Raw genomic sequence first — 97,893 nt, 5'->3', positions numbered from 1 at the left:
ACTTATCCTAACCTTTGAAAAAATGAGGCGTTTCAGAGGCTTTTTAGTGTACTCTCAAACTCATAATGGGAACAAAATATAAATTCATCTAAAACTATTGACTTTTCTTATAGTTTGTCTTTTTATTAAGATACAAAGGCGTAAGCGACACACAGCAAAATAGGAAAGCTGACGAAGATGCCTAGCATCTAGGAAGTCTTTATCTTTTTGCACAGTGTCGTAGCCGTGTTCAATTAACAAGATACGGCAGAAGATTGTTATCTAAGTGCTATGCACTTGATAACAAACGCCAATCACCATAGTGAATTGGCTGCCTCTCCCGCTAACTTCGATTGGTTAGTAAAATCGACTAACCAATCGAAGTGTCGCAAAGGGCGTTAAGAAATCCGTATAAAAATAGGAAACGGACGCGGTGTCGCTAAGACACAAGGACGTTTATCTTTTTTACTAGGATTTTAGCCCGTGCTTAATTATGTTTATGGCTACTATTATATCACAAAATTGCCGGCTGATAAGCTAAAGTGAGAACATTCACAAAAAATCAGCTTTCCTTTCTCTTTTAAGTGACAGCTGCATTTTGTTGCTTGAAAAATCCGGATCTTTAAACATATTATACTCAAAGAAAAACAGTCAAGACGCAGGCTGTACTTGGTATAGCAAGCTGAGCTTAACAAGGTATTTTGATTGTTACAGAGTATTAAAAAACCAGCTCCAGACTCTAACCAAGCTGAGATCAGAATCTGGAGCGGCTTCTTTAATTTAAAAATTGTTGACAATATACTGATAAGCTGACTGAGCGGCTGTTGCTCCGTCACCAACAGCAGTGGTAATCTGACGCAGATCTTTTTGACGGACATCACCGACCGCAAAGATTCCTGAAGCCTTGGTATTCATGTGCTCATCTGTCGGAATCCAGCCGGCTTCGTCTGTAATAGACAGACCTTTCACCATGCTTGAAACCGGATCAAGCCCGACATAGATAAAGACACCGCCAAATTCATGGTTGGTCACCTGACCGGTTTTGACATTTTCAATATCAACGCTGGTAACCTTGACATCGTTACCTTTGATTTCCTTGACAACTGAATCCCAAATAAAGTCGACCTTGTCATTGGCAAAAGCGCGGTCTTGAAGGACCTTTTGGGCACGCAGTTCATCACGTCGGTGGACAATGGTCACCTTATTGGCAAATCTGGTTAGGAAAAGGGCTTCTTCAACAGCAGAATCACCGCCGCCGACCACCAGCAAGTCCTGACCGCGGAAAAAGGCTCCGTCACAGACCGCACAGTAAGAAACTCCTCGGCTGTTATAAGTTTCTTCCCCTGCTACTTCCAGAGGACGGTGCTTGGCACCTGTAGCCACAATAACTGTTTTCGTTTCATAGCTGGCGTCTTCGGTGAGCACTTTTTTAAATTCGCCGTGGTCTTCGACCGCAGAAACGATGCCGTAAAGATTTTCAACACCAAATTTTTCAAGAGGTTCATGCATCTTCATTGATAATTCCGGTCCCGAAATCATTTCGTAGCCGGGATAATTTTCAATATCAGACGTATTGTTCATTTGGCCGCCCGGTGCTCCCTGCTCCAAGACAGCAACCTTGAGATTGCTTCTGGCAGCATAAAGAGCTGCCGTCATTCCTGCCGGACCCGAACCAATAATAATTGTATCGTACATAGTTTCCCTTCTTTGCTTTTTTGTTCTTATATTCTAAATCAAATTTTCAAAATTTGCCAATGTTATGCTTTGATCATCAAAATAATAGCCATAAAAGCAAAAGATAAGATGGGAATAGTTACTAAGTCCATCAAAAGAGCTTCATAAAGAATCGTCAGGCGTTCTTTGGACGTCTTATCTTTTTTCCTGACCGCACGATAAAGAATCCAGCCGGCACTGACTAAAACAACTGTTAAAGCAGACAAAAGCAGTCCTTGTACATATAAATTAAAAATCTCTGCTAACATATTACCACCCTAAATAAAAATACTCCAAGTAAAGAGTATTCTTATTATATCAAATAAAGGTTTTTTTGTAACTGGCAAAAAACTCTTTTGTTCGTTCTTCTTTTGGATGATTAAAGAGCTGATCCGGCGTTCCTTCTTCCAGAATGTGGCCTTTTTCAAGAAAAAGCACCTTATCTGCCACTTGGCGGACAAAACTCATGTCATGGCTGACCAAAACCATGGTCTGGCCGCTTTTAGCAGCGTCAGCAATAGATTTTTCAACCTCGCCGACAAGCTCGGGATCAAGTGCAGATGTAGGTTCATCAAGGAGCAGCACATCCGGCTTCATTGCAAGAGCCCGGGCCAGCGCCACACGCTGCTTTTGACCGCCCGATAAATGGCGGGGATAGTGATTTTCGCGATCAGAAAGACCAACCTTGCTCAATTCTTCCTTGGCAATCTTAGTCGCTTCTTCGTCTGATAATTTTTTAACAATCTTAAGGCCTTCCTTAACATTGTCAAGAGCTGTCCGGCGTTCAAACAGGTTAAACTGCTGAAAAACCATGGCCAATTTCCGGCGCAGGATCAAAACGTCTTCCTTACTGATAGTCGTGAAATCCACCTTAAAATCATCAATCTCAATAGTCCCGGAATCAGGCTGTTCCAAATAATTCATGCTGCGCAAAAACGTCGACTTGCCTGCACCGGATGCACCGACAAGCGCAACAACTTCTCCTTTTTCGATATCAAGGTTAAGGCCATCCAGCACCTTTTGTCCGGAAAATTCTTTGGTTAAATTGGAAATTCGAATCACTAGCGCACACCTCCTTCCACTGCCTGGTCGTTAACAAGGTTATCAGGGGCGGAAATCTCCATTTTCTTTTCAATCAGACGTCCGGCCTGTTCAATCAAAATGCTGACTCCCCAATAAATAATCGCTACCGAAATAAAACGTTCAAAATAGCGGTAATCGCTGCCGCCCAGAATCTGAGCCTGAGCAAACATTTCGACAATACCGGCATTGAAAGCCAGAGAGGTTCCCTTGGTCAAACCGATTAAGGTGTTAATCAGGGTCGGTGTCGCAACGACTGCAGCATTAGGGATAATGACCCGGCGATAAACCTGAATAGTCGTCATTCCCAAACTCTTGGCAGCCTCAATCTCTCCTGAATTGACCGACTGAATAGCTGCCCGAATGGTTTCGCTGGTATAGGCAGCTTCATTAAAGGCAAAGGCTGTAATGGCAAAAACAGATGCCGGAATAGCATTGATATTAAAATCAGTTCCCAGCTTTTGGTTAAGAGCTTTCAGCAATAGAGGAATCCCATAGTAGGTCAGCATGAGCTGAACCAAGATAGGTGTTCCCCGCAAAAAAGAAACAAAGAATGCCTGAATAGGGTAGAGAATCTTAACCCGATTAATTTTGACAATGGCAAACAAAAGAGCCAAAACCAAACCAAAGACAGAGCCGCCCAGGGTTAAAATCAGCGTTGTTGGCAGCTTTTCTAATATAGCTGGGATAGCATCAAATACAGCCCGCCAGCTAAAGAGTTTGCCGCTGGGCAAGCTGGTGACAAATTTATCATACCAGCTGATTGTTAAAAATGTACTAAACATCGTTTTCCTTTTCTATTATTTCTGAAGTGAAGACACATAATCACCGCCAAAATATTTTCGGCTGAGCTTTTTCAATGTTCCGTCTTTTTGCAGCACTTTGATGCGCTTGTTGACAAATTTTTGCAGTTCTTGACCGGTCTCATCCTTAGCAAAAAGAAGGTATTCCAGACCGTCTTTTTTACCGCCGACTTTTTCTTGGACATTGGCAACCTTCAACTGCATTGCTTGATCCTTGATAAGTGTTCTAAGAGAGATAGCATCGTAAAGCAAAAAATCGATTTTCCCTGCTTCAACATTTTGGAGGCGCTGAGTCAGGGTCACACTGTTTGCGACATAATGAATGTCAATAGCTTTCCCATCTGAATGGCGCTTATTCCAATTTTCAAGGATAGCAGCATAATTAGAACCTGCATATACCTCTACTGATTTGCCGGATAAATCATCTAAAGTCTCATAGCTGCCTTTTTTACTGGCAATGGCGTAGTTAGACTTTGAGACAGGATCTGAAAAGAGGTATTTTTCTGCTCTGTCTTCACTGTAGTTAAAATTATTGGCTGACATCTGATAACGTCCGGCATCAATCCCTGTTAGGATAGACGAAAAAGCCACGGTCTCAAACTGAGCTTTGTATTGTTTGGAGCCCTTAAAAATAGCTTTCACTAAAGCAATGTCATAGCCGTCAAAGCGCTTATCCTTTTTGTAGGTGAAAGGTGCCGTATCTGAATCTGTCGCTACAGTTACTGTCTCTTTTGCAGCTGCCTTAGCCGGCAGAGCCAAAGTCAAAACTGCTGCAAGCAAAATAAAGGAAGCCAGTAATTTTTTCATTTTCATATCGTTATCTCCTCAAGTAAGTATACAGCTTATGCTAACTATCTTTCAGTCTATCACGATAAACAGACCCTGTATAATAGTTTTTTTCTATCGCAGTGATTAATTTTCTCTATCACTGCTGTGAAAACAGTTATCTTAGGCGACAATAGCTGAGGAGACTTTAATCATAGCATTTGTTTGCTTCTCTTTCAAAGAATTGAACTTGGTTGGCCAGAGAAAAAGAGCCGGAAACCACTGTCCGACTTTTATCTTGCTGCTTTATTGGTTTTAGTTTAACGCATGCAGCTTTGTTCATTTAAAAGCTCTGTCTTTTGGCTTTGCGGGCTGCGCGGCCTTTAGCACGAGCTTCTGAACGGCGGGCTTTGCGGCGTTTTTCATCCACTTTCCACTGAATTTTCTTTTTATAGCCCGGCTTAATTTTTTTCTTTTTCTTCTTCACCAAACCAATCATTTCAGTATCTAATTTCTGATAGGTTTTCTCTCGGTTTGCGCGGCGGTCGCGGTCATAGGTATCCTGAATAGCACCGTTTTTCACAATCTTCGGTGTAAAGGCAATCCCCATTTTTTCAAGCTCTCTGATGTCTGAGTCATCGCTTGGCTGATAAAGAGTAATAGCTGTGCCCGAAAGCCCCATACGGCCGGTACGCCCCACACGGTGTACAAAGAAGGACAGATCCTGCGGAATAGCATCGTTGATGACATGGCTGATGCCGTCAATGTCAATGCCCCGCGCAGCAAGGTCCGTGGCCACGATGTAGTCAAATTGCAGCTGTTTCACCTGATTCATAATGCGCTTACGTTCACGCGGCGGAATGCCTCCATGAATTTTAGCAACTTTCAGCCCATTGGCTGTCAAATAGGCATGCAATTCATCAGCCCGCTCCTTGGTATTGACAAAAATAATCGCCAAGTAAGGGTTTAACAGCTGAGCAATTTCCAAAATTTGACTGTTTTTATCGCGACCCTTGGTGGAAATCAGCCAGTTATCAATCGTATCAGAGATAACTGTTGCTGTTTTGATTTTCTCTATGACAGGATTGCTCAGGTATTTTTTTAAGAAGGGCTGCAGCTTTTGCGGAATCGTCGCTGAAAAGACTAAGATCTGCACTTCTTTAGGCAGAGCAGCAGCAATCTTATCTACCGTATCTAAAAAGCCCATATCAAGTGTCATATCCGCTTCGTCAACAACAAAGGTCCCTGCCTTATGAATAGCAAGATAGCCCGATTGAACGAGAGCATAGATACGCCCCGGCGTACCGATAACAATTTGCGGCTGACCGGATTTTAATTTTTCAATCTGACGCAGCTTGTCCGTTCCGCCAACATAATTGGCAAGGCGAATTTCCTTATCGGAAAAAACCGCAATCTGCTTGGCAGCTTCGTATATCTGTCTGGCTAATTCTCGACTGGGTGCCGTAATCACAGCCTGAACCGCTTCAAGGTTCTCATCCAGCTTTTCAAAAATAGGCAATAAAAAAGTATGTGTTTTCCCTGATCCTGTCTTTGATTCTCCGACTAAATCCTTCCCCGATAAAACAAGAGGAATCAGGCGCTTTTGCACCTCTGTCGGTTCGTCAAAATGCAGGCCGTCCAAGGCCTGGTTGATATAATCTTTAAATGCAAAATCTGTAAATGTCATAGGTACCTCATACGCTCTTATAACCTGATATTCTAAAGAGCATTCTCAACTATTATAACAGAAAATAAGACAGGAAAGAAGCCTCCTGCCTTATCCATTAAAAAATGCGGCAAATACCGCACTCTTATCTTCTTATAAATACAGCAGAGCCAGTGTCAAAAGGCTTCCGCAAATACCAAGAGCCCAAAGAAAGGCATCAACCTTCCACTCGCTCCACTTAGCACCTTCCTTGGTCAGACTCAGACCCCCAAGTTCCAGATGATGGTGAAAAGGAGTCATACGGAAAATTCGACGTCCTTCGCCGTACTTTTTCTTTGTATATTTAAAGTAAGCAACCTGCATCATGACTGAAGCTGTTTCAAGAACATAGACAATCCCAATAAGCAGCAAAGTCCATTCCTGCCGCAGAGCTATGGAAATAGCAGCCAGCATTGCTCCCAGAGCGAGGCTGCCGACATCTCCCATGAAAACTTTGGCCGGTTTATGATTATAGACAAAGAAACCAAGCAAGGCACCAATCATAACAATAATAATGAGAAGAATATCAAACTGCTGCTGCTGATAGGCAATAATCCCATAGGCTGTCAGGCTGATGACAACTGAAACAGAAGCCAAGCCGTCAATACCGTCTGTCAGGTTGACAGCGTTGGAAAAGCCGACGATCCAAAACAAAATAAAGGCAATGTAAAAGATACCCAGATGCAAAGGAAAGCCAAAGACATTTAACGAATCTGCTCCGCTTGGTCTGACATGGACAAAATAGAAGACTAAGCCGCCGATAATCTGCAGAGCCATTTTTTGTCCTGCTGTCAGACCTTCATTAATCTTCTTAAAAATCTTTAAAAAATCATCAAGAAAACCAACTGTCCCATAAATTAAAATGATGAACAAAATAGCTAACGTTGCCCCGAAAGCCGGTCCTTTTACAAGATTAACAAGAAAGGCAAATACGAAAGTCACCAAAACAGCAACTGCCAAAAAGACAGTTCCTCCCATGGTCGGGGTACCTGCTTTAGCCAAATGCTGCTTGACATCCTCATGCATCTGCTGGCCATTAATTTTTTTCAGCTGATAAAATCGGATGAAAGAGGGCATGGCAAGAACGGTCAGGATAAAAGACGCAATCCCTGCAATGATCATAGTGGTTAACATGTTAGTCTCCTAGAGTTATTCTAATTTTCTTCAAGTTTTTAAGTTTGCTGCCGGCGTTGATGCTTTGCTTAACGACCTTCCCGGATTTTCTCCCTTTAAAGGTCACATTTATGCCGGTCCAGTCCTCGAATTTCTTAACATTTTTCTTGGTCCAGCCGTACATATCAGGCATGGTCTCAAAGTGACTGGTCAGCATTAGAACCTGCTGATTTTCTTTTAAGTTTGACCCGGCCGCAACAGACGTTTTGGTGATTTTGTTACCTGTTCCAAGGACAATAGGCTGAACGAGGTTCTGACGAAGTTCGTCGGCTGTATTGCCCGGACTTTTTCCGATAACTTTCGGCAAGTGATACTTCGTCTGCTGATCCTCAGGGGTTTCAACCGGCGACAGCAAAGTATCTTTCATGAGTGTTGCTTCTTCCAGCACCGGATTGATGACATCCTGCCAAAAGCTTATGCTGAATGTTTCAGGCTGCTGCAGGGTCACATACATCATAAAGTCCGGATTTTCAGACGGAACCATGGCAACAACCGAATAGATATAATCTGTACTTCCTGTTAAATAACCTGAGCCATCTTCCGCAGCCATCTGAGCTGTTCCTGATTTAACAGCAACCGATTGATTGCCGACCTTGATGACAGGGCCGCCCAAATCTTTTGAATAAAGGGTTCCATAGTAGGGGTCTGTCCCAACAGTCACCATATATTGCCGCGTTTGCTTAGCTGCATCTGCTGACACAGGATTGCCGACAACTTCTTTTTTGGCTGTCCGGCTGGTGCCTGTTTTTGGATCATAAATTTTGGTGATGAATTGAGGCTCCAGCATCACTCCATCGTTTGAGACGGATGAAAAAGCCCTGAGCATCTGCGTCTGCGTCACTCCGATCCCTTGTCCGAAAGCACTCATGGCTATTGTTACCACATTGTCAGACGGCAGCAGCCCTGAGGCTTCACTTCCCATACCAAACCGGGTCGGCATGCCAAAGCGGTAGTCGCTGAGATAACGAAGCCATTTATCATTGCCCATCTTTTGCTCCAGCAGGGTCATCCCGACGTTACTGGAATAAGAAAATCCTTGCGCAAAAGTCATATAGCCGCCCTGAGAGATCCCTTCATTGACAGCCCAGTCTTTGATGGTTGCATCAGCCAGAGAGAGACTGGCATTGTTATAGGTCTCATTGGGATTGAAAACCCCTTCGTCAATAGCTGCTGCAAGCAGCATGACTTTCATGGTTGATCCAGGTTCATAGTTGGTCTGATAAAGAGTATTTTGCCAGGTAAAGCCCTTAGCATCCAAGCCTTCCTTGGTGTCTGAATTAAAGCTCGGCCGCTGTGACGTCGCCAAAATTTCCCCTGTTTTAGCATTAACAAGAGTGGCACTGGCCTGAACACCCTTGGCCTTGCTTTGGAAGGTATCCATCTGTGTTTCCAAATAGGTCTGGATAGGCGCAGACAGGGTCGTATAGACATCTTTTCCGTCCACTGCTTTTTTAACGGTTGTCGCAGCCCCTAGCAGGGTATTACCGTTTTTATCTTTTTCGTAGGTCACTTGACCGTCTTTTCCGGACAGCAGTTTATCAAGAGCAGCTTCCATGCCTGTTGCACCAACCAGGCTCTTGCTGCCGTCCTTATTTTCTTTGACCTGCGCTAAGCCGATGAACTGTGACGCAAAAGTACCGTTTGGATACATACGGCCGGGGCTTGTCGTGAAAGCAACGCCCTTAATCTTTGCATCCTCAAGCGCCTTGGTCACAGCTGTCATCGTGCTGTAGGTGATATTTGACCCTTTGGCCCCAAAAGAAACCTGAGTTAATTTTTTTTGCTCCAGCTGAGAAATAACATATTTTTTATCCATGCCCAGATGCTGATTGAGAATATCAGCAACCTTATTGTACTGATAAGGCTGCACATAAAGTTTCTCTCCGGCAGTTGACACATAGGATTTATCAATAACAGCGTAGACATTATAGGTTGTTGAGTCTTCGGCAATAGGATTGCCGTTACGGTCGTAAATCGTTCCGCGCTTAGCCTGAACTTTTTGCACTGTCTGGTAAACAGATGATGCGCCCTTAGATAAGTTCACACCAAACTTTCTGTCTGTTCCGATAATGATAATAAAATTGATAATAAAAACAAAAAAGACAAAGACAGACAAAATCATTAAATTTTGTCCGACACGCTCGCGGTTTTTCTCAGGTGTCCTGCGATCACCTATGACATAGTCTAAAAAGCGCTTTTTAAAGTTTTTCATAGGCTAGTCCACCTTCTTAATATTATCTTTTTGAACAGTCATGCCCGCCTTCTGAGCAATATCGGCGATCCGATCATAGCGGCTCAGCTCATTGACCTCTTGCTTGGCATTGTTGTATTCTGTTTCCTTGTCATTAATCTGGCTGTTTAAATGGCTGATTTCCTGCTGAAGCTGCAGGCTTCGGCTCTGCAGGTAAATAATGCTGATAGACAGTGTGATAGCCGTAATGATGATGGCACCATAAAAAGCCTTTTCCAATCTAGTAAAGGTTCTGATACGTTTTTGCAAGGCTTGCGAAATAGCTTCGCTGCGTTTTTCATTTGTCATGGTTTTTCTCTATTTTCGAATTTTTTGAATGACTCGCAATTTAGCAGAATGCGCACGATTATTAGCCTCAATCTCTGCCTGACTGGGCAGAATCGGCTTGCGGCTGACCAAAGAAAACTTGGGCTGCCTGTCATCGGGAATAAAAGGAAGACCTTTAGGAACATCAACGACTGTCGCTTCTTTAAACAGCTGTTTTACCAAGCGGTCCTCCAAGGAATGAAAGGTAATCACGGATATCCGCCCGTCTACTGCCAGCAAATCCATAGCCTGAGATAAAGACTCCTCAGCAGCTCCCAGTTCATCGTTGACTTCAATTCGGATGGCCTGAAAAATCTGTTTTGCAGGGTGTCCTTTTTTCTTAAGCTCCTTAGCAGGCTTGGCTGACTTAATAATTTCTGCCAGCTCTCCGGTCGTGGCAATTGCCTTTTCTTTTCTGGCATTTTCAATTTTTCGCGCGATCTGTTTGGAAAATTTATCCTCGCCATACTTAAAGAAAATGCGCACTAAATCATGATAATCATAGGTATTTACGACATCAAAAGCCGTCAGCTCAGCTTCTTGATTCATTCGCATGTCAAGCGGTGCATCCTTTTTATAAGAAAAACCGCGTTCTCTTTCATCCAGCTGAGGGCTTGATACGCCTAGATCATAGCAAATGCCGTCAATTTCAAAGACTTTTTCCTCAGCCAGACGTTCCTTTAGATTGCGAAAGTTATCCTTAATAAAAGTAACCTGACCCGCTTCAACATACGGCTGCAGGCGTTTTTGGGCATTAGCAATAGCGTTTTGATCCTGATCAAAACAATACAGATGCCCCTTTTTGCTAAGTTTTGAGAGCAAATACTCACTGTGCCCCGCACCGCCGAGCGTAGCATCAACATAGATGCCATCAGGCTTAACGTCAAGCCTGTCAATGGCTTCATGCAAAAGCACCGTGATATGATGAAAATCATTAGTCATAAGTTTTATTTTACCACACTTTTATTCTATAATAAACCAAAAAGAGAAAGCTCATTTGTTTAATTCCATAAGAAATTTCCCTTTCTTTTAATCTGCTGTCAAAAATCATGTCCTTTCATGCTCAGCTGTTTACTTGATAGTGCCATTAAGCTGAAAGCTCTGATAAGAACAAAAAGGATCGGCAAACATGTCCGATCCCTATAATCGTTACTATCCAGCTGCCAGTGAGCTCCTTGCAGCTCTATTCTCTGATTTGCCCCTGTCCGTTGATATAGAATTTGGTGCTGGTCAGAGCTTCCAATCCCATAGGGCCGCGGGCATGTATTTTTTGCGTTGAAATCCCGATTTCTGCCCCCAAACCAAAAACAAAACCATCGGTAAAGCGAGTTGAAGCATTGACATAGACTGCTGCAGAGTCCACCTCATCTTGGAAACGCTCAGCCGATACGAGATCCCGGGTAATGATAGATTCTGAGTGGTGGCTGCTGTAAGTATTTATCCAGCTGATGGCTTCATCAAGAGTATCCACAGTTTTAACTGACATGATATAGTCTAAAAACTCGGTGCCATAGTCTTTTTCGCTTGCCGGTTTAGCATTTTGAAGAAAGACCAGCGCTGATGGATCCGCACGAAATTCAACAGGCTGAACTTTTTGAACAGCAGCCTCCAGTTTTGGTAAAAACTGCTCGGCTATTTTTTTATGAACTATGAGAGACTCAGCAGCATTGCAGACACTTGGGCGAGAGGTCTTCGCATTGATTACAATGTTAACTGCCATATCAAGATCGGCAGACTCATCAACATAAATGTGTACATTGCCGACACCTGTTTCAATGAAAGGCACCTTGGATTTTTCTTTAACTGTCTGAATCAAACGGGCACTGCCGCGCGGAATCAAGACATCAATATAATCCACTGCCTGCATCAGTTCTTCTGCCACTGCATGGCTGGTGTCTTCAACCAGCTGCACAATATTAGCATCAATTCCAAAATCAGATAAGGTCTTGCGAAGCACCCCGACCAGGGCCTTGTTGGAATTAATGGCATCACGGCCGCCCCGCAAAATAATGGCATTGCTGGTTTTAAAAGCCAAGCTGAAAGCATCCACCGAAACATTGGGCCGACTTTCAAAAATCATGGCAATGACACCCAGAGGCACACGCTTTTGAACGATTTTAAGACCGTCCAAATTGGTATAGCCGCGAACCACCTGACCGATTGGATCCTGAAGATCAGCCACCTGACGGACGCCCTCAGCGATTCCTTCAATCCGTTCAGCATCCAAACGCAGTCTGTCTGCCATAATATCAGAAATGCCATGCTCTTTGGCATTGGCAATATCATGCGCATTTTCAGACAAAATATAATCAGTCTGAGCCAGCAGATTTTCAGCTGCCTGTCTGAGTATCTGATTTTTTTCTGCCGTTCCCAGCTGTGCTAAGTTCACACTGGCTTTTTTAGCTTTGCGTCCTAACTCATCAATGTAGGTCATCACTCCACCTCATTTCCTTTTTGGATAAACCATGTTCCCAGATTGGCACCGTCCAGCATGCGCAGAATATCACGCGGATTGGCACCGTTCATGAGGATCATCTGTCCTTTGCTGTCAAATACCATCTGAGCACTTTGAAGTTTGCTGATCATGCCGCCTGTTCCGAATTTACTGCCGGCGCCGCCTGCTGATTTAAGAATGTCATCGGTAATCTCTGACACCTGCTGATACAAAACGGCATCCTCATAAATCGTCGGATTCTTGTCATAGAGGCCGTCAATGTCTGACAGCATAACCAGCAGATCTGCTTTGGTAATCTTAGCAACGACGGCCGAGAGGCGGTCATTGTCGCCGAACTTAGTGGCATGATCCATTTCATCAACACTAGTCGCATCATTTTCATTGACAATCGGCACAATTCCCATAGATAACAGGGTTTCAAAGGTATTAGTTACATTGGCAAGACTTTCAGGATACTCGATAACATCGCGCGTCAGCAAAATCTGTGAGACATTGGTCTGATAGTGCGAAAAAATCTGTGAGTAAAGGCTCATCATCGCCACCTGACCAACACTTGAAACTGCCTGCTGCTGGGCAATTTCAGCCGGACGCTTGGCTAGTCCCAGAACATCCAAACCAAAACCCACAGCACCAGACGATACCAGGACAACCTCCTTGCCCTTATTCATAAGACTGGCAATGACAAAGGCCAGCTGATCAATTTTTTCAAGATTAATTTTACCATTTGGCAGAACAAGCGAGCTCGTTCCAATTTTAATGACTAAACGTTTGACCGTTTCAAAATTCCGTTTCATAAGAAAAATTATACTATAAAAATCTTAAATATGCACTGATATTAAGGGAATATTTAAGATTTTCGCTGCCATTTTTCAGACAGTCACAAAAAATTGTAATCTAATTGCAATCGGATTTTTGCTGAATTTTATCAAACTAATGATAAGCTAATTTTTGATCGTACGACTATCCAAAATCATTAAAAAGAAAGGTAGATTCATGCAAAAGAAAATTTTTAGCAAACGTAAAAATAAGGTCTTGGGACTTTGCGGTGCCATTTTAGCTGCTGCCGCTATTGCTTTGGGAACAGCCGGAGCTGTACAAGCTGATGATGTTACGGCACAAACAGTGGCAGAGACCACTCAGATGACAGAAAGCCAGTCTTTCGCAGCCGACAGCACACTGACACAGACAGGCAGCACATCTGCTGTACCAGCTGAGACAACAGCGGCAGCGCCTGCCGATGTTAATCATTCTGCTCAAGAGGAAACTGCGCCGCAGACAGCAGATATAGCTGAAACACCTCAAACAAGCACAGCCGAACAAACAGCTCCGACAGCAAGCAATCCGCAGACAAGTACCCAGCCTGCAGAGCCTTCAGTTCAAACAGCCGCTAATACATCTACTGCTGGTAAGCCAAAAACCAGTGCTGATGAAAATACAACAGCTGTTTATGACAGCGTCAATTTTAAGGATGAGCTGGAATCGGTGGGCAAAATTGCTAAGGTCGCAGACGTTGTTTACAATGGCACAAGAGATGAATACATCACTGTCAATGACCCCAGTCAGCCTTATCAGCCTAACACTGAAGAAATTGCTAAACATCTCAATCGCTATTTAACAGAACTTCGTCAGATTAACGGCATTGACTTTCCTGTTCCTCCGGTCAATCAGGTGATGCAGGACTTCGCTCAGGCTCGGGCAGATGAAGAGGCAGCCGAATCGGACGGTCTGGAACACGATACTAAGTTAGCCTTCCCTCAGGGCATGACTTGGTACGAAGAAAACGGCCACATGGATAACAATCTTCGCCGAACTAATGCTGAGGGGCAAACGATCGCCTCAGACCAAGCAACTGCTTATTATCTGGCTCTTAACTGGTTTGCTGATTATTTTAATATTCTAAATGATCCAAACGACGGACTGCAATCATTCGGCCATGCTATCAGTATTCTTTCTGCTTCCGGAGATGCTATGGGGCTTGGTATTGCTGACGGACAGGGCGGCGAAGAACAGTCATGGTATGCTGAACTCATCTTTGGAGGTGCGGGAGGCAGCGCTAACGAAGAAGGTTTCTCTGCTCAAAAAGACGCTGACGGCAACTGGGTGCTCTACTACAATGGCAAGCCCGTCAAGTTTCTTCCGGATACAACCTTCCATTATAGGACTTCTGCGGCTGCCAGAAAAGCCGCACCGGCTGATCCTCAGCCGCCACTTGCTGAAAAAGACAGCAATCCTGTTCTTCCTCAAAATCCGGATGCCGACAAAACTGAACCCACACCCGCTCTAAAGAGCGACCCGGCAGCAATCAGTCCTGCTCCTTCTTTAGCTGGCTATTCTCCCAAAACAGCCCAAGCCACTGCTCAAAACGAGGCGGCAGAACGTCTTCCTCAAACAGGCACTAAGGCTTCCTTGCTGCCGACCGTTTTAGGAGTGGGCATAGCTCTTATAGGACTTAGCTTCTTTGCCAAACGCCGATTTAACCGATAAATATTGTTTTTACTGTTTCCAAAAACAAAAAAGGATTGCCTCTCTGCATACAAAGAGGCAATCCTTTTATTAATATATTTGTTCAGATTTTTAAAATCAAGCTGGAATGTTCACATTTTTTACCTTACAGCCAGAAAAATCTAGTCATTGATATTTTCTGATTCTTTGGAAATAATATCTCCCGTATCAGCATTGATAGTATAGCTATACTCCGTTGTGTCTTTGGTAAATTCAATTTCAAATTCTGACAGACCGTCATCGGTATCTTGTTCAACACTTAAAAGGGTAACATCTTTTTCTGCGAAACCGGCGTCTTTAAGAGCAATAGCTTTGGCTTTGTCCGCTGAAATTTTTGTTTGTGAGCTGTCAGATTGATCTGCTTGAGAGTTGGCTGTCTGCTCTGTTTTAGTCTGTGCCTGCTGATTATCGTCATCAGTGTCACAGGCTGCCAGCACCGAAACGGAACAAACAGTCAGTGCGAGGGCTAATAATCTTTTTTTCATAATAAGTCCTTTCTATTTTTCGATTATATCCCAGCTTGTGATAAGCAGTCAATAAAAATGCTTGTCGCTCCTATTTGATAACAAATGCAAGGGTGACAAGCAAAAATAAAATAAAATAAAAAGACAGCAGTTTGTACAAACTGTTGCCTTTTTTTGATGTTTAGCTGTGATCTCCGGGCTTTCTGCCGTGAAGACCTTTTTGACGCTGAATTTCCTTGAGCTTTTCAGGCGTAATATCGTTGCCCTGTTCATCAACAATTTTAAGCCCTTCAATATGGTGGCGGAAGCTCCGTCGGTAACCTTCAATATATTCCTCACGAAGCCGCGCCTGCTCAACTTTTTCAGCACCCGTTAAACCTTCACGTTTTTTCTTGCGAGCAAGTTCGTTGATCCGGTTAATTTTTGCTTGTTCCATTTTTCCTCCTTTTATTAAGATACGGCAGAGGATTGTTATCTAAGTGCTATGCACTTGATAACAAACGCCAATCACTATAGTGATTTGGCTGCCTCTCCCGCTAACTTCGTTTGCTTAGTAAGATCGACTAACCAAACGAAGTGTCGCAGCCGTCTTTAATTATTTTGTATTAATCTCATTAAAGGCCGCAATGGTCTTAGCTTTTTCTCCTAAAGCAGCAAGAAGTGCCAAACGGTTGTTTCTGACAGCTTCATCTTCTGCCATAACCATGGTATGGTCGAAAAAGGCATCAATAATCGGACTTAGAGCAAAAAGTCTGTCCACATTTTCGGTCATGTCCTCTGTAAAATGAAGTTCTGTGACCGCATCGTAGAGCTCTTGCTCATGCTCATTTTCAAAAATACTGGTATCAACTGACTGACTGACTGCTTTTTCTGCCAGATTGAAGACACGCGAGAGACTTTCCACAGAAGCCTTAAAATTAGGATCCTTGGTTTTTTCTGTCAGAGTTGCTGCTGCCTCAACCTCCAGACGAACGACATGAGTCGAACTGTCAAGGACGGCGTCTCGAATGTCTTTTGGTACGGAAGCATCGATCATTTTCTCAACACGGCCGCGGATAAAGTCCATGACGTCCGATTGATTTTGATAGACCAGACTGTCAAAATGCAGCTGATACAAATTGGCAATCAAGTCATCCAGCGGAATTTCCCAGCCAAATTTATCAAGGATGCGGACGATTCCCTGAGTCGCCCGGCGAAGAGCATAGGGATCGTTAGAACCGCTTGGAATAAGTCCGACTGAAAAGAAAGACAAAAGGGTATCTAACTTATCAGCAATCGCAAGAACCGCCCCTACCTTAGTATCAGGGAGCTCTCCTTCACTGCTGGTAGGCAGATAGTGCTCGCGGATAGCAGCTGCAACAGCCTGATTTTCTCCAGCTAAGACAGCGTATTTTTCACCCATAATGCCCTGCAGTTCATCAAACTCGCCGACCATACCTGTCAGAAGGTCAAACTTATAGATGCTGGCTGCACGTTCTGTCTGCGCTTTTTCATCTTCTGTCAAATCTGCTAAGTCTGACAGATAAGCCGCAATAGTTTTTGTTCGCATCATGTGCTCATGCAAAGAACCGATTTTTTCATGGAAGGTAACCAGTTTTAATTTTTCGACCAAATCAGCAATCTCCAGTTTTTGGTCCTCACGCCAGAAAAATTCACCATCTTCCAGCCGCGCCAAAAGAACCTTTTCATTGCCCTTGATAACATTATCAATAAACTGGTCGTTACCGTTGCGGACCGAAATGAAATTCGGCAGGAGCTTGCCTGCTTGGTCACGGACAACAAAGTAGCGCTGATGGGTTTTCATTGAGGTTACTAAGACTTCTTCAGGCAATTCAAGATACTTTTGATCAAAACTGCCCATGAAAGCTGTCGGATATTCAACAAGATTGAGCACTTCATTGAGCAGCTCTTCATCAATTTCAACACTGACATTGTAGGTTTTTTCAATGTTTCTGATTTGCTCAATAATCATGTCCTCACGCTTGGCAGCACTGGCAATAACGAATTCTGCTTCGAGGTCGGCTTCATAAGAATCTGCCGATGCAATGCTGGTTTCCTTGCCCAAGAAACGGTGGCCTCTGCTGGTGCGTCCGGAAGTGATGTCAAGAAAGTCAAGATTCAGTGCCTCATCATCCAAAAGCACCACAAGGGTATGAACCGGGCGGATATATTCAAAGGTGTGATTAGCCCAGTGCATGTTGACAGGAAAGGTCAGTGATTTTAAGACATCAATAACGCCTGCGAGAACTTCCTTGACAGGCTTTCCCGCTTCATTTTTAGTCACATAAGCATAGTCCTCGCCGTTAACAGTGCGAAATTCAATATCATCTGTGGTCAGGCCCTTGCCGCGCACAAAACCTTGAGCTGCCTTGGTAAAATTCCCTTGGGCATCCAGAGCAATTTTTTTAGACGGTCCCTTAAAATCTTCAGAATAGTCACTCTGCTGATCAGCCAGATTAACCACACGGACAGCCAGACGGCGCGGAGTGGAAAACATTTCAATTTTCTCAAAAGACAGGCGGTTTTCTTCTAAAAACTGCCCCATTTTTTGCCGCAGCTGCTTCATGCTTGGTTTGACAACATAAGCAGGCATCTCTTCAAGTCCAAGCTCTACTAATAAATTCCTTGTCATTATTCTGCATCCTCCTTCAAGAGCTGTGTCCGAGTTTCATCATCTAATAACGGGTAGCCTAAACGCTTGCGCTCTGCTACGAAAGTCTTAGCCACAATACGGGCAAGATTGCGAATGCGGGCGATATAGCCGGCACGTTCAGTAACAGAGACAGCACCTCTGGCATCCAGCAGATTGAACGTATGCGAACACTTCAGCACATAGTCATAGGCTGGGTGTACCAGATGTTCATCGAGACAGCGTTTTGCTTCTGCTTCAAACTTTTCAAAATTTTCCAGCAGCATGTCTTGGTCACTAATTTCAAAACTGTATTTGGAGTGTTCATACTCAGGCTGGGTAAAGATTTCTCCGTACTTAACCCCCGGTGCCCATTCAATCTCATAAACCGAGTCAACTTCCTGAATGTAAGAAGCCAGACGCTCTAAACCATAGGTCACTTCAGCGGTCACAGGCTGGGTCGCTAAGCCTCCGACCTGCTGAAAATAAGTAAATTGTGTGATTTCCATCCCATCAAGCCAGACTTCCCAGCCAAGCCCTGCTGAGCCGGTTGAAGGGTTTTCCCAGTTATCTTCAACAAAGCGAATGTCATGTTCAAGCGGGTTGATTCCAAGCACCTCAAGTGATTTCAGATAGAGCTCCTGAATGTTTGACGGACTTGGTTTCATAACCACCTGAAACTGATGGTGCTGATAGAGACGGTTGGGGTTTTCCCCGTAACGGCCGTCAGCCGGACGGCGCGAAGGCTCTACATAGGCTGCATTCCAAGGTTCAGGTCCGATGGCACGCAGAAACGTATAAGGACTCATCGTCCCTGCACCCTTTTCATTGTCATAGGCCTGCATGAGCATACAGCCTTGGTCATTCCAATACTGTTGAAGTGTCAAAATAATTTCCTGAAATGTCATTTTTTTAGACATAATTTAGCTCTCTTTCTTAATAAGTGTATCTTGCGACGCTTTCGTTGCTAAAACGATTATTTTTAGCGACGAAAGCTAGTGCTTCGTCTAGGCAATCCTCATAGGGATTGCCATTAGGTGCTTGCTCCTTTAGGAGCACTAGCACCTTTGACGGGGTGGAAGGTTAGTTTTTTTGACATTGTTGTCCTCCATATAATAAAATTTCTTGCGATATGAGTTTTGATAGCCGATATTGCTAGCAAAAACGAATTAGTACAGTGTTTGGCTCATTCGCCACAGCGACTGCTCTTTTTTGATAAACAGCTGGCGCTTGGGAATACAAAAAACCGTGTTTCAACTCCCAATATGCCAGATGACATAGGGGCGTTAAGAAACGCGGTTCCACCCTGATTTTTTACTTCATTTATTATTGATGATAGTCAAAGAAAGCTCCAGTCATTTCCATCTCATATCCGGCTTTCACCGTCCCGGACTCGCTTGAAAAAGATTTTGAAATAACACTCTTTCACGACAGCTATTATAGCAGAAAACAGCCCGCTTGTCTAATATTTTTAGAAATCACGCAGTGATATCAAAGCCTATTCACTTCTTTTGTAGCAGCACAGTTAAAAAATAAAAGCAAGTAGGAACAGTTAATTGTCGAAAAATTTTTGGGAACTATATATCAACCACAAGATATAGAAAAAACAACTTTTTTCGAAAGTTGTTTTTTAGTAATCTGCAAACTCTTCTGGATTTTCAGTTATATATTCTGCCAACCATTCCATTCCGTATGCTATTTCAAAAACTTCTAAAACCATGGAAATATCAGGTTGAAAGCCATAGTTTTGAAGCCTATTGATAAGTTCTTTTGGAGAAAGAACTTTAATCAATTTGATAATATCGCCAGCGTCCTGTCTGTCCCTGTCTCGCCCGCTTTCTAGTTTCATACCAAGAAGATATAGCAATTCTGGAACTAAAACTGTGAGATGAGAAAAACTATAAACTGTCTCACAAACGGTTTTAGAAGGTATTCTGTTGAGATTGGAAACGGAATTATTTAGCCATAATTCATCTGGTTCATTAACACCAAACCTATCCCCAACCGCCTTAATAATATTTCTGACTTTAGCATCTTCATTGTAAAAAGCATCAACATCATGTGTCCCACGAAGGTTGTAATATTCAAGAACGAACCCGCCTACACAGATAATTTCTAATGTGATACTGTCTTTTGCCAACTCCGTATTGAGCGTTTCAAATAGGATTTTCTTATCCATAGTCGCCCTCTCTAATCCGTTTTAAAATATCTTCAGGCTTGCTCTTTCGATTAGCCTGCAACACGTGTTCTCGTGTATGCGTGCCCTCTGTCAGAGCATCCTGCAAGGTTATTTTCTGAAAAGGTGTTAAGGTAGGATTTTTAAGCAGTCTTTCGACATCTTCTGAGGTTAATTTAGTGTCATCATCTCGGATAACCTTATAAAGATAGCGAAACCATAAATCGCCGTCATGTTGGGCGTGTTCGCTGGCTCGTACCATGTATTCATACCAATTCATAGTCAGTCTCCTCTTGGATTATAGTGCATGGCTGTCCACAGCTTTTTATCAAAATCAGACAGCTCTTGCTTTTTAGGGTACAGCCATTCAGTTAAATCAGGCAGTTCTTTGTTGTATTTTTTCTTAAAGAAAATATTGAACTCTTCTTTTGTCTCTGATATATCAGCCAAGGCTTCCAGTTCTGCTAAGCGTTTTGCGACAGCTTTCTTGTCCGTCGTTTCTATGCTCTCATAAATACAATGTTTGGATAATTGAGCATAGAAAGAACGGTGGTTTACGACAAAGTCTTTTGAGAATTTCTCATCCCACAGTTTCGTGTATTTATCATAGAAATCATCAGAAATGCTAACTTGGTAAGGGATTAACTTGCTGTCAACTCTGCGGGAAATAGACCTCTCTAATTCAAAATGCAAATCGGTTTGGGGCTTAGCAGCCATAGAGCACCTCCTTGTATTCAGTACGAACGCAGATGTTTAAAAGCAATCGTGTTAATACTCTCAGTCACTTTATTATAACCTAGCTATTCATCTGTGTAAAGCTGGGCAATGCTCCTAACGTCCTTAGTAATTTCCTCCGTTAAATATGTGCCGGACCCTCGAGCATTGACAGCTCCCTGACGTTATACCATCTCCACAGCCTTATCAAGATTGTTGTTTTCCGACCCAAAACACTCACGAATACGTTTTAACATAAACCAAGCTGTCTTTTGTGTGACGCCAATATCTTTGGAAAGCTGAACAGAAGAAATGCTTTTCTTGTGAGAGGTCACAAGCCAAATGGCCATAAACCATTTGCGCAGTTCAACCTTTGTATTGTCAAAGAGTGTACCCGTTTTAACATTGAAGTACTTCCCTGTGTTTTTGCAGCGGTATTTATTGCCTTTGCATTTATAGACTTTTGAAGCAGGATCAAAAGGGCTGACGATAACATCACTCCAAATCAGATTTTCCAAGTGATCTATACAAGACTGTTCTGTCGGAAAAGCAGACTGTAGCTCCCATAAAGACTCAAATTCAACTGTCATAACAGTACTCCTTTATTCTTAAGTCTATTATAGCATTATTTAGAATAAATATGAACAAAAAGTGTAAAGTTCTACTATGAAAAAGGCAAAAAAGTTTGATATAATAAATATATAAGATATATAAGATATATAAAATAACTAAGGGAGAAACTTAGAATGAACGTATCACAGCTCACAGCTCACAGCTCACAGCTCACAGCTCACAGCTCACAGCTCACAGCTCACAGCTCACAGCTCACGCTGATTATGTAATCGGACGTGTTTTTTGTCAAGCATTAAAACAGGCTTTTTCACATTTTTGTGGGAAGGTCTTTTCTGTTGGTTTTGAAAGTGTGGTGATAGCATGATTCAGAAGCCTGAAACCATTATTCAGCAAGCTTTAAGAACGGTTGTTGAAAGTTTTGGAGAGACATATATTACTGATGGACTTTTGAAAAAGGATGCTATCATCACAGCGTTAGACAATTATAATGCTGACTTGGTAGAACAGATTTTAGCAAACCCAATTTTGAAAGATACTTTCACACAGGTTATAGGTGGCGCTACTATTTTGAAAACTAACGATATTATTCAAGTCCTTGAGGTAGATGAGTATTGGTCAAATTCTTACACTCGTTACAGCAATAAAATTGGACTGACTGCACATAATCGCTATCTTGATGAGGTGTCTGATGTTGTCCTTGACTTTCCTTACAAAGATACCGTCTTAAAAGCTGGGATGAGTACGGAAGATGTTTCTAAAGAAGATGCTCAAGAACCATTTTTAAACGAAATCGTCGCTCGAGAAGAAATCGACGTTCTTTTGGATAAAAAGATTTTCAAAAATGCTAAGAAATATGACGAAAATGGCAGCTCTGCCGTTTCAGAAATCAAGGATACAGATAATCTGATTATCAAGGGGAATAATCTTCTTGCATTACACAGCTTGAAAGAACGGTATGCAGGAAAGGTCAAACTGATTTATATTGATCCACCTTATAACACAGGAAACGATAGCTTTAGTTATAATGACAGCTTCAATCACTCAACATGGTTGACTTTTATGAAAAACCGTTTAGAAGTGGCAAAGGAGTTGCTAATCGACGACGGTGTTGTGATGGTTCAGTGTGATGATAGAGAACATTCTTATCTTAAAGTCTTAATGGATAGTATTTTTGATCGTGATAATTTCGTTGGTACTCTAATTCATCAGCGAGCGAAAGGTGGTGGTCAGGCAAAATATATTGTAAAAGGTCATGATTATGTCACTATTTTTGCTAAAAACGTTTCTTCCAATTTACGAATGGTACGTAAAAAAGTCATACAAGGTAAAGTCGTCGAGCGAAATGGAAAAACTTATCTTCGCAATGATGATGTTGTGAGAAAGGTATTTGGTAAATATGACAAATCTCTTGGAGACAGAAGATGTTTCTACGAAGAACTCAGTATCTATAAAAACGAAAGACAGATTGCTGAAATTGAAAATAAAATAGCTGCTGGAGAATATGAACTTGAAGAGTTTGGTAACGGTATGCACGTTATTTGCACCTATACTCCAGTTGATGAATTAACCTCTAAGCTGTATTCTATTGTAAATGTTTTAGGTACAACAGCGACCTCTCATTTACAAAGTTTAGGATTGAACTTTAGCAATCCTAAACCTGAAGAATTGTTACAATTCTTAATTTTTGCAGTTACACAAGAAAAAGACATTGTGTTAGATTTTCACTTGGGTTCTGGAACAACTGCTGCCGTTGCCCACAAAATGAACCGCCAGTATATCGGTATCGAACAGATGGACTATATTGAAACAGTTTCCGTTGAACGCTTAAAAAAAGTCATAGCTGGCGAACAGGGGGGAATTTCAAAAGACGTTAATTGGCAAGGCGGAGGCTCCTTTGTCTATGCTGAACTGATGGATAAGAATTCAACCTTTATCAAGGCTGTTCTCGCTTCAAAAAATTCTGATGAATTGAGAGTAGTTTTTGATGAGATGAAGAATACCCTTGATTTTGATTTTCGAGTTGATTTACAGGAAGTTGCCCAGTCCATCTGGGAAGAAGATTTTGATACTCAGAAGAAAATTCTGGTGAAGATTATTGATAAAAATCAGTTTTATCATAACTATTCTGAAATTGACGATGAGATGATTCGGTCACAACTGTCTGAATCGGATATTGCTTTCAATAAGAGTTTTTACGGAGAGTGATCATGGCTAAAAAATCAAAGAAGAAAGAACTGAAATTCGAACTCTTAGATGAGCTAAAGCAGTTAGATATAGATATTTTAAACGATCAGTATGGTTGGGAGTTGCCACAGTATATCGTGGATAACATCAAACATAGTCCTCGTCCCTATCAGAATGAAGCTATTCGCTATTTTCACTATACACAGACTTCTGAAGCCTTCAAATATCGGACACTTAATCAGCTAATGTTTAATATGGCGACTGGTTCCGGTAAAACAGATTTGATGGCTGGCCTGATTCTCTATCTCTTCAAAGAAAAGGGTTACCATAACTTCCTTTTTACCGTTAATACCAACGGCGTTCTGAGTAAGACGATTGATAATTTGACCAACAGTCAATCCAACAAATTTCTTTTCGATTCTCCTTTGGAAATTGAAGGAGAGCGCATCTCAGTAAATAAAATTTCTGGGAGATTCCCTGATTATCCAAATGAAAATGATATCAACATCAAGTTTGTCTCCATTCAGACCTTAACAACCGAACTTTTTACTCAGGCAGAAAATGTTATGTCTTTACGTCACTATAAAAAAACTAAGATGGTCATTCTTGCAGATGAAGCTCATCATTATTCTGCTTCAACCAAGAAGAAAACTAAAATTGAGTTAGAGAAAGCATCATGGGAAAAAAGCCTATTGAGTCTTCTTCATGCCAATAATGAGAATTTATTGTTGGAATTTACAGCAACTCTTGATTTTGATGATGAGACGATTTATGAGAAATACAAGAATAAGATCATTTATCGTTATACTTTAGATTCATATATCAAGGATAAATATTCAAAAAATGTCAGACGCATTCAAACTGGAAATTCTAATGAAGAAAATATGCTGAGCACTGTTCTTCTGAGTGAATATCGCAGAAAATATGCTTGGGAGGAATTGGGCGTTGAAATAAAGCCAGTTATCCTTTTTAAATCACATAAAATTGATGCTTCATATGAAGCAAATAAATTGTTCAACGATATGATTGATAATCTAACAGTTGAACGTTTGAGAAATTTCCTAAATTCTCAGACAAGAAGTTTAACAGATGAACACAGTCATACCTTGCAATTGACTTACCATTATTATCTGGAACAAGATGACCTTGCCCCTGTTGTAAGAGAAATAAAACGTGGATTTTCTCCAGCTAGGATTCTGAATGCAAATGATACTGACAGTAGCTCAAAAGGCTTGTTAGAAACAGGTCACTACCAAGCACTCAATTCGCTTGAATCCCCAAGTAATCTGTACCGTGTTGTTTTTGCAGTTGCCAAGCTGACTGAAGGTTGGGATGTGTTAAACCTATACGATATTGTCAGAATAAATAGTCTGGGCAAAACAAACGATAAAAGAGACGCTAAGGCGACAAATGCGGAAGCACAGCTGATTGGACGTGGAGCAAGATACAACCCTTTTGCAATGAATGGAAACGTTTCTTATCAAAGACGATTTGATGAAGAGAATGAGACAGCGAATCTTTTATTGGAGACATTACACTACCACACACTTAATGAACCGCAATACCTTAAGAATTTGATGGCATCACTTGATAAGATGAATCTTCCGACTGGAAAAGATGGTAAAAATCCTCCGATTGATATTAAATTAAAATCGTCATTCAAAAAAACCCCAATCTATCAAACAGGAAGAATCTACTATAATGAAACGCAAGAGATTCCTGATAGCCATTATATCAATTTACGTGCATATGGAATTGATATTCCCAAAATAGCAACAGTTCCTTATTATAAATCTAGCCAAGAAATGACTTATCGTTCGATCGAAAACGTTGAAACAAAGATTTCTCCGTTAAGAGGAATCGATATTCGTTATTTCAAAAAGGGAATCAGCCGTTCAAGTTTTTTCCGATTTAATAAACTGAAAAAGTATATGCCAAATTTAAAGTCTATAAATGACTTTTGGGAAGAAGATTGGTTAGATTTACACAATTTTGTTTTATCTATCGAAACTGAAAAAGAAACAGTGGTTGAGGATTTTTCAGCAATTGAAAAACTTAAAATTGTTGATGTTTTTTTTGAAAATCTGGCTTCTAAAATCAAATCTGGCTATCTCAAAGAGAGAGGTACAAATTGTTTTAAAGGCTATCCTATCTCAGAATATCTTAGTGATTATCGAAAAAGAGTTCCAAATTACGATACAGCAAAACAAAGCGAAACATTTATTGAACAAAAAGTATCCAATGTTTCTTTTGACAAGTATGATTTCTTTGCCTACCAATCAGCAATCATCAATAAAAACGAAGAAAATCTAATTGATGCAATTGCTAACCATATTGAAGAACTTAATGAAAAATACGGTGACGTTTTTCTCATTCGGATGGATGAAAACATGCTTCGAGGAACGGATAAGTTTGAACAATTAAAACTGCATCAATTTGAAGAAAATCCACGAGAAATAAACTTTTCGGGTTTCCAGCCCGATTTCATCTTACTTCTTAAAAATCAAGAATACTATCTTCAAATATTCATCGAACCAAAAGGTGAACAGTTACTAAAGAAAGATAAATGGAAAGAAGAGATACTAACCTATATCAATGACCATCAAGAAGATTTGGAATTCGAAGATGGGGTTGATGGCGTTGTCATAAAAGGCCTAAAATTCTATACCAAAGAGGACAGAAATCAAACAATCAATCAACTGGCAGAAGTTGCTTTAAATAAACCGCAATTTGGCGGAAATATCAAACTAAATCTATTCTAAGTACTAAAAAGACGACTTAAATTAAAAGTCGTCTTGTTCTATATCCTATTGTTGATGTCAACTGGCATACAGTTCCCCATTTTTACCGACTAAAAATTTCGGTTACTTAGGCTTTTCCTTATATGCATCTTTTTGCCTTCTGATATCGTAGTAAGCACCTGTCCGCTCCGCATCGCTCAGGCCCTTGGCTTCGAGCTCTGCCAGATGGCGGTGGATTTTGATTTTTTCGACAAGATAGGTATGGGTCTCCTGCAAATGCCGAATCTGCTCTTCTAAATCCTGCTTGGTCTTCTCTAACAATTCCGTCGACAGGGCATGATTGTGAAATTCTGCCAAAACTCTTCGTATATCCTGTAAACTCATTCCTACTCGGCGGTAGTGGGCAATGGCTTTTAGGCGGTCTATGCTTTGCTCATCAAAATCACGAATCCCACGTTCATTGCGCGGGATGGCAACCATTCCTTCTTTTTCATAATAGCGGATAGCATGGGCAGACAGCCCTAAATCGTTGGAAACTTGCCTGATTGTTGTCATAATCAGCCTCCTTTTCTTTATCTTAACACCTTAGAGCAGGTCTAAGTCAAGCTATCATCGCAGCTTGAACAGTTAAAAATCGCCTTTATAATGACGGCGATTTTTTAGTTCACTAATAGGCTCCGCGGATGTAATCATGCACGTCCTGCCAGTAAAAGTCTGAAATACGCTCAAGCTCTTCCGGGCTGAATGGTTTGGCTGTTAGGCTTGCTAAGTTGCTGTCTGCCTGCTGAATGGATTTAAATCCTGGGATCACGGCTGTAATTCCATCTTGCTGGAGCAGCCATTTCAGCGAGGCACTGGCTAAACCGCCGTGGTCATCACCAATCCACTTGATTTTTTCAACCAGCTCAATAGCTTTATCAAAAGGCAGACCTCCAAAAGTTTCGCCAACATTAAAAGCTGCTCCGTCGCGGTTGAAGTTGCGGTGGTCATTTTCGGGAAAAACACTGTCTTTGGTATACTTGCCTGTCAAAAGGCCGCTGGCCAGAGGTACTCGTGCCAGAATTCCGACATTTTTCTCCTTAGCCAGAGCAATCATTTCTTTAACAGGTTTTTGCCGCAAAACATTGACAATGACCTGAAGGCTGCTGGCTTTGGTATTTTCAAGGACAAATTTGCCTTGATTGTCTGTTTCCACACTGACACCGTAATAGCGGATTTTCCCTTCTTTTTTCAAGTCTTCTAAGACGGCAAAGACATCTGACTGTGTCAGAATTTCCGTCGTTGGACAGTGAATCTGGTAGAGGTCAAGTACCTCCATCTGCAGATTGCGCAGACTGTCTTCGCAATAGCTGCGCACTTTATCATAAGTGTAGTTTTCAGGGTTTGTGAAATCATCACGGCGGCCGAATTTAGTCGCCACATAAACACGCTCAGAACGCTCTTTCAAAACCTCACCGATAAGGGCTTCACTGCGTCCGTTTCCATAAACATCTGCCGTATCAAAAAAGTTGACCCCGCAGTCAATGGCATGATTGAGCGCCGCCAGAGCAGACTCTTTACTGACGTTGCCCCAGTCGCCGCCCAGCGCCCACGTGCCAAAACTAACTGCACTGATGGACATGTCTGTTGTTCCTAATTGTCTGTATTCCACAAGATTCCTCCTCCATATTCTACAGCAAGCCCAGATGCTGAGCATGAAAAGCAATGTGCTTTTCAGCAAAGCTGGCAACAAAATAATAGCTGTGATCATATCCGTCATGCAAATCTAAGGTCACATCAATCCCATTGGCTTTGGCAGCCGCAGCAAAAATCTCCGGCTGCAGCTGCTCAGGATAAAACGTATCAGCCAAACCTTGGTCAATCAAAATCGGAACAGCTTTTTCTGCCTGTGACAAGAGTTTTGTACTGTCATAAGCTGCCCAAGCAGTCTGATCTTTACCAAGGTAAGCTGTAAAGGCTTTTTGACCCCAAGGAACTGCACTCGGATTGACAATCGGTGCAAAAGCTGAAACCGATGCATAGCGATTAGGATTTTTCAAAGCGATTTGCAAGGCACCGTGCCCGCCCATACTGTGACCAAAAACAGAACGTTTATCTGTTACCGGGAAATTGGCCTCAATCAGCTCCGGCAGCTCGTCAATGACATAGTCATACATGCGGTAGTTCTTATCCCACGGGCTTTGGGCTGCATTGAGATAAAAGCCGGCTCCCTGACCTAAGTCATAAGCCTCATCATCAGGAACACCTTCTCCTCGCGGCGAGGTATCCGGCATCACAAGGGCAAGACCGTACTTAGCAGCATACTGCTGGGCACCGGCCTTGGTTGAAAAATTTTCATCTGTACATGTCAAACCTGACAGGAAATATAAGACAGGAACCTTTTGATAGTCTGCTTGAGGCGGCAGATAAACCGCAAAGGTCATTTCTGTCTTGGTCGTTCTTGACTGGTGGCTGTAGCGTTCATGCCAGCCGCCGAAGCTCTTTGTTCTAGATAGCTGTTTCATAGACAGTCTCCTTAGTAATGAATAACTGTGCGGATTGACTTGCCGTCATGCATCAAGTCAAAAGCATCGTTGATTTGTTCCAAAGGCATAGTATGAGTGATGAAATCACTGAGAGCAAATTCACCGTCCATATACTGAGCAACAATGCCCGGCAGCTGCGTTTTCCCTTTAACACCGCCAAAAGCAGAACCGCGCCAAACACGGCCTGTTACCAATTGGAAGGGACGGGTATGAATTTCTGCACCTGCTGGTGCTACACCGATAATGATGCTCTCACCCCAGCCCTTGTGGCAGCATTCCAAGGCAGAGCGCATAACCTCAACATTTCCGATACATTCAAAGGAATAATCCACACCGCCGTCAGTCATATCAATAATGACTTCCTGAATGGGCTGATCGTAATCATTGGGGTTGACAAAATCAGTAGCTCCAAGCTCTTTCGCTTTTTCAAATTTATCTGGATTGACATCGATAGCAATGATACGAGAGGCCTTAGCCATACGGGCACCGATGATAGCAGCCAGCCCGATACCGCCAAGTCCAAAGATTGCTACAGTTGCTCCTTCTTCAACCTTAGCCGTATTGAGAACAGCTCCCATACCGGTTGTTACGCCGCAGCCTAACAGACAGACTTCTTCCAGCGGTGCATCTTCTTGGATTTTAACCAAAGAATACTGAGACACTACCGTGTGTTCTGAAAAAGTCGAAGTTCCCATATAATGATAGATGGGCTGACCGTCTTTGAAAAAGCGCACGGTGCCGTCGGGCATCAGTCCCTTGCCTTGTGTTTCACGGACAGCCGAGCACAAATTTGTTTTACCTGACAGGCAAAATTCACATTTGCCGCACTCAGCTGTATAAAGGGGAATAACGTGGTCGCCGACCTGAAACTCGGTCACACCCTCGCCTACTGCTTCAACAATTCCTGCGCCTTCATGGCCGAGCACACAGGGAAACACACCTTCTGCGTCTTTACCTGAAAGGGTGTAGGCATCTGTATGGCAGACCCCTGTTGCTGTGATACGAACCATAACTTCGCCTGCCTGCGGCGGCATGAGATCTAATTCTTCGATTTTCAGCGGTTCATTTGGTGCCCAGGCAACTGCGGCACGTGTTTTAATATAATCCATAACTGTCTCCTTTAGTAGTTTAGTTAGAAATAAACGGCAGCAAAAGCAGCCGGTCATATAGGATAAATAAAGACAAGTCTGAGGCAGTCCCGCCTCAGACTTACATTTAGCCGTTAAAAATCCTTAGTGTCTGGATCAGGTGCCGGTGTTGCACCTGCCAGATGCCTTATCGCATCAGCATCTTCATCACTCAGCTGAATATCTGTAAAGTCCAGATTTTCCTTGATACGATCTTTATGAACTGATTTTGGCAGCGGCAAAAAGCCTTCATACAAGGACCAGGCAAGTGCCACTTGAGCAACAGTTTTACCGTATTTAGCCGCAAGCTCTTTCATGGTCGCATCGCCAAAAATTTCTCCCTGACCAAGCGGTCCCCAAGCTTCAATCACAATATTATGATTACGGCAGTAGTCAATAACCTCCTCTTGATAGCAGCCTGGCGCCAAGCGGATTTGATTGACGGCGGGCGTCACTTTAGCAGTTTTGGCCAGAGCTTCCAAGTGATGCACCAAGAAATTGCTGACCCCAATTGAGCGGATAAGCCCGGCTTTCTGAGCTTCTTCCATATAACGCCAAGCCTCAGCATTGCCTTCTTGCCAATGATCGCGAATGGCTTTAGGATTAGGCCAGTGAATCAAATAAAGATCCACATAATCCAGCTGCAGTCTTTCTAAGGAAGCAGCCAGCGCTGCTTTTGCACCTTCATAGCTGTGAGCGTCATTCCACAGTTTTGTCGTCACAAAAAGCTCTTCACGCGCAATACCGCTGTCTTTAATAGCCCGGCCCACGCTTTCTTCATTGCGGTAATAGGCAGCTGTATCAATATGGCGGTAGCCAGCTTTAATAGCTTCCAAAGTTGATTGATAAGCTTCTTCACCATCAGCCGCCTTAAAAGTCCCAAAACCAACTTTTGGAATGGTTAAACCATCATTCATTGTGTAAACACTAACCATTAGATATCCTCCTTATGTACTGGTTCTGTGATAATAAGTACCACATAAATTCAAAAATGCAAGAAAGCAAAAATAAACCAGATTAAAACAATCCTGCCTCCTGCAGGCAAGACGCAGGAAAGCCCAAATCAGATTTGGCAGGAGCCAAAAACAGTTTTAGCTTTTTGGCAGTGAAAACCTTGCATCTTCACTTTTTATCTTAACACCTTAGAGCAGGACTAAGTCAAGTTTTTCCTCCATAACAAAAAGATAGCTAAAGGCCCTTTAATGCCTCATTTTATCAGGTATTCTCAGTGTTTTTAGACAAAAGGCTTTTAGGACTTATTAGAACTCTCGTATTTCTTTTCTCCGGCGATATAAGTAGCCTGTAGCTCGAAGTCACCATCCAAAACAATAAAATCTGCCTTATGTCCGATCTTAATCTGACCGCAGACCTGATCAAGTCCTAATGACAGAGCTGGGATAAGACTGGCCATGCGGACAGCTTCAGCTTTGCTGGCAATTCCCCAATCAACGACATTTTTAAGACCGTCTTTAAGCTCCAAAACAGATCCTGCAAGATTGCCGCCGTCTTTGAGCCGCGCTGTGCCATTGGCCACAATCACCGGAAATTCTCCCAGCATATAATCTCCGTCTGCTAAGCCTCCTGCACTCATACAGTCAGTAATGAGAGCTACTTGCTGGTGTCCCTTTTGTTTCATCAAAATATCGCAAGCTACCGGTGTGACATGATGTCCATCACAGATGAGCTCTGCATAAGTGTTAGGGAGATTATAGACTGCTCCTACCATACCCGGTTCGCGGTGGCTGAGTCCGCGCATCCCATTGTAAGCATGCACCCAGACACTGGCGCCGGCTTCAACGGCTCCAACAGCCTGCTGATAGGTCGCATTGGAGTGCCCCAGAGCGACTGTTACCCCTTTTTCTCTGGCATAGCGGATAAATGCTTCACTGCCCTCACGTTCCGGTGCTATGGCTATTTTCTTTAAAAGCCCCTGACTGGCCGATAGCCAAGCATCCAGTTCCTGACAGCTGGGATTGCGCATGTATGACGTATTTTGCGCTCCTTTATAGGTTTCCGTAAAGTAGGGGCCTTCAAAATAAAGGCCTTGAATCCTAGCCCCAGTTTCCTGACCTGCAAACGCTGCTGCGGTCTCACAAATAGCCTTCAATTCTTCAAACGACGCTGTCAAAGCTGTCGGTAAGAAACTTGTCACCCCTGCTGCCAGCAAGGCTTGACTCATTTTCTCCAGAGAAGCCCTGCTATTATCCATCGTATCAGCACCCGCATAACCATGAATATGGGTGTCAACTAAGCCCGGTGCTACCGAATACCCTGTACAGTCAATAATATCAGCTTCCTGCGGCACTTCGCTCTGCCATTGTCCGAAACAGCCATCCGTAATTTCTAAAAAACCTGTCCCCTTAACATCATAGGGATAAAAAAAGTGATCAGCCTTAATATATTTTGTCATTGAAAGATGCCTCCATTTCTTTTATATTATACAGTAAATTTTCTGCTTTATAAATAAAAAATCAAGAGTTCACTGCTCTTGATTTTTAGAGTGCTGACGCTTTGACAGGGCTTGATTGATTTTTTGGGTTTTGAGATAAATATCCAAACGCACAAAGCACCAGATAATAACATAAATCAGAAAATACTCAAGCCAGAAACGCGGATGAAGCAAAACATCCTGCCAGTCGTTGTAAACCATCATGGCTGAAACCAGTCCCAAGGTGACCGAACAATGGACAATCAAAAGCAGCAGAAATGAAAAACGCTCACTTTCAAATATAAGACTGACCAGTCCGATGGCAGCACTCATGACTAAAATACTGATAATATTGCTTTTGCTGACCGGTGATTTTTGAATGTCAAAAAGAAGAACTAAGAGATAGGTCAGACTGCCTGTACGGAGCCCCGACAGCATCGCACTGAATACTTTTTTCATTCCGGCTTCCTTTCTAAAGTCCCAGCTGAGCCATCAGGAGTTTAACATACTTTCGGCTCACGCTGGACTTAATATTGTTGCTTAACTTGGCCATCATATTGCCCGAAAAGCTGTCCGACAGCGATTCCAGATGGTCAAGGTTAATCAGGGCATGTTTGGAAATTTGGATAAAGTTAGATTTATTCAGGCGGTTTAAAAAATGAACCAGTGTTTCTGTTGTCGTATAGACACCCTTTAAGGTATAAATTTTCAGGGTCGTCTGACTGACATCTGCCAAGATAATCTCACTGAGTTTGAGCATGATGATCTTATCCATACTCTTGATGGGAATGGCGGTGCTTGCGGGCGGCTGATAGTTATCAATATAATCAAGCAAGCGCTGAATATCATCCGTTTTTTCTGCTGCCCTGACCAAAACAAGGGGCGTATGGACTGGAATTTGTGAATCCAGTTCAAATTGACTTTTTACCACCGGATCTTCCTCTCTAAACAAGGGATCGGCGCTCTAACAGAACAGTTTGCAAACTGAAAAGGACAAGTCCGATCGCTAAGATACCTATCACTATATAGTATGTCTGAGTATTTGTCAATAAATCCTGCCAAGCCATGCGGATACCCATCAGTTTTTCAAAGCGTTCTCTGGCACTGTCCTGGCTGAAATTATCTTTGAGAGCATCTGCCATGAGCACTTGTCTGAATAAAGAAGCGATATAAGCTCCCGGCGTACACTTCATCAGGGCCTGTGCAAAATTCGGAAGCTCGCCTATAGGAACATAGGTTCCTACAAGAAAACCTGAGGCAGCTCCAAAAATAGTTGCCAATTTGCCAAGATTGTCAACTGAGCGGATAGGGCTAACGAAAAGCGCATTAAGCAGGGTTGATATCAGGGTATTTAAAAGCATGATAGCAATGAGCTGAGGCCACACTGACCAAGAAAGGCTGACCTGATCAGCCACATAAAAGCAGCTTCCCATAATGATAAACATGATCAGCTGCATGGCAAAACCAACAAGTGCTGCACTGATAATATAGCTAAACGGCAAAGCCCAGCCGCCAAGATCAGTAATCAAAAGATCCTGGTATACATGGCTTTCTTTGTCCTTTGTCCATTGGGACAGACTGGACAAGGTCGTGGTAATTCCCGTGATAGCCAGTGTTCCGCCTATCAGCCATGTATCTAGCAGCTGATTGCTGCCGTCTATGCGCAACCAGGAAGACTCAATATTATCCTTGAGAAAAACAAGATAAAGAATGAAAGAAATAAGTGCCCCCATCAGCGAAAAGATCACACCGCTGCGGTTGCGGAAATAAAGAATACAGTTTCGTTTAACTAAAGCTGACATTTAACGTACCTCCCGTCCGGTCAGGGTCATAAATGCATCGTCCATAGTGCCGGGACGAAATTCAAAATTGTGAATTAATCCTTGGCAGCTGCTGAGAATAGCCACCGCCAGCTCAGATGTTTCAGGTTTTAAAATGACTTCATTTTCTCTGACCTGTTCAATCTCAGTGTCTTTCAGACAGCCAAGCAGCCGGTTCAGCTGATTGCTTTGCAGTTTAAGAATATTCTTGGCATATTTTTCCTTGATGAAACGAGCTGTTCCCTGCGCAATCACTTGTCCATGGTCAATGATATAGACCATATCAGCACTGTCTGCCTCATCCAGATAATGAGTTGTCAGCACAATGGTCATCTTATCTCTTTTTTGCAGCTGGTGCAGCAACTCCCAGATGGCTTGCCTGGTCTGAATGTCAAGACCCGTTGTCGGCTCATCTAAAAAGAGGATATCAGGACTGTTAAGCAAGGCACGCGCAATATCCACACGCCTTTTTTGCCCTCCTGACAGGCTGCCATAGGCTTGGTTGATAAAATGCGTCAGCCCCAGCTTGTCAACAAGCTCCTCTATCTTTTGAGGGGCAACTTTCTTGTACTGGCGTGCCCGAATTTGTAAGTTCTCCTTAACGCTCAGCATATCATCTAAAACACTGTTTTGAAAAACTACCCCGATTTTTGCCTCATGGGTATAACAGACTGTACCGGCATCAGGCTGGGAGAGGCCGATGAGCATTTGGATGACAGATGATTTACCGGCACCGTTAGGGCCTAAAACAGCGGTAAAGCTCCCCCTTTCAATAGCAATATCCAAATTATTGACTGCAATATGCTTGCCGTAAGTTTTAACGAGACCTTGCGTTTTGAGAATCATCATTAGAAAATCCTTTCTTATTCTGTCTGACTGCAGTCTAACAAAAGTTTACTGAAAAATCTCGGCTTTTTGGATAAGAGGTCAAAATACGAAGATAAGACGTTCAATAAGGAAAATGAAATTTTGCTTCCTCAGAACTGTCACGTGAAATGGGGATTGCTTTTTGAATTCTTTTGCTTATAATAAAGGGTAGCGACACATGAGGTTTTTTTCTGTGTTCCGAACAAAACAGGGTGATGACTAATGAAACTTCCTATAGCAATGATTTTTTCCGGTCTGGGTGCGTTTTGCCTGGCCTATTCTTCCTTTACTAAAAATAAGCAGCAGATGCTGCGCTGGCAAATCAGCGATTACCTGTTCACCATCACAGCCAATCTCCTTTTAGGGGGTTACACAGGTGCTTTGACAATCAGCGTCTCCATCATCAGAAACACACTGATTATCAAGCAAAAAAACACCAAGTGGATCACCATTTGTCTGGTGCTAATTCAAATCGTCCTCGGCAGCTGGGTCAACAATTTAGGTTTTATCGGCTATCTGCCCATCATCTCTTCAGTATCTTACACCCTGACAACCTTTTTAACATCTAAGATGCAAATCCTGCGCTGGCTCATCATCGAAAACATGCTGCTGTGGCTGGTCTATGACATCACTATCAAGGCTTATCCGGCTGTCTGTATGGATATTTTCATCAGCTTATCAACACTGCTGGCTATTTACAAACATCATATCAACCGTCAAAAGCTGTAAATACAAAAACATGCCTGATTTCAAAGAAATCAGGCATGTTGTCTCGCTCTTCTGCTTTTAAAACAATTCATTACAGCAGTCACACTATTACTCTTTAGCTTCTAAGACATATTTTTGAATAGCCTCAGCTACGCCGGCTTCATCGTTTGAGACGGTTACGGCATCTGCAATTTTTTTAACCTCTTGGGCAGCATTTCCCATGGCAACACTGAATCCTGCCATCTTCATCATTTCAAGATCATTAGCTGCATCCCCCAAGGCCACAATATCTTTTGTCTGCACATCCAGCTTTTGAGCCAATTCCCTCAAGCCGCTTGCCTTGGTAATTCCTTTGGGCATAGCTTCAAAAAGGTAGGACTGACTTCTGACCATGCTGAACTTTTCGGCTAATTCTCTTTCAAAATCAGCCTGAAAGGCATCCATCGCATCAGGCTCTCCCATGTACATGGCCTGAAAAACCGGTTTGTCTGCCGTCTTCACATCTGTCAAACTGACCGGTTTGGCTTCTGTAAAGACTAAGCCGGCATCATAAGCTACCAAGTCCGGCACTTCATCGGCCAGCACCAAATAATCCACATCGGCAATCAGGGTCAGGTAAATCTCAGGATAGCCCTCTAAAAGACTGTAAAGGTAGCGGATATCAGGAAAATCCAGTTTATGGTAACTCAGTAACTGCCAGTCCTCATTGATAGCATGAAGGGAACAGCCGTTATTTAAAATAGCATATTCCTTGGCTGCATCTAAGCCCAATTTGTCAAAATAGGGCTCTACGCCGCTTTGAATGCGCCCTGTGCAAATGACAATCTTGTGCCCTTTTTGAGCCGCCTCCCGAATGGTATCAATATTTCTCTGAGGAAGCTTTTTTTGACTGTCTAAGAGCGTTCCGTCCATATCAATAGCAATTAACTTAAGCAAAATAGTTACGACCTTTTCTAAATCAATCTATTGTCTAGTTTACCACATTTAAGAAAATAGCACACCCCCACCATAATAAGGGGTATGTTAATCATGTTCTCATAAAAAAGAAGCGGAAAGATTGCTGCAGCAACAGTCTGCTTCTCCGCTTGTTTTTTAATAATTTTGAAGATGGCTAAACTTCTGCTCCCAGTTCATACTTTGTCCCTTTTAAAGCACGTTTTAAAGACCATTTGCTGGGATTGCCGGTCACAGTGACTTCTTTTTTATCAAGATCAACTTTGACGCTGTCTACTTTTTTTAATTCTGAAAAACGTTTAGTGACGTTGTCAACACAGCCTTGGCATTTTAAGCCGTTAATATGATATGTTTTTTCCATGATATTTTTCTCCTTTTTACAATTTTACTATTTTAAGACGCAGAGCATTTAACACGACAGAAACCGAACTGAAACTCATAGCCAGACCTGCAATCATCGGATCAAGGAGCGGTCCGCCAAAGAGATAAAGGGCACCCATCGCAATAGGGATGGACAAAACGTTGTAGATAAAAGCCCAGAACAGATTTTCTTTGATATTAATGATGGTAGCCCGGCTGATTTTCAGTGCTTTGATAATATCAAGCATAGCCGGTTTCATGAGGACAATATCCGCAGATTCCATAGCAATATCTGTTCCTGATCCCATCGAAATACCAATATCCGCTGTCGCAAGCGCCGGAGCATCATTGATACCGTCTCCAACCATGGCAACTTTCTTGCCTTCGGCCTGCAAATCAAGAATGGCCTGCGTTTTTTCCTGCGGCAGAACCTGGCTGATTACTGCTGTTATACCAACTTCCTTAGCAATCGCCTTGGCTGTTTCCTCATTATCACCGGTCAGCATGACCACTTCAATCCCCATATCCTGCAAGGCTTTGACAGTTGTCTTGCTGTCAGGCTTAACCTTATCAGCAATCGTAATCAAGCCCAAAAGTCGGCCGTCTCCGGCAACAAAAATCGGTGTTTGACCCTCAGCCGTTGCTCTCTTGAAATCATCTTGAGCTTTTTCAAGAGAAATATGATTTTGCCGCATAAGCTTTTCATTGCCAACCAAAAGCTCTGTCCCGGCTACGCGGCCTTTGAGCCCAAAGCCTGTCAGCGATGTGAAATCCTCAGCTTCAAGCAGGGTATGTCCTTCTTTTTGAGCATAATCAACGACAGCCTGACTCAAAGGATGCTCAGACAGAGCTTCCAGAGATGCTGTTAATTGCAGCACAGACGCATCAGACCCATATGAAAAGCTGCTGACAACTTCAGGTTTGCCCCGAGTGATGGTTCCTGTCTTATCAAAAACGATGGTGTCAACTTGATGAGCTAATTCCAGCACATCACCGCGTTTGTAGAGAATACCATTTTCGGCAGCCCGGCCTGTACCCACCATAATAGCGGTTGGTGTTGCCAAACCTAATGCGCAAGGGCAGGCAATAACAAGAACAGCTACGCTGACTGTCATTGAAAAAGTGAAGTCCTGTCCCATTGCAAAATACCAGAACAATCCTGTCAGCAAAGCGATAACAATAATAACAGGAACAAAAACGGCAGATACCTTGTCAGCAATTTTAGCGATAGGAGCCTTTGTTTGCTGGGCATCCTCAACCAGTTTAATAATCTGCGACAAAAGAGTGTCGTTGCCAACTTTCTCTGCTTCAAAGACCAGGCTGCCCTGTCCGTTGATCGATCCGCCGTAAACCGGGCTGTCTGCTGTTTTTTCAATAGGAATAGACTCTCCGGTCAGCATGGACTCATCGATAGCAGAATGTCCGGAAAGCACACGGCCGTCAACCGGAATTTTTTCTCCCGGTTTAACCAAGATATGGTCCCCAATTTCTACATTTTCAATCGGAATACGGACTTCTTTGCCGTCACGAAGAATGACAGCTTCTTTTGCTGATAGGTGCATCAGTTTTTTGATAGCATCTGAGGTTCGACCTTTAGATAGAGTTTCAAAATATTTCCCCAAAGTAATCAGAGTCAAAATGACGGCTACTGATTCATAGTAGAGATGATGCACATGGTGAACATGTCCCAGATATTCATGATAGGTTCCGTAAAGGCTGTAGAGGAAAGCTGCTGTTGTCGCCAAAGCGACAAGCGAATCCATATTGGGATGTCCCTTAAAGAGCGAACGAAAACCATTGTCATAAAAGTTCCGGCTCAGTATGACGACTGGAATGGTCAAAAGCAGCAAAACACTGGCATAGGCAATCGGTGCAGATTCCGGCGCCAGAAAGCTAGGCAGCGGCAGCCCTATCATGCTGCCCATGGAAATATAAAACAGCGGAATGGTGAAAACAGACGCCCATAAAAGGCGCTTTTTAATCCCTTCCAGCTTATGTTCTTCCCGGTCTTCCTGACTTTCAGCAGTAGCCGGATCATAAATTTTAGCAGCATAGCCCGCATCAGCGACAGCCTTAGAAACAACTGCTTCATTGATCTTACCGGCGTCATAATCTATGGTCATCTTTTCAGTTGTCAAATTGACAACTGCACTGTTAATACCATCCAGTTTTTTGACTGCATTTTCCACATTGACAGCACAGGAAGCACAGGTCATCCCGTCTATCAAAAATACTTCTTCACTCATTGTGATACCACCTCCAAGTGTTCGTGACAAGAACATTGCCCGACAATACAATTACACTTAACTTCAGGAACGGCATTTGCTTTTTTGGACAACAGCAAAGCTTCTAACTCCTCAATATCAGACAAAGTCATGGGCGTCTCTTCAATCAAATGCTTCACCAAAGCTTGATGCTTCGTGACACAAATGCGGGAGAAAACTTCCGACACCTGCTGCTCCAGAGCTTCCTCTTCTGAAATTAAGCTGGAATAGATATATTTTCTTCCTTGACGCTGGCTGGTTACATAGCCTTTTTCTGATAAACGAGTGATTAACGTTTTAATCGTTGAAGCAGACCAACGATAGGCCCGACTCAGTACAGCAATGATTTCACTGCTGCTTGTTTTCTGTTTGGCCCAGACAACGCGCATCACTTCCCACTCTGCATTTGAAATAGTTGTCATTTAAGCTCCTCCTTTCAGCAAGATACCTCCCTAATGTTCTGAGAACAAATAATCCCATCTGCTTCTAACAGCCAGACGTAAGATCAGCAAACAGGCACTCTCAGCAGTAAGACATTAGGGAATCAGATATACTTGTTTACGTTTGTAGATATATTTTATTCTTTTTGTTTACATTTGTCAACATAAACAGCTCAAAACAAAAGAAAAAGCCTTCATTGGACTCATAATCCTCACGAAGGCTTCGACACCTATTACCTGCTTTTGCAGCAGCTGACAAACAAAGGGAAAAATCGTTTTTGTTTGCTCAATTTCTTTTTTCCAAATCCCTAAGCATTTGGTCAATTTTATTGCCGTATGCAATGGATTCGTCCTTGATAAACTGAAGATCCGGAATCTTATACATGGTCAGGTTCTTCCCTAACTCACGCTTGATGGTTCCGGTCGCTTTTTCAAGACCCTGCTGCGCTTTTTGCCCATCTGAAGCCAGATCGCTCATAATCGTATAATAGACCTTAGCCAAGGACAAGTCGCCCAGCATTTGGACATCCGTTATCGTTACTCCCTGAACGCGCGGATCACGAACCTTCTTTTGCAAAATCTCATTGACTTCACGTTTGATTTCCATCCCGACGCGATCAACACGGTGGTTTGACATAATTAAGATACCAAGAGCGAACGAAGAGCAGAACAATTTAGCCTGTTTAAGAAATCAGCAGTTCTTATCAGTTTCCTAAATGTCAAACTCCTCCTTCGGGTTTATTTCCTTTCACTAAATTTTTGATATTTCTCTTTTAGCGAGAAAACATTCAACTACGTCTGCACGCAGAACTTATTTACGCTTAATTTCTTCCATGATATAGGCTTCAATAGCATCATCCACTTTGATGTCATTGTAGTTTTCAATCATCAAGCCGCCTTCTTGGCCATTAGAGATTTCTTTGACGTCATCCTTGTAATGTTTAAGGCTGGCCAGTTTGCCATCGAAAACAACGACACCGTCACGGATAACGCGAACGCTGGAGTCACGTGTCACTTTACCGCTGGTTACTAGGAAGCCGCCGATTGTGCCCACTTTAGAAACCTTGAAGGTTTCACGGATAAGAGCTTCACCGATAATTTTTTCTTCAAATTCCGGATCCAGCATACCTTTCATGGCATCTTCCACTTCTTCAATGACCTTATAAATGATTGAATGCAGACGGATTTCAACATCATCAGCCTCTGCCTGCTGGCGAGCCTGCGGTGTCGGACGGACATTGAAGCCGATAATGACAGCGTTAGAAGCCTCAGCCAAGGTCACATCTGATTCATTGATAGCACCAACGGCTGAATGGACAACATTTACCTTAACACCTTCAACATCAATCTTAAGAAGAGATGATGCTAGGGCTTCAACCGAACCTTGAACATCTGCCTTGATGATGACATTGACCGATTTCACTTCACCGGCTTTAAGGGTATCAAAGAGATTGTCAAGACTGACACGGTGCGTCAGCTGACGCTGTTTCATCAAAGCACGTTTAGCACGTTCTTCACCGGCGGCACGAGCAGCTTTTTCATCTTCATAAACCGCAAAATGGTCTCCCGCCATAGGCGCTTCATTTAAGCCGGTAATAGATACCGGTGTTGATGGCAAGGCTGTTTTGACACGGCGCCCCAGATCATTAGTCATGGCACGGACGCGGCCGAAAGTGTTCCCGGCAACGATAGGGTCTTGAACATGCAGTGTTCCCTGCTGAACTAAAAGCGTAGCCACTGCTCCCTTACCTTTATCCAGACGGGCTTCAATGACAGTACCGATCGCACGGACTGTTGGGTCTGCCTTGAGCTCTTGGATTTCCGCAACAAGGAGAACAGTTTCCAGCAGCTCTTCGATGTTTTGGCCGAATTTTGCTGAGATTTCGACAAATTCAGAGTCACCGCCCCAAGCGGTTGAGATAACGCCATGCTCTGCCAATTCCCCAATGACACGCTCTGGGTTAGCTCCGGGCTTATCAATCTTGTTAATCGCAACAATAATCGGTACATTGGCTGCCTTTGAGTGGTTAATCGCTTCTATGGTCTGAGGCATAACCCCATCATCAGCCGCAACAATCAAAATAGTGATGTCGGTGACAGAGGCTCCGCGGGCACGCATGCTGGTAAAGGCCGCATGTCCCGGCGTATCTAAGAAAGTAATTTTCTTTCCGGCTTCTTCAATCTGATAGGCTCCGATATGCTGAGTGATACCGCCCGCTTCACCTGTAGCAACACGTGAATTGCGAAGCGTATCAAGGAGCGTTGTTTTACCATGGTCAACGTGTCCCATAATCGTCACGACGGGCGCACGCTCAACCATATTTTCCGGATTGAGATAATCATCTTCAACAAAGAAGCGCTCAATATCGGCTGCATCAACCTCAACTTTCTTATGCGCTTCAATACCATAATCCACCATCAAAAGTTCAATAGTATCTCCGTCCAAAGATTGGTTCTGCGTTGTCATAACGCCCATCATGAAGAGTTTCTTAACAATTTCTGCAGGCTCACGCTTGATACGTTTTGCAATCTCAGCTACTGTCATGCCTTCTGTATATTCAAACTCTTTAGGCAATTCATGGAACTTGCGCTCAGTCACAGGTTTTGGACTGCTGTCATGACTGCGATTGTTTCTGCCTTTTTTATTTTTCTTGTTCCAATTACTATTTCTTTGGTTTCTCACTTGGTTTTGCTTATTCCGATTTTTCTTGTTTTTATTTTGTTTTGGTCCGTCCTCATTTTCATGTGCAAAATCACGTGATTTATCTGAACGGGTCTGTTTTTTCCGGCGTTTGTCCGGTGCTGCCGGACTTGGAGCTGCGGCTGCCGGCTGAGTTTGCAGCGGTTCCGAAGGTACTGCTGCCTGAGCAAGCGCTGCTGCAGCGTTTCGCTCTTCCTCTTTAGCCTTTCTGGCTTTTTCCTGAGCCTGCGCTGCCTGACGCCGCTTATTTTCTTCAGCTTCATGGAAACGCACTTCACTCTGACGGGAATATTCAGCATTCTGCTCCGCTTTTAAAGCAGCTGCCCGCGCCTTAAAATCGATACGCGGTTCTGCTTGGATGCCCCTTGAAGAAGCTTGGCGGTTAGCTGCCTGATTGCGGCTGTCGCGGCGATTGTCATTTTGACGGCCGCGGCTGCGGCTGTCTCCCCGGCGGCTGTCCTGACGGTTTTGATAACGATTGTCATTGCGACGGTCACGGTCATTGCCGCGGCTGTTTCGCCCTTCATTGCGGCGGCCGCTGGCACGCCGTTCCGCTTCTGCCTTGGCACGCGCTTCACGTTCTGCCTTAAAATTCCGATTTTGCGGTCTGGGACGAGCCGGCTTAGCTTCTGCTTTAGCATCTGCAGCCGGTTGCTTATCTTGCGGTTTTTCCGCTTCTTTCGGAGCTGCTGCAGCCTTTGGCTTCTGCGGAGCTGCAAAACTTTCTGCAATGCGCTTAGCATCCTGCTCATCCACGCTCGAAGCGTGGCTTTTTACTTCTAGGCCCAACGATTTTGCCTTTTCGACAACTTCTTTACTTCCTTTGCCAATTTCCTTGGCAATTTCGTATAATCTTTTCTTAGACAAATCTTGTCCTCCTATTCTTCTAATCCATAAGAGTCCTCATTTTCTTTGAAAACCCAGTGTCCGTAACAGCAAGCACTTTTCTGCTTCTGCCGATAGCGGCACTTAATTCCAGTGTTGAAAACACTGTGGAGACTTCTATATCATAATAGTTGCTTTTATCCGTCACTTGCTTGGTCAGATTAGCTCCGGCGTCATTGGCTAAAAAGACAAGCCGCGCTTTTCCGCTCTGAATGGCTTTAATAACCTGCTCCTCACCGGAAATAAGACGTCCCGCCCGCTGAGCCAGACCTAATAAATGTGACAGCTTTTCTAACTTATTCAAGACCCAACTCTCTTCTTTTCACCTTATGATCAACGAAAGCAATCAATTCATCATAGAAGCTCTCAGGAACTTCCATGGCAAAGCTGCGGTTAAAAACCCTTTTTTCCTTAGCCTTCAATGCTTCTTCGTTATCAATCTTGATATAGGCACCCCGACCGTTTTTCTTGCCGGTAGGGTCAATAAAAATTTGGCCTTCCTTGGTTTTGACAATGCGGAGCAAATCACGCTTATCAATGATTTCACCCGAAACAAGAGACTTTCTCAACGGTATCTTTCTTGTTTTTGCCATCAAACACCTCCGACTTTTCTACTCAATATCGTCTGAGACAAGTTCCTGAGCAAAATCAGCCTCAGCAGTTTCTTCAGAACCTGCTTCCTGATCAGACAGCTCCTGAGCTGCCTCATCTTCCTGTGCCCATTCAACTTCCATTTCTTCAAATTCACTGGCTGATTTAATATCAATGCGGTAACCCGTCAAATGAGCTGCTAGGCGGACATTCTGCCCGCGGCGGCCGATTGCAAGAGACAGCTTACTGTCCGGCACGACAACTGTCGCATGTCTTTCGTCTTCTTCATCAAAGAGGACCTGATCCACCTCAGCAGGCGCAATAGCATTGTAGATAAATTCGGCCGGATCATCAACCCACTCAATGACATCAATATTTTCTTCAACAGGTACCCAAAGGCCGGTCTTTTGATCCAGACGTTTAGGATGAAACTTGCTGGTAACTTTTTTGATGTTGGCACCTTTACGGCCGACGATTGTTCCGATAGCATCAACATTAGGATTGTGACTGCGAACAGCAACCTTGGTGCGGTCTCCGGCTTCACGCGCCACACTCATGATTTCAACCGTTCCATCAAAGACTTCCGGAATTTCCTGTTCCATGATACGTTTGATAAATTCCGGATGGCTGCGGCTGACGAAAACATTAACCCCTTTAGGATTATTTTCAACCTTGTAAACATAAACTTCAATACGGTCGTGAGAAGCAAAAGTTTCTCCCGGGATTTGATCTTGGCGGGACAGCTGGGCTTCAATCGTTCCTAAGTTAACATAGATAAAGCGATCATCAAAACGCTCCACCGTTCCAGTCATGATTTCTCTTTCATGCTCTTTATATTCATTGAAAGTGACCTCACGCATCTGACGGCGCATTTTTTCCATGATAGTCTGTTTGGCAGACTGCGCAGCCACACGGCCGAATTCTTTGGGACTTTCTTCAAAGCGAATCTTATCGCCCAGTTCATAAGCTGTACTGATGGCAAGAGCATCTTTGAGGCTGATTTCAAGGCGGCTGTCAAAGACTTCCTCAACAACCTCACGCACAGTGAAAACTTTAAAGTCACCTGTCTTTTCATTAAATTCAATTTCAGCACTCTCAGACTGACCATAGCGCCGTTTATAGGCTGACTTTAGTGATTCTTTAACTGCATCAATAATATCGTCTTTGTTAATGTGTTTTTCTTCTTCCAAAATACGGAAGGCTTCTAGCATTTCTTTACTCATAATTAAGATACTGAGGGCATAAAATGAACAACATCAAAATGGGAGATTAACTGACGGACGTTTTCGTCCCGGAAAACCTGCCTTTTGACACAGTTTGCAGCCCGTGTTCGTTTCCTTTCCTAAGATAAAATATGAGGGATTACAGCTTCACAGCCATACGAGCCTTAGCTACTGTTTTATAAGGAATCTCGACTGTTTTTTGACGTGTTTTATCCATATAGGCGATTGTCAGTGTTTCACCATCAAAGGCAAGCAAGTCACCTTCAAAAACCTTTGTTTTGTCAATAGCCTGATAGAGACTCACATTGACATACTGACCGACAGCATCAGCCAGACTTTCTGCAGTTTTTAGCGGACGTTCAAGGCCGGGGCTGGACACCTCCAGCATGTACTGATCCGGAAAAGGATCCGGCTGAATTGTATCGAGCAGGGGGCTGATAATATCTGTCAGCTCTGCTGTATCTTCGACGGTGATTCCTCCCGGTTTATCAACCAGAATACTGAGAACATAATCCCCGCCCATTTTTTCATACTCAACATCAACCAGCTCAAACGGTTCAGTAATAACAGGCCTTACTGTCTGTGTCACTATATCAATAATCGTTGCGATTGCATTTCCCTCCTTACACACACAAGGAGCGAAGTCACAACTTCGCTCCTTTCTGTATTATTTCCTACTATTATAACATAAATTGAGGAAAATGCAAGTCTGACACGGGATTTTTACTATCCGACCCGCTTTTTATCTTTGAAAAATCTGAAATTTTAAAGAGTGCTTTATCTCTTATATCTCATCTTTCAAGGAGAGGAGGGGATTCGAACCCCCGAGCCCCGTTAAGGACTACACGCTTTCCAAGCGTGCGCACTCGGCCACTATGCGACCTCTCCGTAAAGAGCGAGACTAAAATCTCGCCTCAACACGATAGATGGGCTGGCCTTTCTGAGAAAACTTCTCTTCGTACTCGGTCAGCACATTATTTTCATAATCACTGGCATGCAAATCTAACCATACCTGCTCTAAAATCATACCATATTGTGAGAAACTTGCCAAGCTATATTCGAAAAGTTGGCGATTATCTGTCTTAAAATGGATTTGACCTTTTTCCGGCAGAATCTTTTGATAAACCTCTAAAAAGTTTTTATGGGTCAGGCGCCGCTTCTCATGACGCTTTTTGGGCCAGGGATCGCTGAAGTTTAAGTAAATCAAATCAACTTCATGATCCGCAAAATAATCGCTTAGGCTAGAGCCATTGGCCAAAAGCAGCCGAACATTGGGCAGCCGGCCTTCCAGCACCTTATCCAAGGCGTGGCTGAGAACAGAAACCTGAAGATCAATTCCAATGTAATTAATTTGAGGATTCTGAGCAGTCATCCCTGTAATAAAGCGTCCTTTGCCGCTCCCAATTTCAATGTGAACAGGATTATTATTGCCAAAGACCGTATGCCAATTTCCCTTTGCTTCTTCCGGTTTTAAAATAACATACTGAGGATTATTTTCCAGATGCTCCTCAGCACCTTTTCGTTTTCTGACTCTCATGCTTTCTTTCTAAAAAGAATCTCTGAACTTGCGCAGTTCATAGATTTCCTGATTGACATTTTCCATATCACGGTTTTCATAATATTTTAAAATCTGTGACAGATAAGAAAGCTGACCGTACCACCTAATCTTTTGGTAAACTTTGCTGTTTTTCTTGTAACCGTAGTAAGTCAGCCATTCCGCCCAGCGCGTATGCGGAATATAGTGGCTTAAAATATGTGCCACATCGTACATGCGGTCTGTCACACGCACAGAATCCCAGTCCACTAAGTAAATCAGACCGCTCGTGGTCACGACCCAATTGCTGTGTCTGACATCTCCATGAACAATGGTTGCATAGTCTTTTTTAAAGTCGGGCAGATTTCGCTTCATCTCCGCAACCACAGACTGCAGGTAGGCATTTTCTGCAATTTGATAAGGAGCACTGCGCTCCCAAGACAGCAGCAAATCCAGCGGCCCTTCTATTTTATAATTTAATTGCAGCAGCTGGTTAACCAAAGGCTTTGATTTGTGCATCTGCAGCAAAATCTGAATGATTTGCTTGCTGTTCATATCAGCTCTGGTTAAGAGCCTGCCGTCCAGCCATTCCTGAGCGCTCATCATATCACCGTTGCCCAGACGCTTGGCCCATAAAAGCTGCGGTGCAATCTGTTCCTTGGCTAAAGCTGCCAGAATCGGTGTCGTGTTGATTTTCACAAAAATTTTATCACCGTTGGGATAAGTGCCAATATAGGCTTGACCGCTTTTCCCTTTTAAGGGTGTTAAGGTTAAATCTTTATCTGATTGGATCACACTCTTCCCCTCCTTTTCTTCTCGAATCACTAGTCCTATTTTACTTGTTTTAAACGGCTTAGTCAATTATCTTCTTTATTTTGTAAACCAGATAAAATTCATTTAAAATAATCATCGCTGCCGCCAGAAAAAGCGCCTTCTGCCAAGAAAGGCTGACGCACATCTCAACTGCTGTCAAAAGATATAAGACAGCTCTTAGAAATTGCTTGAGACTAGCTTTTTTAGTTTTTGGGGCAAGCGGAAAAAGGCCTGTCAGATACTGATAATCATAGTGCTTATACAAAGCCAGCAGCTGAAAGAGCAGCAGATAATTAAAGAGAACTGCCAGCCCAGCTGAAATCAAAGGCTGAGCAATAAAAATAAGACTGAGCAGACTTAACATTCCTAGGCGAACAGCAAGACCCAGATAATCACCGCTCCGCAAAAAAGCACGTAAATAAAGATGGGTCCACGTATTGCTGTGTTTCTGCGATAAGAAACCCGTCGTAAAATCCAGATAAGAGCGGCGCTTGACACTGGCAGAGAGTCCTTTAACATTGGTGAAAAGAGAGAAAAACTTTAAAATTGCCTGCTGCCGCTTTCTTTCCTGACTGATCGCCTTGGTCCAATTAAGTTTTCCGCCAGGCAAAAAAATGTGTACTTTTTTTGCCATAATCAGCCATTTTAAAGCAAGAAAAGCCAGTAAAAAGAGCACAAAAGCTGCTACAGACATTCCCAAGCGCAAAAATAAGGGTGCTAAGAGCAAAAGAAAAAGAAGCTGCAGCGTTCCCCAAAAGAAGAAAGCGCGCTTTTGAGCCTGTTTGATTATGGAAACCACTTCTTTTTCCTTAGCGATTAAAAAATGCCGATCAGCCGTCTCCAGATAAGTGGCTGTATTTCCCCAAAACAGCAAGACTGTAAGCGCCAAAGATAAAATAATGATGATTGGCAGATGATTGGCTGGAAAATGCTTTAACAGCTGACTGTACTGCACCATGAGAAAACCCAGCAGAAAAATCAGCACTAAAACAAAATGGTCATTGAACACATAACGCAGATATTTGCTGCTTTGCCTGATAAAAGCCAAGCGCCTTTTGCTAAATATCGTTTTCATAAGTCAATCCTCTTTTGTTAAAGCCATATAAATATCATTAAGACTGGCTTTAGGGCTGCCAAAAGCTGCCCGCAGCTCTTCCAAATTGCCCTGAGCTCTTATCTGTCCGGCATGCAAAATAACAAAGCGGTCGCACATTTTTTCTGCCGAATCAAGGACATGTGTGGACATCAAAATAGACTTCCCTTTTGCCTTTTCAGCCGCTAAAAGCTCTGTCAAATCTGAGATAGCCACAGGATCCAGTCCTAAAAAAGGCTCATCAACAATAAAAAGGCTGGGATCAACAATAAAAGCACAGATAATCATCACCTTTTGCTTCATGCCCTTAGAAAAATGACTGGGAAACCAATCGAGCTTATCTTCCAGCCTGAACAGCTCCAAAAGCTTATGGGCACGGTTCATCGTTTCTTTTTGTTCGATATCATAAGCCATGGCTATCGTCTCAAGGTGCTCTTTCAGAGTCAGTTCCTCATAAAGACTGGGGGTTTCAGGAATAAAACCGATTTTCTTGCGATAAGCCTCTTCTTGATCAGACAGGGTCAAACCGTCAATACTGATCTTTCCTTCATAGGGGGTCAACAGACCGATAATCTCATTGATCGTTGTTGACTTACCGGCCCCATTGAGTCCGATAAGACCTACTAACTCACCGTCTGCCACTTGGAAACTGATATTTTTTAGGACAGGGATATTGACATAACCGCCTGTCAGATTTTCGATTTTTAACATGACGTTTCTTTCTAACTTTGATATACTATATTATAACAAAAACAAGCTAAGAAGGTGATTTTTAATGGACAATTGTATTTTTTGCAAGATTATAGCAGGTGACATCCCTTCATCAAAAATCTATGAAGATGACGATGTTTTAGCCTTTCTTGATATTTCCCAAGCTACCCCAGGCCATACGCTGGTTGTGCCTAAAGAGCATGTCCGCAATGCGCTTGCTATGGATGAAAAAAGCGCAGCCAAGCTGTTTGCCAAGATTCCAAAAATTGCCCGTGCCCTCAAAAAAGCAACTGAGGCCGATGGACTTAATATCGTTAACAACAATGAAGAAGCAGCCGGACAGACCGTTTTTCACGCCCATGTGCACCTGGTCCCCCGCTTTGCCGGCTCAGATGAATTTGCCATCCACTTTGTCGAACACGAACCTGACTTTCCTGCCCTTGCTCAGTTAGCGGAAAAAATTCATAAGGAGATTGAGGCATGAAAACAAAAACTTTCATCATCTCAAGTATTCTTGGAGCCGGCCTTTACCGGCTCTATCAAAAGCGAGATTCCATCAAAACTTCGCTGACAGAATCCAAGCAGCATCTGGATCAGGCAAAGGCTGATGCTGACAATATTAAAAACAATTTGCTCACCATCAATCAGCAAAAAGAACAGCTGGCTGCCATCAGCCAAGAGCTGACGTATAAATTGCGAGTTCTTCAGGAAGAAAGCCAGTCTCACTTGGCAGAAATTAAGAAAACAGCTCAAAAATACAGTCAGAAAGATTAATTGGCTCACAGCATAAAACAAGAGAGGCAAGCACTGTGATAGACTTACCTCTCTTTTTTTGCTGCTTAATAACCAGAAGCAGGCTGCTGGTAATTCCCTTGATTGTAATAACCGCCCTGATTAGAATAAGCACCTGAATCAGATGCGCTGCCCGAACTATAGCCGGAGTTGACACCTGAGTCTGAACTGTAACCATAAGCTGAGCCGGATCCGTAATCAGAGTAGCCGCTTGAATCTGAATAATCACTGCTGCCGGCATCCGAAGTGCTTGACTCACTGTCATAGACACTGGTATCGCCATAGAGATTTTCGTAGAGACTGGCTGTTGTTTTCAGGTTTTCCGCAGTAGATTTTTTTCGTCCCAGCTCCTTCTTAATCCGATTTTGCACTTTGAGCATTTCTTTGGCTGTCACCAGCTGATAAGAACCGCCGTCAATAGTAGCTGATTCTCCTTTAAGCTGATAGGTTTTAACATTTTTAAGAGCATCGCTGTAGCCCAGAAGATCAGGAATAGTAGAGCTGGAAATTTTGATATTAGTCTGCATATTCTTGCTGACAGCAGACAGGATTTTACGGTATTTGCTGACACTGTCCAAGGCCAAAATCTTTTTCAGGACCTTGCTGATAACTTCACGCTGGCGCTTTTGCCGGCCATAATCGCCGTCCGGATCATCGTAGCGCATGCGGGAATAAACCAGAGCCTGCTCACCGTTAATCTTATGGCGGCCGGGCTCTACAGACGCCGTAAACTCAGGTTCATGATCTTCTATAGAGATAGGAAAATCAAAATGATTGGTCACTGTGATACCGCCGACAGCGTCTACCAGCTGTACCAGACCTTTCATGTTAATCTGAACATACTTGTCAATCGTAATGTCAAGCATATCCTGAACAGTCATGATTGCCATCTTAGCTCCGCCGGCAGCATAGGCTGCGTTCAGCTTGGCATCATAGCCCGTTTGATCGTTATTTTTAGGTCCGGACAGTTTAATCAAAATATCGCGTTCCAAACTGGTCATAGTTGTCTTTTTCGTCTTTGGATTAACAGTTACCAAAATCATAGAATCACTGTTGCCCTCCCATTTGGAAGTTCTTTCGGCTGAGCCGGTATCTACTCCCATCAGCAGGATACTGAACGGTTTTTCGTCAGCAATGACATCTTTCCCTGACCCTGTCCCGTAGTCCTTAAACGTCTTTGAGAATTCTCCCAAAGAAAAATTATAGATACTTGTCGCATAAACTCCCAAGGCCAGAAAGCTTGTAAGAACTATGGTGACAAGCATGATTAAAATTTTTTTACCAATTTTCATCTGTTTTTTGTTAATCTATCAGTTTTCCCATCAGGTAAACATCAAGAAATTCTCCATCTTTTGTTTTTGCACCACGTTTCTTGATGCCTTCAATTTCAAAACCAAACTTTTCATAAATATGTACAGCCTTGGCATTGCGCCGCTGAACAGTTAACTCCAGTTTTCGGATGACAGCGCTGTGTTTCGCCCAGTCCAGTGCTGCTTCCATCAGGATCTGGCCTATGCCATAACCCCAATAGTCTTTTAAAACTGCCAGAAAAACTTCCCCGATATGATTGATACGGGTGTGTCCGTGAGCTGAGACCATCAAAACGCCTACGACACTGTCTGCAATCTTAGCGACCAGACAGATTTCATTGAAGGATTGTGCTTTCTGCTCTATAAACTCAAGCATTTCCTGGGCATTCATATGAGGGCTGTCCTCATCCTGCGTAATAAAATCAGTCTCTCTTGTCAGCTGTTTCAGGGCTGCTGACAAACTTGCTGCATCCTCAGGCAGCACCTCGCGAACAATAACCTCTTGCTCAGTCATGATCAAGTTCCTCTGCTAATTCTTGACTGCGTGACCCATGCGGAATAAAGGTCAGCTGCCTGCCCTCTGCTAACTTATCTAACCGAACGGTCAAATAATCGTCAAAAAGAGCGGCATCCAGAAATTCTCCCCATTCAATGACAGTCACGCCGTCGCCAAAAAGAAAATCATCTAAATCAATAGAATCAGGGTCATCGCCGATACGATAGACATCCAAGTGATAAAGCGGAAGGCGGCCTTCATATTCACGGACAATTGTATAGGTGGGGCTTTTAACCATCTGTTTTATACCCAAACCCTTGGCAATTCCCTTTGTAAGAGTCGTTTTTCCTGCTCCTAAATCACCTGTCAAAATAAGAACGTCCTGAGCTTTAAGCTTTTGACCGATTTTTTCACCAAAAGCCAGAAGCTGATTTTCATCTTGGCTGTAAAACATAGACATATTATATCAAAATGTTTTACCTCTTCCAACTATTTTCCGAAAAAGAAGAAAGATTTCGCCGATTAGCTCAAACAGCATCAAAAAAAGAAGGACAAGGCTCCGCCAAGTCAGCGCCAGAGTCCTGTTCCTTCTATTGATATAAAAAATAAATATTCCAAGCTGACCTAACTGCCTGTTTTAAACTGATTATAAGATTGCCAGACTGATAAAGTTCAAAATGAAAAGAAAATCAAGAATCCAAATAATCGGATGGATATCGTTAGCTTCCTTTTTAATGACTTTTGAAAATGTATAGAAGAGAAAGCCGGTTGCAATTCCTTGAGTAATGCTGTAAGCCAGACCCATGAAAATCGTCGCGAAAAAAGCTGGAATTGCTTCGCTCATATCAGACCATTCAATGTCTTTAAGACTTGACAGCATCATAATCCCCACAATCAAAAGCACGGCTGCTGTTGCCTGTGTCGGAACAATAGCAAGCAAAGGACTGAAGAAACTTGAAACAGCAAAAAGGGCTGCCACTACAACTGCTGTCAGACCTGTACGGCCTCCGGCACCGATACCCGCTGCAGATTCAACAAAAGTTGTAACATTTGATGTTCCGGCAATGGCACCGACGGTGGTCCCTACCATATCTGAAAACAGAGCCTTATCCATTTTGTTTTTCAGACCATTTGACTGGGACTCATCCGTTACATCAAAGATGCCTGCTTTGGCACCGGTACCGATAAGCGTACCGACATTATCAAAGATATCCGTCAGAGCAAAGGCCAAAATGGTCATCAAAACTTCGGGAATACGTCCGGCATCAGAAAACAGAGCTCCTAAGCCCTCACTTCCAAGAGCTGCTCCAAAGATAGTTCCCAAATCCTTAACGGCAGCCGCCGGATTATTGGCTGAAAAGTCAATTGCGGATAAATCAACAAGTCCGGCCAAAATAGCGATGACAGTCGTAATAATAATAGACAGGATAACGCCGCCCTTGATGTTTTTAATAATGAAAAAGGCTGTTATAATAATCCCGATAACAGCAACGACAACCGCAGGATTGTTAAAGTTGACCAGCGATGGTGTTGCTGATGAATTGGCCGTAATAGAAGCTAAACCTTTGGCAGCGCCTTTGCCGGAAACCGTATAGGTTCCGGGATCAATGGCAAAGCTTAATAAACCGGCATTTTTTAAACCGATGTAAGTTAAGAAAACACCAATACCGGCACTGATGGCTTTTTTCAGACTGTCGGGAATTTCATCAATAATCATTCGCCGAACTCTGGTCAGAGTGATGATAATCGAGATAATCCCGCAGATAAAGACCATGGCCAAGGCTTCCTGCCACGTGTAACCCAAGGAAAAGACAACCGTATAAGTAAAGAAGGCATTGAGCCCCATCCCCGGTGCCATCGCGTAAGGAATATTAGCATAGAGCCCCATCATCAAGGTTCCGGCAATGGAGCCGATGATAGTAGCCAGAAACACTCCTTGTGAAGGCATTCCCGTCTGGCTCAAAATAGATGGGTTAACAAATAAGATGTAACTCATAGCAAAAAAAGTAGTGAAACCAGCCAGTACTTCCGTACGGACAGTGGTTTTGTTTTCTTTCAGTTTAAAAAACTTTTCCATTTTAAAATCAGGATCTCCTTTTTATGAACGATAGGTCTATTATAGCTAAAGATTCGGCTCTCTTCAAGGCTTTTATTTCATATTGTCCTGATTGATAAAAAGCAGAACCATCATTTGCAGGAAGGTAAAGCCCAAAATAAAAGGCAGGGCATCGGGTGATAAGAGCTTGGTCAGCTCATCAATGACAAGCGCTGGCCTAAGAACCGTATCCCATGAGTTTAGTCTGGCATAGCGTCCCAGATGAATCGCTAAGCCGGACACAAAAGAAAGCAGCAGCATAAGCACCGTTTTAACATAAAAATCCTTGACGGCAAAACGTCTGAAAACCTGATTGACACTTTCAGCACCGCACAAAACGCCAAATAAAATACTGCCTATAAAAAGGAAATAAAGGATTAAGCTCCCTGAATCACTGAAAACAGTGGTTGCAAAATCCATATGTACTATATCTGTCAGCATGTAAAAGGTATTGGGATAGAAGAAAAACCAGAGCAGGCCAAAAAGCAGGCTCAAAAAAGGATTTTTAAAACGATTTAAGCAAAAGCTGAAATCCAGAGCCAACAGGGCCAAAAACATGTTCCAAATCAGATATCTTTCTTCTATTTTAAAGTAGACAACAGCCAAAGAAATGATAAAAAAGAAAAAATGGCTGATCAGCAGCTTATGTTTCATATTAGTCTCCTCAATTGTTAAAAGTAAATATTCAGTTTGAAGAAAAAATCTCTTTTCTTTGATATTTCCTTAGGTGATGTCGGACGGCAAAACCAAACGCCAAGGCTATAGCTCCTGACTAGGTTTTGCATTAGATTGCCATTAGAAATAGTATCGATTTCTAACGGCAATCGTCGCAGCGGCTTCCTAAGGAATTCCATGCCTAAGTTCAAGATACAAAAGGTGCCTGCGGATAAAGGCAAAGTAGGGCGTGCGACGCGGAATCGTTAAGATTCTAGGCGGGCTCATCTTTTTGCCACAATCCGAAAGCCCGTGTTCAATTAGTCTCAAAGTTTCCGAGTGTCAGACTCAGCTTGCATACCCCAATTCTGACACTTTCATCACGGCGGAAGCATCCTCAGCTTACTTGCACTCATGAAAACTTAAATTCATATGACAGTCTGCAGATTCTTTTTGCTCATCAAGGTAAGCAAGCGGAGGTTTGCCTACAGTCAATAAATTATATCATATTCTTATTTTCCGTAAAAATCATATAGACCTTTGCTTGCTTATCCTGTTTATTTTCTGCTATAATGACCCTATGACTAAAAAAATGATCGCTATTGATTTAGACGGAACACTTCTTAAAAGTGACGGAACCATTTCAGACTACACGGTTGCCGTTATTCAAAAAATCCAGGAGCAGGGACATCTGGTTATTATCTCAACCGGACGGCCTTACCGTATGGCCTTAGAATTTTACAAAATTCTTGGTTTAAAGACACCAATGATTAATTTTAACGGCGCTCTGACGCATATTCCTGAACAAAAATGGGCTGGTGAACATAGAGTTAAAATCGAACGTAAATACCTTTTTGAGGTTTTAAAAAATGAAAAAGCGTTTGAAGCCGATTTTATTGCCAGTGAATACCGCAAAAAATTTTACCTGACCTTCAATCACCGCCAGGCCATCAAACCAGAAATATTTGGGGTTAAAAAGCTGACAGATAAGATGCAGCTGAAACCGGAAAAAATTACCCGCGACCCCCACGCCCTGCTCATGCAGACAAGGGCAGCTGATAAGTATGCCTTAGCCGATGACATGCTTAAACATTTCAACCATGAAATGGAAATCAGCAGCTGGGGCGGCCCTATGAATATTCTGGAGTTCTCCCCCAAAGGCGTCAACAAAGCTTATGCCCTTAAGCACCTGCTAAAAACACTCAGCCTCTCCAAAGAAGATCTAATTGCTTTTGGTGATGAACACAATGACACTCAGATGCTGGAATTCGCGTCGGTTGGCTACGCCATGAAGAATGCCAATCAAATCCTGCTGCCTTATGCCGATAAGATGACACAGTTTGACAATGATCACGACGGTGTGGCTAAAGAACTGGAAAAACTTTTGCTGTAAAACCTAAAAACCTGAGACGAATTGTTTCTCAGGTTTTTTCTTATCTTTTAAACATTTAAAAAAGAGGCTGCCCAGTGCAAAAGCCGGGCTGCGATTATATTTACTGGCAGACCTTTGATTCTTAGCACTGCTAAAATCATTGCACTTAATTTTAGAATGAGCGGCTCTTAAAAATCATCTGCAGTTAGAGAAAGCTCCTCCTGATTACTGTCTTCCAAGGCGGCTACTGTGACACCCAGCAGCCGGACACCGGAGTTGTTTTCATCAAGGCTGTCAAAAATCTGATGGGCCTGTTGCTCAATCACCTCAAAGTCCTGTGTTGGAAAATCCAGTGTTTTGCGCTTCGTCAGTGTCGAAAAATCCGAATAGCGAACTTTGATGACAATAATCTTGCCTTTTCGCTCATTTTTTACTAAGCTGTCAGCCACCCGCCGTGCATTTTTTGAAAGTTCTGCTTTGATATCCTCATCGCTGTAAAGCAGCTTGCCGTAAGTTCTTTCACTGCCTATAGACTTTCGGATACGGTTATTTTTGACTGGTGAATTGCTGATGCCGCGTGCTTTTCGGTAGAGATCAAAGCCAAAACGGCCGAAAAGATCAATCAGGGTCATTTCTGGTATTTGCTGCAGGTCTTTGCCGGTAAATACATTGAGCTCATGAAGTTTCTCAACCGATTTTTTGCCCACGCCGTAAAATTTTTCAATAGGCAGGTCGGCTAAAAAAGCCTCCGCCTCTTCAGGCAAAATAACCGTTAACCCCCGTGGCTTGTCATAATCGCTGGCCAATTTAGCTAAAAATTTATTATAAGAAACACCGGCTGAACAAGTCAAGTGCAGCTCCTTCCAGATATCGTGCTGAATCAATTTGGCAATTTTAACAGCTGATTTCAAGTGCAGTTTATTTTCTGTGACGTCCAAATAGGCCTCATCAATACTCATCGGTTCTACCAAATCGGTATAACGTTTGAAAATTTCCCGAATCTGCATGCCGATTTCACGGTATTTGGCATGATTTCCCCTGATAAAAACAGCCTGCGGACAGCGTTCATAGGCTTCTTTAGAAGACATGGCTGAGTGTATACCGAATTTTCGCGCTTCATAATTGCAGGTCGAAACCACACCGCGGCCGCCTGTCTGACGGGGATCAGCACCGATAACTAACGGCTTCCCCCGCAGTTTGGGGTTATCCCGCTCTTCTACCGCAGCAAAAAAAGCATCCATATCAATATGAATGATTTTTCGCGATGTATCGTTAATCAGCGGGAAAATTAACATCAGACCTCCTTCAGTAGCTTAAAGCATAAACAAACAAGTTACTATAATCAAGGTTTTCTTATAATCTTTATTGACTAAAAGGTAGACACTGCCGAATAAAAAACCGGCCAGACAGGTTAAAATTCCTGTCCAAACACTGCCTTTCGAAAAAATATGCATTAAGCCCCAAGTCAAACCCAGCAAAATGCCTCCATAGGGAATTTTATCATTTTTAAACCAGGTTTCAAAAGCCTTCTGCCCAAAAACCAGTACCAGAGAAATCAAAAAGCTCTCAGCAGCATAATACAGGTACTGAAATACAAATTTCAGCCAGCCCAGATGCTGAAATTCAATGAAGATTTTGAAACCTTTCCAGTCCCAATATTGAATAAGTGTGATCAAAACAAAGCTCAGGACAACTGCCAGCCACTGCCAAGCAGAAACTTTTTTGGTACTGCCTTTTAACAGTTCAAAACCCGTTTGCTTTCTGCCCAAAGCAATGATGGCAAACCCCAAAACCAGCCAGGCCAAACTGGTGATAATCCAGTGAACAATCATCTGAAAAGGGCTTGCCTGGCCGAGTGATATTCCCAAAAGCTCCTCAGCCAGTGCCAGCAAAACTTCAAATAAGAAAGCAGCTGCCGCATACAAGGCCAGCCATAAAAAATTAAAACCTGTGACACGTCCGCTGTCTTTCATGGCAAGTCTCCTTAAACCTTTTATAAGTCTATTTTCATTATACTCTTTTTGACTGGTTTTTGCCATTTATAATACAGTTAAGCTTCTTTTAATAAACTGTATTATAAAAGAAACTGTTTACATCTAAAGCTTTTTAGTTGTGAAAACGGTTACTGTATGATAGAATGTAACTGAAAAATGTAACAGATGCACTGTTACTAGAAAAAAGAGGTTATTTAACTATGGCAACTGTTAAAACTAACACTGACGTTTTTGAAAAAGCTTGGGAAGGCTTTAAAGGAACTGACTGGAAAGAAAAAGCAAGCATTGCCCGCTTTGTACAGGCTAACTACACACCTTATGACGGTGACGAAAGCTTTCTGGCAGGACCGACTGAACGTTCTTTGAAAATCAAAAAAATTGTAGAAGAAACTAAGGCTAAATATGAAGAAGCTGGCCGTTTCCCAATGGACACTCGCCCAACATCAATTGCTGACATTCCTGCCGGCTACATCTCAAAAGAAGATGAGTTGATTTACGGTATCCAAAACGATGAACTTTTCAAATTGAACTTCATGCCAAAAGGCGGAATCCGCATGGCTGAAACTGCCTTGAAAGAACATGGCTATGAACCAGATCCGGCTGTTCATGAAATCTTCACTAAGTATGTTACAACTGTTAACGATGGTATTTTCCGCGCTTACACTTCTAACATTCGCCGTGCACGTCACGCTCACACAGTAACTGGTCTTCCAGATGCTTATTCACGCGGACGTATCATTGGTGTTTATGCACGTCTTGCTCTCTACGGTGCTGATTACCTGATGCAGGAAAAAGTAAACGACTGGAATGCTATCACTGAAATTGATGAAGAATCTATCCGTCTTCGTGAAGAAGTTAACCTTCAATACCAAGCACTTGGTGAAGTTGTTAAATTGGGTGACCTTTACGGCGTTGATGTTCGCAAACCTGCCATGAACGTTAAAGAAGCTATCCAATGGGTTAACATTGCATTTATGGCTGTCTGCCGTGTCATCAACGGTGCTGCTACATCTCTTGGACGTGTGCCAATCGTTCTTGACATCTTTGCAGAACGTGACCTGGCCCGCGGAACATTCACCGAAAGTGAAATTCAAGAATTTGTAGATGACTTCGTTATGAAACTTCGTACCGTGAAATTCGCTCGTACTAAAGCTTATGACGAACTTTACTCAGGTGACCCAACATTCATCACAACTTCTATGGCTGGTATGGGTGCTGACGGACGTCACCGTGTTACTAAGATGGACTACCGTTTCTTGAACACTCTTGACAATATCGGTAATGCTCCAGAACCAAACTTGACAGTCCTTTGGACTGACAAACTGCCTTACTCATTCCGCCGCTACTGTATGGTAATGAGCCACAAACACTCTTCTATTCAATATGAAGGTGTGACAACAATGGCTAAAGATGGTTATGGCGAAATGAGCTGTATCTCATGCTGTGTATCACCGCTTGACCCAGAAAATGAAGAACAACGTCACAACATCCAATACTTCGGTGCTCGTGTAAACGTTCTTAAAGCTCTTCTTACAGGTCTTAACGGCGGTTACGACGATGTTCACAAAGACTACAAGGTATTCGATATCGACCCTGTCCGTGATGATGTTCTTGACTTTGACACTGTTAAAGCTAACTTTGAAAAATCTCTTGACTGGCTGACTTCAACTTATGTAGATGCTTTGAACATCATCCACTACATGACTGATAAGTACAACTATGAAGCTGTTCAAATGGCCTTCTTGCCAACTAAACAACGCGCTAACATGGGATTTGGTATCTGTGGTTTCGCAAACACTGTTGACACATTGGCTGCTATCAAATATGCTACTGTTAAACCAATCCGTGACGAAGATGGCTACATCTACGATTATGAAACAACCGGTGAATACCCACGCTGGGGTGAAGATGATCCTCGTTCAAACGAATTGGCAGAATGGCTGATTGAAGCTTATACGACTCGTCTTCGCAGCCACAAACTTTACAAGAACGCTGAAGCTACTGTATCACTTCTTACCATCACTTCAAATGTTGCTTACTCTAAACAAACTGGTAACTCACCAGTTCACAAGGGTGTCTACCTCAACGAAGATGGCAGCGTAAACTTGTCTAAACTTGAATTCTTCTCACCAGGTGCAAACCCATCTAACAAAGCTCGCGGCGGATGGCTGCAAAACCTCAACTCTCTTGCAAGCCTTGACTTTGCTTATGCAGCTGATGGTATTTCACTGACAACACAAGTTTCACCTAAGGCACTTGGTAAAACATTTGACGAACAAGTTGATAACCTGGTAACTATCCTTGACGGTTACTTCGAAAACGGCGGTCAACACGTTAACTTGAATGTTATGAGCCTCAAAGATGTTTATGATAAGATCATGAGTGGTGAAGATGTTATCGTTCGTATCTCTGGTTACTGTGTAAACACTAAATACCTTACACCAGAACAAAAGACTGAATTGACACAGCGTGTCTTCCACGAAGTCCTTTCAATGGACGATGCTGCTGAAGCTCTCACAGGTCAAAAAGCTTAATCTTTTGAAGCTAGCAAACGAGTTTGAGATAAAATAATCTCAAGCTCGTTTTTTGTGATTATGATTTAAAAATCATATTTTATTTCTAACTATATTAAGAAAAAATACCAACAAACGTATGAAAATCAAACAAACACGCGATACCTTATCAACTACCTATCTTGATGCCGTTAAAATCAGAAATCTTATCTTCGTTCAAGGGCAGGGCGTCCCTTTGTCTATTGAAATTGATAAAAACGAAGCCTACTGTATTCATTTTGTCCTTTATGATGATCAGGACAGCCCTCTTGCCACCTGCCGGCTTCTGCCTGATGAGCAAAAAGATTTTGTGACCTTGCAGCGCATGGCTGTCCTTAAGACCCATCAGGGACTTGGTTTAGGCAGTAAAGTTCTGCAGGCAGCAGAAACATTTGCCAAAGATCAAGGATTTAAAAAAATTACCCTTCATGCTCAGATGGCCGCCTATGGTTTCTATGCGAAAAGTGGTTATCTGCCAGTAGGTGAGCAATTTTTAGAGGCTGGTATTGAGCATATCACTGTTAAAAAAACGCTGTAATGCCATGTGAACGGCCGGATAAAAAAGACAGCTGCCTAGCAGAGCGGACTATGTTTTCCCTTGCTTCTCATTCACAGAGCAAAGCTGATTAAAGTCATATATAAAAAGAGCCTGAGATTCATAATCTCAGGCTCACTTTTTGCAAGCAATGGAGCGCTTCTGCTGTTACAACAGTCGGCCGGGGCTGTTCTGCACAGACAAATAATGCGCGCAAATACTTTGGCACAGCAGCAGTTTTTATGATTTTACCAGTTCCTGCTCAATCAGAGCTATCAGTTCATTGCGGTCCAATATCCACTGAGCACGTTCATCTTTTTCATAGGTTCGATTGCTCAGAAAAATCGCTGCGCACTGCTTGGGAATATTGATAAGAATAAAAGTTCCTGTATAGCCTGTATGCAAAAGCCACTCTCCGTCCAAATCCCATGCCAGACTGCGCTCTTTAGCCGCAAGAGAATAGTTTTGAGTTAGTTTTTGTGCAAAATTATCCTTCAGGTAATGACTGGCAAAAATTTCCAAATCTCTAAGTGTTGAAAACAGCCCGGCTGAACCGGTATGAACGCCTAAAATCTGGGCCTTGGGATCATGAACCCTTCCTGATGCAGTCCCTCTGACTGTCGGAACCGCTGAATCAAGCGGCCCAAACATCGTTTTGCTCATTTGCCAAGGTTCAAAAATTTCCTTATCAAACAGGATATCCAAGGACTGACCGGTCAGCTCTTCCAGCATAAAACCAAGTAAAATAAAGTTGATATCTGTATATTTAAAGGACTTGTCCTTTGTTACCGTGATATGGTTAATAGCCTCTGTCAGCTGATCAGCAGACAGACTGTTACGATTGGGAATGTAGGGGTCAATACCGCTCGTATGCGTCAAAAGCTGACGCAGAGTGAGCGACCTGTCATGAAAGGCCGGATAGTAAAACTGCAGAGACTGATCCAGTTCTAAAGCACCGCTGTTTAGCATGAAAAGACAAAGTGTCCCAACACCGACAACCTTGGAAACACTGGCTAAATCATAGACAAGATCAGGCCTTGTCTCCTCTTCAGGAACCGTCTCTCCCAAGTAAAACTCCTGCCAGCCGCCTTTTTCATAGAGCGCGAGACTAGCCCCTAAATAGATATGCTGACTGATTTGCTCATGAATCTTGCTTAGTATCTTTTGATGGCTCATGATAATTTTCGAAACCAAATTTCAATGCGGCTGGGATCCGATAAAACCAGGACCTTTTCTTTTTTATCCAAGTAGACTTCCTGTCCCTTCTCTTCAAGATAAGCTTTCAGAGCTGCTAAATCATAGTCTGGAGCTACTCTGACTTCTAAGATTTCCAGATCCCAGGCAACATGCGGAGCCGTCTCCAAATCATCTCCCTGTCCTTCAACAAAATCTACAGACAGCGGAAATTGATTTTGGAACAGACCTCGGTAGAAATCCTGTGATTTATCTTTATCAGAAACATTTAAGATCAGTTTTTCCACCCTGTAAGAAGACAGTCCTTTAAAGCCCTCCTGCGCCCTGAGATCTTCTTTTGTTTCTTTTACTTCTTTGAGAGTAGTCAAATCATCTTCAGCATGGAGCAGGAAAAGATCGTTTTCAGGTGATACGGCTTCAAAAGCATAACCTTTTTCTCCTCTTAAAATTTTAGTTGCCTCAGCTCCGTTTGCCAATAAAGCCGCTATTTCATCTGCCTTGTCAGCCTTGATAATCATCTTTTGCAGCTTTTTCAAGCCATTAACCGTTCTTGTCCTCACAGCAGGTGACTCTTCAATAACAAAATGGCTCTTAGCCTGCGACCAATCCGTAAAGATTGCCAGTGTATTTTCTTCAGAAAAGAGTTTAAACCCTAGGGTCTTTTGATAAAATTCAATATTTTTATCGCGGTTATTAACCCGCAAGACCGGCGAGTGAAAATCCATCTGTCCAAATAAGCTCATTATCCTATCCTCCCTTAACACTTCCATTTTAGACAAAATATAAGATTTTGACAAGAAATTATGCGCTCTGACAAGTATTTTTCCGCCAGAAAACAGTAAAACTCTGCTTCTCTGCTGCCATTTGTATTGACAGCCAAAGCAGATTGCTGTTTTTCAGTAAGACTGACAAGAGTTTACCAATTTCAGCTATGTCTGCTGCAACAGCTGCTTTATTCGGCAAAAAGAAAAAGCCGGGATTTCTAAATGTCCCGGCTTTCAGAGCTTATTTCAAGTATAAATATTTAAATAAAGCTACACCTGCGATAGCGGCAAGAATCGGTGCACAGACCGGAACCCATGCATACCACCATTTTGAATCACCTTTTGATTCACCAAGAACTGATTTTGGCAAGAAATGGTGCAAAAGACGCGGACCTAAGTCACGAGCGGGGTTAAGGGCAGGGCCGGTAGGTCCTCCTAAAGCTGCTACAAGAGCCATCACAAGGAAACCTAAACCTAAGTGAGCAACTGCCAAACCTGAATTAATATTAGCACCGACAGTCAGACCGACTTGAGAGAATTTAAATGCTGATGATGTCACATCTGTTCCCATTGTGTTCAGCTGCTGAACAATTTCACCGCCGAAATAGTTTTTAGTAAGAGCCAGCGCTCCGAAGAAAAGGACAAATGAACCGGCAAACTCATTGAGGAAACCATTAATCAATGAGGCTTTTTGAGTTGCAGCTGTATCATCATCAACAGCTGATGTCGTTGAGAAAGTTCCTAAAATAGCATTGGCATCTTCAGTTTGTCTGTAGTATGGCGCATGAGTTGCCACAACAACCAATTGACCGAAAATAGCTCCCAAAAGCTGAGCCAAAAGATAAGGAAGGACTTGTTTCCATGGGAAAAGTTCTGAGACAGCAAGACCGAGCGTAAAAGCCGGGTTAATATGGTTACCAGATACATTACCAAACATCAAAGCGGGCAGCATAACACCAAAACCATATCCTAAAGTGATGATAACCCAGCCGCTTTTATGACCTTTTGTTCCTTTTAATTCAACATTTGCAACGGCACCATTCCCCAAAATAATAAGCAGAGCTGTACCAATAAATTCTGTGATATACTTCACAGTCCATGTAACATCCATTTGTCTTTTAATCCTCCGAGTTCAAAATTTTTAGACATGTACCATTTTATCAAGTATAATAGATAATGTAAAGCCTCTTAGAAAATTAAAAACGTTTACTTTGAAAGGGTCATATGAAATACAATCAATACAGCTACATTCAAACATCACAGGCTCAGGCAGAAAAAGAACTGCAGGAACTCGGATTTCACCTAAACACTCAACAAACAAATAAGGAAAACTTGGCTGAGTTCATCAGTCAGATTTATTTTCAAAATCCTGATAAAGACGATGTTTTCAAAGGTCTGATTGCTGACAGAAAGACTGATTTGGCTGCTTTTTTGCAGTCTTCCCGAGAGCTGACAGATGAGGTGTTCTATCAGGTTGCCCTGCAGCTGTTAGAGTTCACCGCTTATGTCGATTTCACAGACAGCAAATCCTTTGTTAAAGAAATCAATTTCCCGATAACTTTTGACGCCAACCAGTTTCTGCTCAATCTCTATCAGCTGCTGGCAACCCGCACTAAAAACGGCATGACGCTTATCGACCGGCTGATCAGCCAAGGTTTTCTGGCTGCGAATAATACCTATCACTATTTCAACGGCAAAAGTTTAGCAACCTTTGATACCGCTGATGTAATTCGTGAAATTGTTTATGTTGAAGCACCGATTGATACCGATAAGGACGAAAAGTTAGATCTTATTAAGGTTAATATTATCCGCCCTAAAACCAAGGAGCCGCTTCCTGTGATCATGACAGCCAGCCCTTACCATCAAGGTGTCAATGAGAAAACATCAGATCAAAAACTGCATCAAATGGAAGGGGAACTGACAGTCAAGAAAGCCGGTCACATCAAGGTTGCTGAACAGAATTTTCAGCCTCTTGAAACAAACATTCCTGACTTACCAGTAAATCCTGCTCAGGAAAGCTTTGCGCATATCAGCAGCTATAGTCTCAATGACTATCTTCTGGCCCGCGGTTTTGCCAATATTTATGTATCCGGTGTCGGTACTAAAGATTCCGATGGGTTCATGACCAGTGGTGACTATGCCCAAGTTGAATCCTTTAAAGCTGTCATTGATTGGTTAAACGGCAGAGCAGCCGCCTACAGCAGCCATAAGCGTGACAAGCTCGTTATGGCTGACTGGACAAACGGATTGGTTGCAACGACAGGCAAATCTTATCTTGGAACCATGTCAACCGGCCTCGCGACAACAGGCGTTGAAGGGCTTAAGGTTATTATTGCGGAGTCTGCCATTTCTTCCTGGTACGGTTATTATCGGGAAAATGGATTGGTTTGCAGCCCCGGCGGCTATCCCGGTGAAGATCTGGATGTCCTCACCGAACTGACTTATTCGCGCAATCTGACAGCCGGCGATTATTTGAGAAATAACTCCCGCTATCAGGAAATGCTCAATGAACAGTCAAAAGAAATAGACCGTATCAGCGGAGACTACAGCCAGTTTTGGCAGGATCGCAACTACCTGCCCTATGCGCACAGCATCAAAGCCCATGTGGTTTATACACACGGCCTGCAGGACTGGAATGTCAAGCCCAATCAGGTCTATGATATTTTTAATACCCTGCCTTCTCATATCGAAAAACATGCCTTTTTGCACCATGGTGAGCACGTTTATATGCATAACTGGCAGTCTATTGACTTCCGAGAAAGCATGAATGCCCTCCTAACCAAGGAGCTGCTGGGCTGTTCCAATCATTTTCAGCTGCCGGCTGTCATCTGGCAGGACAATTCACAGTCTGCTGCCTGGAAAAAGTTAAGCCATTTTGGCAGCAGGCAAACCATACATTTGCCTCTTGGTAACGATCAGCAGATGATTGACAATCACTATCCTTCTGCTGATTTTAAACGCTACAGCAAGGACTACCACAGTTTCAAGGCAGATCTCTTCAGCAAAAAAGCCAATGAAATTACTGTTGATCTGCCCATTCAAGAAAACCTGCTCATTAACGGCCAAATGACTTTAAACATCAAGCTCAAATCCAGCAGCAACAAGGGCATCCTCTCCGCACAAGTGCTAGATTTCGGCCGGAAAAAACGTTTTTCTGACCGGCCAGAAATTCTTGAGCTTAACAGTATTGACAACGGCCAGAACTTCTCCTGCGAAGCTCTTCGTGAACTGCCTTACAAACAGACACCTTATCGGGTAATTAGCAAGGCCGTACTCAATTTACAAAACCGAACAGACCTCTTAGAAATTGATGATATCATCCCCAGAGAATGGATGACCGTATCCTTTAAGCTGCAGGCAAGTATTTACCAGCTCAAAAAAGGAGACACTCTCAGAGTGATTCTTTATACCACCGATTTTGAACATACCATCCGCGATAACAGCAACTACGCTCTGACGGTGGACTTGGCCAATTCATCACTTGATATTCCCTATACATCGGATGCAACATAAAAATCTTCAAGTGAAAAACAGCCAAAAAGCGGCAAATCGGCAGTCGGATTTTAACCGAAAGCTGACTTGCCGCTTTTTTTGTTTGTGTTTTTTTATCAGCCGACAGAGCCTTCCATTTCGTAAGAAATAAGCCGGTTAAGCTCAATCGCATATTCCATAGGAAGCTCTTTGGTAAAGGGCTCAACAAAGCCCATGACAATCATTTCGGTAGCTTGGCTTTCTGTCAGGCCGCGGCTCATCAGATAATAAAGCTGCTCTTCAGAAATTTTGGACACCTTGGCCTCGTGTTCCAAGGCCACCTGAGAATTGTGAATTTCATTGAAAGGCACTGTGTCAGACCGAGACAGTTCATCCATGATGATGGTATCACATTCAATATGGCTGACAGACTTGCGGGAATCCTTGCCAAAGGTCACCTGCCCCCGATAATTGACTTCGCCGCCTCCTTTAGAAATGGACTTGGAAACAATAGAGGAGCTGGTGTGCGGAGCATTGTGAATCATCTTGCCGCCGGTATCCTGAACTTGTTTGCCGTTAGCAAAAGCAATTGAGAGCATAGTCCCGCGCGCACCTTCTCCATCTAAAATAACAGACGGATACTTCATCGTTGTATGGGAACCCAAATTGCCGTCAATCCACTCTACTGTAGCGTTTTTATCAGCTCTTGCCCGCTTGGTCACCAAATTATAGACATTATCCGACCAGTTTTGAATGGTCGAATAGCGCATGTAAGAACCCTCAAGCGCATAGACTTCAACAATGGCAGCATGCAGGCTGGCCGTCGAGTAGATAGGCGCCGTGCACCCCTCAACATAATGGACACTGGCTCCCTCATCAACAATAATCAAGGTCCGCTCAAACTGCCCCGTCTCTTCATGGTTCATCCGAAAATAGGTCTGTAAGGGGATGTCGCATTTGACCCCTTTAGGAACATAGATAAAGGTGCCGCCTGACCAAAAGGCCGCGTTTAAAGCTGACAGCTTATTATCCCCCGGTGATACTAACTTAGCAAAATATTTCTTAAATAAATCCGGGTATTCTCTGAGAGCCGTATCCGTATCTGTAAAGATAATGCCCAGGCGGTCATATTCATCTTTCATATTATGATAGACAACTTCTGACTCATACTGAACAACAGCACCTGCCAAATAATTGCGCTCGGCTTCCGGAATTCCGATTCGATCAAAAGTTTCTTTTATCTTTTCGGGAACATCATCCCAAGAATGTTCTGCCTGCTTGGAAGCCTTTTGGTAGTAAATAATCTCATCAAAATCAAGCTCCGACAGATCCGGTCCCCAGTCCGGCATAGGCATCTTATGAAAAGTTTCAAGAGCCTTAAGACGGAAATTCAGCATCCATTCGGGCTCCCCTTTAGCTCGGGAAAGTTCACGCACGGCAGCTTCTGTTGCACCTTTGCCGGTTGAAATAATAGGCTCGATATCATCGTGAAAGCCGAATTTATAATCACCTAACTCAATAGGCTTAGGAGTTACTTGTGTTTTTGTTTCAGACATTGGTTCACCTTCTTTTAATATATCTAATATACTAAAATTTCTGATATTTTACCATTTTTCGAACAGCATTTTTTGTTCTTTAAAACCAGCATAATACTGTCGAATACATAAGTTATTGGAGTGCAGTTTTTAGTAGTTAACGTATGAATCAGCAAGAGGAGCCCTGGCTAAATTTTAATCAATATGGCGGCAGCGATTAGGATATTTCTTTATCCTCCTCATCCACATAGGAAATGCCTGTCTGATGCTTACAGCCGTAATCGATGCCCTGCCTCATATCAATTTCACCAGATAAAACTCAAGCAATTGTTTGACGATAATATCCTCCTCAGTGCTGCTTTAAAAGAGCTGATATAAGCTTAGAATTCCTGCAAAATTAACCAAATACCAAGCCTAACTGACAAACGACTCCCAATCAGCCGGCACAGCACTTTTAGATTTGGAGGACTAATCAATAAAACTGACTGTCTTTCACGCAAGGCAGCCAAACAAATTTAGGGATTTAAGTTACTGCCCAAACATGGTATAATAAACACTGTACTTCTTCTTACAAGAAATCGCTTCTGCCTTTGAAAATTTTTAACAATAAGGCAAAATAAGGCAACGAAAATTTACAAACAAGGTCTAACCCCTTGATACGAAAGGAATCTAGAAAATCTTATGATGAATATGCAAGACCCCTAGTTCAATTCTTTAAGTCTTGTAATCGTCAGAAACATTGATTTAAAAAGGTTTTAGATTCTCACAATTTTACAAAATGCACTAAAAGTTTTAAAAGTGGTCACTTTTTGGTCACTCACTTACTAGCATTTTGAAGTACAAATTGAATATTCTCATTCCTCTAAACAGTCGAAATAATAAAATCTTTTCGATTAAGCAGAGGAATCCAAAAGGCAGGTATGAGCACCTGCCTTTTTCTATTTTTTAACTTTACCAGCGAGTTCCTTGTTATCCTTTTAAGTTATAATGCACTTCTATCCGGAACAAGTTCTTTGAATCCTTTATTGACAAGTAGTGTATTACACATATTCACATCTAAACTTGCTGTTCCACAGAGTATGAACTCATAGAGCATATCTTTTGGATTACCTGTTCTCAGCACATTCCCCGATAGCTCAACCAATTTTTTGCCAACAATGGGTGGCAATTTCATTCCTACACAAATAGCAATGACACTTTCAAGTTTTGGTTCAGTTTTGCCATTTCTGAGGTTAGAAATTGCCTTTAAACCAAGATTACTTGCGTCAGCCAGTTCCTGGTTTCTAACATCACGCCACTTCATCACCTCAACTAATGCAGGAGCAAAACTGCTCATTCCATTGAGCTTGGACATGATTTCAAGAGTATCGCCTATGTGAACGTCAACTTGCTCAATCCATTCGTTCTTATCCTTGGGATAGCTGATAGTAAATTGAATATCAGAATCAGCATCTCGATTAAGTAACAGAGTCAGGGCAGTTGAATTTCCTGTTCGGTTTATTGGAACAATATTAAACACTATACAGCACTCATCCATATGATGCCGTGCATAAAGAGTTAAAAACGGATTACCTGCAATGTCATAAGAAATATACTTCGCATCATTTATGCAGAGATGCGACTCTACACAAAGTAATTCACCCTTATCAACACGTTCTTTCAAATTTGGCTGGGATAACAGTTGTAAACCAAGCTGAATCAGATTTATTGAAAATGTCTGTGTATCTTCTAAATAACCGTTTTTCCATTTATGAGTTGGAACATATTTATCATCTAGGTAGATGAATGTTCCCTTTACTAAATCAAAACCACATTCTGCTAACCGAACTTTAGCAGATAGGCGTGACACTCCAAAAAACAAGGCTAGCTCATCAATCCACTTCTCAACAATTTCAAGTTCATCTTGCGTTTCACTAAACTCAAGGAGCCTTTGCTGTCTCACTCTTGCTTCTTGAACGAACATCTCTTTGGGCATCAAGATTTTGGGCGCTATGGATTCTGCATGCCACTCCATCCAACTAATCATATCGGACGAGTTTTCCTCTTTTATATCTTCGGTAGTGGAAAGAACAGATAGTTCTTCTTTCTCAGCTCGTGCTAACTCTAAAGCATAGCGGTGCAATTCCCAGTGAACACATTCGTGAATAATCGTATTTCTAACAACCCCAACATTCCGTAGTTGGGATAACTTTTTTTCAATGACTACTGTCCCTGCTGGAATCCCAATTTCAAGATTATCTTGAAAATAGATTTGTCCGAAAATCGAATTATCTGATGTGATAGTTTCGTACTTGATTTGCAGCCCCATCTGTTTGACTATGGTTTCGGGTTCAATTCTAGTTGGAGTCAACAAGGCATTAGGTTCATATTTTTTCAACATTGCTTCAGCAACCTTATCCAAATCATCTTTCCAAATGAATGGAACCAGTTTATCAGAAAGAGGATATTTGAAGGCACTAAATGTTCCTTTCTCGTAAGCATCAACTTTTGTCACTCTAAAGTTTTTGATTCCTGCATCAGGTTTTCCTGCGCACGAGACACGAAGCCAACGATTCTTTTCGACCTCATCTTCACGGTAATAGGTAGTTTCAGAAATAGTTGCATAAACATTGGTTAAAATATCTATATCAATTTCACCGTCACCACGGTGACCTGCATAGACATTCCTAACTTCAACATCTATAACTTCTACCTCACCATCATAATTATTAGTGATTCCCAAATCTTCAAGATGGTCTAAGAAGTAATTCTCGCTTGCTTCATAGATTTCATTATAGAATGTTTTCTCAATATACTTACTAAAAGAAATCAAATTTTCCTCCTAAAACCCAAACAATTCATCAATAGGGTACCAGTCGGCTATATCATCTCTCCATTCACCCTCGTTCAGATATCGGAGAGTTCCAGCAATATCACGAACAAAAGCACCTTTCAGATGATACTTTTTAAGATAGGCTTTCAATGCTTCATATTTCAATGGTGCATAATCATCAATATTCTTATCCTTACCTTTAGCATCTTCTCCCCCCTTAGTCTCAACAATATAAACATCACCATTCTTCATTTTGATGATATAGTCAGGGTAGAAATGATGAGAAGAACTTGCTGTACGGTAAACCAAAGAAAAATACTGACTTCCTTTATCACCGTTCTTATAAAGAAAATCAACAACATCCTCATGTGATTCAATATAGTCCTCAAAGATTCGCTCTGCTTCACTTTCCTTAATAACACTGCTCGGATAACCATCATACACATTGGTTACTGTATCAGTATATTCCAACTTCGGATTATATAAATAGCGTTCCGTCATCGGAATGTAGAAATCATTTTCCTGAATATTTACCCGTCGCATACTGGTTTCTGGCTGAATATCTGCCTGTCTGAAAACTTCACGAAGTGCTCTCCAGTTATTCAAAATGAAGGCTGTCCACTCATTAGCTTCCAATTTCAAGAGCTTCTGTTTATTTGGCCGTTTATCATCCATAAAGAAACGTTTCAATAAAGCCTCAACTTGACTCATTCTTAAGTGAGCCACTCGGTCAAGTTCATGAAAAGCATGAAGTAAATCAATACGATTACCGTGATAATCAGCTTCTACTCGTCTTTCTCTATCTTGAAGACGGTCTGAATGTTCCAGCGTATCAAAGCGACCTTGTTTATAGGTGTTGACAATGGAACTTCCAAATTGAAACCCCTGATTCTCTAAGTTTTGTTTATTAGATTCCACATCATCTGTCAAGTTCCATTCACGAACCAATCCTTGATAAAGATTTTCACGCAGGTCTTTTTCACTTTGTCCCTCATGTAAGTCCAATTTTCGCTCACTGATTAGATGAAAATCTTTCGCAACCTCTTTGCGTTTCAAGAGTGGCGTTGGTACTCCAACTCCTTTTTGAGCAAATGCACCATTTAAGAAGTCAACATCAAAGGTATAAAGATAGGCATTGTCTAAAACATCTACATTATAATGCCCTTTTAGAGGCTCCGGCATCCTACGAATACGACCGATAGTCTGAATGGTGAAGGCTTCCCCCATGTTTTCACGGATTTTAATCAGAATCTTAGCACGAGGAGCATCCCAACCTGTAGCAATCGCCTGCTTGATAATGAGATACTCAACCTCATTATCAAGGTCTTGCACATTAAGATAGTTTCGTTTTTGGTCTGCCAACCAAATACCTAGTTTGCCATCTTCGTATGTCTTATGTAATTTCTCTTGAAGATAGTTTACAATGCGACTAACCAATTCAGGTTCTGAATCTGATTTATCCGGCAATTGAACAAGCACTAAGGGGTTAATACCTGTTACACGGTTATCCGCATACCCCTGAACAATTTCTTTCCGTTTTTGCTCTGCACTTTCAAAGAGTAATTCAAATTCTGCACTGATATTCTGATTGTCATCAAGATAATTTTCAAGTCCTTCATTAACAACCACCGATTTTGTAATCAAACCTGATGCAATAACTTCTTCCTCGGTAACCTCATAAAACTCAACCTCATCAGGTGTTTTAGGGTCTTCAATGGTCGCTGACACTTTGACGGTCTTATCAGCCTTAAAGCGTGAAATAATTTCCTTGGCTTTAACTGTGTCATTACTATGTGCTTCATCAATGATGAGGATAAAATGACGGTCTGCTTCAAAGGCTTTATCAATCTTATCCTCAAGATTATCTCGCTCACTATCCGTCAGCATCGCTTTTTTATTTTTACCTACAACCGACTCGTAGTTGATAAAAGTTGCTGTACCTTGGTCGAATCCTTGACTAAGTGCATCTGACAGTGATTGTACCTTGATAGAAGAGAAATTCCTCGCTTTATCCTGACTCTGTTCTTCCAGCTCTCCTGCACCAGGCGTAAACCAAACAAAAGCAACATTATCATGAGTACTTGCAATATAGGTATTCACCCAATCAAGAAGTGTAATAGTTTTACCTGAACCTGTTGGCGATTTAATAATTAGTTCATCAACACCATATTCAGGGGCTGTAAATTTTAATAGTTTATCGACTAGATTTTGTTGAAAGTTTTTTAATTCAATCATGACCAAATATCCTTTCCAAAGTAGTAATCTGGAATCTCTTGTTTTGTGATGTTTTTTTCACGAAGAATGCGTTCTTGTTTGCTATCAAAGAAAACCTCAGGGTGAATAAAGAGGGTAGAATTTTCAATGAAGTCTGATTCTTTCATACTATCTAACTGTTCTTCTGACAAGATAACCTGTACTTTAGGATTAGAAATATCCACTCCAAATTCTAGCTCCACAAGCGGAGTCACATAGTTAAGCAATTCATACTCAAGCGTAACATCAGGAAATTCTTCCTTAACCACAAAATCTGTTTTGAAGTATTTGAGGTTATGAGGAATACCTTCTATATGATTTCCTTTTTTATTAACACCAATTACTTTAACATTAGAATCTTCAAAAACTATGTTTACTGCATCATAGTTTCCCTTATTTAATTCAACAATTTTATCAACCTCCATTTGGAGTGAATCAAATTTCTTTAATATCCTTTGTGTTAATTTCTTTTCAAATAACACTTCTTTAAAATCTTTTTTATGTGTATATCCTTCTGAAACTGCCTTTAACCTAGGATATGTTATAGAAGAACAAATTCCGTATTTTTCTTCATATTCTGAATATTCACTTGTATAGTCTTCGGGATGCCCAAATTTCTTTTTGAATTCTCTTTCCTTTTTTTCTCCAATAGCGTTATTAGTAGCTAATATATATTTTCTATTGCCACCACATAATTTATTGAGCATTTCAACTGCATGACCAGTCGTTCCTGACCCAGCAAAAAAATCCAATACTATTGCATTTTCTTTTTTCTTAATAGTTGCATATAAGCATTCATATACATTCCAAAGTGACTTTGGAAAATCAAAATCATTATGCGGAACCATACTATTAATTATCTGAGTACCATACTCATTTGCATCATACTTCTTATCAAACCATACCGTTTTATAAGGTGTATATGGCTTACCAATTTCTATATCCCAAATATTTTTATTAAAGGTTGGACGCAAAATATCCCAAATGGTCTCAACTGTCTGTCTTGCATATCTCCATTTTCGTTCTATCCCAGAGTTATCAATAGGATAAACGACAATAGTCCCATCCTCAAGAAACCTATTTTTAGTTGGATGTTCATTATCATCTAATACTTCTTCAAATCCGATAATTTTTTCATCCTTAATTTTTATTCCATAAAAACAATTTTTAGCATCTGTTCTTAACGACTCGCTACCCCAGTTTCTTAGCGGCGACCAATCAATATCAGCTTCTTCCACTTCTCTTTCAAAAATGACCTTGTAATTTTTTTTATAAACAAATAGTGCGAATTCATTAGTATATGAAAAATTATTCCCTTGAATTCCCCTTGGATTCTGGATGATTGTTACAATATCAACAATAAATTCATTTCCAAATACCTCTTCAAGTAATAATTTTAACGTCGCAACCTCATTTTCATCAATTGCACAAACTAGAACTCCATCTTCTTTTAATAGGAGTCTTGCACAGTCCAACCTACTCTTCATCATTGATATCCATTTACTATGTTTGTATGAATCTTTAAAGTCAATGTAGTTGTTGTTATATTTCCAATTTTTTGCTCCTGTATTATAGGGTGGGTCTATATAGATAACATCAATCATTCCTGCATGTGTCTTCTTCAAAAGATGGAGGCTATGAAGATTATCTCCTTCCAAGAGGAAATTATAATCCTCTGACTCTGGATTTCCCACAATTTTCTTGGTCTCGTCTTCAATGAAAACCGGAATCTTGGTTTTCATCTCTTCCTCGACCAATTCAGCATGTTCCTCCCAAACAAGACCATACTTTTTGGTATTGAGCAGACGGATAAGATTTTCCAATTTCTCAACATCGTCATTCCGTCTATCCTCACGAGCCTGTTTTAGAAGTTCCTGCACATAGGCAATCGCCCCTTCCTTCTCATTCTTATGAGGTCGTTCAATAAAGTCTTGAGACATTACAAAACACCCCCATTCTCAGCAAATGAGGGTGTTTTTGTGCACGCAGAAAAGAGGTAGAAAACTACCTTATCGGTGCTCGGTGCTCGGTGCTCGGTGCTCGGTGCTAATGGTATCAAGTTCTAAATCTCCTTGTCAAGTGGTTTTATTCACTATTCTATTATACCACGAACGACTGCTTAAAAAATTTAATATTGTAAAAAAATGTCCCATCAAGTCATTTTTTAGGGTGTTTTAAGTCATCATTTCAGAGCAAATAGCTAAAAAACGTTAATATATCAATCTTAATTATAGTGACTTGGCAAGTTATATATTTATATCTTAATCGGGATTAGAATGAGAATGTACTTAGCTAAGACAGTCCAGCTCATGACTAAAACCGAGCTACTTCACCTAACTCAATAACAAACAATGAAAGGTAATTGATATGAAAACACGTAACCGTAAAGGCGGCTATTCAGCCAACACCGCAAATGAATATATTGACAACAAGCAAGCTATTTACTGCTTAAGCACAGAACTCGAACCACAACTTAAGTTTGAAGACAACCAGCCAACTGGAGAGATTATCGCTTATAAAGCTTGGTTTACTCAAAAAGGACTTCCGCCATTTCAAGTAAAATTTGAATCAGATGTCAACCTACCCGCTTATATGACAATGGTGCAATTTGATAATCTTCAAGCCTGTGAGGTAGGCTTCAATGTTTACTTCAAAGCCGACAATCTCAAGGAGGTCAAATAATGACTAAGCAAGAACTGGCGCAATACCTGCTTCAAAGCCTCAATATGGGGCTTGGAGCACTGATGCAGGGAGAGACCAGCTATACCAATAGTTTTGATGTCAAGATTATGTCTGATGGTTTTCTCTTTATCCCACGTCTTCCAGCAGGCTATATCATTGATGACGACCTCTATCAGAAAATCTTTTTAATTGCCAATGCTGCGCTCTATCCACGCTACACACTTTTAAAACAAAATTCTGCCTATTTTATGGCGCTTGATACTGATGATATTCATGTGCAGCGTGGACTCTTCTTTCCTTGGAAGAAAGGTGTCTCTGAACGGCTGGTCATTCCGGATTTGGAAGAATTCACAGTCTCTCAAAAGGACACCTTCATTCCCATTATGAAGAATCTAGCCCTTGATTATAATAAGGTGACCTCTCTAGCTATCGCCGGGAACAGCGGTTCTGGGAAGTCCTATGCGTTGACTTACTTCTTAAGTCTTTTGAAACCTATTTCTGATCTTATCATTGTAGACCCTAAGTTTGACACCCCCTCACGTTGGGCTCGTGAAAAGGGCATCGCCGTGATTCACCCTCAGAAAAACCGCTCTAAGTCAGATTTTGTTTCAGAAGTCAATGAAAATCTTAGCGCCTGTTTAGGGCTCATTCAGCAGCGGCAAGAGATTCTCTATGATAATTCTGAACATCAATTTGAACATCTGACAATTGTCATTGATGAAGTCTTAGCACTCTCAGAAGGAGTCAATAAGGCTATTAAAGAGTCGTTATTCTCTCTCTTATCACAAATTGCTCTGCTTGGACGAGCTACCAAAGTCCATCTGCTCTTAGTGAGCCAGCGTTTTGACCACAACACCATTCCTATCTCAGTTCGTGAACAGCTCAATGTCCTCATTCAGATTGGCAATATTAACAAGAAAACAACGCAATTTCTTTTTCCTGACCTTGATCCTGAAGGAATTGTCATTCCAATAGGTAAAGGAACAGGGCTGATTCAGATTATTGATAATGAACACCCTTATCAGGTCTTACCGCTGCTTTGCCCAACCTACTTCACAAAGAAAGGCATTCTATAATGAAAAAAACTTTCTTTCAAAAAACGTTTAATCTCAATGTCACTCTTTTAGTGCTTAGCTCCTTGTGCTTCTTCTTGAAATTTGGCCTGAGTCTCCTTATTCAGTTGCTCGAAACTTCTAGACTAGCAGCTGCTTATGATGTCTTTAGCCTTATTAGTGAGAAGTTAAGTCTCCTTGCACACTATATTCAGCTAGGCGCCCTCTGTCTTGTCCTAATCCCAATCTTTTTGATTGGCATTGAACTCATTCAGCGGCTGACGAAAGATTCACTTTGGAACTATGTCAAGTCTGTTTATCAGACCTTTCGCATGCGACAATTCCTGAAACAAGATAGACAGTCTGAACCCATTATCACTGTTGAAAATCAGACTGTTACCCGTTTCAATCCCATTTTGAAGAGCTTTAATCAGGCTGTTTCAAAATGCACTGTGGACGTGAGGAAAGAGTCTGTCAATCTCTTTATCAAGATGCCAAGGACCCAGCAGGCACAGAAACTTTTAAAAGAGATGGAAGGGCATATCAAGGAAGAAATTGCCAGCCGTAATCCGAGCTATTATTTTTCATCCGCTCATCGGGTCAAACAAACGCTTTGGTTCACAGGAGCTAAACGTTAAGGAAAAGGCGGTGCTTGGCTCACGCAGTGAAAGCCAAAAGTACCGCCTTTTTAAACTCTATCTCAACCATGTAATGGGGTTACTACGACCCCCCATTACACCAATAAACACTAATCAAAGAAAGGAAGACAATGACAAAAGAAAGACGCTCAAATAAATGGGCATTCCTGCTCTATCAGGAAAGTGCCCCTGATAACTATTTAGAAATTTTGGAAAGCATGCACGTGCCATTTGTACTCAGTCCATGGCATGACAAAGATATCAATAAAGAAACAGGAGAATTTAAAAAAGCTCATAAACATGGAGCACTCTTCTTTGAGTCACTCAAAAGCTATTCGCAAGTCTCAGAATTATTAACTGAACACTTGAACACTCCAGCACACGTGGAAATCGTCATGAGCCCTAAAGGCATGTACGATTATTTCACCCATGCGGAAAATCCAGAAAAGACCCTCTATGACATCAATGACATTGAATTCGGCTGCGGGTTTGAATTAGATAAATTTCTCCTCAGCAATAACAATAATCAATTCCTCACAACTGTTATTGACATCATCGAAGAACATAACTTTACAGAGTTTAATCATTTAGTCAGGTATGCAAGAACTGAGAATCCTCAACTCCTTAATTTAATTATGAATAAAACTTATTTCTTCGCTAAGTATTTGGACTCACGGCGACATAGCTCTCAGCAGAAACAAGCAATTAAAGGAGAGTATGATGATTGATATTGTAGACAAAAACGACCTAATGACATTAACCGGCTATTCACAAAGTCAGTGCGCGAAATTGATTAGAACCGCAAAAATCAAGTTGGTTTCAGAGGGTTTCTCTTGGTATGATAATAAGCGTGTTGGACGTGTTCCACTCAAGACTATTGAAGACATTCTCGGCTTTCGGTTATCTCAGAAAAATGATATAATTTATGATGTACTTCAAAATGCTGGTCTACATGATACAGGAGAACAGCAATGACAGTTACAAAACTTAAAAACGGAAAATGGCTTGTAGATATAAGTGATGGTTACAGTCACTTAACAGGAGACCGCATTCGTCACCGTAAAAAAGGATTTAGGACTCGCAAGGAAGCTGAACGATATGAAGCCGATTATCGAATCAATCAGCTTCATCAGTTTAAAACGAAAGACCGTCTGAGTATCGACTACCTCTATTCTCTGGTTCGTCAAGAAGATGAATTGAGAGGAAACAAAAGAGGAACAGTTGATACACAAGAATCCTATTATACCCAATATGTTTCCAAATTCTTCGCTAATGCTGATATGAAACTGGTCACCGTCAACGATATTAAGGAATATCGTGACTGGCTCATCCAGACACCAAGCGTAAAAGGAGGAACATTGTCAAACAGTCATATCAATCAACAGATGATTTTCATTCATAAGCTGTTTGAGGTAGCGATTGCTAAACGATTCAGAAATGATAACCCTTGTAGTGGACTCAAGCGTTTGCCTGAGCAACACAAGGAAATGTCCTACTACACACCTGAACAGTTTAAAATCTTTGATAGTTGTTTTACCGAAGGTGAATATCGCTATCAGCTACTTTATCGGGTATTGATGTTCACAGGTGCACGGCTTGGTGAAGCCTTGGCTCTTACTTGGAATAATGTAAATCTTACTGAACATTACATTGATATTGTTTATAGTGCATACTATCGTAAAAATCAAGTTCATATTGGAACAGTGAAAACAACTCAATCACGAAGACGGATTTACATTCATTCTGCCTTTGCTGAAGAGTTGAAACAATGGAAAGAGCAACAAGGAGAACTCCTTTCAGAGTTCACAGAGGACCTTGAAAGTCTTCAAATCTTTCAAGACTCTCCTGAAAGCCTGACTTCTGCCAATGTCACCAATTTCAAGACAAAACTGAAAAAGCGACTACCTGAGAATATGAATATGATTCGCAATCATGACTTCAGACACTCACATGCAGCGTTTTTAATCAGTCAAGGTCTACGAAATGGAGAAGGAAAAGATTATATCTTCTTCACTCTCATGAAGCGTTTGGGACATTCATCCATTAACACAACCATCAATGTTTACTCCCATCTTTTCCCGTCACAACAAAAAGAGGTGGCCAATGCCTTTGACAACTTCTAAAAAAGTGGTCACGATTGGTCACCGTTTCAAAACAAACAAGGTCTAACCCCTTGATACGAAAGGAATCTAGAAAATCTTATGATGAATATGCAAAACATGATGAAACAGGCGCAAAAGCTGCAAAAACAAATGGAAAAAAAGCAGGCTGAACTGGCTGAAACGACTTTTGTCGGAAAATCAGCTCAAGAGCTCGTTGTGGCTACCTTTACAGGTGATAAAAAACTGGTTTCTATTGATTTTAAAGAGGCTGTTGTTGATCCTGAGGACATTGAAACGCTGCAGGATATGACCGCTCAAGCCGTAAATGCTGCTCTCAGCCAAATTGAGGATGCTACACAGAAAACGATGGGAGCCTTTGCCGGTAAACTGCCATTTTAAAAAGACCTAACAAAAACTGATAGGTCTTACAATACTTTATTGATAAGTCAAACTTTTCTAAGATACCTTGGAAAAGCTTTTTTTATTAAGTAAACAAACAACATTTAATGCAGAAACTGGATAAGAATCCCGCCCAAAATAAGAACAATAGCGCCGCCCAAGCGGTTAGCCATTTGAGCAAAGGCAATCATCTCCATGCGGTCTGCGGCTGAAAGCACTGCAATATTACCTGTCCCGCCCATTGAGTTATTGATCATACCGGCACCGATAGCCGTTTCAACGGGATACATTCCAAGAAAGCGCCCAAGAATCCAGCTGGCAAGTCCCATTGAGACAACAGATGTCAAGCTGATGAGAACAAACTGCCATGTCATAGCTTGTGCTAACGAGGACAAGTCAATCATGGCAAGCCCGATACCAGCAAGGACAGCATGAGTCAAGTTGGTCATAACAACTTGATTAAACATAACGACTGTCTCCTCCAAGACTTTGGGAACAGTATTGGTCGCTTTAAGAATAAAGACAATGATAATCATGAAAGCATAGCTATGCACCTTTGGAATAAAAGCATTAAGAATCACACCGATAAGAAAGAGCATAAAAGCAAGCATGAGACCAACACCGATTTTCGCTGAGTCCAAGGTCGGCTTTGCTTTTTCCAAATCTTCTTTATTAACCGGAATAAGAACACCGTGCCCATTGTATTTCGTTTTGGCAAATCCACGCGCTAAGACAATGGCACCAATAATAGCAAAGATATTTCCCAAGGTTGTTGCAGGAGCTAATTGCGATAAGATATTGCCTGCATCAGTATGAAGACCAGCAGCATAGATTTTAGACAGAGGAACAATCCCTGCCCCCATACCGCCAGCCATCTGAGCAAAGGAAATATACATGACAGAATGTCCAAATCCTTGCCCCAAAAGAGCACCTACTGCACCGGTTGCAAAGAAACCAATAACCATGGTCAAAAGCGATACAGGAATAAATTTAGCTGAGGCTTTGACCAAGAGTTTACGGTTCATTCCTAAAATAGAACCACATATAAGGGCAGCGATATAAAAATCAAGAAAGCCCCAGTCACTCATAAATGTAGAAGTGGCTGCTACAATATTTTTAGGAACAAGACCAGTCGCCGCAAGAACAGCAGCTGCCAAAAGGGTAAAGACTGAACCGCCGCCAAGGTATGTGTTCCAAAAAGGCAGTTTTTCACCGATGAAGTAAAATAGGTGGCCTAAAACAACCAGCATGAAGGTAATCCCCAGCATGTTGAGCGGTAATTTCCCCATAACAATTGTGATCATAAGAACTACCACAAATGCGACATAAAGCCGCAGGGAGACCCCGGCAATTTTTATTTCATTACTTTTTTTCATACCAAACTTGTCCCTTCTTAGTATTTTGGATACCATTTGAGATCACGGACAGCTTTAGTCATATCAGCTTCATTAACCTGTGCTAAGCCTTGTTCTTGGGCTTTCTTAGCAACAGCTTCAGCTACCTTGATAGATACATCAGCCACATATTTGAATGGAGGAAGGACAGGTGCACCCGGCTGTCCTGAGTTGACAATACCTGATAATGAATGTGCAGCCGCTCCAATCATCTCATCCGTCAAGAGCGAAGCTTCAGAAGCCAGCATGCCAAGTCCGAGACCCGGGTAGATCAGGGCGTTGTTTGCTTGACCGATTTCATAGTCAACACCCTTGTAGCTGACAGTTCCTGATGGAACACCAGTAGCGACGAAGGCTTTACCGTCTGACCATTCGATAACATGTTCAGCAGTCGCTTCCAATTTTTTAGTAGGGTTGGAGATAGGAAAGATAACCGGACGTTCAGTATTTTCACACATCGCCTCAACAACTTCTTTGGTGAAAGCACCAGCATCTGTAGATGTTCCGACAAGAATAGTTGGTTTCACTGTCTTGATGACTTCAAGAAGGCTGGTCATATCGCCGGCATTTGCAAAATCTGAGCGCTTTTTAGCAAATGGTTTTTGAGCCGGCGTCAAGTCTTCCATATCGTCAAAGAGGAGGCCTTGTTGGTCAATCATGTAGAAATGACTATAGGCTTCTTCTGAAGAAAGTCCTTCTGAAACCATTTCAGCATAAACGCGGTCAGCAATCCCAGCACCTGCAGAACCGCCGCCGTAGCAAAGGTAAACTTGGTCTGTTAATTTTTCACCAGTAATGTCCATAGCACCAAAGATACCGCCAAGGACAACGATCCCTGTACCTTGAATATCATCGTTGAAAGTTGGAATTTCTTTCTTGTATCGATTCAAAATATCAGCAGCTGTTGAACGGCCAAAGTCTTCCCAGTGCAGATAAAGTTTAGGGAAAAGTCTTTCAGCAGTTTGGACAAATTGATCAATGAAAGCGTCGTACTTTTCACCGCGGATACGCTCGTGGCGGTTGCCGAGGTACATTGGGTTGTTGAGAAGTTCTTCACGGTTTGTGCCAGCATCAATAACAAGCGGCATAACGCAGGCTGGATCGATACCAGCGGCAGCCGTGTAGACCATGAGTTTACCAACAGAGATATCAACCCCTTGCACACCCCAGTCACCAATACCAAGGATTCCTTCGGCATCTGTTGCTACAATCAAACGAATATCACGATTCCCCGCCGCATTTTTGAGCGTTTCTTCGATATTTTCCGGATGATTAATATCAAGGTAAGCGGCATATTGCGGATCAACAAACAATTCAGAATATTCTTCTATTGTTTCAGCAATAACGGGATCATAAACGATTGGGTTAAATTCGACAATATGCTGACTGAAAAGATAATAAAACAGTGTACGGTTTGTATTGAAAATTTCCATCAAAAAATGACGTTTCTCAAGATTAGATGGTTTACGAAGGAAATGCTGATAGGCTTGTTCAGCTTGCTCTTCCAGCGTTTGTACATAAGGCGGCAGAATACCGACCAAACCAAGCTCTTTACGTTCTTCCATAGTAAAGGCTGTTCCCTTGTTAAGAAAGGGGTCATTTAAAATTTCATGAGCTTTCATATTTTTCTCCTTTTGATGAATCATTTAACAGACATCAGTATAAAACTTTGGGAAAATTATAGTCAAACCTTACAGTTTTGATAAATATTATTTATAACAGCTCTAAAATTATGTTAAGATGGACGTAAAAGGAGAATATATGAATTTACGAGATTTAGAATACTTTTATCACTTGTCTCTTATAAAATCCTACACAGGAGCAGCCCGGCACTTTCATGTCAGCCAGCCGACTGTATCTTATGCTGTTAAACGTCTGGAGGAAGAATTGGGCTGCGATTTAGTTATCAAGGACAGCTCCCATCGGACAGTTGTTCTAACTGTTCAAGGCGATATTTTTGCTCATCATATTGAGGAGGTTTTGCTGCATGTCCGTTTGGGAATCAATGAGGTTAAACAATCCCTCAAACCACAGCTGACGATCGGCTTTCCTCCGATTATCGGAAATTATCTTATGAGCAAACTCGTCAATGCATCAAAAGATTTGTCGGTATTTTCCCACTTCAAAACCATTCGAGGAGGTTCCAAGTCCTTACTCATCAAACTGCTAAACGGGCAGCTGGATTTCAGTCTGCTGGGATCACTCTCGCCGCTCAGCTATGAACAATTAGACATAACGCCTCTGTTTAAACAACCTCTCTACCTTGTTTTGTCCCCTGAACATCCTTTAGCAAATGAAAAAGAACTGGCTTTCAAAGATGTTGTCAGCGAAAAATTTATTTTATTGGATGAGCACAATACCCATTTAGCAGCTTTCAAGGAGCTCAACCAACGCTATCAGAACAAAGCCGTTCCCTTCTTTGAAATTGACGATGTTTCTATTATTAAACAAATGGTCTCTGAAAATCTGGGAATCTCACTGCTTTCAGATATCGCTTTAGGTTCAGACAACCATCATTTGATCAAGATTCCTCTTGCCAAACAGGATCGTATTGATTTTCATGTCAGTTATGCCTACTCCAAGCATTCTGTATTAGCAGAGCCTGTTAAAAAATTGATTAAACTGCTTGACACTGTTGATTAAAGCCTCCCTTTGTTTGAAGCTGAGCATAAAATGAAGAGGAGAATCGCTGTTGAGATGCTCAATACAATCTTTTTGACAATTTCCGGATTATTGAAAATCGATTTTCACACTGTCCTGATTTCTTAAATGTCTAAGCAGAAAACAAAAAAAGACTTAGTTTCTGTTTTCTACAGAACTAAATCCTTTTTCACATATGGCAGACAGCGCACTGAAAATAACTGCTATTTCCCAAACAAACGGGCAAAGAAACCTTTTTTGACACCCTCTTGCTGATTTTGAATCTCTTCGACCTCTGCTTTTGCTTCATCCAGTTCCAGCTTGAGCTGTTCCTTATCCTGCATAGCTGTCAGGGTCAGCTGCTGCTGCTGGTCTAACTGTTTATCTTTTTCAGCAATCTGAACATCCTTAATCCGCAGCTGCTCATCCTTTGAATCCAGCTGGCTGTCTTTAGCCTTCAGCTGCTCATAAAGACGCGTAATTTCCGTATTTTTTTCGTCAATTAAAATTTCAAGAAATTCCCGCTGCTTTACTTCTTCACTGACGGGTTCGTCTTCAAAGATGGTTTTTTTATAAATTTCCTCTAATTTGATAAGGCCGGCACGGTTGACAACCGTAACCCCCTTATCATTTTTTTCAACGTATTCTTCAGGAAAAGATTTCACACGGTTATTAACTGCTTGCCGGCTCACTCCCAGAATTTCAGCCAATTCACTGACTGTCTTTTCAATTGCCATAATATCCTCATTTTTACAGAATTTATACTATGAAAATAGTATCATATCACCCTTAATCTGTCAATTTACGGCAGGAAAAGCAATGTTTTTCAAAAGCCTGTCAAAGCTGTCAGATTTATGCTAGAATGACAGTATGATACATTTTGATACGATTATTATCGGCGGCGGACCTGCCGGTATGATGGCTGCTGTTTCTGCTGGAAGTTATGGGCAAAAAGTCCTCCTCATTGAGAAAAACCGCAGGCTCGGCAAAAAGCTCTCCGGTACCGGCGGCGGCCGCTGCAATGTCACCAATAACGGCAGCCTCGATGACCTGATGGCAGGCATCCCAGGCAACGGGCGCTTTCTCTACAGTGTCTTTTCCCAGTTTGATAATCATGATATTATCCATTTTTTCGAGGAAAATGGGGTAGCCCTGAAAGTTGAAGATCATGGGCGCGTCTTTCCAGTAACGGATAAATCACAGACAATCATCCGCGCTCTGGAGGCAAAAATTCAAGAAACCGGCGGCACTGTGCTGACTAATACAGAAGTCACCTCAGTCAAAAAAAGAGATGACCTCTTTCAGGTCCAGTCAAAAGACCAGACCTTTACCTGTCAAAAACTGATTGTCACAACAGGCGGCAAATCCTATCCCTCAACCGGATCAACAGGATTTGGTCATGAAATTGCCCGCCATTTCAACCTTGGTCTAACGCCTCTCGAAGCAGCCGAAAGTCCGCTGCTGACAGATTTTCCTCACAAAGCTCTGCAGGGGATCTCACTTGATGATGTGACACTTAGCTGCGGCAGACACCAAATCACGCACGATATACTCTTTACGCATTTTGGTCTGTCCGGTCCTGCTGCGCTTCGGCTATCCAGCTTTGTTTCCGGCGGTGAGACTGCTAACCTAGACTTTTTGCCGCAGATGACATCTGCTGATCTGCTCAGCTATTTTCAGGAAAATCGTGAAAAATCCTGCAAAAATGCTCTTAAGGGTTTGGTTCCCGAACGTGTCGCCGACTTTCTGACTGCCGAACTGCCCGACAAAATTAAACACCTGACCCCAAGCCAAACACAAGAACTGGCAGACAAGCTCAAAAAACTGCCGATTAAAATTACCGGCAAGATGTCCTTGGCCAGATCTTTTGTCACTAAAGGCGGTGTTGAGCTTAGAGAAATCAATCCTAAAACACTGGAAAGCAAAAAAATTCCGGGACTCTTCTTTGCCGGCGAAGTCTTAGACATCAACGCCCACACAGGCGGATTTAACATTACATCTGCCCTGTGCACCGGCTGGGTCGCCGGCAGCGTTGCACTGTGAAATTTAGCTTTTTGCATTTCTTCCACACAAGACGACGGCGATTGGAAATTTCGATTTTTATAGTTAATGGATAAATTTTAAAAAGCTGAGATTCTCTATTGATCTCAGCTTTTTAGCGCTGTCATCAAGATATTCTGCTAAGCTGGTTTTTTCTTGCAAAGCTGCTTCATTACTGTTTCATTTTATCAAGGAATTTGCCCCTGATATCATCTCTGACAGCCTCTAAACTTTTTAGCTGATTGACCTGATGAATGCCATAAGCAATATTGTAAGCTGACGTCACAAAACGCGGGACGACCTTGCAGCAAATTTCCCGCCCAAAACGATAAAAAAATAAATTATAGGAGCTGCAGCGGCCGCCCGCAAACTCATTGAGGATATAGCTGCTGAGCAGCTGAACACTGTCTGCCAGACAATCCAAGTCACTGATATCAGAAATTCTGACATTAAATTCTGTAAAATCCTGCAAAGGATAGGAAGATATGGTAATTTCGGGCCCATGCTTAGATCCTTTATATATCTCCAAACCAGCAAAAGTTTTCTTATCCAAAGCTGCATAGGCATCTATATTTTTAAAGCCCACAAGCTGCGAATGCGGGTGTCTGAGGCTTCCGCCGGACAAGGGGCCAAAATTACGAAAGAGAACAACACTGCGGTAATCCTTGCAAGCTTCAAGCTCTGCCCATTTTTCAAACAGAAAGTCAAAAAGCTGACGGTTGACTGTTAGATCATAAGCTGAGATGTCTCCTTCATGCCAGTCGGACTCAATGATTAGGGTTTGATAGCTGTCTTGCAAGACAGGAAATTTATTTTCCACCCAAATCATGTCTTTTTTACTGTCTAAAATTTTGCCCAGCTCCGTCTGATCACAAAAGGGACAAGTGTCCTTGTTACTGGGTTTTTGGCTGGCAATATTGGAATTAAAAGTAAGCTTACGGTAAGTCATGGCAATGTTTTCCTCTCTGACTTGTTTATGAGATTATTCTAGCATAATTTTTGGTGATTGAAGCAAAAAGAACCGGCTTTTCGCCGGAACTTGTTCAAAACTCAGCTATAAATAATTTGCCTGCTGCTTTACTGTATAGAATTATTAATGCAGCTGTCATAGGCAGCGTAAGTTTTCTCATCAAACAAGACCCATTCGATGAGATCAAAAGTATCCGGATGTTCTCGGATATAACTGCTGACCTCGGCACAGGCAATTTGAGCAGCCTTGTCAACCGGGAAGTGATAAACTCCTGTTGCTATTGACGGAAAAGCAATCTTGCGAATGCCATGCTGAGCTGCCAGTTTCAAAGACTCACGATAGCAGGAGGCAAGCAGGTCGGCTTCCTTTTCTCTGCCGCCCTGCCACACCGGGCCAACCGTGTGAATAACGTAGCGGCAAGGAAGATTATAGGCCTTTGTCAGTTTGGCCTGACCGATCTTGCAGCCGCCAAGCTTTTTGCATTCTTCCAGCAGTTCTTTGCCTGCAGCCCTGTGAATAGCACCGTCTACACCGCCGCCTCCCAATAAGGTTCGGTTGGCTGCATTGACAATAGCATCAACGTTTTTGACCTTGGTAATGTCTCCTTGAATAATTTTCAGCATAAGCAGTACCTCAATAATGATTCTCCGGCAATCGTTCATTTATATCCTCTTGGCAGTCTGCTGTCTATTAAAACAGCAGGCGAACCGCAGCCATAGCCGCAATTCCTGTTAAAACAGCATAGAGTAAATTTTTGGACTTATAGGCAATATAAAAAGCAGGAAGACTGGCTAACACTTCCAGCCAGTGCACGTGCGGTAAGTGTCCGATTTTTTCATCAAGAAGGCTAGAAAAAGTCAGGGCAAAAAGGATAGACACCGGCAGATATTTCAAAAAACGCACCACAATATCAGGCAGACCCTTATACTTGACCAGAATAAAAGGAGCAATCCGGGGCAGCCAGCTGACCACAAAACCTAATAAAATAGCGGTTAAGACATAAGAATCAAGACTCATCCAGCATCACCCCCACTCCGCAGCCAATCAAAGTTGAGCAGAGCACTGCCAAAGCTTCTGAAATCAGCATCGAAAGCAGCAAAAAACTTCCTGCAACTGCTGAGAGAACAAGAAAAATTTTTTTGGTGCCTTCTGTCAAAGCCATGGCATCAAACTGACTGACCAAAAGCCCGATAAACATGGCAATCAAAGCAAAATCAAGACCGAAATTTTCCGGATTTGGAATGGTGTTGCCCAGTAAAGTTCCTGCAACAGTGGCTGATACCCAGGCTGAGTAGCTGAGAAGATTATTGCCGTGCATCCAGCTTGGTTGGATATTTTTATTGTGAACATTTTCCCCCAGCAGGACACCGTAGCTTTCATCGGTAATCAGTGTGCCGATGCCGATATTCTGCCAGAGGCTGGACTTGGTGAAGATGGTTGTTGCGTGCAGGCTCATGAGCATATTGCGCAGATTAACCAAAAAAACAGTCAGTGTAATCGTTCCTAAATCCGCACCTGAAACAAACATCGCAACCATGGCAAACTGAGCAGATCCTCCGTAAATCAAAAGGCTCATCAGCCCGACTTCCAAAGGAGACAGACCGGCAGCAGCTGCCACAATGCCAAAAGCAAGGCCTATGGAAATGTAACCTAAAGCTGTCGGCGCAGCATCTTTCATTCCTTCTCGAAATCCTTTTTCTTGCATCAAATCCCTCACATTTTTTATAATATTTTCATTATAGCACACAAAAATGCTCTTGAACACGGGAACAAGAGCATTTTTATCTGTTTGCTTTTATAAATTGTCTGCTTCTATCGCCTCAATCAGATCCAGCCTTTTTTGATGGCGGCCGCCCTCATATTCTGCCGTCAGCCAGCTATCTACAATCATCTTCGCCAGTTCAATCCCTACGACACGCGCTCCAAATGCAAGAACATTGGTGTTGTTATGCTGGCGGGAAAGCTTAGCTGAATAAGGCTCACTGCAGATAACACAGCGCACACCCTTGACCTTATTGGCTGCGATACCAATACCAACGCCTGTCCCACAGATTAAGATTCCTTTGTCAACCCGGCCCTCAGCAACCGCTTGAGCAACTGCCCTGCCCGACTGAGGATAATCAAAACGTTCCGTACTGTCTGTTCCAAAATTAACGACTTCATAGCCATAGGCTTCTCTGATGTAATCACTGATGGCTTTTTTGTAGCTAACAGCAACATGGTCATTGCCAATTCCGATTTTCATAATTTTTGCAGCTCCTTTATTAATTCCTGATAGCTTTTTTCTTTGCCAAAAAGCGCACTGGTTCCCAAAACAAATCCATCACAGCCCATCTCTGACAGCTCTGCTATAATTTGCGGACTGCAGGCTCCGTCGATGATGATCTTGTAATGATAGTTTTCTCTCATATCCAGAAACACTTTGATTTTTTCTTTGACTGTTGGCAGAAATGCCTGTCCTGCAAAGCCCGGATTAACTGTCATTACCAAAAGATAGTCGCACAGCCCCAAAACTTCCTTTACAGTCAAAGGATTCGTATCAGGGTTAATAGCAAGACCTGCCAGCTTCCCTCTGCTTTTGATGTAGGCCAGCGTCTTTGAAACATAGCGCTCACTCTCAGGATGAATGTAAATCAAATCAGCACCGGCAGTGATGAACCAGTCAATCTTACTGCCGGGATTTTCAATCATGAGATGGCAGTCTACCATTTTGCTGGTCTGCCGGCGGACTGTCTCAATATCCATCATTCCCATTGCCATATTAGGAACAAAGCTGCCGTCCATCACATCGCAGTGAAAAATATCGGCGCCGGCCAGATCAAGCTCTGTCACTTCTTTTTTGAGGTTCCCAAAATCAGCACACATCATGCTTGGACATAATAATTTTGCCATACTTGCTCTTCTTTCTAAAGGATGCCTAAGGATAATCAAACACCGACCTGGCGGCAAAGCAGTAGTTTGATTGTCAAAGTGTATAAAAAAATCCAATTCCCGAAAAATATCAGAAATTGGATTTTGACCATCGCTAAGCAGCTGTCATTTTACCTTTAAAGAGACAATATCATTAATGGAAGCATCAAACTGATCAGAAATCACCGTCAGGTGCTTCAAATCAAAGGCTTTAACATTGGAAGTCTGGTGAAATTTTGAGCTGTCGCACAAGAGGAATAACTGGTTGGAATGTTCCTTAACAATCCTCTTTTTAACAGCTTCTGCCAGTGTCGGTGTCGTTCCGCCGCTGGCTTTTGACAGGCCGTTTATCCCTAAGAAAGCCTTGTCAAAATACAAGTTTCCCAAATTTTCTTCGGTCAGGCTGCCTTTCAAAGAAGATGTTTTAGGATTGTATTCACCGCCCAGCAGAATAATTTTAGCTGCAATCGGTTCATGAAAAGCAAAAATATCTGTATTGGTCGTATAAATCGTTATTTTCCTGTCAAAAATCTGCTCAAAAAGAGCGGAGCAGGTGGACCCTGAATCAAGATAAATCACGTCTCCATCTGTAATTTCTCTAGCAGCCAGCTGAGCAATTTTCGCTTTTTTATCACTGTTCAAAGTATTTTTTTGCGAAATCGGCAGCTCCCTGACTGTCGAGTTAAGCTTTACCGCTCCTCCTGACAAAGCTTCAATCTTGCGAGCTTTCTCCAATTCTTTTAAATCCCGTCTCAAGGTTGACATTGATACGCCGCTGATTAATTCTTGCAGCTGGTCAATTTTTACAATTTCCTTATTTTCAATAATTTCTAATATTTTTTGCTGTCTCTCATATGGAATCATTATCAGTCACCTTCACTTTATACTAATAATGATACCATATTTGACCTGCATTTTCATTTACGCTAATTTATCTTCTTTCGTTGTGAAAATATAACCTAAAACAGCACCGACGACCACTGAGATAGCAAGACCGATAATACCATTGATAACATTGGCATTGCCTGCAATGAAAGCCGGGAAAGTCGTTACACTGCCGAAAACAAAGGCATTCGTCACCACTTTGGTAAGGCCTAAGTACGCTCCGCCGACAGCACCGCCGATAATTTGAGCCAGAAACAGTTTCTTGTTTTTGACCAGTAGGCCAAACAAAGTCGGTTCAATAATAGCTGACAAAGCAATCGTTACCACACCAGTCAGGGCAAAATTCTTCAGATTTTTGTCTTTTCCTTTGAGGTAAACACCGATTGCTGTTCCGATAACCGCAAAATTACAAGCAAAAGTCAAAGGACAGATATAGTCAAAACCATTTTGAGAGATATTATTGATCATAATCGGATTGACCGCCCAGTGAATACCAAAGCTGACCAGCACACTCCAGCCGCCGCCGATGACAATTCCTGTCAGAAGGCCGCTTCTTTCAATCAGCCAGTTGACGCCATTAGCAATCAATTCGCCGCCATATACACCCACTGGTCCAATAACAATAACCGTTAAAGGCACCATAATTAAAAGAGAAATCAAGGGAACAACAACCAGTTTCAGTGTTTCAGGGATATGTTTATCCAGCCATTTATAAAGATAAGAATAAGCCCAGATGGTTAAAATGATTGGAACAACCGTTGAATTATAATTCATCAAAACAACCGGAATACCAAAGAAATTGGTCATTGCCCCATTCCCTGTTTTTCCCAGCAAGGCGATAAAATCAGGATGCAGCAGTGCAGCCCCGATCAAAGCTGAAATATAAGGGCTGGCACCAAAACGCCGGGCAGAGGTAAAGGCCAGCAAAACAGGCAGGAAGTAAAAGACGCTCATTGATGCAGCAAATAAGATAGCGTAAGTTCCGCTTTTTTCACTGACCAGACCCAGCTGCACTGCAAGAATAAGCAGACCTCTTAAAATACCGGAGCCTGCTAAAGCCGGCAAAAGAGGAGCAAAAATACCAGAAATAGCTGAGAACACTTTACTGATGAGGCTGCCGCCTTCTTCTCCTCCTTCATCCAAGCTGTTATTCTCATTTCCCTTAACCAGAATTTCAAATTCATCGTAAACATGGGGAACCTCTGTACCAATCAGGATCTGATACTGGCCGGCCTTGTTGATGACATCCACAACACCATCAACATTTTTAACAGCTTCATCATCTGCTTTGGAGCTGTCTTTTAAATTTAAACGCAGTCTGGTTGCGCAGTGCGTCATATTCAAAATATTTTCAGAGCCGCCGATGTGATTTAAAATCTCTTTGGCTGTTTTTTTGTAATCGACCATTTTATTCTCCTTTAATTGATGGAAAGTTTAATTTCCCTTAAAAAACTCAAGCATCAGCTGACTTGCCGCTACCGCGTCATTCTTATCAATAACAGACTGTATGTACTCCAGTCCTGTTTTATCAATCAAATGTTCCAGATACTGAATCATCTGTATATTTTGCTCGCATTCCTTTGATGCATCCTCAATAACGGGGAAGGTATCAAAATAGATAACCCCGTCATACTGGTGCTTCTTCAGATAATAAAGCAGCTCAAGCGTCTTAAAAGGTGAAGAAGTCCCAATCATAAGCCCGTCATCATTAAGACCGTAGCCATCATTGAGGTGGATACCGTAAAGCTTATTTTGGCTGCCAAAAAGATCCGCAGCAAAAGCCGGATTCTCGTGCTTCATCAGCATGTGACAGTAATCCAGTGTTACACCGACGTTTTTTCTGTTGACATCATGCAGCATCATACCAGTCACACCCATGCTGTCAATAAAGGCATAAGCCCGCGGCTGAAAAGGCTTGTATTCAATGCTGATATGCAAGTCAGGTGCATAGTCTGCAATCGTCTGATAGGCAGATGTCAGCTGCTGCCAAACTTTTTGATAGTTTATTTGAAAACTGTAGTCAAAGCCATCAAAACCCAGCCAAATGGTGACGACTTTCCCGCCTGCCTGACGGCAGTAATCAGCAGCATCCTTACACAGCTGCAGAGCTTCCTGGGCAACCTGAGGGTCTGCATTCCCCAATTCACCATTGATAAAGTCTTCCCTAAAACGCAGGGCAACTCCGTTTAAAGCTAAATTATTGTCCGCCAGCAGGGACTTCATCTCTTTTGTTTCATAGCCTTTGACATGCTCCGGATAGTTGAGGTCAACATATTCCAGACCCAGCTCTTTGAAACGTTTAAAAACCTCCTTGATATCATTGTTATTGACAGGTAAAAATGAATTGATGCGTGTTGCTAATTTCATGATATTTCCTTTCTATGTAGCTACAACTGTATTATAGCTTTTTTGTTAACCGTTTTCAATCATTTTTTGCCATTTTTTTTAATATTTTTTCATTTATTTTCGTATTTTGCCGATTTAGGACAAAAAAAGAAGCAGGCTCCAGAACAGAACTTTTAAAAGTTCTGTTCTGGCCTTGCTTCTTGAATTACTTTTATTCTAAACTGTCAAATGCTAAACTCGGCTGAGCGTTCAAATCTAAGGCCGCAAAATGACCCTTCTCATATTCTACAGCAGCAGCATAGGCTATCATGCCGGCATTGTCACCGCAAAGGCGCAAGGGCGGGATAATAACATTAACATCTGATATTTCCTCTTTCAGACGTTCCCGCAGTCCCTGATTAGCCGCAACTCCTCCTGCTACCACCAGCGTTTTGACAGGATATTGCTCCAAAGCCTTCTTGGTTTTGGCTAAGAGAATATCTAAGACAGCAGCCTGAAAAGATGCACACAGGTCTTCAACAGGCAGCTCTTCTCCTTTTTGTTCGGCGTTGTGATGAAGATTGATAAAGGCCGATTTTAATCCGGAAAAAGAAAATTCCAGATTGTCTTCCTTAATCATCGCTCTTGGAAAATCATAAATATCCTGCCCTTTATGAGCCAGTTCATCAATCTCACGCCCTGCAGGATAGCTCAGCCCCATCACTCGTCCGACCTTGTCATAAGCCTCTCCTACCGCATCATCCCGCGTTTCCCCGATAATCTTGTACTGGCCTGCTTTTGCTACATAGACCAGCTCGGTATGGCCGCCCGATACCAAAAGCGCCAAAAGCGGATACTGCAAATCAGCAGTGCTCTGGGCTGCCATCAAGTGCCCTGCCATGTGATTAACCGGAATTAAGGGCAAACCGTGCGCCCAAGCAAAGGCCTTGGCTGCTGACATTCCAACCAGCAGTGCTCCAACAAGCCCCGGGCCGTAAGTCACCGCAACAGCTGACAAATCTTCTGCTTGAATACCAGCCTCTTTTAAAGCATCTTCTATGCACAAGGTAATAACCTCTACATGATGCCGGCTGGCAACCTCAGGTACGACGCCGCCAAAGCGCTTGTGACTTTCCACCTGACTGGCAATAACGTTACTTAAAAGCTGATTGTCATTTTTTAAAACGGCCACACTGGTCTCATCACAAGACGATTCAATGGCTAAAATATATCTGTCTGTCATTATCTTACTTTCTTTTTTTACCTTGTTTAAAAACCTGCAAAGCGTCCTTCCCGCTTCATCAAAATAGCATCTTCAGATGGATTGCGATAGTAGTTTTTTCGCTTGGCAACAGCTTTAAAGCCAAATTTTTGATAAAGACTCTGCGCAGCCTGATTGGAAGCTCTAACTTCCAAAAAGACAGGCAGCTGTTCATCTTTTATGAAGGTGCTCATAAGCTGACTGCCCAGCCCTTTCCCCTGATAAGCATTCTTAACAGCAATATTAGTGACTTCAAGCTCCCCCACTAAGTGCTGTATGGATAAAAAACCAACAATCTCCCTGCCTTCATAGGCAAAAAAGTAATCCGCCTCTGCTCGGTTCATATCCGCCAAAATCTGATTTTGACTCCAAGGAGACTGAGTATAAACATCCTCTAAAATGGCAAAAACAACCGCGGCTGTTCCCAGATTCTTTTCATCTCTCATCATTATACCCGCTTGATGTAAGAATCCGATGTTTCCTTATGATCTTTGAGCCATTTCTCTTCTGCTTCCACCCGCTTCAGATAGTTAGGAACAAAAGCGTTGGCATCAACTGCCGGCAGGTGCTGACCGAGCTTACCGATTTCAAGAGCAGACGGAAGCACTTCAATTACCCGAGCCTGCGGGAAATTCTGTAAAATTTCCTCATGAAAAGCTGCCACTTCTCCGGCAAAGGTCAGTTGTTCTTTTCCCTGCAAATGTTCCAAAACATCTTGAAATGCTGCATGCCGGTCAGCTTCTACTGCTTTGCCATTTTCATAGAAACCAACATAGACATTGCGGCGTCTGGCATCCATGATAGGAATAACCAAGCCCTTCGAGTGACTGCTGAGAGCAAGTGCCTGCAAACTGGAGACGCCCACTAAATCAATGGCAAGTGTATAAGCCAGCGTTTTAGCGGTAGCTGCAGCAACACGCAGTCCCGTGTAAGAACCAGGCCCTTCCGCAACCACAATACGGTCTAAATCGGCTGGCTTCAAATCTGCTGATTGCAGCAGAAAATCAATCGCAGGCATCAGACTGACACTGTGATTTTTTTTAATATTTAAGGTCATAGATGCCAAAAGATGCTCCTCCTCTAAAAGAGCAACGGACATCGTTTTACTTGACGTATCAAATGCTAAAATTTTCATAACTTTTCCTTTATTTCTTCTCATCCCAGAGCAAACGGCGCTTGAGTTTTTCTTCGTAAGAGCTGCCTTTTCTCCTAGACATGAACCTTTTACTATTGTACACCATATTATCTCAATTGTTTATTATTTTCCTTCAAAAATATAGCATAAAACTAAGGGACTGTCATCTTTTTTTAAATAAATCCCTGCCAACTTTTGAACCGCACCTCAACAGTTAGACTAAACATCTGGCGGATTGAGAATTTTATCCTAATGCTTTTACTAACGTCTTAAATTATGGTATAATTTTAATAATTGCAACGAATTAAGATTAAATCTATTACTCATAAAAATTTCATAATATCCTGTCAAATATAGCAAGGTTCTGTATTTGACCGATTTTTTGTAGTTTGGATTAATCATGATATAGCAGAAAGGATTAAAATGATTTACAAAGTTTTTTATCAAGAAACCCAAGACCGCAGTCCGCGCCGCGAACAGACAAAAGCTCTCTACCTCGATATTGATGCTAAGGATGAACTTGAAGGACGCATCAAAGCCCGCCAAACAGTTGAGGAAAAAACAGCTTATAATGTTGAATTTATTGAGCTTCTTTCAGACAGCCACCTGGAATACGAAAAAGAAACAGGTGCCTTTGAACTGACGGAGTTCTAAGATGGCAAATATTAATTTAAAAACCGAAGAAGTCGGTGTTTATGCTATTGGCGGACTGGGAGAAATCGGTAAAAACACCTATGGCATTGAATACCAAGATGAGATTATCATTGTTGATGCGGGGATTAAATTTCCCGAAGACGATCTCCTTGGTATTGACTATGTGATTCCAGATTATTCTTATATTGTGGACAATATTGACCGCATCAAGGCGCTCGTCATCACACACGGTCACGAAGACCATATCGGCGGCATTCCCTTCCTTTTAAAGCAGGTCAATATTCCTATTTATGCAGGTCCTTTGGCACTTGCATTGATTCGCGGGAAATTGGAAGAGCATGGCCTTTTGCGCGACGCTAAATTATACGAGATTAACCATAATACTGAACTGACCTTCAAAAACCTCAGTGTCACTTTCTTTAGAACCACCCACTCCATACCCGAACCCTTAGGAGTTGTTATCCACACCCCGCAAGGAAAAATCGTTTGTACCGGGGATTTCAAATTTGACTTTACACCAGTTGGTGAGCCGGCAGACCTTCACCGTATGGCTGCTCTTGGCGAGGATGGGGTGCTCTGCCTTTTGTCAGATTCGACCAACGCTGAGATTCCAACTTTTACGAATTCTGAAAAAGTTGTCGGGCAATCCATCATGAATATCATTGAAGGCATTCACGGACGGATTATTTTTGCCTCTTTTGCCTCCAATATTTTTCGTTTGCAGCAGGCTGCCGATGCTGCTGTCAAAACGGGACGCAAAATCGCTGTCTTTGGCCGTTCCATGGAAAAGGCCATCGCAAACGGGATTGAATTAGGCTATATCAAGGTCCCTAAGGGAACTTTTATTGAGCCCAACGAAATCAAAGAATACCATGCCGGTGACCTTATGATTATGTGTACCGGCAGTCAGGGTGAATCAATGGCAGCTCTGTCACGGATTGCTAATGGAACACACAGACAGGTTCAGCTGCAGCCCGGTGACACCGTTATTTTCTCATCAAGTCCGATTCCCGGCAATACAACCAGTGTTAACAAGCTGATCAATACTATTCAGGAAGCCGGTGTTGAGGTCATTCATGGCAAAGTCAACAATATCCATACATCCGGACACGGCGGACAGCAGGAACAAAAACTGATGCTGCGCCTGATTAAGCCAAAATTCTTCATGCCTGTTCACGGCGAGTACCGCATGCAAAAAGTCCATGCCGGACTGGCTATCGATACAGGTATTCCTAAAGATAATATCTTTATCATGGAAAACGGTGATGTCTTGGCCTTGACGAAAAATTCTGCCAGAAGAGCCGGACACTTCAATGCTCAGGACATTTATGTTGACGGAAACGGTATCGGCGACATTGGTGCGGCAGTTCTGCGCGACCGGCGTGACTTATCTGAAGACGGTGTCGTTTTAGCCGTTGCAACAGTTGATTTCAAAACCAAAATGATTCTGGCAGGTCCCGACATCCTCAGCCGCGGTTTCATATACATGCGGGAATCAGGTGATCTTATTCGCAGCAGTCAGCGCATTCTTTTCAATGCCATTCGCATTGCTCTGAAAAACAAAGAGGCCAGTATCCAATCTGTCAACGGAGCTATTGTCAATGCACTCAGACCTTATCTTTATGAAAAAACTGAGCGCGAACCCATTATTATCCCTATGATTTTAACTCCTGACAAACAATAAGCTATCAAAAAACACTTAAGCTTCAGACCTTAAGTG

At 42.3% G+C, this 97,893-nt stretch carries 92 protein-coding genes, 1 tRNA gene and 3 pseudogenes; 21 read left to right on the top strand and 75 right to left on the bottom strand.

Annotation, left to right across the window (positions count from 1 at the left end):
* Nucleotides 1–759: 759 nt before the first annotated feature.
* The 12 genes from trxB to proB form a co-directional block, all read right to left on the bottom strand.
* Nucleotides 760–1,674 carry a thioredoxin-disulfide reductase gene (gene trxB, locus AC4HAF_RS01605; RefSeq protein WP_491096393.1) on the bottom strand — a complete coding sequence of 305 codons (915 nt, stop codon included), beginning with the start codon at nucleotides 1,672–1,674 and terminating at the stop codon, nucleotides 760–762.
* 62 nt (nucleotides 1,675–1,736) lie between these two features.
* Nucleotides 1,737–1,961 (bottom strand): DUF4059 family protein, encoded by a 225-nt coding sequence (locus tag AC4HAF_RS01600; protein ID WP_027974880.1) that lies wholly within the window; start codon nucleotides 1,959–1,961, stop codon nucleotides 1,737–1,739.
* A 49-nt stretch (nucleotides 1,962–2,010) separates the two neighbouring features.
* Nucleotides 2,011–2,754, bottom strand: a complete 744-nt coding sequence (locus AC4HAF_RS01595; RefSeq protein WP_027974879.1) for an amino acid ABC transporter ATP-binding protein — start codon at nucleotides 2,752–2,754, stop codon at nucleotides 2,011–2,013.
* On the bottom strand, nucleotides 2,754–3,557 hold the full coding sequence (locus tag AC4HAF_RS01590; RefSeq protein ID WP_491096392.1) for an amino acid ABC transporter permease: 804 nt from the start codon (nucleotides 3,555–3,557) through the stop codon (nucleotides 2,754–2,756). The genes AC4HAF_RS01595 and AC4HAF_RS01590 overlap by 1 nt, the downstream gene beginning before the upstream one ends.
* Before the next feature lie 15 nt (nucleotides 3,558–3,572).
* Nucleotides 3,573–4,388 carry a transporter substrate-binding domain-containing protein gene (locus AC4HAF_RS01585; RefSeq protein WP_491092321.1) on the bottom strand — a complete coding sequence of 272 codons (816 nt, stop codon included), beginning with the start codon at nucleotides 4,386–4,388 and terminating at the stop codon, nucleotides 3,573–3,575.
* A gap of 295 nt (nucleotides 4,389–4,683) precedes the next feature.
* Entirely contained in the window at nucleotides 4,684–6,027 is a 1,344-nt protein-coding gene (locus AC4HAF_RS01580; RefSeq protein ID WP_491096391.1) for a DEAD/DEAH box helicase, read from the bottom strand.
* Between the two features lie 132 nt (nucleotides 6,028–6,159).
* Nucleotides 6,160–7,179 carry a phospho-N-acetylmuramoyl-pentapeptide-transferase gene (gene mraY / locus AC4HAF_RS01575; RefSeq protein WP_491096390.1) on the bottom strand — a complete coding sequence of 340 codons (1,020 nt, stop codon included), beginning with the start codon at nucleotides 7,177–7,179 and terminating at the stop codon, nucleotides 6,160–6,162.
* A 1-nt stretch (nucleotide 7,180) separates the two neighbouring features.
* Nucleotides 7,181–9,430, bottom strand: coding sequence for a penicillin-binding protein PBP2X (pbp2x, locus tag AC4HAF_RS01570; RefSeq protein WP_491096389.1), 2,250 nt, complete (start codon nucleotides 9,428–9,430; stop codon nucleotides 7,181–7,183).
* Between the two features lie 3 nt (nucleotides 9,431–9,433).
* On the bottom strand, nucleotides 9,434–9,757 hold the full coding sequence (ftsL, locus tag AC4HAF_RS01565) for a cell division protein FtsL (protein WP_491096388.1): 324 nt from the start codon (nucleotides 9,755–9,757) through the stop codon (nucleotides 9,434–9,436).
* Nucleotides 9,758–9,766: 9 nt separating this feature from the next.
* Nucleotides 9,767–10,717 (bottom strand): 16S rRNA (cytosine(1402)-N(4))-methyltransferase RsmH, encoded by a 951-nt coding sequence (rsmH, locus tag AC4HAF_RS01560; RefSeq protein ID WP_491096387.1) that lies wholly within the window; start codon nucleotides 10,715–10,717, stop codon nucleotides 9,767–9,769.
* Between the two features lie 241 nt (nucleotides 10,718–10,958).
* Entirely contained in the window at nucleotides 10,959–12,209 is a 1,251-nt protein-coding gene (locus AC4HAF_RS01555) for a glutamate-5-semialdehyde dehydrogenase (RefSeq protein WP_491096386.1), read from the bottom strand.
* Nucleotides 12,209–13,024 (bottom strand): glutamate 5-kinase, encoded by an 816-nt coding sequence (gene proB, locus AC4HAF_RS01550; RefSeq protein WP_027974870.1) that lies wholly within the window; start codon nucleotides 13,022–13,024, stop codon nucleotides 12,209–12,211. Before proB ends, AC4HAF_RS01555 begins: the two co-directional genes overlap by 1 nt.
* Before the next feature lie 199 nt (nucleotides 13,025–13,223).
* Between proB and AC4HAF_RS01545 the strand changes: the two genes are divergently transcribed.
* Nucleotides 13,224–14,714, top strand: a complete 1,491-nt coding sequence (locus AC4HAF_RS01545; RefSeq protein ID WP_491096385.1) for a putative cross-wall-targeting lipoprotein signal domain-containing protein — start codon at nucleotides 13,224–13,226, stop codon at nucleotides 14,712–14,714.
* A gap of 140 nt (nucleotides 14,715–14,854) precedes the next feature.
* On the opposite strand, the gene AC4HAF_RS01540 is transcribed toward AC4HAF_RS01545, so the two are convergent.
* The 8 genes and pseudogenes from AC4HAF_RS01540 to AC4HAF_RS01505 form a co-directional block, all read right to left on the bottom strand.
* Nucleotides 14,855–15,217, bottom strand: a complete 363-nt coding sequence (locus AC4HAF_RS01540) for a PepSY domain-containing protein (protein WP_491096384.1) — start codon at nucleotides 15,215–15,217, stop codon at nucleotides 14,855–14,857.
* Between the two features lie 160 nt (nucleotides 15,218–15,377).
* Nucleotides 15,378–15,632: a DUF896 family protein gene (locus AC4HAF_RS01535; protein ID WP_027974867.1), complete on the bottom strand. Its 255-nt coding sequence runs from the start codon at nucleotides 15,630–15,632 to the stop codon at nucleotides 15,378–15,380.
* Between the two features lie 159 nt (nucleotides 15,633–15,791).
* A complete protein-coding gene (gene glyS, locus AC4HAF_RS01530; RefSeq protein WP_491096383.1) occupies nucleotides 15,792–17,828 on the bottom strand; it encodes a glycine--tRNA ligase subunit beta in 2,037 nt (678 codons plus the stop codon).
* The gene (glyQ, locus tag AC4HAF_RS01525) at nucleotides 17,828–18,745 is read right to left on the bottom strand and encodes a glycine--tRNA ligase subunit alpha (RefSeq protein WP_491096382.1); all 918 of its coding nucleotides are present in this window, start codon (nucleotides 18,743–18,745) and stop codon (nucleotides 17,828–17,830) included. Before glyQ ends, glyS begins: the two co-directional genes overlap by 1 nt.
* A 710-nt stretch (nucleotides 18,746–19,455) precedes the next feature.
* Nucleotides 19,456–20,004, bottom strand: coding sequence for a DUF6036 family nucleotidyltransferase (locus AC4HAF_RS01520; RefSeq protein WP_491096381.1), 549 nt, complete (start codon nucleotides 20,002–20,004; stop codon nucleotides 19,456–19,458).
* Nucleotides 19,997–20,281 carry a hypothetical protein gene (locus AC4HAF_RS01515; protein WP_491096380.1) on the bottom strand — a complete coding sequence of 95 codons (285 nt, stop codon included), beginning with the start codon at nucleotides 20,279–20,281 and terminating at the stop codon, nucleotides 19,997–19,999. Before AC4HAF_RS01515 ends, AC4HAF_RS01520 begins: the two co-directional genes overlap by 8 nt.
* A 2-nt stretch (nucleotides 20,282–20,283) precedes the next feature.
* Nucleotides 20,284–20,718 (bottom strand): hypothetical protein, encoded by a 435-nt coding sequence (locus AC4HAF_RS01510; RefSeq protein WP_491096379.1) that lies wholly within the window; start codon nucleotides 20,716–20,718, stop codon nucleotides 20,284–20,286.
* A gap of 215 nt (nucleotides 20,719–20,933) precedes the next feature.
* A pseudogene (locus AC4HAF_RS01505) lies at nucleotides 20,934–21,305 on the bottom strand (transposase); the annotation flags it as partial.
* Nucleotides 21,306–21,648: 343 nt separating this feature from the next.
* Here AC4HAF_RS01505 and AC4HAF_RS01500 point away from each other — a divergent pair.
* Nucleotides 21,649–23,493: a DNA methyltransferase gene (locus AC4HAF_RS01500; RefSeq protein WP_491096378.1), complete on the top strand. Its 1,845-nt coding sequence runs from the start codon at nucleotides 21,649–21,651 to the stop codon at nucleotides 23,491–23,493.
* A gap of 2 nt (nucleotides 23,494–23,495) precedes the next feature.
* The gene (locus AC4HAF_RS01495) at nucleotides 23,496–26,234 is read left to right on the top strand and encodes a DEAD/DEAH box helicase family protein (protein ID WP_491096377.1); all 2,739 of its coding nucleotides are present in this window, start codon (nucleotides 23,496–23,498) and stop codon (nucleotides 26,232–26,234) included.
* Nucleotides 26,235–26,336: 102 nt separating this feature from the next.
* Here the strand turns inward: AC4HAF_RS01495 and AC4HAF_RS01490 are convergent, their stop codons facing one another.
* The 10 genes from AC4HAF_RS01490 to AC4HAF_RS01445 form a co-directional block, all read right to left on the bottom strand.
* Nucleotides 26,337–26,768, bottom strand: a complete 432-nt coding sequence (locus AC4HAF_RS01490; protein ID WP_491096376.1) for a MerR family transcriptional regulator — start codon at nucleotides 26,766–26,768, stop codon at nucleotides 26,337–26,339.
* Nucleotides 26,769–26,880: 112 nt separating this feature from the next.
* Nucleotides 26,881–27,864 (bottom strand): aldo/keto reductase, encoded by a 984-nt coding sequence (locus tag AC4HAF_RS01485; RefSeq protein WP_491096375.1) that lies wholly within the window; start codon nucleotides 27,862–27,864, stop codon nucleotides 26,881–26,883.
* A 19-nt stretch (nucleotides 27,865–27,883) separates the two neighbouring features.
* The gene (fghA, locus tag AC4HAF_RS01480; protein WP_491096374.1) at nucleotides 27,884–28,717 is read right to left on the bottom strand and encodes an S-formylglutathione hydrolase; all 834 of its coding nucleotides are present in this window, start codon (nucleotides 28,715–28,717) and stop codon (nucleotides 27,884–27,886) included.
* 11 nt (nucleotides 28,718–28,728) lie between these two features.
* Complete coding sequence (locus tag AC4HAF_RS01475) at nucleotides 28,729–29,847, bottom strand: S-(hydroxymethyl)glutathione dehydrogenase/class III alcohol dehydrogenase (RefSeq protein ID WP_491096373.1); 1,119 nt, start codon at nucleotides 29,845–29,847, stop codon at nucleotides 28,729–28,731.
* 113 nt (nucleotides 29,848–29,960) lie between these two features.
* Nucleotides 29,961–30,800 carry an aldo/keto reductase gene (locus tag AC4HAF_RS01470; protein ID WP_491096372.1) on the bottom strand — a complete coding sequence of 280 codons (840 nt, stop codon included), beginning with the start codon at nucleotides 30,798–30,800 and terminating at the stop codon, nucleotides 29,961–29,963.
* A 314-nt stretch (nucleotides 30,801–31,114) separates the two neighbouring features.
* Nucleotides 31,115–32,275 (bottom strand): N-acetylglucosamine-6-phosphate deacetylase, encoded by a 1,161-nt coding sequence (nagA, locus tag AC4HAF_RS01465; protein ID WP_491096371.1) that lies wholly within the window; start codon nucleotides 32,273–32,275, stop codon nucleotides 31,115–31,117.
* A gap of 69 nt (nucleotides 32,276–32,344) precedes the next feature.
* On the bottom strand, nucleotides 32,345–32,752 hold the full coding sequence (locus AC4HAF_RS01460) for a DUF3021 domain-containing protein (protein WP_491096370.1): 408 nt from the start codon (nucleotides 32,750–32,752) through the stop codon (nucleotides 32,345–32,347).
* A gap of 13 nt (nucleotides 32,753–32,765) precedes the next feature.
* Entirely contained in the window at nucleotides 32,766–33,224 is a 459-nt protein-coding gene (locus tag AC4HAF_RS01455; RefSeq protein ID WP_491096369.1) for a LytTR family DNA-binding domain-containing protein, read from the bottom strand.
* A 13-nt stretch (nucleotides 33,225–33,237) separates the two neighbouring features.
* The gene (locus AC4HAF_RS01450; RefSeq protein ID WP_491096368.1) at nucleotides 33,238–34,095 is read right to left on the bottom strand and encodes an ABC transporter permease; all 858 of its coding nucleotides are present in this window, start codon (nucleotides 34,093–34,095) and stop codon (nucleotides 33,238–33,240) included.
* The gene (locus AC4HAF_RS01445) at nucleotides 34,096–34,959 is read right to left on the bottom strand and encodes an ABC transporter ATP-binding protein (protein ID WP_491096400.1); all 864 of its coding nucleotides are present in this window, start codon (nucleotides 34,957–34,959) and stop codon (nucleotides 34,096–34,098) included.
* Nucleotides 34,960–35,202: 243 nt separating this feature from the next.
* On the opposite strand from AC4HAF_RS01445, the gene AC4HAF_RS01440 reads away from it, so the two are divergent.
* Nucleotides 35,203–35,709 carry a YgjV family protein gene (locus tag AC4HAF_RS01440; RefSeq protein WP_491096367.1) on the top strand — a complete coding sequence of 169 codons (507 nt, stop codon included), beginning with the start codon at nucleotides 35,203–35,205 and terminating at the stop codon, nucleotides 35,707–35,709.
* Nucleotides 35,710–35,796: 87 nt separating this feature from the next.
* On the opposite strand, the gene AC4HAF_RS01435 is transcribed toward AC4HAF_RS01440, so the two are convergent.
* The 16 genes and pseudogenes from AC4HAF_RS01435 to AC4HAF_RS01360 form a co-directional block, all read right to left on the bottom strand.
* Nucleotides 35,797–36,624, bottom strand: coding sequence for a Cof-type HAD-IIB family hydrolase (locus AC4HAF_RS01435; RefSeq protein WP_491096366.1), 828 nt, complete (start codon nucleotides 36,622–36,624; stop codon nucleotides 35,797–35,799).
* Between the two features lie 175 nt (nucleotides 36,625–36,799).
* Nucleotides 36,800–37,003: a copper chaperone CopZ gene (gene copZ, locus AC4HAF_RS01430; protein ID WP_491092291.1), complete on the bottom strand. Its 204-nt coding sequence runs from the start codon at nucleotides 37,001–37,003 to the stop codon at nucleotides 36,800–36,802.
* 16 nt (nucleotides 37,004–37,019) lie between these two features.
* Complete coding sequence (locus tag AC4HAF_RS01425) at nucleotides 37,020–39,248, bottom strand: heavy metal translocating P-type ATPase (RefSeq protein WP_491096365.1); 2,229 nt, start codon at nucleotides 39,246–39,248, stop codon at nucleotides 37,020–37,022.
* Nucleotides 39,245–39,688 (bottom strand): CopY/TcrY family copper transport repressor, encoded by a 444-nt coding sequence (locus tag AC4HAF_RS01420; protein WP_491092289.1) that lies wholly within the window; start codon nucleotides 39,686–39,688, stop codon nucleotides 39,245–39,247. The genes AC4HAF_RS01425 and AC4HAF_RS01420 overlap by 4 nt, the downstream gene beginning before the upstream one ends.
* Before the next feature lie 304 nt (nucleotides 39,689–39,992).
* Nucleotides 39,993–40,343 carry a 30S ribosome-binding factor RbfA gene (rbfA, locus tag AC4HAF_RS01415; RefSeq protein ID WP_491092288.1) on the bottom strand — a complete coding sequence of 117 codons (351 nt, stop codon included), beginning with the start codon at nucleotides 40,341–40,343 and terminating at the stop codon, nucleotides 39,993–39,995.
* Nucleotides 40,344–40,517: 174 nt separating this feature from the next.
* Nucleotides 40,518–42,518: pseudogene (infB, locus tag AC4HAF_RS01410) on the bottom strand (translation initiation factor IF-2); the annotation flags it as partial.
* Between the two features lie 125 nt (nucleotides 42,519–42,643).
* Nucleotides 42,644–43,274 (bottom strand): annotated as a pseudogene (locus AC4HAF_RS01405) (translation initiation factor IF-2 N-terminal domain-containing protein); the annotation flags it as partial.
* 19 nt (nucleotides 43,275–43,293) lie between these two features.
* Nucleotides 43,294–43,596, bottom strand: a complete 303-nt coding sequence (locus AC4HAF_RS01400) for a YlxQ-related RNA-binding protein (protein ID WP_491096364.1) — start codon at nucleotides 43,594–43,596, stop codon at nucleotides 43,294–43,296.
* On the bottom strand, nucleotides 43,589–43,885 hold the full coding sequence (rnpM, locus tag AC4HAF_RS01395; protein WP_491092286.1) for an RNase P modulator RnpM: 297 nt from the start codon (nucleotides 43,883–43,885) through the stop codon (nucleotides 43,589–43,591). The genes AC4HAF_RS01400 and rnpM overlap by 8 nt, the downstream gene beginning before the upstream one ends.
* Before the next feature lie 18 nt (nucleotides 43,886–43,903).
* Nucleotides 43,904–45,106 carry a transcription termination factor NusA gene (nusA, locus tag AC4HAF_RS01390; protein WP_491092285.1) on the bottom strand — a complete coding sequence of 401 codons (1,203 nt, stop codon included), beginning with the start codon at nucleotides 45,104–45,106 and terminating at the stop codon, nucleotides 43,904–43,906.
* Between the two features lie 139 nt (nucleotides 45,107–45,245).
* On the bottom strand, nucleotides 45,246–45,737 hold the full coding sequence (gene rimP / locus AC4HAF_RS01385) for a ribosome maturation factor RimP (RefSeq protein WP_491092284.1): 492 nt from the start codon (nucleotides 45,735–45,737) through the stop codon (nucleotides 45,246–45,248).
* Between the two features lie 170 nt (nucleotides 45,738–45,907).
* Nucleotides 45,908–45,994: transfer RNA gene (locus AC4HAF_RS01380), tRNA-Ser, on the bottom strand.
* A 13-nt stretch (nucleotides 45,995–46,007) separates the two neighbouring features.
* Nucleotides 46,008–46,643, bottom strand: a complete 636-nt coding sequence (gene trmB, locus AC4HAF_RS01375) for a tRNA (guanosine(46)-N7)-methyltransferase TrmB (protein ID WP_491096363.1) — start codon at nucleotides 46,641–46,643, stop codon at nucleotides 46,008–46,010.
* 9 nt (nucleotides 46,644–46,652) lie between these two features.
* The gene (gene ccrZ / locus AC4HAF_RS01370; protein WP_491096362.1) at nucleotides 46,653–47,435 is read right to left on the bottom strand and encodes a cell cycle regulator CcrZ; all 783 of its coding nucleotides are present in this window, start codon (nucleotides 47,433–47,435) and stop codon (nucleotides 46,653–46,655) included.
* Between the two features lie 58 nt (nucleotides 47,436–47,493).
* The gene (locus AC4HAF_RS01365) at nucleotides 47,494–48,528 is read right to left on the bottom strand and encodes an ABC transporter permease (RefSeq protein ID WP_491096361.1); all 1,035 of its coding nucleotides are present in this window, start codon (nucleotides 48,526–48,528) and stop codon (nucleotides 47,494–47,496) included.
* 3 nt (nucleotides 48,529–48,531) lie between these two features.
* Complete coding sequence (locus AC4HAF_RS01360) at nucleotides 48,532–49,257, bottom strand: ABC transporter ATP-binding protein (RefSeq protein ID WP_491096360.1); 726 nt, start codon at nucleotides 49,255–49,257, stop codon at nucleotides 48,532–48,534.
* Nucleotides 49,258–49,321: 64 nt separating this feature from the next.
* Between AC4HAF_RS01360 and AC4HAF_RS01355 the strand changes: the two genes are divergently transcribed.
* A complete protein-coding gene (locus tag AC4HAF_RS01355) occupies nucleotides 49,322–49,741 on the top strand; it encodes an HIT family protein (RefSeq protein ID WP_491092279.1) in 420 nt (139 codons plus the stop codon).
* Nucleotides 49,738–50,031, top strand: a complete 294-nt coding sequence (locus tag AC4HAF_RS01350; protein ID WP_491092278.1) for a hypothetical protein — start codon at nucleotides 49,738–49,740, stop codon at nucleotides 50,029–50,031. The genes AC4HAF_RS01355 and AC4HAF_RS01350 overlap by 4 nt, the downstream gene beginning before the upstream one ends.
* A 65-nt stretch (nucleotides 50,032–50,096) precedes the next feature.
* Here AC4HAF_RS01350 and lytR read toward each other — a convergent pair whose 3' ends face one another.
* From lytR to AC4HAF_RS01325, 5 genes are all read right to left on the bottom strand, one after another.
* Entirely contained in the window at nucleotides 50,097–51,341 is a 1,245-nt protein-coding gene (gene lytR, locus AC4HAF_RS01345; protein ID WP_491096359.1) for a glycopolymer--peptidoglycan transferase LytR, read from the bottom strand.
* A 10-nt stretch (nucleotides 51,342–51,351) separates the two neighbouring features.
* On the bottom strand, nucleotides 51,352–51,873 hold the full coding sequence (locus AC4HAF_RS01340; RefSeq protein ID WP_491092276.1) for a GNAT family N-acetyltransferase: 522 nt from the start codon (nucleotides 51,871–51,873) through the stop codon (nucleotides 51,352–51,354).
* A complete protein-coding gene (tsaE, locus tag AC4HAF_RS01335) occupies nucleotides 51,866–52,309 on the bottom strand; it encodes a tRNA (adenosine(37)-N6)-threonylcarbamoyltransferase complex ATPase subunit type 1 TsaE (RefSeq protein ID WP_491096358.1) in 444 nt (147 codons plus the stop codon). The genes AC4HAF_RS01340 and tsaE overlap by 8 nt, the downstream gene beginning before the upstream one ends.
* A gap of 192 nt (nucleotides 52,310–52,501) precedes the next feature.
* Nucleotides 52,502–53,932, bottom strand: a complete 1,431-nt coding sequence (locus AC4HAF_RS01330) for an NCS2 family permease (RefSeq protein WP_491096357.1) — start codon at nucleotides 53,930–53,932, stop codon at nucleotides 52,502–52,504.
* A gap of 72 nt (nucleotides 53,933–54,004) precedes the next feature.
* A complete protein-coding gene (locus tag AC4HAF_RS01325) occupies nucleotides 54,005–54,604 on the bottom strand; it encodes a DUF1361 domain-containing protein (protein WP_491096356.1) in 600 nt (199 codons plus the stop codon).
* 580 nt (nucleotides 54,605–55,184) lie between these two features.
* Between AC4HAF_RS01325 and AC4HAF_RS01320 the strand changes: the two genes are divergently transcribed.
* Nucleotides 55,185–55,997, top strand: coding sequence for a Cof-type HAD-IIB family hydrolase (locus tag AC4HAF_RS01320; RefSeq protein ID WP_491096355.1), 813 nt, complete (start codon nucleotides 55,185–55,187; stop codon nucleotides 55,995–55,997).
* Between the two features lie 167 nt (nucleotides 55,998–56,164).
* Here the strand turns inward: AC4HAF_RS01320 and dinB are convergent, their stop codons facing one another.
* Together dinB and AC4HAF_RS01310 are read right to left on the bottom strand one after the other, a co-directional pair.
* Nucleotides 56,165–57,271, bottom strand: coding sequence for a DNA polymerase IV (gene dinB / locus AC4HAF_RS01315; protein ID WP_491096354.1), 1,107 nt, complete (start codon nucleotides 57,269–57,271; stop codon nucleotides 56,165–56,167).
* Nucleotides 57,272–57,289: 18 nt separating this feature from the next.
* On the bottom strand, nucleotides 57,290–57,949 hold the full coding sequence (locus tag AC4HAF_RS01310) for a hypothetical protein (RefSeq protein ID WP_491091808.1): 660 nt from the start codon (nucleotides 57,947–57,949) through the stop codon (nucleotides 57,290–57,292).
* A 221-nt stretch (nucleotides 57,950–58,170) separates the two neighbouring features.
* Here AC4HAF_RS01310 and pflB point away from each other — a divergent pair, with 221 nt between their 5' ends.
* Complete coding sequence (gene pflB / locus AC4HAF_RS01305; RefSeq protein WP_491091807.1) at nucleotides 58,171–60,504, top strand: formate C-acetyltransferase; 2,334 nt, start codon at nucleotides 58,171–58,173, stop codon at nucleotides 60,502–60,504.
* 118 nt (nucleotides 60,505–60,622) lie between these two features.
* Entirely contained in the window at nucleotides 60,623–61,060 is a 438-nt protein-coding gene (locus tag AC4HAF_RS01300) for a GNAT family N-acetyltransferase (protein ID WP_491096353.1), read from the top strand.
* Between the two features lie 237 nt (nucleotides 61,061–61,297).
* Here the strand turns inward: AC4HAF_RS01300 and AC4HAF_RS01295 are convergent, their stop codons facing one another.
* From AC4HAF_RS01295 to gla, 3 genes are all read right to left on the bottom strand, one after another.
* Complete coding sequence (locus AC4HAF_RS01295) at nucleotides 61,298–62,233, bottom strand: serine hydrolase domain-containing protein (protein ID WP_491096352.1); 936 nt, start codon at nucleotides 62,231–62,233, stop codon at nucleotides 61,298–61,300.
* Nucleotides 62,230–62,994, bottom strand: coding sequence for a CppA family protein (locus AC4HAF_RS01290; RefSeq protein ID WP_491096351.1), 765 nt, complete (start codon nucleotides 62,992–62,994; stop codon nucleotides 62,230–62,232). Before AC4HAF_RS01290 ends, AC4HAF_RS01295 begins: the two co-directional genes overlap by 4 nt.
* 262 nt (nucleotides 62,995–63,256) lie before the next feature.
* Entirely contained in the window at nucleotides 63,257–64,126 is an 870-nt protein-coding gene (gla, locus tag AC4HAF_RS01285; protein ID WP_491096350.1) for an aquaglyceroporin Gla, read from the bottom strand.
* 113 nt (nucleotides 64,127–64,239) lie between these two features.
* Here gla and AC4HAF_RS01280 point away from each other — a divergent pair, with 113 nt between their 5' ends.
* The gene (locus AC4HAF_RS01280; protein ID WP_491096349.1) at nucleotides 64,240–66,528 is read left to right on the top strand and encodes a Xaa-Pro dipeptidyl-peptidase; all 2,289 of its coding nucleotides are present in this window, start codon (nucleotides 64,240–64,242) and stop codon (nucleotides 66,526–66,528) included.
* Nucleotides 66,529–66,623: 95 nt separating this feature from the next.
* On the opposite strand, the gene sufB is transcribed toward AC4HAF_RS01280, so the two are convergent.
* From sufB to AC4HAF_RS01260, 4 genes are all read right to left on the bottom strand, one after another.
* Nucleotides 66,624–68,042 (bottom strand): Fe-S cluster assembly protein SufB, encoded by a 1,419-nt coding sequence (gene sufB, locus AC4HAF_RS01275; protein WP_491091802.1) that lies wholly within the window; start codon nucleotides 68,040–68,042, stop codon nucleotides 66,624–66,626.
* 961 nt (nucleotides 68,043–69,003) lie between these two features.
* Nucleotides 69,004–70,833 carry an ImmA/IrrE family metallo-endopeptidase gene (locus AC4HAF_RS01270; protein ID WP_491096348.1) on the bottom strand — a complete coding sequence of 610 codons (1,830 nt, stop codon included), beginning with the start codon at nucleotides 70,831–70,833 and terminating at the stop codon, nucleotides 69,004–69,006.
* 9 nt (nucleotides 70,834–70,842) lie between these two features.
* Entirely contained in the window at nucleotides 70,843–73,068 is a 2,226-nt protein-coding gene (locus AC4HAF_RS01265; protein WP_491096347.1) for a DEAD/DEAH box helicase, read from the bottom strand.
* On the bottom strand, nucleotides 73,065–75,026 hold the full coding sequence (locus AC4HAF_RS01260; protein ID WP_491096346.1) for a site-specific DNA-methyltransferase: 1,962 nt from the start codon (nucleotides 75,024–75,026) through the stop codon (nucleotides 73,065–73,067). Before AC4HAF_RS01260 ends, AC4HAF_RS01265 begins: the two co-directional genes overlap by 4 nt.
* 427 nt (nucleotides 75,027–75,453) lie before the next feature.
* Here AC4HAF_RS01260 and AC4HAF_RS01255 point away from each other — a divergent pair, with 427 nt between their 5' ends.
* The 7 genes from AC4HAF_RS01255 (at nucleotide 75,454) to AC4HAF_RS01225 (ending at nucleotide 79,959) form a co-directional block, all read left to right on the top strand.
* Entirely contained in the window at nucleotides 75,454–75,768 is a 315-nt protein-coding gene (locus AC4HAF_RS01255) for a hypothetical protein (protein ID WP_491096345.1), read from the top strand.
* Entirely contained in the window at nucleotides 75,768–76,844 is a 1,077-nt protein-coding gene (locus AC4HAF_RS01250) for an ATP-binding cassette domain-containing protein (protein ID WP_491096344.1), read from the top strand. Before AC4HAF_RS01255 ends, AC4HAF_RS01250 begins: the two co-directional genes overlap by 1 nt.
* Nucleotides 76,844–77,458: a hypothetical protein gene (locus AC4HAF_RS01245; RefSeq protein ID WP_491096343.1), complete on the top strand. Its 615-nt coding sequence runs from the start codon at nucleotides 76,844–76,846 to the stop codon at nucleotides 77,456–77,458. Before AC4HAF_RS01250 ends, AC4HAF_RS01245 begins: the two co-directional genes overlap by 1 nt.
* Before the next feature lie 131 nt (nucleotides 77,459–77,589).
* Nucleotides 77,590–78,186: a replication protein gene (locus tag AC4HAF_RS01240; RefSeq protein ID WP_491091791.1), complete on the top strand. Its 597-nt coding sequence runs from the start codon at nucleotides 77,590–77,592 to the stop codon at nucleotides 78,184–78,186.
* Nucleotides 78,179–78,433 (top strand): DUF3173 family protein, encoded by a 255-nt coding sequence (locus AC4HAF_RS01235; RefSeq protein ID WP_027975872.1) that lies wholly within the window; start codon nucleotides 78,179–78,181, stop codon nucleotides 78,431–78,433. Before AC4HAF_RS01240 ends, AC4HAF_RS01235 begins: the two co-directional genes overlap by 8 nt.
* Nucleotides 78,430–79,581, top strand: a complete 1,152-nt coding sequence (locus tag AC4HAF_RS01230; RefSeq protein ID WP_027975871.1) for a site-specific integrase — start codon at nucleotides 78,430–78,432, stop codon at nucleotides 79,579–79,581. Before AC4HAF_RS01235 ends, AC4HAF_RS01230 begins: the two co-directional genes overlap by 4 nt.
* A gap of 78 nt (nucleotides 79,582–79,659) precedes the next feature.
* The gene (locus AC4HAF_RS01225; protein WP_491096342.1) at nucleotides 79,660–79,959 is read left to right on the top strand and encodes a YbaB/EbfC family nucleoid-associated protein; all 300 of its coding nucleotides are present in this window, start codon (nucleotides 79,660–79,662) and stop codon (nucleotides 79,957–79,959) included.
* A 104-nt stretch (nucleotides 79,960–80,063) separates the two neighbouring features.
* On the opposite strand, the gene AC4HAF_RS01220 is transcribed toward AC4HAF_RS01225, so the two are convergent.
* Nucleotides 80,064–81,335 (bottom strand): 2-hydroxycarboxylate transporter family protein, encoded by a 1,272-nt coding sequence (locus tag AC4HAF_RS01220; protein WP_491096341.1) that lies wholly within the window; start codon nucleotides 81,333–81,335, stop codon nucleotides 80,064–80,066.
* Between the two features lie 17 nt (nucleotides 81,336–81,352).
* Nucleotides 81,353–82,975: a malolactic enzyme gene (locus AC4HAF_RS01215; RefSeq protein WP_491096340.1), complete on the bottom strand. Its 1,623-nt coding sequence runs from the start codon at nucleotides 82,973–82,975 to the stop codon at nucleotides 81,353–81,355.
* A 139-nt stretch (nucleotides 82,976–83,114) separates the two neighbouring features.
* On the opposite strand from AC4HAF_RS01215, the gene AC4HAF_RS01210 reads away from it, so the two are divergent.
* Nucleotides 83,115–83,996, top strand: coding sequence for a LysR family transcriptional regulator (locus AC4HAF_RS01210; protein ID WP_491096339.1), 882 nt, complete (start codon nucleotides 83,115–83,117; stop codon nucleotides 83,994–83,996).
* Nucleotides 83,997–84,217: 221 nt separating this feature from the next.
* Here the strand turns inward: AC4HAF_RS01210 and AC4HAF_RS01205 are convergent, their stop codons facing one another.
* On the bottom strand, nucleotides 84,218–84,730 hold the full coding sequence (locus tag AC4HAF_RS01205) for a DUF536 domain-containing protein (protein WP_491091785.1): 513 nt from the start codon (nucleotides 84,728–84,730) through the stop codon (nucleotides 84,218–84,220).
* A gap of 133 nt (nucleotides 84,731–84,863) precedes the next feature.
* Between AC4HAF_RS01205 and aao the strand changes: the two genes are divergently transcribed.
* Nucleotides 84,864–86,036 carry an aminoacetone oxidase gene (gene aao, locus AC4HAF_RS01200; RefSeq protein WP_491096338.1) on the top strand — a complete coding sequence of 391 codons (1,173 nt, stop codon included), beginning with the start codon at nucleotides 84,864–84,866 and terminating at the stop codon, nucleotides 86,034–86,036.
* 169 nt (nucleotides 86,037–86,205) lie between these two features.
* Here aao and AC4HAF_RS01195 read toward each other — a convergent pair whose 3' ends face one another.
* The 12 genes from AC4HAF_RS01195 to tsaB all read right to left on the bottom strand — a co-directional run bounded on the left by AC4HAF_RS01195 (nucleotide 86,206) and on the right by tsaB (nucleotide 95,519).
* A complete protein-coding gene (locus tag AC4HAF_RS01195) occupies nucleotides 86,206–86,982 on the bottom strand; it encodes a DUF4931 domain-containing protein (protein ID WP_491096337.1) in 777 nt (258 codons plus the stop codon).
* Nucleotides 86,983–87,110: 128 nt separating this feature from the next.
* Complete coding sequence (locus AC4HAF_RS01190; protein ID WP_491096399.1) at nucleotides 87,111–87,626, bottom strand: O-acetyl-ADP-ribose deacetylase; 516 nt, start codon at nucleotides 87,624–87,626, stop codon at nucleotides 87,111–87,113.
* 67 nt (nucleotides 87,627–87,693) lie between these two features.
* Nucleotides 87,694–88,020 carry an AzlD domain-containing protein gene (locus AC4HAF_RS01185; protein WP_491091781.1) on the bottom strand — a complete coding sequence of 109 codons (327 nt, stop codon included), beginning with the start codon at nucleotides 88,018–88,020 and terminating at the stop codon, nucleotides 87,694–87,696.
* Nucleotides 88,010–88,708 carry an AzlC family ABC transporter permease gene (locus AC4HAF_RS01180; RefSeq protein ID WP_491096336.1) on the bottom strand — a complete coding sequence of 233 codons (699 nt, stop codon included), beginning with the start codon at nucleotides 88,706–88,708 and terminating at the stop codon, nucleotides 88,010–88,012. Before AC4HAF_RS01180 ends, AC4HAF_RS01185 begins: the two co-directional genes overlap by 11 nt.
* 90 nt (nucleotides 88,709–88,798) lie before the next feature.
* Nucleotides 88,799–89,248: a ribose 5-phosphate isomerase B gene (rpiB, locus tag AC4HAF_RS01175; RefSeq protein ID WP_491096335.1), complete on the bottom strand. Its 450-nt coding sequence runs from the start codon at nucleotides 89,246–89,248 to the stop codon at nucleotides 88,799–88,801.
* On the bottom strand, nucleotides 89,245–89,895 hold the full coding sequence (locus AC4HAF_RS01170; protein ID WP_491096334.1) for a ribulose-phosphate 3-epimerase: 651 nt from the start codon (nucleotides 89,893–89,895) through the stop codon (nucleotides 89,245–89,247). The genes rpiB and AC4HAF_RS01170 overlap by 4 nt, the downstream gene beginning before the upstream one ends.
* A 144-nt stretch (nucleotides 89,896–90,039) precedes the next feature.
* A complete protein-coding gene (locus tag AC4HAF_RS01165) occupies nucleotides 90,040–90,777 on the bottom strand; it encodes a DeoR/GlpR family DNA-binding transcription regulator (RefSeq protein ID WP_491096333.1) in 738 nt (245 codons plus the stop codon).
* 57 nt (nucleotides 90,778–90,834) lie between these two features.
* The gene (locus tag AC4HAF_RS01160; RefSeq protein ID WP_491096332.1) at nucleotides 90,835–92,205 is read right to left on the bottom strand and encodes a PTS transporter subunit EIIC; all 1,371 of its coding nucleotides are present in this window, start codon (nucleotides 92,203–92,205) and stop codon (nucleotides 90,835–90,837) included.
* 27 nt (nucleotides 92,206–92,232) lie between these two features.
* Nucleotides 92,233–93,165 (bottom strand): sugar phosphate isomerase/epimerase family protein, encoded by a 933-nt coding sequence (locus tag AC4HAF_RS01155; protein ID WP_491096331.1) that lies wholly within the window; start codon nucleotides 93,163–93,165, stop codon nucleotides 92,233–92,235.
* A 190-nt stretch (nucleotides 93,166–93,355) separates the two neighbouring features.
* Complete coding sequence (gene tsaD, locus AC4HAF_RS01150; RefSeq protein WP_491096330.1) at nucleotides 93,356–94,366, bottom strand: tRNA (adenosine(37)-N6)-threonylcarbamoyltransferase complex transferase subunit TsaD; 1,011 nt, start codon at nucleotides 94,364–94,366, stop codon at nucleotides 93,356–93,358.
* A gap of 26 nt (nucleotides 94,367–94,392) precedes the next feature.
* On the bottom strand, nucleotides 94,393–94,833 hold the full coding sequence (rimI, locus tag AC4HAF_RS01145) for a ribosomal protein S18-alanine N-acetyltransferase (RefSeq protein WP_491091774.1): 441 nt from the start codon (nucleotides 94,831–94,833) through the stop codon (nucleotides 94,393–94,395).
* Nucleotides 94,833–95,519: a tRNA (adenosine(37)-N6)-threonylcarbamoyltransferase complex dimerization subunit type 1 TsaB gene (tsaB, locus tag AC4HAF_RS01140; protein ID WP_491096329.1), complete on the bottom strand. Its 687-nt coding sequence runs from the start codon at nucleotides 95,517–95,519 to the stop codon at nucleotides 94,833–94,835. Before tsaB ends, rimI begins: the two co-directional genes overlap by 1 nt.
* A 423-nt stretch (nucleotides 95,520–95,942) precedes the next feature.
* Here tsaB and AC4HAF_RS01135 point away from each other — a divergent pair, with 423 nt between their 5' ends.
* Nucleotides 95,943–96,173: a DNA-dependent RNA polymerase subunit epsilon gene (locus tag AC4HAF_RS01135; RefSeq protein WP_491091770.1), complete on the top strand. Its 231-nt coding sequence runs from the start codon at nucleotides 95,943–95,945 to the stop codon at nucleotides 96,171–96,173.
* Nucleotide 96,174: 1 nt separating this feature from the next.
* On the top strand, nucleotides 96,175–97,857 hold the full coding sequence (gene rnjA, locus AC4HAF_RS01130) for a ribonuclease J1 (protein WP_491096328.1): 1,683 nt from the start codon (nucleotides 96,175–96,177) through the stop codon (nucleotides 97,855–97,857).
* The last annotated feature ends 36 nt before the right edge of the window (nucleotides 97,858–97,893 follow it).

This window comes from Streptococcus sp. ELY_90, assembly GCF_058314475.1.
This window is presented reverse-complemented; position numbering and strand designations above follow the sequence as displayed.

Bases quoted from the DNA above. Each gene is read 5' to 3' on its own strand.
- AC4HAF_RS01590 (WP_491096392.1), bottom strand. From the start codon at position 3,557: ATGTTTAGTACATTTTTAACAATCAGCTGGTATGATAAATTTGTCACC.
- AC4HAF_RS01215 (WP_491096340.1), bottom strand. From the start codon at position 82,975: ATGAAAGCTCATGAAATTTTAAATGACCCCTTTCTTAACAAGGGAACA.
- AC4HAF_RS01420 (WP_491092289.1), bottom strand. From the start codon at position 39,688: ATGACAACTATTTCAAATGCAGAGTGGGAAGTGATGCGCGTTGTCTGG.
- AC4HAF_RS01245 (WP_491096343.1), top strand. From the start codon at position 76,844: ATGAAAAAAACTTTCTTTCAAAAAACGTTTAATCTCAATGTCACTCTT.
- AC4HAF_RS01180 (WP_491096336.1), bottom strand. From the start codon at position 88,708: ATGCAAGAAAAAGGATTTCGAGAAGGAATGAAAGATGCTGCGCCGACA.
- AC4HAF_RS01460 (WP_491096370.1), bottom strand. From the start codon at position 32,752: ATGAAAAAAGTATTCAGTGCGATGCTGTCGGGGCTCCGTACAGGCAGT.
- AC4HAF_RS01490 (WP_491096376.1), bottom strand. From the start codon at position 26,768: ATGACAACAATCAGGCAAGTTTCCAACGATTTAGGGCTGTCTGCCCAT.
- rnpM (WP_491092286.1), bottom strand. From the start codon at position 43,885: ATGGCAAAAACAAGAAAGATACCGTTGAGAAAGTCTCTTGTTTCGGGT.
- AC4HAF_RS01470 (WP_491096372.1), bottom strand. From the start codon at position 30,800: ATGGTTAGTGTTTACACAATGAATGATGGTTTAACCATTCCAAAAGTT.
- sufB (WP_491091802.1), bottom strand. From the start codon at position 68,042: ATGTCTGAAACAAAAACACAAGTAACTCCTAAGCCTATTGAGTTAGGT.
- pflB (WP_491091807.1), top strand. From the start codon at position 58,171: ATGGCAACTGTTAAAACTAACACTGACGTTTTTGAAAAAGCTTGGGAA.
- dinB (WP_491096354.1), bottom strand. From the start codon at position 57,271: ATGTTAATTTTCCCGCTGATTAACGATACATCGCGAAAAATCATTCAT.
- AC4HAF_RS01475 (WP_491096373.1), bottom strand. From the start codon at position 29,847: ATGGATTATATTAAAACACGTGCCGCAGTTGCCTGGGCACCAAATGAA.
- AC4HAF_RS01350 (WP_491092278.1), top strand. From the start codon at position 49,738: ATGAAAACAAAAACTTTCATCATCTCAAGTATTCTTGGAGCCGGCCTT.
- AC4HAF_RS01340 (WP_491092276.1), bottom strand. From the start codon at position 51,873: ATGACTGAGCAAGAGGTTATTGTTCGCGAGGTGCTGCCTGAGGATGCA.
- nusA (WP_491092285.1), bottom strand. From the start codon at position 45,106: ATGAGTAAAGAAATGCTAGAAGCCTTCCGTATTTTGGAAGAAGAAAAA.
- AC4HAF_RS01160 (WP_491096332.1), bottom strand. From the start codon at position 92,205: ATGGTCGATTACAAAAAAACAGCCAAAGAGATTTTAAATCACATCGGC.
- AC4HAF_RS01280 (WP_491096349.1), top strand. From the start codon at position 64,240: ATGAAATACAATCAATACAGCTACATTCAAACATCACAGGCTCAGGCA.
- rimI (WP_491091774.1), bottom strand. From the start codon at position 94,833: ATGATGAGAGATGAAAAGAATCTGGGAACAGCCGCGGTTGTTTTTGCC.
- lytR (WP_491096359.1), bottom strand. From the start codon at position 51,341: ATGAAAATTGGTAAAAAAATTTTAATCATGCTTGTCACCATAGTTCTT.
- AC4HAF_RS01425 (WP_491096365.1), bottom strand. From the start codon at position 39,248: ATGAGTGAAGAAGTATTTTTGATAGACGGGATGACCTGTGCTTCCTGT.
- rnjA (WP_491096328.1), top strand. From the start codon at position 96,175: ATGGCAAATATTAATTTAAAAACCGAAGAAGTCGGTGTTTATGCTATT.
- AC4HAF_RS01230 (WP_027975871.1), top strand. From the start codon at position 78,430: ATGACAGTTACAAAACTTAAAAACGGAAAATGGCTTGTAGATATAAGT.
- AC4HAF_RS01255 (WP_491096345.1), top strand. From the start codon at position 75,454: ATGAAAACACGTAACCGTAAAGGCGGCTATTCAGCCAACACCGCAAAT.
- AC4HAF_RS01545 (WP_491096385.1), top strand. From the start codon at position 13,224: ATGCAAAAGAAAATTTTTAGCAAACGTAAAAATAAGGTCTTGGGACTT.
- AC4HAF_RS01185 (WP_491091781.1), bottom strand. From the start codon at position 88,020: ATGAGTCTTGATTCTTATGTCTTAACCGCTATTTTATTAGGTTTTGTG.
- AC4HAF_RS01310 (WP_491091808.1), bottom strand. From the start codon at position 57,949: ATGAAAGACAGCGGACGTGTCACAGGTTTTAATTTTTTATGGCTGGCC.
- AC4HAF_RS01295 (WP_491096352.1), bottom strand. From the start codon at position 62,233: ATGAGCCATCAAAAGATACTAAGCAAGATTCATGAGCAAATCAGTCAG.
- AC4HAF_RS01165 (WP_491096333.1), bottom strand. From the start codon at position 90,777: ATGATTCCATATGAGAGACAGCAAAAAATATTAGAAATTATTGAAAAT.
- AC4HAF_RS01520 (WP_491096381.1), bottom strand. From the start codon at position 20,004: ATGGATAAGAAAATCCTATTTGAAACGCTCAATACGGAGTTGGCAAAA.
- AC4HAF_RS01555 (WP_491096386.1), bottom strand. From the start codon at position 12,209: ATGACCTACATTGATGAGTTAGGACGCAAAGCTAAAAAAGCCAGTGTG.
- AC4HAF_RS01445 (WP_491096400.1), bottom strand. From the start codon at position 34,959: ATGATTCTCAAAACGCAAGGTCTCGTTAAAACTTACGGCAAGCATATT.
- fghA (WP_491096374.1), bottom strand. From the start codon at position 28,717: ATGAAACAGCTATCTAGAACAAAGAGCTTCGGCGGCTGGCATGAACGC.
- AC4HAF_RS01585 (WP_491092321.1), bottom strand. From the start codon at position 4,388: ATGAAAATGAAAAAATTACTGGCTTCCTTTATTTTGCTTGCAGCAGTT.
- gla (WP_491096350.1), bottom strand. From the start codon at position 64,126: ATGGATGTTACATGGACTGTGAAGTATATCACAGAATTTATTGGTACA.
- trmB (WP_491096363.1), bottom strand. From the start codon at position 46,643: ATGAGAGTCAGAAAACGAAAAGGTGCTGAGGAGCATCTGGAAAATAAT.
- AC4HAF_RS01220 (WP_491096341.1), bottom strand. From the start codon at position 81,335: ATGAAAAAAAGTAATGAAATAAAAATTGCCGGGGTCTCCCTGCGGCTT.
- rbfA (WP_491092288.1), bottom strand. From the start codon at position 40,343: ATGTCAAACCACCGTGTTGATCGCGTCGGGATGGAAATCAAACGTGAA.
- AC4HAF_RS01515 (WP_491096380.1), bottom strand. From the start codon at position 20,281: ATGAATTGGTATGAATACATGGTACGAGCCAGCGAACACGCCCAACAT.
- AC4HAF_RS01500 (WP_491096378.1), top strand. From the start codon at position 21,649: ATGATTCAGAAGCCTGAAACCATTATTCAGCAAGCTTTAAGAACGGTT.
- AC4HAF_RS01600 (WP_027974880.1), bottom strand. From the start codon at position 1,961: ATGTTAGCAGAGATTTTTAATTTATATGTACAAGGACTGCTTTTGTCT.
- AC4HAF_RS01440 (WP_491096367.1), top strand. From the start codon at position 35,203: ATGAAACTTCCTATAGCAATGATTTTTTCCGGTCTGGGTGCGTTTTGC.
- AC4HAF_RS01580 (WP_491096391.1), bottom strand. From the start codon at position 6,027: ATGACATTTACAGATTTTGCATTTAAAGATTATATCAACCAGGCCTTG.
- glyQ (WP_491096382.1), bottom strand. From the start codon at position 18,745: ATGTCTAAAAAAATGACATTTCAGGAAATTATTTTGACACTTCAACAG.
- tsaB (WP_491096329.1), bottom strand. From the start codon at position 95,519: ATGAAAATTTTAGCATTTGATACGTCAAGTAAAACGATGTCCGTTGCT.
- AC4HAF_RS01135 (WP_491091770.1), top strand. From the start codon at position 95,943: ATGATTTACAAAGTTTTTTATCAAGAAACCCAAGACCGCAGTCCGCGC.
- nagA (WP_491096371.1), bottom strand. From the start codon at position 32,275: ATGACAAAATATATTAAGGCTGATCACTTTTTTTATCCCTATGATGTT.
- ftsL (WP_491096388.1), bottom strand. From the start codon at position 9,757: ATGACAAATGAAAAACGCAGCGAAGCTATTTCGCAAGCCTTGCAAAAA.
- AC4HAF_RS01495 (WP_491096377.1), top strand. From the start codon at position 23,496: ATGGCTAAAAAATCAAAGAAGAAAGAACTGAAATTCGAACTCTTAGAT.
- AC4HAF_RS01330 (WP_491096357.1), bottom strand. From the start codon at position 53,932: ATGGAAAAGTTTTTTAAACTGAAAGAAAACAAAACCACTGTCCGTACG.
- AC4HAF_RS01225 (WP_491096342.1), top strand. From the start codon at position 79,660: ATGATGAATATGCAAAACATGATGAAACAGGCGCAAAAGCTGCAAAAA.
- AC4HAF_RS01300 (WP_491096353.1), top strand. From the start codon at position 60,623: ATGAAAATCAAACAAACACGCGATACCTTATCAACTACCTATCTTGAT.
- AC4HAF_RS01260 (WP_491096346.1), bottom strand. From the start codon at position 75,026: ATGTCTCAAGACTTTATTGAACGACCTCATAAGAATGAGAAGGAAGGG.
- AC4HAF_RS01240 (WP_491091791.1), top strand. From the start codon at position 77,590: ATGACAAAAGAAAGACGCTCAAATAAATGGGCATTCCTGCTCTATCAG.
- tsaE (WP_491096358.1), bottom strand. From the start codon at position 52,309: ATGTTTTACAGCCAAGATGAAAATCAGCTTCTGGCTTTTGGTGAAAAA.
- tsaD (WP_491096330.1), bottom strand. From the start codon at position 94,366: ATGACAGACAGATATATTTTAGCCATTGAATCGTCTTGTGATGAGACC.
- AC4HAF_RS01360 (WP_491096360.1), bottom strand. From the start codon at position 49,257: ATGTTAAAAATCGAAAATCTGACAGGCGGTTATGTCAATATCCCTGTC.
- copZ (WP_491092291.1), bottom strand. From the start codon at position 37,003: ATGGAAAAAACATATCATATTAACGGCTTAAAATGCCAAGGCTGTGTT.
- AC4HAF_RS01250 (WP_491096344.1), top strand. From the start codon at position 75,768: ATGACTAAGCAAGAACTGGCGCAATACCTGCTTCAAAGCCTCAATATG.
- AC4HAF_RS01195 (WP_491096337.1), bottom strand. From the start codon at position 86,982: ATGACTTACCGTAAGCTTACTTTTAATTCCAATATTGCCAGCCAAAAA.
- AC4HAF_RS01450 (WP_491096368.1), bottom strand. From the start codon at position 34,095: ATGTCAGCTTTAGTTAAACGAAACTGTATTCTTTATTTCCGCAACCGC.
- AC4HAF_RS01540 (WP_491096384.1), bottom strand. From the start codon at position 15,217: ATGAAAAAAAGATTATTAGCCCTCGCACTGACTGTTTGTTCCGTTTCG.
- AC4HAF_RS01265 (WP_491096347.1), bottom strand. From the start codon at position 73,068: ATGATTGAATTAAAAAACTTTCAACAAAATCTAGTCGATAAACTATTA.
- proB (WP_027974870.1), bottom strand. From the start codon at position 13,024: ATGAAACGGAATTTTGAAACGGTCAAACGTTTAGTCATTAAAATTGGA.
- pbp2x (WP_491096389.1), bottom strand. From the start codon at position 9,430: ATGAAAAACTTTAAAAAGCGCTTTTTAGACTATGTCATAGGTGATCGC.
- AC4HAF_RS01290 (WP_491096351.1), bottom strand. From the start codon at position 62,994: ATGAGCTTATTTGGACAGATGGATTTTCACTCGCCGGTCTTGCGGGTT.
- trxB (WP_491096393.1), bottom strand. From the start codon at position 1,674: ATGTACGATACAATTATTATTGGTTCGGGTCCGGCAGGAATGACGGCA.
- AC4HAF_RS01355 (WP_491092279.1), top strand. From the start codon at position 49,322: ATGGACAATTGTATTTTTTGCAAGATTATAGCAGGTGACATCCCTTCA.
- AC4HAF_RS01210 (WP_491096339.1), top strand. From the start codon at position 83,115: ATGAATTTACGAGATTTAGAATACTTTTATCACTTGTCTCTTATAAAA.
- AC4HAF_RS01155 (WP_491096331.1), bottom strand. From the start codon at position 93,165: ATGAAATTAGCAACACGCATCAATTCATTTTTACCTGTCAATAACAAT.
- glyS (WP_491096383.1), bottom strand. From the start codon at position 17,828: ATGACAAGGAATTTATTAGTAGAGCTTGGACTTGAAGAGATGCCTGCT.
- AC4HAF_RS01365 (WP_491096361.1), bottom strand. From the start codon at position 48,528: ATGAAAACGATATTTAGCAAAAGGCGCTTGGCTTTTATCAGGCAAAGC.
- AC4HAF_RS01205 (WP_491091785.1), bottom strand. From the start codon at position 84,730: ATGGCAATTGAAAAGACAGTCAGTGAATTGGCTGAAATTCTGGGAGTG.
- AC4HAF_RS01320 (WP_491096355.1), top strand. From the start codon at position 55,185: ATGACTAAAAAAATGATCGCTATTGATTTAGACGGAACACTTCTTAAA.
- mraY (WP_491096390.1), bottom strand. From the start codon at position 7,179: ATGTTAACCACTATGATCATTGCAGGGATTGCGTCTTTTATCCTGACC.
- AC4HAF_RS01235 (WP_027975872.1), top strand. From the start codon at position 78,179: ATGATTGATATTGTAGACAAAAACGACCTAATGACATTAACCGGCTAT.
- rsmH (WP_491096387.1), bottom strand. From the start codon at position 10,717: ATGACTAATGATTTTCATCATATCACGGTGCTTTTGCATGAAGCCATT.
- AC4HAF_RS01535 (WP_027974867.1), bottom strand. From the start codon at position 15,632: ATGGAACAAGCAAAAATTAACCGGATCAACGAACTTGCTCGCAAGAAA.
- aao (WP_491096338.1), top strand. From the start codon at position 84,864: ATGATACATTTTGATACGATTATTATCGGCGGCGGACCTGCCGGTATG.
- AC4HAF_RS01510 (WP_491096379.1), bottom strand. From the start codon at position 20,718: ATGGCTGCTAAGCCCCAAACCGATTTGCATTTTGAATTAGAGAGGTCT.
- AC4HAF_RS01170 (WP_491096334.1), bottom strand. From the start codon at position 89,895: ATGGCAAAATTATTATGTCCAAGCATGATGTGTGCTGATTTTGGGAAC.
- AC4HAF_RS01190 (WP_491096399.1), bottom strand. From the start codon at position 87,626: ATGCTGAAAATTATTCAAGGAGACATTACCAAGGTCAAAAACGTTGAT.
- rpiB (WP_491096335.1), bottom strand. From the start codon at position 89,248: ATGAAAATCGGAATTGGCAATGACCATGTTGCTGTTAGCTACAAAAAA.
- AC4HAF_RS01325 (WP_491096356.1), bottom strand. From the start codon at position 54,604: ATGAAACATAAGCTGCTGATCAGCCATTTTTTCTTTTTTATCATTTCT.